The sequence below is a fragment of the Terriglobia bacterium genome (genome assembly GCA_020072645.1).
In the GTDB taxonomy this organism is placed as follows: Bacteria; Acidobacteriota; Terriglobia; order Terriglobales; family Acidobacteriaceae; genus Angelobacter.
The window spans coordinates 113893-208624 of the sequence record JAIQGK010000017.1 but is presented as its reverse complement, the minus strand read 5'-3'; the positions used below and the strand labels follow the sequence as shown (position 1 = coordinate 208624).

At 54.9% G+C, this 94732-nt stretch carries 72 protein-coding genes, 1 pseudogene and 1 riboswitch (1 of these 74 cut by a window edge); of the genes and pseudogenes, 22 read left to right on the top strand and 51 right to left on the bottom strand.

The genetic code is table 11. The features are described 5' to 3' along the window. A partial coding sequence (locus LAO76_23320; GenBank protein MBZ5493861.1) for an IS481 family transposase occupies positions 1-140 on the top strand: 140 nt, incomplete at its 5' end. Positions 141-163: 23 nt separating this feature from the next. Here the strand turns inward: LAO76_23320 and LAO76_23315 are convergent. Further along, entirely contained in the window at positions 164-454 is a 291-nt protein-coding gene (locus LAO76_23315) for a hypothetical protein (protein MBZ5493860.1), read from the bottom strand. Between the two features lie 222 nt (positions 455-676). On the opposite strand from LAO76_23315, the gene cax reads away from it, so the two are divergent. Next, positions 677-1810 carry a calcium/proton exchanger gene (gene cax / locus LAO76_23310; GenBank protein ID MBZ5493859.1) on the top strand — a complete coding sequence of 378 codons (1134 nt, stop codon included), beginning with the start codon at positions 677-679 and terminating at the stop codon, positions 1808-1810. Positions 1811-1998: 188 nt separating this feature from the next. Here the strand turns inward: cax and murC are convergent, their stop codons facing one another. The 6 genes from murC to LAO76_23280 all read right to left on the bottom strand — a co-directional run bounded on the left by murC (position 1999) and on the right by LAO76_23280 (position 10607). Continuing rightward, complete coding sequence (murC, locus tag LAO76_23305) at positions 1999-3420, bottom strand: UDP-N-acetylmuramate--L-alanine ligase (GenBank protein ID MBZ5493858.1); 1422 nt, start codon at positions 3418-3420, stop codon at positions 1999-2001. Positions 3421-3830: 410 nt separating this feature from the next. Then, complete coding sequence (murG, locus tag LAO76_23300) at positions 3831-4901, bottom strand: undecaprenyldiphospho-muramoylpentapeptide beta-N-acetylglucosaminyltransferase (GenBank protein MBZ5493857.1); 1071 nt, start codon at positions 4899-4901, stop codon at positions 3831-3833. A gap of 27 nt (positions 4902-4928) precedes the next feature. Beyond that, the gene (locus tag LAO76_23295; GenBank protein MBZ5493856.1) at positions 4929-5702 is read right to left on the bottom strand and encodes a 3-hydroxyacyl-CoA dehydrogenase; all 774 of its coding nucleotides are present in this window, start codon (positions 5700-5702) and stop codon (positions 4929-4931) included. A 103-nt stretch (positions 5703-5805) separates the two neighbouring features. Continuing rightward, the gene (locus LAO76_23290) at positions 5806-6972 is read right to left on the bottom strand and encodes a thiolase family protein (GenBank protein ID MBZ5493855.1); all 1167 of its coding nucleotides are present in this window, start codon (positions 6970-6972) and stop codon (positions 5806-5808) included. A 106-nt stretch (positions 6973-7078) separates the two neighbouring features. Continuing rightward, positions 7079-9205, bottom strand: coding sequence for an enoyl-CoA hydratase/isomerase family protein (locus tag LAO76_23285; GenBank protein MBZ5493854.1), 2127 nt, complete (start codon positions 9203-9205; stop codon positions 7079-7081). Positions 9206-9776: 571 nt separating this feature from the next. Beyond that, a complete protein-coding gene (locus LAO76_23280) occupies positions 9777-10607 on the bottom strand; it encodes a hypothetical protein (protein ID MBZ5493853.1) in 831 nt (276 codons plus the stop codon). 732 nt (positions 10608-11339) lie between these two features. Between LAO76_23280 and LAO76_23275 the strand changes: the two genes are divergently transcribed. The 10 genes from LAO76_23275 to LAO76_23230 all read left to right on the top strand — a co-directional run bounded on the left by LAO76_23275 (position 11340) and on the right by LAO76_23230 (position 22730). Then, a complete protein-coding gene (locus LAO76_23275; GenBank protein MBZ5493852.1) occupies positions 11340-12224 on the top strand; it encodes a hypothetical protein in 885 nt (294 codons plus the stop codon). A 77-nt stretch (positions 12225-12301) separates the two neighbouring features. After that, the gene (locus LAO76_23270) at positions 12302-12832 is read left to right on the top strand and encodes a hypothetical protein (GenBank protein ID MBZ5493851.1); all 531 of its coding nucleotides are present in this window, start codon (positions 12302-12304) and stop codon (positions 12830-12832) included. Between the two features lie 677 nt (positions 12833-13509). Next, a complete protein-coding gene (locus LAO76_23265; protein MBZ5493850.1) occupies positions 13510-13887 on the top strand; it encodes a hypothetical protein in 378 nt (125 codons plus the stop codon). Between the two features lie 57 nt (positions 13888-13944). Further along, the gene (locus LAO76_23260) at positions 13945-15186 is read left to right on the top strand and encodes a cupin domain-containing protein (GenBank protein ID MBZ5493849.1); all 1242 of its coding nucleotides are present in this window, start codon (positions 13945-13947) and stop codon (positions 15184-15186) included. 405 nt (positions 15187-15591) lie between these two features. After that, positions 15592-16053 (top strand): sigma-70 family RNA polymerase sigma factor, encoded by a 462-nt coding sequence (locus LAO76_23255; GenBank protein MBZ5493848.1) that lies wholly within the window; start codon positions 15592-15594, stop codon positions 16051-16053. Positions 16054-16308: 255 nt separating this feature from the next. Then, positions 16309-17334 carry a hypothetical protein gene (locus LAO76_23250; protein ID MBZ5493847.1) on the top strand — a complete coding sequence of 342 codons (1026 nt, stop codon included), beginning with the start codon at positions 16309-16311 and terminating at the stop codon, positions 17332-17334. Next, entirely contained in the window at positions 17217-19688 is a 2472-nt protein-coding gene (locus tag LAO76_23245; protein ID MBZ5493846.1) for a CHAT domain-containing protein, read from the top strand. The genes LAO76_23250 and LAO76_23245 overlap by 118 nt, the downstream gene beginning before the upstream one ends. A 68-nt stretch (positions 19689-19756) precedes the next feature. Further along, the gene (locus LAO76_23240) at positions 19757-20698 is read left to right on the top strand and encodes a hypothetical protein (GenBank protein ID MBZ5493845.1); all 942 of its coding nucleotides are present in this window, start codon (positions 19757-19759) and stop codon (positions 20696-20698) included. Positions 20699-20839: 141 nt separating this feature from the next. Then, entirely contained in the window at positions 20840-21727 is an 888-nt protein-coding gene (locus LAO76_23235) for a hypothetical protein (GenBank protein MBZ5493844.1), read from the top strand. Between the two features lie 325 nt (positions 21728-22052). Beyond that, positions 22053-22730 (top strand): sigma-70 family RNA polymerase sigma factor, encoded by a 678-nt coding sequence (locus LAO76_23230; GenBank protein MBZ5493843.1) that lies wholly within the window; start codon positions 22053-22055, stop codon positions 22728-22730. A 55-nt stretch (positions 22731-22785) separates the two neighbouring features. Here LAO76_23230 and LAO76_23225 read toward each other — a convergent pair whose 3' ends face one another. The 5 genes from LAO76_23225 to LAO76_23205 all read right to left on the bottom strand — a co-directional run bounded on the left by LAO76_23225 (position 22786) and on the right by LAO76_23205 (position 28749). Beyond that, positions 22786-25095 (bottom strand): CHAT domain-containing protein, encoded by a 2310-nt coding sequence (locus tag LAO76_23225; protein ID MBZ5493842.1) that lies wholly within the window; start codon positions 25093-25095, stop codon positions 22786-22788. Positions 25096-25235: 140 nt separating this feature from the next. Next, positions 25236-26024 (bottom strand): hypothetical protein, encoded by a 789-nt coding sequence (locus LAO76_23220; protein MBZ5493841.1) that lies wholly within the window; start codon positions 26022-26024, stop codon positions 25236-25238. A 286-nt stretch (positions 26025-26310) separates the two neighbouring features. Further along, on the bottom strand, positions 26311-26982 hold the full coding sequence (locus LAO76_23215; protein MBZ5493840.1) for a zf-HC2 domain-containing protein: 672 nt from the start codon (positions 26980-26982) through the stop codon (positions 26311-26313). Between the two features lie 36 nt (positions 26983-27018). Continuing rightward, a complete protein-coding gene (locus LAO76_23210) occupies positions 27019-27573 on the bottom strand; it encodes a sigma-70 family RNA polymerase sigma factor (GenBank protein MBZ5493839.1) in 555 nt (184 codons plus the stop codon). 612 nt (positions 27574-28185) lie between these two features. After that, the gene (locus LAO76_23205; protein MBZ5493838.1) at positions 28186-28749 is read right to left on the bottom strand and encodes a hypothetical protein; all 564 of its coding nucleotides are present in this window, start codon (positions 28747-28749) and stop codon (positions 28186-28188) included. Positions 28750-29536: 787 nt separating this feature from the next. On the opposite strand from LAO76_23205, the gene LAO76_23200 reads away from it, so the two are divergent. Further along, positions 29537-30283, top strand: a complete 747-nt coding sequence (locus LAO76_23200) for a GntR family transcriptional regulator (protein ID MBZ5493837.1) — start codon at positions 29537-29539, stop codon at positions 30281-30283. On the opposite strand, the gene LAO76_23195 is transcribed toward LAO76_23200, so the two are convergent. The 9 genes from LAO76_23195 to LAO76_23155 all read right to left on the bottom strand — a co-directional run bounded on the left by LAO76_23195 (position 30280) and on the right by LAO76_23155 (position 39721). Continuing rightward, the gene (locus LAO76_23195; GenBank protein ID MBZ5493836.1) at positions 30280-30723 is read right to left on the bottom strand and encodes a DUF2231 domain-containing protein; all 444 of its coding nucleotides are present in this window, start codon (positions 30721-30723) and stop codon (positions 30280-30282) included. The two genes, LAO76_23200 and LAO76_23195, sit on opposite strands and share 4 nt — an antisense overlap. A 9-nt stretch (positions 30724-30732) precedes the next feature. Further along, entirely contained in the window at positions 30733-31068 is a 336-nt protein-coding gene (locus LAO76_23190; GenBank protein MBZ5493835.1) for a cupredoxin family copper-binding protein, read from the bottom strand. Between the two features lie 62 nt (positions 31069-31130). Further along, positions 31131-31874 (bottom strand): chlorite dismutase family protein, encoded by a 744-nt coding sequence (locus LAO76_23185; GenBank protein MBZ5493834.1) that lies wholly within the window; start codon positions 31872-31874, stop codon positions 31131-31133. An 82-nt stretch (positions 31875-31956) separates the two neighbouring features. Next, complete coding sequence (locus LAO76_23180) at positions 31957-35310, bottom strand: molybdopterin-dependent oxidoreductase (GenBank protein ID MBZ5493833.1); 3354 nt, start codon at positions 35308-35310, stop codon at positions 31957-31959. Positions 35311-35349: 39 nt separating this feature from the next. Further along, positions 35350-35718 (bottom strand): iron-sulfur cluster assembly accessory protein, encoded by a 369-nt coding sequence (locus LAO76_23175; GenBank protein MBZ5493832.1) that lies wholly within the window; start codon positions 35716-35718, stop codon positions 35350-35352. Between the two features lie 39 nt (positions 35719-35757). After that, complete coding sequence (locus tag LAO76_23170) at positions 35758-36636, bottom strand: molecular chaperone TorD family protein (GenBank protein MBZ5493831.1); 879 nt, start codon at positions 36634-36636, stop codon at positions 35758-35760. Positions 36637-36657: 21 nt separating this feature from the next. Beyond that, the gene (locus LAO76_23165; GenBank protein MBZ5493830.1) at positions 36658-37857 is read right to left on the bottom strand and encodes a 4Fe-4S dicluster domain-containing protein; all 1200 of its coding nucleotides are present in this window, start codon (positions 37855-37857) and stop codon (positions 36658-36660) included. Next, a complete protein-coding gene (locus LAO76_23160; protein ID MBZ5493829.1) occupies positions 37850-38188 on the bottom strand; it encodes a hypothetical protein in 339 nt (112 codons plus the stop codon). Before LAO76_23160 ends, LAO76_23165 begins: the two co-directional genes overlap by 8 nt. Before the next feature lie 30 nt (positions 38189-38218). Next, positions 38219-39721 (bottom strand): c-type cytochrome, encoded by a 1503-nt coding sequence (locus LAO76_23155; protein ID MBZ5493828.1) that lies wholly within the window; start codon positions 39719-39721, stop codon positions 38219-38221. Between the two features lie 837 nt (positions 39722-40558). Between LAO76_23155 and LAO76_23150 the strand changes: the two genes are divergently transcribed. Continuing rightward, the gene (locus LAO76_23150) at positions 40559-41497 is read left to right on the top strand and encodes a hypothetical protein (protein MBZ5493827.1); all 939 of its coding nucleotides are present in this window, start codon (positions 40559-40561) and stop codon (positions 41495-41497) included. 178 nt (positions 41498-41675) lie between these two features. On the opposite strand, the gene LAO76_23145 is transcribed toward LAO76_23150, so the two are convergent. From LAO76_23145 to LAO76_23095, 11 genes are all read right to left on the bottom strand, one after another. Further along, on the bottom strand, positions 41676-46268 hold the full coding sequence (locus LAO76_23145) for an OmpA family protein (GenBank protein ID MBZ5493826.1): 4593 nt from the start codon (positions 46266-46268) through the stop codon (positions 41676-41678). A 5-nt stretch (positions 46269-46273) separates the two neighbouring features. Further along, positions 46274-50050 (bottom strand): DUF11 domain-containing protein, encoded by a 3777-nt coding sequence (locus LAO76_23140; GenBank protein ID MBZ5493825.1) that lies wholly within the window; start codon positions 50048-50050, stop codon positions 46274-46276. 187 nt (positions 50051-50237) lie between these two features. Further along, a riboswitch (cyclic di-GMP riboswitch) is annotated at positions 50238-50324 on the bottom strand. An 86-nt stretch (positions 50325-50410) separates the two neighbouring features. After that, positions 50411-51373 (bottom strand): AgmX/PglI C-terminal domain-containing protein, encoded by a 963-nt coding sequence (locus LAO76_23135; GenBank protein MBZ5493824.1) that lies wholly within the window; start codon positions 51371-51373, stop codon positions 50411-50413. Positions 51374-51395: 22 nt separating this feature from the next. Then, positions 51396-51863, bottom strand: coding sequence for a biopolymer transporter ExbD (locus tag LAO76_23130; GenBank protein ID MBZ5493823.1), 468 nt, complete (start codon positions 51861-51863; stop codon positions 51396-51398). Positions 51864-51867: 4 nt separating this feature from the next. After that, positions 51868-52266: a biopolymer transporter ExbD gene (locus LAO76_23125; protein MBZ5493822.1), complete on the bottom strand. Its 399-nt coding sequence runs from the start codon at positions 52264-52266 to the stop codon at positions 51868-51870. 10 nt (positions 52267-52276) lie between these two features. Continuing rightward, a complete protein-coding gene (locus LAO76_23120) occupies positions 52277-52993 on the bottom strand; it encodes a MotA/TolQ/ExbB proton channel family protein (protein MBZ5493821.1) in 717 nt (238 codons plus the stop codon). Positions 52994-54046: 1053 nt separating this feature from the next. Continuing rightward, on the bottom strand, positions 54047-54553 hold the full coding sequence (locus tag LAO76_23115; protein ID MBZ5493820.1) for a hypothetical protein: 507 nt from the start codon (positions 54551-54553) through the stop codon (positions 54047-54049). Continuing rightward, positions 54550-55254, bottom strand: coding sequence for a tetratricopeptide repeat protein (locus LAO76_23110; GenBank protein MBZ5493819.1), 705 nt, complete (start codon positions 55252-55254; stop codon positions 54550-54552). Before LAO76_23110 ends, LAO76_23115 begins: the two co-directional genes overlap by 4 nt. Then, a complete protein-coding gene (locus LAO76_23105; GenBank protein MBZ5493818.1) occupies positions 55238-58579 on the bottom strand; it encodes a tetratricopeptide repeat protein in 3342 nt (1113 codons plus the stop codon). Before LAO76_23105 ends, LAO76_23110 begins: the two co-directional genes overlap by 17 nt. Next, positions 58576-60513: a tetratricopeptide repeat protein gene (locus LAO76_23100; protein ID MBZ5493817.1), complete on the bottom strand. Its 1938-nt coding sequence runs from the start codon at positions 60511-60513 to the stop codon at positions 58576-58578. The genes LAO76_23105 and LAO76_23100 overlap by 4 nt, the downstream gene beginning before the upstream one ends. A gap of 3 nt (positions 60514-60516) precedes the next feature. Next, entirely contained in the window at positions 60517-61128 is a 612-nt protein-coding gene (locus tag LAO76_23095) for a hypothetical protein (protein ID MBZ5493816.1), read from the bottom strand. A 621-nt stretch (positions 61129-61749) separates the two neighbouring features. Between LAO76_23095 and LAO76_23090 the strand changes: the two genes are divergently transcribed. Next, complete coding sequence (locus tag LAO76_23090) at positions 61750-63825, top strand: alkaline phosphatase D family protein (GenBank protein ID MBZ5493815.1); 2076 nt, start codon at positions 61750-61752, stop codon at positions 63823-63825. A gap of 959 nt (positions 63826-64784) precedes the next feature. On the opposite strand, the gene LAO76_23085 is transcribed toward LAO76_23090, so the two are convergent. After that, positions 64785-65210 carry a GNAT family N-acetyltransferase gene (locus tag LAO76_23085; protein ID MBZ5493814.1) on the bottom strand — a complete coding sequence of 142 codons (426 nt, stop codon included), beginning with the start codon at positions 65208-65210 and terminating at the stop codon, positions 64785-64787. Positions 65211-65304: 94 nt separating this feature from the next. Here LAO76_23085 and LAO76_23080 point away from each other — a divergent pair, with 94 nt between their 5' ends. Next, the gene (locus tag LAO76_23080; GenBank protein MBZ5493813.1) at positions 65305-65763 is read left to right on the top strand and encodes a hypothetical protein; all 459 of its coding nucleotides are present in this window, start codon (positions 65305-65307) and stop codon (positions 65761-65763) included. Between the two features lie 165 nt (positions 65764-65928). Here the strand turns inward: LAO76_23080 and LAO76_23075 are convergent. Next, a pseudogene (locus LAO76_23075) lies at positions 65929-66878 on the bottom strand (IS3 family transposase). Positions 66879-67083: 205 nt separating this feature from the next. On the opposite strand from LAO76_23075, the gene LAO76_23070 reads away from it, so the two are divergent. Then, positions 67084-67935, top strand: a complete 852-nt coding sequence (locus LAO76_23070) for a hypothetical protein (protein MBZ5493812.1) — start codon at positions 67084-67086, stop codon at positions 67933-67935. Positions 67936-67989: 54 nt separating this feature from the next. Here the strand turns inward: LAO76_23070 and LAO76_23065 are convergent, their stop codons facing one another. Together LAO76_23065 and LAO76_23060 are read right to left on the bottom strand one after the other, a co-directional pair. Continuing rightward, positions 67990-68688 carry a DUF429 domain-containing protein gene (locus tag LAO76_23065; GenBank protein MBZ5493811.1) on the bottom strand — a complete coding sequence of 233 codons (699 nt, stop codon included), beginning with the start codon at positions 68686-68688 and terminating at the stop codon, positions 67990-67992. Further along, entirely contained in the window at positions 68663-70375 is a 1713-nt protein-coding gene (locus LAO76_23060) for a hypothetical protein (GenBank protein ID MBZ5493810.1), read from the bottom strand. Before LAO76_23060 ends, LAO76_23065 begins: the two co-directional genes overlap by 26 nt. A 541-nt stretch (positions 70376-70916) precedes the next feature. Here LAO76_23060 and LAO76_23055 point away from each other — a divergent pair. Together LAO76_23055 and LAO76_23050 are read left to right on the top strand one after the other, a co-directional pair. Continuing rightward, a complete protein-coding gene (locus tag LAO76_23055) occupies positions 70917-72308 on the top strand; it encodes a hypothetical protein (protein MBZ5493809.1) in 1392 nt (463 codons plus the stop codon). After that, positions 72305-74473 (top strand): hypothetical protein, encoded by a 2169-nt coding sequence (locus tag LAO76_23050; protein MBZ5493808.1) that lies wholly within the window; start codon positions 72305-72307, stop codon positions 74471-74473. Before LAO76_23055 ends, LAO76_23050 begins: the two co-directional genes overlap by 4 nt. A gap of 130 nt (positions 74474-74603) precedes the next feature. Here LAO76_23050 and LAO76_23045 read toward each other — a convergent pair whose 3' ends face one another. Both LAO76_23045 and LAO76_23040 read right to left on the bottom strand, forming a co-directional pair. Next, positions 74604-75023 (bottom strand): hypothetical protein, encoded by a 420-nt coding sequence (locus LAO76_23045; protein ID MBZ5493807.1) that lies wholly within the window; start codon positions 75021-75023, stop codon positions 74604-74606. Then, the gene (locus LAO76_23040) at positions 75023-75904 is read right to left on the bottom strand and encodes an ssDNA-binding domain-containing protein (protein ID MBZ5493806.1); all 882 of its coding nucleotides are present in this window, start codon (positions 75902-75904) and stop codon (positions 75023-75025) included. The genes LAO76_23045 and LAO76_23040 overlap by 1 nt, the downstream gene beginning before the upstream one ends. 243 nt (positions 75905-76147) lie before the next feature. Here LAO76_23040 and LAO76_23035 point away from each other — a divergent pair, with 243 nt between their 5' ends. Genes LAO76_23035 through LAO76_23025 form a run of 3 tightly spaced genes read left to right on the top strand, consistent with a single transcriptional unit; the run spans position 76148 to position 78257 of the window. Continuing rightward, positions 76148-76798: an AAA family ATPase gene (locus LAO76_23035; GenBank protein ID MBZ5493805.1), complete on the top strand. Its 651-nt coding sequence runs from the start codon at positions 76148-76150 to the stop codon at positions 76796-76798. 51 nt (positions 76799-76849) lie between these two features. After that, entirely contained in the window at positions 76850-77701 is an 852-nt protein-coding gene (locus tag LAO76_23030) for a bis-aminopropyl spermidine synthase family protein (protein MBZ5493804.1), read from the top strand. Next, on the top strand, positions 77685-78257 hold the full coding sequence (locus LAO76_23025; protein MBZ5493803.1) for a hypothetical protein: 573 nt from the start codon (positions 77685-77687) through the stop codon (positions 78255-78257). Before LAO76_23030 ends, LAO76_23025 begins: the two co-directional genes overlap by 17 nt. Positions 78258-78260: 3 nt before the next feature. Here the strand turns inward: LAO76_23025 and LAO76_23020 are convergent, their stop codons facing one another. The 13 genes from LAO76_23020 to LAO76_22960 form a co-directional block, all read right to left on the bottom strand. Next, positions 78261-78905: a hypothetical protein gene (locus tag LAO76_23020; GenBank protein ID MBZ5493802.1), complete on the bottom strand. Its 645-nt coding sequence runs from the start codon at positions 78903-78905 to the stop codon at positions 78261-78263. Beyond that, positions 78902-79876, bottom strand: a complete 975-nt coding sequence (locus LAO76_23015) for an ImmA/IrrE family metallo-endopeptidase (GenBank protein ID MBZ5493801.1) — start codon at positions 79874-79876, stop codon at positions 78902-78904. The genes LAO76_23020 and LAO76_23015 overlap by 4 nt, the downstream gene beginning before the upstream one ends. Positions 79877-79921: 45 nt before the next feature. Continuing rightward, a complete protein-coding gene (locus LAO76_23010; protein MBZ5493800.1) occupies positions 79922-80398 on the bottom strand; it encodes a helix-turn-helix domain-containing protein in 477 nt (158 codons plus the stop codon). Positions 80399-81039: 641 nt separating this feature from the next. After that, a complete protein-coding gene (locus tag LAO76_23005; GenBank protein ID MBZ5493799.1) occupies positions 81040-83577 on the bottom strand; it encodes a restriction endonuclease in 2538 nt (845 codons plus the stop codon). Further along, positions 83570-85177, bottom strand: coding sequence for an Eco57I restriction-modification methylase domain-containing protein (locus tag LAO76_23000; GenBank protein ID MBZ5493798.1), 1608 nt, complete (start codon positions 85175-85177; stop codon positions 83570-83572). The genes LAO76_23005 and LAO76_23000 overlap by 8 nt, the downstream gene beginning before the upstream one ends. Next, the gene (locus LAO76_22995) at positions 85174-85830 is read right to left on the bottom strand and encodes an SAM-dependent methyltransferase (protein MBZ5493797.1); all 657 of its coding nucleotides are present in this window, start codon (positions 85828-85830) and stop codon (positions 85174-85176) included. The genes LAO76_23000 and LAO76_22995 overlap by 4 nt, the downstream gene beginning before the upstream one ends. Further along, positions 85827-86093, bottom strand: coding sequence for a hypothetical protein (locus LAO76_22990; protein ID MBZ5493796.1), 267 nt, complete (start codon positions 86091-86093; stop codon positions 85827-85829). Before LAO76_22990 ends, LAO76_22995 begins: the two co-directional genes overlap by 4 nt. 139 nt (positions 86094-86232) lie before the next feature. Then, entirely contained in the window at positions 86233-88026 is a 1794-nt protein-coding gene (locus LAO76_22985) for a DUF1488 family protein (protein MBZ5493795.1), read from the bottom strand. A gap of 529 nt (positions 88027-88555) precedes the next feature. After that, a complete protein-coding gene (locus tag LAO76_22980) occupies positions 88556-89827 on the bottom strand; it encodes an SEC-C domain-containing protein (protein ID MBZ5493794.1) in 1272 nt (423 codons plus the stop codon). Between the two features lie 114 nt (positions 89828-89941). Further along, the gene (gene tadA / locus LAO76_22975) at positions 89942-90916 is read right to left on the bottom strand and encodes a Flp pilus assembly complex ATPase component TadA (protein MBZ5493793.1); all 975 of its coding nucleotides are present in this window, start codon (positions 90914-90916) and stop codon (positions 89942-89944) included. 8 nt (positions 90917-90924) lie between these two features. Next, positions 90925-92949 carry a type IV secretion system DNA-binding domain-containing protein gene (locus tag LAO76_22970; protein MBZ5493792.1) on the bottom strand — a complete coding sequence of 675 codons (2025 nt, stop codon included), beginning with the start codon at positions 92947-92949 and terminating at the stop codon, positions 90925-90927. 481 nt (positions 92950-93430) lie between these two features. Further along, on the bottom strand, positions 93431-94483 hold the full coding sequence (locus tag LAO76_22965) for a hypothetical protein (protein ID MBZ5493791.1): 1053 nt from the start codon (positions 94481-94483) through the stop codon (positions 93431-93433). Further along, positions 94480-94732, bottom strand: partial view of a hypothetical protein gene (locus LAO76_22960; GenBank protein MBZ5493790.1) — the end only. 419 nt of this gene lie beyond the right edge of the window; 253 of the gene's 672 nt are visible here — the last part of the coding sequence; its start codon lies beyond the right edge, outside the window; the stop codon is at positions 94480-94482. The genes LAO76_22965 and LAO76_22960 overlap by 4 nt, the downstream gene beginning before the upstream one ends.

The following is a 94732-nucleotide window of genomic DNA, read 5'->3' as shown; positions in this document are numbered from 1 at the left end:
ACTCGCAACACCGTCACGAACATCTTCTTCCCTGGCTTCACCATTACAACTGGCACCGTCCTCATGGTAGCCTCAACCATGTTCCACCTATCAGCCGCTCCGGCCTCGATCGGAACAACCTCTTGAGACTCCACAGCTAACCCGCCTTGCGGCGGGTCGTTTTTTAGGGGTTTGGGCTTTCTTCATTGGGTGGCTGTGAGTATCGCTCGCGGTCGCGTTCTTCAATACGGCGCATGGCCCCAAGCAGATGGCAATTGACGCCTGCCCGAAGCTTCTCAGACTGGCGGTTAAGGGACTGCATCATGAGTGGATCGAAAATGCCGACCTGTTCCAATGCTTCCATGTTGCGATGAACGCGGGCAAATGCTGCGTTGAGACGGTTAAAGAGATCGTAGACGTGCGGTTTGGGTACACCGCTGGATTTAGGTGCGCTGATAGAATCTGTGTCAGCCATGGGTTACCTTTCGTTAGAAGGTGATTTGTGGTCAGGGCGCGCCGGTGTGCAACCACTGGCGTGGCCCGTCTCTAGTCTTATAACCGCACGGCGAAAGCGGACGCAACAAAATAGCGAAGCGGCTTGAAGAAACGCACAAAATTAAGCAGCGGATTTATTTTGTTAAGCACAAGAACCCGCCCATTCAGGCGGTCTTTTTGCTGATCTTTTACAATCCTCCAGATGCCCGCCCCTCCTAAGAAAATTCCCGCGCCGCCTCGCACCGTGTGGAGCAGGTTTCCGCTGAAAACGGAACACCGCTGGCTGAACCTCCTTCTTCTCTTCGTGCCGGCAGCCATTGTTCTCGACCTGTTGCATGCCGCCCCGCTGCTGATTTTTATCGCTTCGGCTCTCGCCATTGCTCCGCTGGCCAGCGTCTTGGGCGAATCCACCGGCGCTCTGGCTTCACAGTGCGGGCCGGCCGCGGGCGGAATCCTGAGCGCGACCATGGGAAACGCCACGGAAATGATCATCGCGTTTTTCGCATTGCATGCCGGACACATCAACGTGGTCAAGGCTTCCCTTTCCGGCAGCATTATTGGGAACCTGCTGCTGGTGCTGGGGCTCAGCCTGGTCGCGGGCGGCCTGCGCAACCCGGTACAACGCTTTTCCCGCACCACTTCCGCCATGAACAGCACCACGCTGATGATTGCCGTGGCTGCGCTGGTGATGCCCGCGGTCTTTAACCTGACTCTCTTTGGAACGCTTCAGCATCACGACGTGAACCTGCAACATCTCAGCCTATGGACCAGCGGCGTTCTTATCGCGCTCTACCTGCTGAACCTGCTCTTTGTTTTTCGCACGCACCGCGCGTCTTTTGCCGCCCAGCATCCTGAAGAAGAAGGCGCTCCCAGGACCTCTCGTGCTCAAGCCATCGTTTCGCTTGCGCTTGCGACTGTCCTGATTGCCGGGATGAGCGAAATCCTTGTCGGGCAGATCGCTCCTGTCACCAAAGCGCTGGGCATGACGGAACTTTTTGTTGGCGTGATTGTGGTGGCTTTGGTGGGCAACGCCGCGGAAAATTCCACGGCCATCATCATGGCCCGCCGCAATCGTATGGACGTTTCCATGGCCATTGCCACGGGCGCAAGTACGCAGATTGCCTTGTTCGTCGCGCCTGTCCTGGTTTTTCTCTCCGTCGCCATTGGACATCCCATGACGCTGGTGTTCAACGGCTTTGAAATTGCCGCCATCGTTCTTTCCGTGGTGATTGTTGACATGATTTCATCCGACGGCGAGACCAACTGGTTTGAAGGCGCGCAGCTTCTGGCTGTCTATGCCATTGTGGCGGTGGCGTTTTACTTTGTTCCTGAATAGGTCTTCTTAAAGGATGGGATTGAATTTAGGTGTTGGACGACCGGCTAGTGTGGTGTCTCTGAAATAACTCGACAATGCATGCAATAAACAATCATTGTGGACCGCAGCCGCCCTCGGCTGCGCGGAATAATCTTTTGGAAAGCAAGTATCGGGCCAACTCTTTGTAAAGGTATTTGTGAGACACCATACTAGTAGCTGGCGGCTTCTTTCATCTCCGCCTGCTTCTTCCTCAACTGCTCCAGCACCATGGACCCCAGTTGTGAGACGCTGCCGGCGCCAAGAGTGAGCACCATGTCGCCGGGTTCGGCCAGCGCAGAAACTTGGCGCGCTGCTTCGTCGAATGACGGGACATAGCTCACCGCGCCGCGTTGATCGCCAAATAATTGAATGGCCTGGACCAGCCGTTCACCCGTAATTCCCGGGATCGGCGCTTCACTGGCGGCATAGATATCGAGCACGGAAATCGTATCGGCATCATTAAAGGCCGCGCCGAATTGTTCCAGCAGATCGCGCGTGCGTGTGAAGCGATGCGGCTGGAAGATCACGTGCACGCGCTTGAATCCGCAATGGCGTGCCGCCGCCAGCGTGGCGCGGATCTCCGTGGGATGGTGTCCGTAATCGTCAATCACGCTGACGTCAGCAGCGCGTCCGCGAAGCTGAAAACGCCGATCGACGCCGCGAAAGTTTTCCAGCGCTTCACGAATGCGCTCCGGATCAATGTCTAACCCTACGCCCACCGCTACGGCTGCCGTCGCATTCAGCACGTTATGGTTGCCGGGAACGCGCAGATGGAAATCACCCAGCGACTTGCCACGGTATTCCACTGAGAAATGCGCCAAGTGTTTGTTGCCGGCGCATTTTGCCCGCGCGCCGCCCACACGAAAGTCCGCGTCTTGATGCACGCCATATGTAGTAGCCCGGCGGGCCAGGCGCGGCAGCATGTTGCGAAGCCGTTCATCATCATGGCAGAGCACAGCCATGCCATAAAACGGCACGCGATCAATGAAATCCAGAAACGCCTGCTCCACGTCCGCCATGTCGCGATAACAATCCATATGCTCGCGATCAATATTGGTCACCACGGCAAGGATGGGCGAGAGCTTTAGGAATGAACGGTCGCTTTCATCGGCCTCCGCCACCAGATATTGCGATTTGCCCAGCCGGGCGTTCGATCCCATGGCATCCACGCGCCCGCCGACAACGACCGTTGGATCGAGCCCACCCGCAGCCAGCACCGCAGCAACCATGCTGGTGGTAGTGGTCTTGCCATGCATCCCGGCAATGGCGATTCCATACTTCAAGCGCATGAGTTCAGCCAGCATCTCCGCGCGCTGGATTACCGGAATATACTCGGCGCGCGCCGCCAGGATCTCGGGATTGTCGCGCTTTACGGCTGAGCTGGCCACCACGACCTCCGCGCCGGTAATGTTCTCAGCGCGATGACCCACGAAAATGATGGCGCCCTTTTCCGCCAGCCGCTCTGTAACGCTGGAACTCTTGAGGTCAGACCCGGACACCTTGTAGCCGAGCGTGAGCAGCACCTCGGCAATACCACTCATGCCGATGCCGCCAATCCCGACGAAATGTATCCGCTGAATTTTTGCAAACATTGTTCTTGTCGCTGCGCTCCCAACCGCTATAGAGCTTCGTCGAACCTCTAATTCTGTTCTGCACCCGTCACATTGGGCTCGCCGCGCAAGTCGGGCTCGCCCCTTACTCCGGAAAAAACTGTGTCGCTTCGCTCCAAACCGCTTAAGAGCTTCGTCGAACCAATCTATCCATTGCTCCTGTTGCGTGCCGCTCGCCGCGCTAGTCGGGCTCGCCCTTACTTCGGAAAAAACTGTGTCGCTGCGCTCCAAACCGCTACAGAGTTTCGCCTGACCTCTATTTCTTCTGCACCTGTTACAGCGGGCTCGCCGCGCTAATCTGGCTCGCCCCTACTTCATTCCGATTCGCGTTTTTCGCGTTCATTCGCGGCTAAACTCGCACTTGATTTTGGCTAATTGCCAATTGCTAGCTGCTAATTGCTTCTTTCCGCCAGCTCCGCCACCATCCTTGCCACTCTACCAGCCGCGTCATGGTGAGAGAGCGCACGTGCCCGCTCTGCCATTTGCTTTAGACGCGTGGGATTCGCAAACAGCTGCGTGATCACCTCCGTCAATCGCTCTGGCGTAAGCTCCGCCTGCGGCACCAGCATGGCCGCGCCGCCTTGCACAATTGCTTCCGCATTGCGGCGCTGATGGTCGTCCGCCGCCTGCGGAAACGGGACAAAAATTGCCGGCTTGCCTGCCGCCGTCGCTTCGGCAACCGTACTCGCCCCGGAGCGGCACAACAGCAAATCTGCCCGCGCAAAGGCCGCTGGCATGTCATCAATAAAAGCTGAAACCTCGGCCTTCACGCCCGCCTGTTTATACGCAGCCGCCACGTCATTATATTCACGCTCGCCCGTTTGGTGGATGATCTCAAGCCGGGGAATTTGTCTTAGTACTGCCGGGGCAGCGGCCACCATGGCCTGATTGATAGCCCGTGCGCCCTGGCTGCCGCCAAAAATCAGCAGCGTTGGCGGATGGTTGCCACCGGGCGACGGCACGTTAAAGAACTCCGCCCGCACCGGCACGCCAACAACCTGGGCATTGCGAAAGTATTTTTCCGTCTGCTCAAAATGCACCGCCGCCGCCGAAACGCGATGGCCGACGATCTTGTTGGCAAACCCCGGAACATAGTTTGGCTCAAAAGCCAGCGTGGGAATGTGCATCATGATGGCCGCCGCCATCGCCGGGCCGGAAGCGTATCCGCCTACGCCCACCACCACATCAGGATTGAAGACCTTGATGATCTTCCGAGCGTCAACTACGGCCCTGGGCAGGTCAAACACCGTGCGCATCCGGGTAATGAGGCTCACATTTTTCAGTGCGCCCACCTTGACCCGCATCAACCCAAAACCAGCCTGCGGAACCAGGCGGTTTTCCATGCCTCTGGCGGTCCCCACAAAAAGGACTTCAGCGTTGTGGTGGGCCTTCAACTCGCGCGCAATGGCCAGCGCCGGGATTACATGTCCACCGGTGCCGCCGCCTGCTATCAGAACGCGCATGCTATCGCCCGCCTCTTGGCTGAATATTTATTTGGGAGCCATGCGGATTGCGCCGTCAAGACGGATCGTCTCGCCGTTCAGCATGTTGTTTTCAATGATGTGCTGTACCAACGCGGCGAACTCCGGCGGCTTGCCTAGTCTTTGCGGGAACGGAACCTGCTGGCTGAGAGACTGCTGCGCTGCTTCAGGCAATGCGCCGAGCAGCGGCGTGTGAAAGATTCCGGGAGCGATGGTGCACACGCGAATCCCCGAGCGCGCCAGTTCACGCGCCAGAGGCAAAGTCATGCCGACGATTGCGCCCTTGGATGCCGAATATGCCACCTGGCCAATCTGCCCTTCATAAGCCGCGACAGAAGCAGTTGTGACGATGACGCCGCGGCCGCTGTCTTCGTCCGGCTGGTTGACGGCCATGGCGTTTGCGCCGTGGCGAATGACATCAAACGTTCCGATCAAATTGACCTGGATGGTGCGAATGAATTTCTGCAGATCGTGCATGCCGTTTTTGCCCAGCAGTTTTTCAGCAATGCCAATTCCGGCTGTGGCGACGAGGATATGCAAGCCTCCGTGCTGCTTGACGGCAGCTTCGACAGCTGCGGCGATCTGGGCATCGTCGGTTACATCTGTCTTAACGAACTTGACGCTGTTCGATGCCCCGAGTTCCTGCGCCAGATCGTTGCCACCTTTTTCATTCACGTCTGCAATTACAACCTTGGCGCCCTGCGCCGCGAGCATGCGGACAGTCGCCGCGCCCAAACCTGATGCGCCACCGGTAACCAGCGCGCTTGAACCTTTGATTTTCATTGCATCTCCGTTTTTGTTAGCCGCGAATGAACGCGAAAAAGCGCGAATCGGACTTGGGTTTATTCGTGTGTATTCGCGAAATTCGCGGCCAAGTGCCTTTCGATTAATTTATTCGCTCGATGATGGTTGCGTTGGCCATGCCGCCGCCTTCGCACATTGTCTGCAAGCCGTAACGACCGCCAGTGCGTTCAAGTTCGTGCACCAGCGTCGTCATCAGTCGAGCGCCACTCGCGCCCAGCGGATGGCCTAGCGCGATAGCGCCGCCATTCACGTTCACCTGACCAAGATCAGCTTTGGTTTCACGCTGCCATGCTAGAACCACGCTGGCAAAAGCCTCATTGATTTCGACGCGGTCCATGTCTTCAAGCTTGAGGCCGGAGCGTTCCATGATTTTACGAGTAGCAGGGATGGGAGCGCCAAGCATGAGCACGGGATCTTCCGCAGCGAGGGCAAATTCGACAAAGCGCGCCATCGGGCGGTAGCCGAGTTTTTCCGCGACACCGCGTTCCATGATCAGCACTGCAGCGGCGCCGTCAGTAATTTGCGATGAGTTTGCCGCGGTGACAACACCATCGGCCTTGAAGACGGTCTTGAGCGTGGCAAGTTTTTCCAGCGTGCTGCCGGCGCGGATGCCTTCGTCGCGGCTGACGTTGACGGTACCCTGCTCAGCCTCAACCGGCAGCGGCAGAATCTCACGGCAGAACCAGCCTTGTTCGGCGGCTTGAGCCGCGCGGCGATGGCTTTCAAGACTGTACTGGTCAAGGCATTCGCGGGTGAGCTTGTAACGCTCGGCCAGCATTTCCGCGCTGATGCCCTGATTGAAATGGACATTGTTATAGCGCTTCATCATCGCCGGACCAAACGGCTTGCCGGGACCATTAGCGGCGGACGCGCCCATGGGAACGCGCGTCATGCTCTCAACACCACAGCCGATGGCAATGTCATAACTGCCGGCGATCACGCCCTGCGCGGCAAAATGAATGGCCTGCTGGCTGGAGCCGCACTGGCGATCGACAGTGGTTCCGGGCACGGACTCGGGGAAGCCCGCGGCAAGTACGGCGTTGCGGCTGACGTTGAAAGCTTGTTCACCAACTTGTCCCACGCAACCGGCAATCACGTCATCAATGCGCGCGGGATCAAGCCTGTTGCGGGCGACGAGGCCTTTGAGCGTGAAGCCCAGCAGATCGACCGGGTGCCAGGATTTCAGCATGCCATCGCGCCGGCCCAGCGGCGTGCGAAGAGCATCGACAATAACAGCTTCTCTATTCATTTTTGTCGCTTTCGCTCCAACCCGCTTTTGCAGCGTGGTCAGAGTCTAAATTCTTTCTGCCTTGTAGCATGTGGCTCGGCGCGTGGTCGGCCTCGCCACCGTCAGATCAGGCGGCGGCGCTCGCCTTCTGATCGAAATCAGCGAAGCCTTTGCCTTCTTCCGCCAGACGCTTAAGCAACGGCGCGGGCTCCCAGAGTTCTCCGTGTTGCTTATGGAATTCGCAGATGCGATCGTAAACTTTTTTCAGGCCGACCGTGTCTGCATACCACATTGGTCCGCCGCGATGCGCCGGGAATCCGTAGCCGGTGAGATAAATGATGTCGATATCGACGGCGCGCAGCGCGTAGCCTTCTTCCAGTATGCGTGCGCCTTCATTCACCAGCGCATAGATCAGGCGATCGACAATTTCTTCTTTTGAAATTGCGTGCTGCTTCACGCCCGCTTCAGCCGCCCACTTGCGCACATTCTCTTCCACCGTGGGATCAAAAATGGCGCGGCGGTTTTCATCATACTTGTACCAGCCTGCTCCGGTCTTCTGCCCATAACGTCCCATTTCGCAGAGGCGGTCTTCAGCAAGCGGCTGCCGCACTCCGGGTTTCTCCAGGTGCTTAAATTCTTTGCGAATGCGCCAACCCACGTCTAATCCTGCCAAATCGCCCACCGCCAAAGGACCCATTGCCATTCCGTATTCGTACATCGCTTTATCGATCGCTTCAATCCCCGCTCCTTCTTCTACCAGGAACTGCGCTTCACGGCGGTAAGGGCCAAACATGCGGTTGCCGACAAACCCTCTGCAATTGCCCACCAGCACGCCCACCTTGCCCAGCTTTTTGGACAGCTGCATGCACGTTGCGATCACTTCTTTGCTCGTCGCCTTGCCGCGCACGATTTCCAGCAGCCGCATCACATTCGCCGGCGAGAAGAAGTGCGTACCAATCACCGACTCCGGTCGCGACGTCGCTGACGCTATCTCGTCAATGCTCAGCGTCGACGTATTGCTTGCCAGCACCGCGCCTTTTTTACAGATCTTGTCCAGGTCGCCGAACACCTGTTTCTTCAGCGCCATGCCTTCAAACACGGCCTCGACCACCATGTCTGCGGACTCAAATCCGTCATAGGTCAGCGTGGGCTTGATCAGCTTCATCCGATCGTCCATCTGCTGCTGCGTGAGGCGGCCTTTCTTCATCGTGTTCTCATAATTTTTGCGGATGGTATTGATGCCGCGGTCCAGCGCCGCCTGGTCAGTCTCTTTCAGCAGCACCGGGATACCGGCATTGGCAAAGTTCATGGCAATGCCGCCGCCCATCGTCCCTGCGCCGATCACCGCCGCCGTATTCACCGGAATCGTCGGAGTCTCTTTCGGGACATCAGGAATTTTCGCCACTTCGCGCTCGCCAAAGAAGACATGAATCATCGCCTTCGACTGGTCAGAGAACAGGCACTCCATAAAAAGTTTGCGCTCGGCTTCCACGCCCTGGTCGAACGGCAGCTTTGTCGCGGCTTCAACCGCGTCAATGGCAGCCATCGGAGCCATCAGCCCACGAGCTTTTTTGCGCGCAGCATCGCGTGCCGCGGCAAAAATCGGCGCATTCTGCTCCGCCGATCCCAGTTTCTCATTGCGTTCACGCGTCTTGCGCGCAGGCTTGCCGGCAATTTCGCGGGCAAACGCGACCGCGCCGCTGAGCAAGTCGCCATCAATTAATTTGTCAACGATGCCCAGCGACAAAGCTTCTTTCGCTTTAATCGGATTGCCGTCCGCACACATCTCCACGGCTTTCGCCACTCCTGCAAGCCGCGGCAAGCGCTGCGTTCCTGCTGCGCCGGGAATAATGCCAAGCTTCACTTCCGGCTGCCCCACCTGCGCCGTCGGCGCCGCCACGCGATAATGCCCCGCCATCGCCAGTTCCAGCCCTCCGCCAAAAGCCGTGCCATGGATCGCCATCACCACCGGCTTGCTGCAATCTTCAATGCGGCCCAGCAGCGGCACAAAAGGCACTCCGCCGCGCGTCTTCCCACTCGTCATCTTGCCAAACTCTTTAATGTCCGCGCCGGCCACAAACGTTTTGCCGCCGCCAATCAGCACCGCCGCTTTCACCGTCGGATCTTTATCAACCTGTTCAATCGCTTCAGAAATGCCTTCCGGCACTCCCGGGCTCAGCGCGTTCACCGGCGGATTGTTAATCGTAATAATGGCAATATCGTTGTCTTTTGAAAGCTGGACCAGATCGCTCATGGGATTCTTCTCTCTTGGTTGATTTCGCGTTTCGATCTCGAATTTTCGGTTTCGGTTTTCGATCTCGGGCTTTTGATCCTAAAGTTTTCGATCTTTAAATTTTCGGTTCTACGGTTCCTGATTTCTATCTTTCTATGAATGCCTTGCGCCTTCCGATTTAACTGGCTCACGCCTTCGATTCGCAGCTTTAAAGCGCCGTCTGCGCGGATTTCATGACCGGGTAAAGTCTATTGAATGGCCATTCAGTCCGTCAAACGATTGCAAAACCTTACCGCGGATCAACAAGGATAAACGCGGATCAAAAGTAAACGGCTTACCACTGATTTTCACTGATAACACTGATCAGGAAGATTGACTGCCCGAAAAGTCTTGCTTTTCTCTGTGTTCCTTTCTGTCCTTTGTGGTTTAGCTTTTTTCCTGATCAGCGTTTATCCGCGCAAATCTGCGGCAAAATCTTTCCTTTTCCTCCGTGTCTCCGTGTCTCCGTGGTAGGTTTTGGTTTTCCGATCACCCGATCACGGCGATCACCAGATCACCCGATCTCCTTTGTGTTCCTTCGTGTCCTTTGTGGTTAAGCTTTTCCGATCTGCGGCAAAAGTTTCCCCACAAACTTGCTCAGCTCCAGCACTTCCAGCGGACACTCCGGCCAATTATGTTTCCAGCACACAATCATGTCGCAGCCTTTCACGTCATGTCCGTGCTTCACAAAGTTAAGGCTCTCAAATTCAAACTCGATTCTTAGCCGCTGCCATTTGTCGCGCATCACCTGGCGTAGCGCTTCGCAGTCAGGAAACCCCGCTTGCAGCAACGTCACTATGTAGCCCAGCTCGCGCACTAGCACGCCAAACAGAAACACCACGCCCAGCTCGTTCGTCGGCGCATGCGCCAGCGGACACATATTCATCGGCGTCCCATACACCGGCCTGTTCGTGAACACGTCCCATCGCGCGGCCTCGTGGCCCGGCCACAGACTTTCCGTGGCCGGCCAGCTTAGTTCCTTTTCTGCCCGCGCCATGGCCATCACGTCCGGCCACTCTTTTACCAGGCCTCGCTCCTGCGCGTACCCCAGCATCATGTGTGGCACCCGCTTCCAGCTTCCACAGCGGGCGATAATTGCTTTTGCGCTGTGCGCGCCTTTTTCCTCATATTCCGTTGACGTGGGCAGCCTCTGCATCTGCCGCGCCACCGTCGCCCAGTCTCCAAACAGTGAATCCATTCCAATGCGCTGTTTCTTGTTTGCCAGCATTCCGCATGCAATCAGCGCGTTCGTGTAGGTCGTAAAATGGTTCCGGACGCCTCTGCGCCCCACCGGTGTCATCGTCTTCAATTCCGTCAGGGTGGGCACGCGTCCCAGCTTGTTCGCCAATCCCTGGATCTCCGTCATAATCTCTTCTTTGCTCATCGCCTCATCTCCGTAGAAACATGTTTGTGGACCGCAGCCTGGGTCCCCGTGCAAGCCCGATTTTGGCTTGCATGGGCAGAGCCGCCCTCGGCTGCGTTTTAAGATTTTTGTGGCACAGGCACTCCCTGCCTGTGATCAACCTTGTAAAAGCTTTGTGTGGCACGGGCACTCTTGCCCGTGAGCCCGGGTTTTGGCTTCAAAAGCCAAGTACCAGGTACCGGTTCTTGGTTTTTAGCCAAAAGCCAATAGCCAAAAGCTTTACCAGCAGCTAGTAGCCAGTAGCTAGAAGCTCCAACACACACACTTATCCTGTTTGCTTTATTTGCAGATTGCTGAATGCAGACTGCTTATTTGGCTCGACGCTCTCTGTGACCCTAACGGTGGGCCGGCGATGATCGCGTGGTTGCAGGCCTTTTTGGGCTTCCCGCCTCCAACTGGGATACCCTCAATCGCTAACAGGCTTGTTTCTTGCCGCCTGTACACGACGGTTCGCCGCTGCCGCTCCCGGCGAGAACCTGAAACGCATGTTAAACAAAAAGCGAACAGAAGTCAATAAGTAGATGACCAATCCGAAAGATTTTTAAAGTTATCGGACCTTGTAAGTGCCAACCGAAAGTTAGACCTCGATGACAAAGCAGAGTGACTCCCCCGAGGTCGTGTTGTTTTCGCGAAAAAGCGAAGTTGCGGCGAATAGTCGAATCGAGCTACAATCCTTTTCTAAGGGTTGAAGTAGTGAAACCGAAAATTGAAGGGCATTGCTGGCTTTGCGGTGAGTATCGTGTGCTCACGTTGGAACATACCCCACCTCGCTCCGCCTTTAACGACCACGATATTTTGCTCCAATCAGTAGATAAACTCACAGATCAGGTCGGTCACGTAATTTGGCAAGGTGAGGTTGTACGTGGCTGGACGGTTCGGAGCTTGTGTGGAGAATGCAACAACTGGACAGGGGCGAAGTACGGAACACATTATGCTGAATTGATAAAGGATGTTGCCGAAAAGGTGGACAAAGTAGCAGACGGCGACACTATACGTGTAATCGTCAACCGCCCTCTCAGCATTCTCAAGCAAGTTGTAATGAATTACGTTTCGGCCAACGGCCAGCACTTTGTCAAAACTCATCCATGGTTGCGGAAATTCCTTCGCAACTCCCGAAATCAAGACTTCCCGCCAGATTGGTACGTGTATGCGTTTGCCGTCAAAGGCACAAGCGGACGCAAGACTGGTATTGGTGGTTTTTGCGATCTTATTCGGAAGAGAATTTGTGTGGTGGCTGAATTCACCTTCTGGCCATTGGGTACGGTTTTGGCGTTTCAGCCCATGGACGACTATCGGCTCGCGCCAATTCATCAATACGCCAAATACGATTACACGGAATCCAGAGCAAAGTTGATTCTTGACCTTCCCGTAAATCCAGCGGCAAGTGCCTACCCCATCGATTTTCGTAGCAAGGAACAAATCGTTAAAGAGCGAATTCCTTCGGAGAATGGTTACCAAGCCACGCAGGAACAGGGAAAAGAGATGTATGACAAGATTTTCAAATACGCAGCTAAAGAGGACCAGGACGATTTCATTGCATCAGGGCACCCAAGTACCTTCAAGAATTTAAGAAACTAAAGATATATTCCATTCGGTCTTTCCGGTCCAACTAAATCGCAATCATGCTTATACGACTTGGCCAATTCACAGTTGAGATGTGCAAGACTTGGGGTGCGCTCCTAACAAGCGGGTTCATCATTGCCATTTTCTCCTCATGGCAGATCACGGGACACGCGATCCCGGCTAGGTTGGGTTGGGGCATCATCATAGCGGGAATCATCGTTGCGGCATTTCAGGTGTGGAACCGGCAGGTCGATCTTGCCGATACAACGAAGCGCAAGCGTCAATGTATCTTCATATTGAAAGCCATCACGCGGCTGCCCGAAGGCCACCTGCTTCCACTAGTGCAGTATCCACGCTATGACCTGCACACTATCGAAAGTCGCGTTCGAATCGCCCAATATGAAGAAGCACTCAAAATGCATGACGGCAGCGACATGGCTTTGCTACCAACCCCGGAAGAAGAGCAGGAGTTCGCCGCCGAGTTGCGGGCCGTGGAAGAGTTGTATGACTTACCTGCCGTGCGTGATCCGCAAAGGCACCAGAAAATTGAAAACATCCTGCACAAGATGACCGATGACCACAAATTACATTTTGAGCCGCCGAATATGTGGCGCATTGTGTGATCCGCCTGAACCATTACATCGAAGGGCTTGTCTCAACTAGCGTCCAATCCGCCTTGCGAAAAGCCATTAAGGGCTAAAACCACAGGCCATAAAACGCCCACACAACGCCATGCTGTTCCGAGGAGCCTAACGTGATCGCTGCTGAAATCTGCGCTATCGATTCTGTGAGGCCCGAGGAATCGGCTCCGCTGCTCTCAAGGCGAGCACAACTGAACGGATACATGACGACTTACTGCGTTTACCCGCTTTTGCTTGAGGGTGGGAATCCACACCGTTCGCCGCACCACATCTGATTCCCTTGATCATCTAGCATCCACTGCGACAACAAGTGTCAGGGCACGGCTTCAGCCGTGCCGTAAAAGCGGCTAAGAATCTTTTCCTTGCGCCGCAGGCTCTCGCGCAGCTGCTCCCAGGAAGCCCGGGGTTGGCTTCCTGGGACTCAAAGCAGCGAAGCGAGCGCGTCAATAAATAACCGCCACAAACATGCCTGCGCCCGAGTATTTCTTCAATGGTTCCTCATACTGTGCAATTTTGCACACAAGCACAATCGCCAGGCACACGATAAGCGTTTCCTGTACTTGACCGCCCGATTCAGGCGTATAGTTGTGCGATAGCAAAAGAAAAATATCAGGCTCAAGCAGAAGCAAGAGAACAGTCAAAAAGGAAAGGAACAATTCATGGCTGATGAAAACACAAAGTCGCCCAATCAACAGGGCGCTCGCACACTCAAGGACGACGAAATAATCACCGAACGGAAACTTTCCCGGCGGTCATTTGTGACCGTGGCAGGCACGCTTCTGGCCGGTGGCGCTGCGGTCCTCATGGCTGGCTCGGCGGCCACTGCGCAGGACAAAAAGGACGAGGCTACCGATCCGGACAAGAAGAAGGATGACACCTCCAAATCGGCAACCGACAAGAAGGAAAGCAAAGAAGCCGCTACCGATCCGGATAAGACGAAAAAGGACAAAAAGCACAAGGATAAAAACAAGGACAAGGACAAGAACAAAGATAAGAACAAGGACGAGGCTACGGATCCAGATAAGCCCAAATCGTAGGTCGCAACAACCGGCCTGGGCCTGTCGGCGGGGTGCACGTTCGTTGCGCGGCTCCTGATGATTTATTCAACGGTTGAAGAAAACTCGCAATCTGGAGAAGCGTTCGTGTGCCCGTCGCGTCCCAATTCCTCTTTTGAATGGCTTATTAGTCCGCTGAGCAAGGAAGATTTTTTTGCGGACTACTGGGAAAAGAAGCCGCTCGTGGTCAAGCGCGGCCAGCCGGATTACTTCAGCTCACTTCTGTCCTTGGATGAAGTTGATCGTGTCATCACCACGCTTGACCGCCGCTATCCGGACGTCACTCTCAAGAATGCGAAGGCAAAAGTCAGCGCCGATCAATACACGGTGCACGGCGACTCTCTTGACGTTGCCCGGGTCTACCAGCTCTTTGCGCAAGGCTCCACCATCACCCTGGCGTTCCTGGATACCGTGGTGCCCTCTCTGGCTGATCTTTGCCGCAATCTTGAAAGAGAAATCAGCTGCCCCTTCCAGACCAACGTCTATCTGACCCCGCCTGGGGCCCAGGGCGCCAAGCCGCATTACGATTCGCACGATGTATTTGTGCTGCAGGTCGTTAATTCCAAGCAATGGACAATCTATGGAACTCCCGTTGAGCTGCCGCTCTCGGGACAGGGCTTTGACGCTTCTGTTCATCAAATAGGCGCGCCTACTCTTGAGTTCACATTGGAAGCCGGCGACGTCGCCTACATCCCTCGCGGCGTCGCCCACGATGCTCATTCCGGCGACAATCTTTCACTGCACGTCACCGCCGGCGCGCTGTGTTACACCTGGGCTGACCTGCTTCTGGAGTTGGTTGCAGACAAAAGCCTCAACCATCCCGCGTTTCGCAAAGCGCTTCCTCCGGGCTTTGCCGGGCAGGACTTCGATCGGAAAGCCGCGCGAGACACTTTGCGGAATCTCCTGCAACAACTTTCTGCAAGCCCTGAACTCGATCCGATCCTCGACCGCTTTGTCGATGAATTTGTTTCCGCATGTCCGCCGCTGCTCAGAGGGCAGATGGCCCAGTCGGCGGACCTCGATTCCCTGACCATCACGAGCGTGGTTGGCGCGCGGCCCGGCGCTATTTTTCATCTGCGAACGAACGGCGCGTCGGCTTCGGTCGCCTGCTATGGCCGTACGATTACTTTTCCATCGCACACTGCTGAAGCGGTCCGCTTTGCGCTGGCCCGGCCCCAATTCATTGTTTCCGAACTTCCCTGCGATCTGGACGATGAAGGCAAGCTAACGCTGGTTCGGCGGCTTATCCGGGAGGGTTTGGTGCTCGCCCTTTCGCCTTAAATCAGGATTATCGTCAGGTCAGTGAAATTCACGTGGTGTCATTGGCGCCATAGGCGTTAAGATCTTTCTGATTCTTGAACGGGCATCGAAAGCATGCTCCTAAGCTGTTGAAATCAAACGCCTAAATCGTAGCCAGCAGTCGCCCCGCAGCCTGTAGATTGGCGTAAAATTCACAAACTCCCCTCGAACGTCTGGCTCCGTACCGAGTAGAATCTCGATTCACGACAAAACCGCCGGATGGCACAAGAAGAAATCTCAATTCGGGACCTGCTTCATCTTTGCCTGAGCTCAGACGGGCAAGATGGACAAGTGCACTGGCATGAACTTGTACGCAGGACCCAGCCCCTGATCGCCAGCGTGATTATCAATACCGTGCGCCGCTGGAAAACGCCGTTCCCAAGCCTGGTGGATGATCTGATCCAGGACACGTACCTGAAACTTTTTGCCAACGACAAAAAGGCGTTGCGTGCCATAAAAAATGAATTCGAAAATACGATCTTCGGATATTTGAAGGTAATAGCTTCAAATGTTGTGCGTGACCACTTCCGCCAGCCTGTAAATAAAGCCGATGAAATTGAGATCAGCGATTCCGTTTTGCCGCCCGGACCGCGCGATCGCGAGTGCCTTGAGTTTTTGCATAAGAAAGAGGAGATCAAGGGAATTTTAGAAACGCTGTCGTCCTCTGACACCTACGATAGGGATCTGTCCATTTTCTGGTTCTTTTACGAGCAGGGTTATACGGCAAAAGAAATTTCTTTGCTGCCAGCTGTCGGGCTCACGGTAAAAGGTGTGGAAGCCGTTCTGTTTCGCCTGGGCCGCCAGGTTCGCGAAAAACTGGGGATCAAAGAACCCAAAACGGGCGATTGACCATGAGTATTTTCATCGGCTTAGAAGCGGCAAAAGGTTTCAAGCGGCCTCTTACGTCTTTAGGGATAGAAGAGGCAGTATAAGGGATCAGATGAACGAGATCGCAAAACGAAACATGCCGGGTTCCACGCCGCCGTTGGTCGGCTCTGGGCGTGTGGTGTCCGCGCAAAGCCACCCTGCTCTTGCTGCCATGGCGGCAGGCATACGCCAACAGCTTATCCTGCCGGAAATTACTTGCTTCAGGAAGGTTGCTCTATGAACGCCTCCCGGCCTGATTGTCCGGATAACGACGTGCTCCAGGAACTGGCTGCCGGAATACTGGCGCCGGCAATGGCCGAGCAGACAATGCTGCACGTTGCCGAATGCAAGTTTTGCGGGCCCACGCTGCGGCAATACCTGAGGGAGTTTTCTGAAGAACAATCGCCGGAAAATGTTGCCATCCTCAAAGACTTGCAGAGTTCCAAACCTGCGTGGCAAAAGAAGTTGGTGCGGGAGTCGATTGGTGGTGGCCGCCGCTTTCCCTGGCTGAAGCTTGTGCCGGCCATGGTGGCGATGGCGGCGGTCATCTTCGCGTTCATTCAAGGGCCCGCGCTGTTGGCCGCATTCCAGTTGCACCAGGCGCAAAAGCAGGTAGCGGCGGCTTTTGTGGAGCGGCGTACAACCGCAATGCGTTTGCCCTCCGTCAGTTACTCGCCCTATAGCCCATTTCCGGTGGTGCTGGGCGCGCAGGATGGACTTAGCGTGGATGAAGTACCACCATCGCTTCACGATGCCAGCGGCGCCGCCAATAAAAATCTTCGCGCTGCAAAAGCAGATCCGCACTGGCTGCAAATCCAGGGGCGCGCATTGCTATGGGAAGCCACTCCGAGCAGTCTTGAGAAAGCCGAAAAAGATTTTGAACGGGCGCGGTCGGACGGATTGGCTACTCCCAGCCTCGAGATCGATCTGGCCGCCAGCTACTTTGAGCGCGACAGCCGCGCCGAACATCCTAACCTGCAGCGCACGCTCAACCTGCTGAGTGAGGTCCTGAGCAAGCCAAACCTGAGCAAAGATGATCACGCCAGCGCGCTGTTTAATCTCGCCATCGCGTATGAGAAGACTCAGGCCTGGGACCTGGCCGTGGAGACGTGGGAAAAATATCTCCAGGTTGATAGCACCAGCGGATGGACGAACGAAGCGCGGCAGCGGCTTGCAGCAGCAAAAGAAAAAAGCTCCAACATGCATCGCCAGAGTTATTCAGACCCGGTTTTTTTTTGCAACAAAAAACCCAGGGAACTCTGAGACCTGAGGATCCGGAACAATACCAGCAAAAAGCCTTGAGTCAGTGGCTTCCGATCGCCGTAGCGGACAACAACAGCGATGCGTATCGTGCGCTCGAGGGGCTTGCGGAAGTGTTTGCGGAACACCAGGATTTCTGGTGGAGAGATTTTCTGGCGGCTGTTCAATCAAAGGACCTCAGGGCCGTCCAAAAGTTAAGCGGTGCCATCCAAGATAACGAAGAGGGCCGCTATGACAAGGCTCTACCTCGGTTGCACGAGGCTGGCGCTGCATTTGCCCAGAGCAAAAATCGTCCAGCAGCACTCCTGACTGGGTTCGCAGAAGTATACGCAATAAGGAATAAGCTTCAGGGGGCAACCTGCCTTGCCCGCGCAGGTCCATTGTTGCAAATCTTATCTGGCACTTCCTATCGCTGGCTGCATGCACAGTTGTTATTGGAAGACGCTCAATGTCGAAATTTTCAGATTGAATTAGTAGATTCCGATCGCGAGGCAAAACAGAGCTTAGATATTGCAGCTAATTCCGGCCTTCCAGTCCAAAAGATGCGCGTCCTCGGCATTTCTGCCGGAATGAAACACCAACAGGGAAAATGTGATGAATCCTGGAGTTTGGGAGTGGCTGGCCTGGAGTTGTATTGGCAGGGGGCATTCCCATTTGAACGCCTTGATCAGTTTTATGCCGTGATGTGGCAATGCGCTAGAGAAACCGGATCGTTAAATCTGGCAGAAGCGCTTCTGCGTCACACTATTGCCAACCGCGAAGACCCCCGCACTTACATGCCAAGGAACAGGGTTCGTGAGGGAATGCTGCATTTGCGCTTGGCGAATATATTGCTTGCCCTGAGAGAAATGGACCTAGCAGCGGCAGAGAACAAAACAGCATCGACACTGCTCAAAGAGTCTGACGAGGAATACAAGAAAGTTTACGTGCTCAGAACCAAGATCGAACCGGCGGAAATGCAATTGCTTCATGGCGACCCTGAGCTGGCTTTGGCCACTCTTCGGCCCGTAGAACCACTTGTCACGTCCATTCAGGATAAATTTATTGTTGTCAGCTACTATCGAGTTCTTGGAAATATTAATTGGGAATTACGCCGTCTCGGGGAAGCTACCGCGGCATACCAAGCTGCGGTGGACCTAGCAGAATTATCTTTGTCGAAACTTAAGGACGGGCCTGAGCGGCTTGCCTGGGTGCGAGCCGCAGATGATAGCTATCGCGGTCTTGTACGAGTTCTTTTGGAACAGAAACAACCTGAACATGCATTGGAACAATGGGAGTGGTATCAGGACCGACCAATGCTCCAGGGTTTTCAATCACAGGGTCTCGATGGCAAGGAAGCCGATAAGTCCGCAAAAAAACGCGCCTCAGAACCGTCATCGATGCACCGGGGAAATCGTTTGATTGTCGCCAGTTTTAAGGATGGCGTGCAAGTCTGGAGGAACACAGGCGCTGGCGTGGTCGGCAGTTGGATCGAATGGGACCAAAAAGACTTTGAGAGAAGCATTCGCGAGTTTGCCGATCGTTGCGCGGACCCGAATTCGGCGTTGAGCGCAGTGCAGGAGCAAGGTGTCAGTTTATATAGAAGGCTGCTACAGTCGGCCGTCGCTGATTTGCGGGAGTCTGAGCCAGTAGTGGTTGAATTGGACCGCCTTGCCTATAACCTACCCATGGAAGCTTTGCAGAGTCCAAGTGGCTGGTATTTTGGCGAGAAATTTTCCCTAATTTACTCGGCGGGCAGTCACGCTGAAAGCAATCTTACCCGGCGGAGCAAAGCAATTAATCGACGAACGGCCATTTTTGTTTTGGATGCGTCCCGCGCTCCCAATTCGGGATATTTACCCGGGCTTGATGCTCAACGAAAAACAATTGCCGAACTTTTTCCTCGATCTACCATAGTCGATTCCACCACCAGAACCTGGGCCCAATTGAAAGGAAAGCTCAGTGAAAATGTCGTTTTCCACTATATGGGACATGGGCGTGCGGATGGAAGCGGAACAGCCCTAGCATTCAGCCAAGGGCGGTCTTTGTCGGCAAGAGATTTTAGTCCCGGTCTTTTTGCAAGCACCCAACTGGTAGTCTTGGCGGCTTGCTCCACGGCGAAAGCACGAGACAATGGAATTTGGGATTCCGATAGTTTGGTGCATGCTTTTCTTGAGGCCGGTGTACCGCAAATCATTGCCAGCCATTGGAATGTGGATGCCTCAACGACCTCCAGAACTATGGTCAGTTTCTATCAACACGTCAGCGCCGGAGACACAGTTGACCAGGCAATGTTCAAAGCCAAGAAAGAAATTCTGGCTGTTTTGCCGCACCCTTATTATTGGGCTGGATTCAGTGTGACGGGAAGAGTAAATTAGGGCGCTCTAGTCAATGTTCCCTTTGGTGGTCAATTTCGAGCATGGAGTTCGTCAGGAGAAGAGACAAAATGAATAGACGCGACATTCTTAAAGGACTCGCGGCGTTACCTATCGCAGGCGTAGCGGGATGCAAACCAGAAGAAAAGCCCGAAACAAAGCCGCCTGCTCCGTCTGAGATGAAGATCCGAACGGTACAAATACTTCTTGAAGGCGCCTTTGCAGTTGTACTGCAAAAAGGCCACCCTAATCGCGTTGTGGCCTTTATTCCGAGGGCTGAATCAGGGCAAGACGATCTCGCCCACGATTTCTTCTTTAATAATCCGGAAAAGCCCAGGCCACCAGCAACAAAAGACGCAGCAGGGTATCAATTTGAATTATCGACCAATGGGCTGAGGAACTACGCCGATACGTATATCAACCCTGGGTTTCAGGACTTTCTGGCTAGCACCGAAAAATGGAAGCTGCCGCCGCGGGTGGCAACAATCATCCTGCCTTTTCCAAACAGCATCAACTTCGGTGGGCGGCCGCTGGATGTGACCTTTAATTCAAAAAAAACGGGCATGATGCCTACAAATCACATACTCGAATACTATGTGGACGAACCTGAGAAAGTGAAAATGTCTTGCACCGAACTAGGGGAGCATTGCGAAGCCTCACCCCACTGTCCTCCCGGAGTCCTTAGATTTTTCTTTGGTGCTGCCCCGCGTGTGCGAAATAGCGATGAAAAACGACGCGCCCATGCAATTAAGTTTTTCAATTTTATCTTGAGTTCCTCCTTTCCCGACCTAGTGGAGAGATACTCTCTGGCGAGAATTGGCCACGCCGAAGATGAATCGCAGACGCCTGCACGGACTCAACCTACATCCTTATTGGAAAACTTCGACCGGGCAGTGATCCCTGCAGTAATCGAAGGCACGCCACCGAGGAGGCGGGTTTTACGTGTATCCGAGACAGTCGATTGCCAGACAGGAGGAATCATTGTGCGCACGGGCGCAGGTCCAAACGGATGACGTGATTAGATCAAAGAAAACCTTTCGAGTTGGACGGCTTGGACAGCGAAGATAATTATCGATGACGGAGCGCTTTTTCTTGTTGCAATAACTATCGAAGCCTACAATCCTCACTTTCGGAGCTTAAGAGAGGAAATACCTATGAACCGACGTGAGCTTTTGAAAGCTTTAGCTTCGTTGCCAGTAGTTACAACAGTGGGCTGCTCGACTTTTAGCAGCAAGCCCACAGTGGCCCCTGTGGCTTTTACAACCATGAATCTGGTCTTTGAAGGCCCGTTCATCTTCTTCATGGATAATCCTCAGGTACGGGTGTTCGCGCCCAAAGTGGACGGACACCGCTACCTGATCAACAATGCGAATGCGCCTGAGTCAACATACATGCTAGGCGGTGTGGCCGGTGTTGACGATGTGCAGCAGACGCACTATGAATTGCCCAGCGGGGCGGATGCGTTTCGCCTCTCGGCCAGCCAGCTTCACCTGGCGCTGAATAATGAGAAAGCGCCATTCTTCACTTTTGTCCTTCCCGCTCCGGACCGGGTGGTGGCACTGAGCACACGGCAGGCCGAGATTATTGACGCTTTTGGCAATCGCCGTTCCGCCGTGATGCCGACAAGCTATGCATTCGTTTATCACGTGACCGATCCATCAGCCTTGGCGCTGATTCCAGATACAGGCTGGAACCCTCAGGCCGGAGCAGTTTCACGCTTTGCCAATCTCGCGGTGGCTGCGGGCCTCCCGTTGGATGCCCAGGATCCCACGGGACAGCATGCCCACTCTGCCTTTGCTGAATTGAAAAGCTATTTCCCGGCGCTTTCCATGGAGGTTTTGAGTACCGGCCCCGAGGTCCAGAGCGGGACGGTAGAGGGACTATCAAAGGCGATCCGCAGGGGAAGCATGCTGTGGCGTGACGGCGCACAAGCCACGTTCAAGTCGGCTGCACTAACCTCACAGCTTGGAAGACCGCGGCTGATGAATGTGGCGTCACTCGTTGATTGCCAAATCGGCGGCGTGATCGTGATCCATCCCTAAGGATTTCCCAAGAAAGCTGCCTATGAAGCGGGCTGATGGCAATCGGCGCATCGGCCCGCTTTTAGCGAATCGAACCCCAAAACCTGCCCTTTTTGCCAATGGCGCCCCCCGCCGACTGTTTTTCCCCGATCGGGAAAAAACTTTAAAAACAAAAGTTAAAACCTGACAGGGAAATCCCGAGCACCAGCGTCTTATGAAACAAGCAACGGTTTAGCACTCAATCAATTGATGTGCCCGACAGGCATGGGAGGAGAAACCCGGAACCTGCGGAGAATGCCGTTTGCGCAGCGCTAATCGAGCGAAGAGCGCGCTGTAAGGAGACGGGATGGCCACCGCACAATGCATGGATTTTCATCAGTTCAATGAAACATACCTGCACGAACTCAGGGCGCAGGATGTAACCACCGAAGCCCACTTTGTGGCATATTTCAGCAAAATCCTCCATAACAAGCTGCGCCGCCGGTTGATGTGTCCGGAGCACATCAAGGACGTGCAGCAGGAAACCCTGTTGCGGGCCTGGGCGGCGGTGCGTGCCGAAGGCGGCATTCGCCAACCGGAACGGTTCGGCGCTTTTGTGAGTTCGGTCTGCAACAACATACTCCGCGAATCGTACCGCTCGCGCGCCCGGATAAAGCCTCTGGATGACCTGCAGCGCGATCCCACGGACCAATCCCTGACGCCGGACGGCATGCTTCTGGCGGAAGAAACCAAGCTGCAGGTACAGCGGGTGCTGGCAAAACTTCCAGCCAAAGACCAGAAGATACTGCGGGCGGTTTTCTTTGAACAACGAGACAAAAATGAAGTGTGCATGGAACTGGGCGTAAGCCGGGAGTATTTGCGTGTGCTGCTTCACAGGGCAAAGCAGCAATTTGTGGCGGAGTACAATCAGTTGGACCGGGCTCCCAGAAGCAAAGTCACGTTGATCAGGATGCAGCCCAAGACCATCCGGCACGCGCACAGAGCGCGTTCAACGGATTCGAATACTCTGCGCCATTGCTGCTGAATAATTTTGGATGAGCAACCTGCAAGTTGGCCGGCGCCTGACAACGCCGGCTTTTTTATGACCGCGTGTAAAGCTGGAGTGATGCCCAATAATAAGGAGCAGCATGAAAACCGCCAGCCTTAAGGATGTTTAGCTTGGCGTGGTGAAGAGCGTCTGTCGCGCTTTTGCCGTGTGTGAGCTGATCGTAGAAATCGTCCATCAGCGCGGGCGTTACGGCGTCATCCTGGTCCCATACGGCCGCAACGACCTGATGCGCTCCGGCCCGCATGAATGCCCACTCCAGGCCAAGCAGTCCTTCCAGCGACTGCAATTGGGTTCCTACTCCTTCGCAGGCGGAAATGGTGACAAGCTCCGCGTTGAGCCGCACTTTGCCCTCGATAATGTCCCGGCCCAGAAGCTTGAAATTGCCATCTTTGCCGGAAGACAGAATGATCGCCGACTGCAGAGGGTCGATCGCATTGGGAGTGCCGTGCGTAGACAAATGAATAAATTTATACAAGCCGGGCGAGTTTCTTAAATACGAATCAGGCGTGGCATCTTTCCCAGAAAAGCTGGTTATCTTGCTGGACGAAAAATGCTTTCGCACACTAGCCATCTCCTCTGGAGCATGGGGTAGTTCGGGGAAATGCGAATCAGCTTGAGCTGGAGCGCCTATTAACAGAAGGCCTTTTGCGGGAGCACGCTTTGGATGAGACGCAATGAGCAGATCAATCGATCTCGCATTCTCCAACTCCACATCCTCAATCCAGTAGTGGTCCGTCCCCCGGGAAGAAACGACCGTTTCAAAGTTAATGCTGTAGCTTTTACTGTCTGCAACCACGATTACATGCGAGCCTTTGGGAATAAGATCGCTCGCCGGTTGGACCATAAACTGATACAGCTTTTTCGCCGCTGAGCTGTCCGCAAGAGGCAAGTGCTGCTGAATCTCCTGCTGGTAGGAATCGATGAGGTTGTCTAAATCCGGCCCCTTTATGCCTAACGGAAAAAGGCGCAACTGGGTAGCCGTAACGGTCCATAAATAACACTCGTCCCGGGTTTCGAAATAGGAGAGCAGCACTGATCTGTCACGACCGAGATAATGCTGGATCTTTGAGAGCCAAACCTTGGCGTCCTCTGCAACCGGAGTTTTAGAAGTTGGCTTTTCCTCATCCAGCAACAAAGTGCGGGCACGGCCTGCTTGCGCGACTTGCAGCGCTTTGGCGTATTGTTTCTGGCTGATGAGGAAGGTTACATATCCGTCATAAATTGGAGTGTTGTCGCGCAGGGCAGTTCGGAGTTCGGGGTGCTTCAGGCTTTTAATGCCAGCATCCATGGTGGCGATGCTGCGCTGGAACCACTTTTCCGCTTCAGAGCTGTTACCCTGCGCTGCATATGCGCCGGCCAGCCGGGATTGGCTCAACCAAATTTGCTTGAAATGAAAGAGATGTTGCTGCGCGTCCGCGGCTTCCTGCTGTTGGAGTACCTCGCGGTATCCGAGAATGGCTTTGGCATAATTGCCATGGGCGGCCTCAATAGCTGCTTCAGCCAATTGCCAATTCGGTAGATGGTCTAGTCCAAGTTTGGATACTTGGAGATGGTATTTTTCCGCCTCGTCAAGTTGATGCTGACCCAGCTTGACCATCGTCATGCCGTACAAACATTCGGCGATGGCGTCGTTATCCTTCAGTTTTGTCGCGATGGCAAGAGCATGGTTGTATGACTGTTCCGCCAAGCCGGATTGCCCTTCGATGGCCCTAGCGACGCCTATAATCAAGAGAAATCTTAGCTGGCTGGAATCTTTCAATTCAGAAGCTATTTTCTTTCCTGCTTCAGCGAATTCCAGGGCATTTTTGAAATCTGACAAGTCTACATACAGCTGGCCCAAATTCCCCAATACCAGTTTCTCTAGAGGAGGGGCATGCAACGTGTGAAGAATTGCCAGGCCTTCCTTATTTAGGTCAATCGCTTCATCGTAACGGAGATCGCCACTTGCCCATGCCGCGAGGGTAGCCAGTGCGTAAGCCTTGAGAAAAGGATCTGGATTTGAGCCTTGCGCGGTAACCAGCCTCAAATAGTTCTCGGCATCCTTTATTTTGTGCTGGAAAGCTGCACACCTCCCACGAGCATAGTTCAAGGCCCCAGGCTCTGCCTGCAATGCCGCGGCTTGGGCAAAGTGATCTTCCATCTCTGGGTATCTGCCCAACTGGCAAAAAGACATAGCCTGAGCAACTTTGCGACGCCAGAATATTTCTGCGGGGATATTTGAAGGAGGTTCGGGTTCCAGAGGTTCCAGTGCAGCGGTGAATAGCTTCTTGCGGTTTCGAGCTTCCGCGGTGAGAACGCGAAATTTCCAATTCAGGTCCGGATATCCTGCAGATTCTTTCAAGCCCGCTTCCGCAAGCGGAAGGGGCTGATCAGTATAGCCCTGCTGAAATAAAAGGCGGGCCTGAGCGTATCGCTTTTCCAGAGAGGCCCGCTTATTTTCGCAGCCGATCATGCTAATAAGCATTAGCGCGATAATCGTAATTAGCCTGGAGGCGTGGGATAGGTGCCCCCGCCAGTACCGCCACCTGTTGTAGTTCCACCATCTGATGTGCCGTGTCCTGACGAGCACATCTGAACCCGGAACATGCGCAGCGTTCGCGAATGACGATGCACTACCATTTCCGCCAGACGAATGACCCCGAATTTTGGAATACAGATGATGGAGCCAAAACCCAGGATTTCGGACGAAGGCTTCCACTCGAGATTGTTTGCCGGGGAGAACCAATAGCTTCCCCGGTCCGTCGGCCGTTTGGGGCTCTTCCATTCTTTGACCACTTCAGACATGCCGATCAGGGCATGATACTTGTCTTCCAAATCTGTCAACTCATCGTTCTTAAGTTGCATTAGCTTGCTTCCGACCAGCCAATCGTCGGTTTTACCGGCTTTGTGCGCCTTAGCCAACTTTGGATATGTGTCGTGGTCGTGGAAAACGTGAGTGGCCAATTCTAACTCGACTGGATGGCCGGCAATGCGGAGATTTTCAAAATAGCTGCCGGTGATGTCATAGGTGGCTTCGCTGCCACCGGTTGGCTCATGATAAACGGCCATGCGGGCGACAACGCGATCCGCGGTGAGCATGTCCGCAACGTTCAATCCCTCAACGACGGACCAGGCGTGAGTGGTGTGCATGCCGTGGCAGTCATCAAAACTGCCGCCGACTTCAGAGTAAGCATTTTTGAAGGAAATAAGGCCATCAACGTTGTAGGCTGAGGCGCGACTGGATCCATGACCACCGTGGCCGGCAAGAACGACTGAGGCTTGCGGGGCCATGCTATGTTTTTTGGGTCTTTCGAATTCGGCTGAAACAGAGTAAGCCGAGGCATGGTACATATGTTGCGAGTGGTGGCGCGTACACTTCATTTTTTTCTCCATGTACTACAGCGGATAAACAACTGGGCTGGGCACACTTATAGACACCATAAAGCGAGGGGGTGTCTTTGGGCCCGAATACGCCGATTGTACTACGGCCGATTATTGGCGAAGAGTTGTGCCGCCGGAAGAGAGATAGCGTAGGGAAAACATACTGCGTCAAACCGTGTCAAAAGCCCGGAACCAGTTAGTCAGTGAACTGCAATTCAAAAGCGCCGCGACCTACTTCCTCTTGCGTGCCATCACTCCTGCGCCCGAAAACCACCATTGAATACTGCGCCGGTTTCAACGCGTCGGCCGGCAGAGCTATGGTAGCTGTAGTTCCAACCTGAGTTTCCGGCAGCGCGACCGTATGCAGCGCTTTTCCGGAACTCGAGAGAATCTGGGCCCGATATGAGATAAATTCGCCTTTCCGCGCATACTCAACATTCAGGCTCAGGGAAGAGTTTTTCGAAGCTTGTATCAGGTGGGTTTCGCCGGAACCATGAGCCACCCCCGTTAATACAGAACGTATTTCAGGGCGAGGTTCCTTCAGATGGGCGATCATCGAATTCTGGTGGATTGCAACGCCAGACGCAAATAACAGAAGCCCAAACGCCGTAATGGTTACGGGCTGACGCACACTCGTCATAAGACGGGACATGAAGCCGGGGAGAGTCGGCTGCGGAGCTTCCGTTCCAATGTGCCGCAAATGGGTCACAAACTCCGTCCCTGCCTTTACCTGCTCAAAGCAGGCGTCACAAGAAAACAAGTGTTGCTCATACGCATCTCGTTCAGCCGTATTTAGTTCGCCTAACAGGTAGCGCTCCGCCATGAGATCTTTCATTGCGTCATCGTGGTTTATCATTCGTGCGTTCATCGTCTTTTCCCCTGGATTTGCGCAGCTATCGGCCTGCTAGTTAAATTTTTTCTTGTAAAGTTCCCCAAACTTTTGAATGGCCCGGTGAAACAGGACACGAAGGTAGTCGCGATCCACACCAAAATCGCCACAAACTTCTTCATTATCGCGGTCCTCAAAGAAACGCGCCTGCAGCAAGTGCTGGTCCCTTTCAGGAAGCTCAGCCAGAATGGCGCGCACCAGGGTGCTGTTCTCACTTCGCTGCATCAATTCTTCCAGGCTAAGTTGCTGATCAATAACATCAGTCCCATCCAGGGAATCGTGCTGGTTGCGGATGTCAACCCGGCGGCTTTCTGAAAGAACATTCTTGCAAACCGCATGCACATAAGCGCCGAACCCCTGCGCATTATTTACGCTGCCGGACTGGACGGCAACCCATACGCGGCAAAACGTTTCCTGGCGCACATCTTCAATCGTGTGCGAGTCAATGCCGCGCGCACGCAAAGTGATTCTTAGCCGTTCACTAAAGTAGGCGACAAAATGAGCTTCGGTGGCAGGATCATGGGCCCCGAGGCGGCGCAGGTATTCTTCATCGAAAGAGTAGAAGTCCACTGGAGATCTTTCAATCCAGTATACTTCAGCCTTTGCTGCTGATTTCCGTTTTGTGGCGCCTACGGACACACCTGAAGCGGAGTAGGTCAACAAAGTGCCCGCCCCTTTCTTCTTGCTGGTCCGTGATTGCAAAGACGCGCTTTTCACTTCAGAAACTCTCCCGATACGAGCTCCGGCAAAAGTATCCTCCCGCTGAAGACCCCGACACCGCTGACTCTCGACCGTCCAGGGTTAGTGCGGGGAGGCCACCGCCTCCGGCTTGGAGTTCTTGTTTTCCCGACGTCACGCTCGCTCCAGTAATGCGGGAACTGCGGCTCGCCCACCTTATGGCTAACCGCCTTACAAATACCTAGTGATAAACGGGGCTTAAGCGTTTCATCGATCACCCAGGAAAAGCTGGTATGGAGGTTAAGCCTTTTGTTTTCAGCATCTATTCTGCTGCTCAGGCTTGGAGTAACCCTGATTTTTTGAGCCCTTTTGCCGAGCGCTGAGCGCAAACTGGGTTTCTAACGGTGCTTGAAATCCGCCTTCGCAATGTGCGCGAACGATGGGCGATCCAAAGTGGGGGTGATTAGAGAAGAAGCGGAAGGGGTTTGCCATACCCGCTGGCCGTCATTTCGAGTTTGGAGGGACCTCAAGAACAGGTCCATGTGGCTTCAGGGGCTGAGGAACAGGCTCGAAGCTCGATTTTATATATTCATTCGCCGTCGTTTCATAGCAGGGCAGCGGGATGCGTCTGCGGTCCAGGTCCTCTCTAGGCACGTTACGAGAATAGATCAACGGCTCATGGCGATCAGGCTGGCTCCGCGCCGTTAACTGCGCAATGGTCTGGTCGCAAGCCTCGTCTCGCCAGGCTGAGACCTCATGGACCACTGAGTAATCAAAGCCGGATTCCGACAGCCGGGGCTCATATGGGAGAAAGGTGAAGACGAGCTTGATGAGACCCCACTCTTCGTGCGAGATCTCGGTTTCGGCAACGAACACTTCCTGGCTGGAGAAGAAAGAAGAGCGAGGGTGGTCAGCAAAAGCTATGGCAACCAGGCGCAAGCGTATGGGCGCTTTCTTGGGAGGATAGTCCCAGCGGAGCTGTCCTTCAGCCTGCCTCCCTGCCCCACCGATACACGTGGCGGCCAGGAAAAGCAGGGCTGCAGTCCAGTTCCTTATCTTCGCGCTCATCACAGTCTGCTCCCTAAGTTTTTATCACATAAGGCCTTTGCCACGTAAGGCTTGCCGCATAAGCACTGGGCCTCATGCGCAACCCCAAAGCGTTCGGACGAAATCCACCTTCTCTGAGATGCTTTTTTGGCAGAATAGGGAAACTTACGAGCGGTTCTTGGGTAAACCCGGGAGGTCGCGCCATTTTGATAGAAAGCGCGGGAAGTACTAAGCTATGCTTCTTAATTTCATTGGTTCGATCAGAAGGATTGCCGTGGTACATAGGCGCAACCAATAATTTGTATCTTCGGTCATTCCCACGATCTCGAGAATGCCTGAGATGTCTTGGCTATTGCTGAAGTGTTTTTCCGATGGCGCGGCCATCCTTGAATATGTCTTTTTCAAATAAGCGGTTCACCACAACGACGGTACGCGCTGTTGGGCTGGCCTGCTCGGACAACGCCCAGTCTTCCGCTATGTTTGCGCTAATGGCACTCGTAATAAATGGTCGGACAGAGATTTGAACCTCCAACTGTAATTCCGAATGAGATTTTTAGGGTCCATTGGAATCTATAGAAAATCCACGCAAGACTGTAAGTGACTGTTATTAAGCCTGTTCTAGGCCGTTTTGGGCCCGTTTGGGCGTTTACCGAAACTGTAGCGATCTGTGAAGCTGCAGGCTTTCACACTCACAAATCTGTCAAAAACAGGCCTAGCACATCTGAAATGGCTGCCAAACCCTCCTCCTCACTTTCGATCTGTGCACACCAGCCAAAAATCCATATAATCTAGCAGTCGGACAAAACCAATGCCTCAAGCCCAGAATCGGCATACGCCACTCGCTCCCGACGTTCGTGAATCCGACAGGGTGTATTCCAGCTTGCGTGAGATGGCGATCACATTCAAGCTCAAGCCCGGTGAACGGCTGACAGAATTAGATATCGCGGAAAGGTTCTCCGTATCACGGACTCCCGTTCGCGAGGCTTTAAATCGGCTGGTCAATGAAGGCTTCCTGAGCGCCGATGGAAGAGGCTTCTCGCTGCGCGACCTCAACCCCAAAGAGTGCTTTGATCTTTATGAACTCCGTCTTGCCCTGGAATGTACGGCCGTCCGATTGGCGGTACAGCGCGCTAGTGACGAGGAGCTTTCCCTTCTGTCAAAAATGGCGAGACTCGCAAACCGCGAGCCCGCGGATTGTTCTGTGGAACGCATTGTGGAACTCGATGAGCAATTCCATGAAGAAATCGCACGGCTCTCAGGCAATGCACAATTAACTGAAGCATTGAAAAGCGTAAACGCGCGCATTCGTTTTGTCCGGCTCATTGATATGGAAGGCAGGCCACGAAGCCGATCCCTTGGAGATCACGTAACGGTGGCCCGCGCTTTGCAGGCGCGAGATGCTGAAAGTGCGATTCAAGCCATTCAGAAACACGTTTCTCGCAAGCTTCAAGACATGGTACAAGTCGTTCGTCGGGGGATTGCCCGAATTTACGTAGCTGATTTTGATCGCCAGGCTTCAGCGCTACAAGGCAACCGGCGCAGAAAACTATCCTAGGGAAGATTTACACCGCTCAAAAACCCACCCAGATGCGCCGCCAGGGTAATCGTGATGACTCCCGCGAACTCCACTGCAAGCCGATAGCTTGGCACGGCACGCTCAGAACGTATTGCGCGAAAATGCAGCCACCACGCCAGCCAGATCAGCACCGTTGAAACCACTGCGAGCACCAGATGTTGCAGCAGAACTCCCTTCAGAGACTGGCCCTCCAGTTGTAGTCGCCAAGCCAGGATGCCGGTGATTACAACCGGCAAAGACATTATGGCCGCAACAATCAGGTTGTAATAGGCGGCTGCAGCCAGAGTGGCTTTGTGCGTCCATTGCGCCAAAAAGTCAAACACAGTGCCGCACAAGAATAATGCGATGGGAAAATGAATCAACACTACATGCTGAGCATGTTTCGCCATCAGCGCCGTTTTGATATCGAATGGGTGCATGCGGCTTGCCTACTCAACAGTTACTTTGCCAACCATCTTGGGATGAATTGAGCAGATGTATCGGTATGTTCCTTTTTTGGTGAACGTGTAGGAGTACTCCTGGTTCTTGTCCAGCAGCTTCGACTTGAAACTCTTGTCGTCACTCACCACGTTGTGCTGATCGTCGTCATAATTGACCCAGCGCACAGTGGTCCCCACCGGCACCGTCAACGGATCGGGAGAGTAGGTAAAATTGATCATCTTCACGGTAACGCTTGCCGCTTTGTCTTCAAAAGCTGCGGCGGTTGTCCGGACCGCGGAAGCCGTCATCGCAACTCCCAGCAATGAAGCTGCGCAGATAGGCATTAGTAACTTCTTTCTCATTTTTCTTGCTCCTCGTAGTTGGAATTAAACTGAGAACAGCTGTATCAAGTAGCATCAGGTGCTGGTTGCCGGCTTAAAATACGCGCAATTTCAGAAACGCTGCGGATGGCCCCCAGCAGCATGAGGTGTTCGCATCTGATCTGAAATTCATTTTCACGAATGCCTGCCAGCGCGGCATTTAGCTCATGAAATGCCTGGAGATCAGCTGTCTCGAAATAGGTAATAAAGTCTTGCTCGTCCAGGCCGGTGCTGTAATAGAGCTCGCGTTTCACACAACTCATGTAGGCAAGCGACTTTTGCGTGTGCACCTCAATCTCATGCAGGCGTTCGCTTTCAGGCATGTTCCACCAGCGCGCGGTTTTCTTCACCGGAATCACAATGGCATAGCGCGGCGTTGCGCTTTCATATTTGCTGTTGTTCAGCTGCTCATTGAGCCGGGCCGAGTTCTCTTGCGTAATGTAACGGCGCGGTTTGGAGATGCCGATCATGATGTCGGCGATTAGCGAGTGGCGGCCGATGATGGTCTGCGCACATTCATTGACATAACTTTGGGCTTCCGCCAGATCATTGGCATGGATCCTGAGAAAAAAATCGGCCGAGGCCTTAAGCCCCTGGCTCAGGTAGATGCTGGCCTCAACTCTTTGCGATGATTCGGTAAGCACTCCGGTCAACTCCGCCGCCGCGAGTGCGCGAATCGAGTCGTCAGCCTGTGCCCACTCAGGCAGCAGCTTAAAAGCTGCGATGATCACGAAAGAAGGTGCGCCCGTGAGTTGTTCTCTGCTTACCATGCAAGGTCATATCCTCTTTGAACGTGCAGTGCGGCCACTATCGCATCAGGCGCACAATTAGCAATCCTCCATATCCCGCAGTTCATGAGTCAGATTTATTCTTGATAAAGCTGCCTTCCAGGTACTCGCGCATGGTTGCGCTCTCATTGCCGGGAGTAAATCCTGTGAGCGTAGGCTCCCACTGCCCGTGGCCATCAATGCCGCCGTCCTCAGCCTTTGTAATCCTTACCAGGGCTTCCTTGTAAGGAGTGTTCACGCCATAGGCATCATTGCCTTGCCCTTGTCCAATGCCCTGCCCGACTGAATTTTTTCGTATCAGGTCATCGGTCATCATGGTGGGCTGGCAATAAACCCGCACGCAGCTTTGCAGTGAGCCACTCCGGAAATTGGATTCATAACCGCTGTCACTGAGAGTGCGCCCATCTTTGCGATTGCGCTGTGCGGCTACAGTTCTTGGCGTTGCCGCCCAGGGCGCATGGCGTGAAATGACCATTCCAGGACGAACACGGGGATCATAACGGCCACGCAACTTAAGGCGCGCCGCCTGGTACAGCGGATCATCCGGTTTCCATCCTTTATAAGGACGGTCCTCATCATTGGCATCCACCCACACGTAATCGCCGTCATTGATGCCCAATGCCTTGGCATCTTGTGGATTGATCCTGATCTCTGGCTCGCCAACTCCTGGTGATCTTTTGTCACTGCGGTAAGGATCGCCAAAGCTGGAGATCCACATCTTGTTCCAGTCCGCCATCATCCATGAGGAATGCGTGGAATGCCGCGTTTTGGTGCTGATAAATACAAATTTGTAGCCCCTGGCGTGAAGCGGATTCTCTATGTCCTTCGCCTTTTCCCATGGCAAGACAAGGTTGCGCTTGCCTCTGTCATCCGCGCTGGTGGCGGTAACAGGAATATTTCGTGGCTCAGGCCGGAGCCCCGCAGCCGGCCCAGAAATAATTACGTTGGGCAGATAGGGTGTGGCTTCGATCGGCTCGCGGTGAACGACAACATTTTCACCTTCGCGAATAAAGGTATCCTCTTCGCGGTAAAACTCCAGTCGTCCTGTCTTGTTGTAAAACGGCGCGCTCTCCTGGATTTGCTCATATCCCGTAATCCGTGGATAGGTGCGGAAGTTCATGAGGACGGAGCGGCCCGACTTCAGGATTTCCTCGCAGTTATAGCCTTTGAGCGTGGTTGAAGCGTCCATCAGGCGCTGGATGTAAAACTCCGCTTTCCCTTCCAAAATGTATTTAAAGTAGTTTTCGAATCGAGAATCTCCGGTCATCTCTGTCAGCTTGCGCGCCACGCCGGCGACCGTTTCCGCATCCATCTTCGTATCGAAGATCGGTTTAATTCCGCCTTTCCAGATGCTGCAAAAAGGATTGGAAGCCGAGCCCACAATATCCGGAAGGGTTGTCTCCAGCCAGCTTGGGACCGGCAGCGCGATATCAGAGTATTCGCAGCTCAGGTTATATTCCCAATCATTATTGATGAACAACTCCACTTTGGGCAGCTCATGCGTGAGCAGGTTATAAAGCCATGGGCAGTTGTTGATCATGTTGGTGTTTGCCGTCCACATCATTTTCGTGGGCGTAGGCATGTGGGTCTTTCCCGTCGCCCACGTTGGCCCGCCATTCACCCAGAACACCGGATGCTCTTCGGTGTACGTCTTGCGGAGTTTCGGCGTGGCCTCATTGGGGTTGAAGGGATCTTCCGCCACATACGCGGGCAGACCATCCATGGAATTGACTTTGTAATTGCCGGCCCACGTTCCTGGTCCTGCTCCAAAGGTGCCCAAATTGCCGGTCAAGGTGCACAGCATAATGACGGCTCGGCCTTTAAGGTCCGCGTGGTAGTAGTGGTTTACCCCCTCGCCGGAATGCATCGCGCACGGCTTGATGGTGCCGATGTCATGCGCCAGTTGCTCGATCAAATTCGGCGGCGTGCTCGTGATCTGCGAAACTCGCTCCACGGTGTAATAGGAGAGCACTTCCCGCTGAATGCTGAACCCAGTACGGCAGCGAACCGGCTTCCCATCCACGGTTTGCACGGTGAATTCTCCATCCAGAACCGGGTCAATTCCTTTGGCCAGCATTTTGTCGCCTACGTCTTCGCGCGTGATCACCGCCGGCTGGTTGGTCTTTGCATTCCAAACCACGTAGTCGCCCCATTGCGCCCGCATCTTGGGATCGATCTTCTGGACTTCCGCGCTGTAGCCGGTATTTTCCGCGTTCTTGTAGTTGGGAATAATGTCCGCGGCGCGCAGCTTTTTGAGCGTATCCAGGCGCACGAGCAAAGGCATGTCAGAGTGCTTCTTGATAAAAGTTTCGTCGTGATAGTTTTTCTGGATAATGAGATTGGCGACGCCCAGCAGGAGCGCCGTATCGGAGCCAGGCCGGACGGGAATCCACGAATCAGCTTTTTGCGACGTAGGGTTGTAGTCGGGCCCGATCACGACAATCTTGGCCTTGCGCTCCATACCCTCTACCATCCAATGCACATCAGCCATCTTGTGTTCGACAAAATTCTTGCCAATCACCACCACCAGCTTGCTGTGGCGCATATCAGCCATGTCAACATCAAAGGAGTTGACTCCTGTAACCTGGGGGAAGCCGGGGTCCATGTCGCCAAGATATTCATAAGTTGTCCAATGGCGGGCGCCCTTTGCCTGCGCCGGTTCTACCTTGCGTACATGCGTATCCACCAGGGCAAGCATATTGGCAAAGCGAACCAGCGCTCCTTGCTTTGACACCGGCCCGCATGCAGCAATGGCTGAGCGCATCTTGATGGCCTGCGTGCCAACGCCGCCAAGTTGGTCGATCATCGGCTTGGGATAGCCTTGTCTCTCAAGCAACGCCGCGCCTTCCGCCCCGCCATATGTCTGCGTGATATTGAGAATTGCCTTTGCGATCAGGGTAAAGGCCTGGTCCCAGCTAACGCGGACGCGATCGTCCTCACCGCGCTTTTTAAAATATCTCTCGACGTAATCTCCCTCGCGCGGAAACCCAGCATCCGCCCACTCCAGCCAGCATTTGCGCACAGTGGGAAACTTATGGCGATGCGGTCCGTAAACTCGCTGGACCAGCGTGTAACCTTTCAGGCATCCACGCGGCGCCCACCCGGCAGAAACCTTGTTGCCATAAAGATCGCCGACTCCGCCCATGTCATAAGCCTGTTCAATTCTGAGAGCCACACCATCGCGGACGAAGGCCGTCAAGCGGCAATTGTGCGTGTCGTTCGGCACGCACAGGAAATTGAAGGTGGAATCATAGCTGTATTGGTCGCGATAAACTTTTTCCCATCCGCGGCTGGGGAAAAAATCCAGAAGATTTCCAATCGAGTCCAGCGGCGAGAGCAATGTGGTTTTGCCGTTTAAGAGCGCGGCGCCAAAAACTGTTCCCATGTATTTGAGAGCTTCGCGTCGAGTTGTGGTCAAGAGAGTCCTTTCTGGCAAACTGGCCGCCGCACTACTGTCTTAAGCGCTGCAGGAAGATCCACATCCACAAGTGGTCTTCTGATTAGGATTTTCAAAGATGAAACCGGCGCCGTCTGGAGTGTCTTCATAATCCACAACGCAGCCCTGCAGATACATGGCTGACGTGGCATCAATAAAAACCGCCAGCCCGTCAAAGCCGTATATCTTGTCCATCTCACCGGCAACGTTCTCAAAGTGCATGGAGTAGGTAAATCCAGAACAGCCGCCGCCGGCTACGCCAATCCGCAACCCGGCAGGCACAGGTGTTTTCTCAGAGATAAACTGTTTCGCCTTTTCAATAGCGACTGGGGTAAGAATGACCGGAGCTTTACCTGCAATCTCAACATTCACGGTGGCGGGGGAAGCCATAACTCACGTCTCCTTTTAGGTTCGTTCTTGCGGGAATCTCTAGTCGCTTCTGCTCATCATTTCTTGAACAAGCCCGGTAAGCTGCACCAGTTCCTTCGGCTGCTCAGCGTTAGTCCCTGAACAGTGATTGCAGCCGCACTTTTCTGAAGCATTGGTTTCCTGCGGCATAACCGGCGAGATTTCAATCTTGAAATACCTGGTTTCGGCGGCAAGGAATCGATCCAGAAGCTCACAAATAGAGCGGTAAAAAGATGCTATGGTCGCCTGCGCAAGATTGCCGGCGAACATGCGGCCCCAGCGGGCCAGATGTTTGCTCAAGAAATAGACTTGCGCGCGACGGCACAATCCGGCGTTCGCAACCTGGTTCCTGTCACTGGCATAGGCTTCTTTGGCGGCAAGAAAATTCATGAAGTCCAGCTCAACGGCAATGTGATCAGGGCGCTCTCCAACTGTGTCCGCCAATCTGACGCCAAAAGTGGAATACATGCTGGCGATTGCCGCAATTACATGCACAGAGTTTTCTGCGTTTCGCCCCAAGTAGTCGGCCTCGTATTGCATGCAGTGCAGGTTTGATGAAAACAGACGCGTGTATTCGGCCAAAATTGCGCCGGCGAAAGATTCATCGCCGGAGATTGCCGTAAAGCTCTCCAGCAAGCCGGCTTCGATCATGCGACGATGAGCAGGCGGTGCATCCTCGAGTGCAACGCCAAGCAAGGCACTGAGGGCTCCTTCCCTGACTGCCAAACAAAGCGCCTCACTTGGCGAGGACAAAGCCTGGGCCAGGATGGAATAAACCATGGCTCGGCTTCGCGCCGTGCGGCCTCGTTTGCTCTCGCCTGCCATGGTATTGGTGGACGGAAGCATGCCTGCCGAGTTCTGCATAGCACCCGCCGAGGCCATTGATTTCATCTCTTGCATACCGGAACTCCAGTTTCCTTGCTAAGTAATGTTCAAATGCTTTTTAGGACGGATATAGATCGGTTCTTCAATTGGGACGCGCACCAGTTCACGGCCATCGTCGTCATAGCCAATGGCTTCTTTTTCCGCCACCTTATATTTGGAGATAACCACCTGGATTGAGTTGAAAAGCTGCAATACACCAAGCAGCTCATGCGATGGATTCGTGTAGCGTTCAATGGCATGCTCAACGCCCGGCCCAAACATCTGTTCCAGATATTTGCGTGGCGCCCAGCGCGGCGGAATGTAATACACGTTCGGCTCGGTGCCGAATTGCGGATAAAGCGGTAAAGCGACTTTTTCCTTATGCACAAGAAAATGCAGCGGACCTTCAGGATCGTCGACCCAGCCCTGCAATCGAATTTTGCCGACGCAGGCTGCGTTACACCGCGTGATCATCGGCTTGCCCTGGGTGATAGGGTCTTTGCCCTCAAGGCGCGGATAACAGGCAATGCATTTTTCCGATGTTCCCGTCGCCTGGTTATACATGGCCTTTTTGTAGGGGCACGCCTCCACACATTTCCTCTCCCCGCGGCAGCGCTCCTGGTCGATTAAAACAACTCCATCTTCCGGGCGCTTATAAATCGCGTTATTAGGACAAGCTGCCAGGCAAGCTGCGTACGTGCAGTGATTGCATATCCTTGCCAGATAGAAGAAGAAAGTTTTGTGCTCAGGAAGCTGGGACCCACGGGTCGTGATCCCATCTTTGATTTCAGGATGCTCATTGGGCGAATCCTCATAGATATTCGGATAGCGCCACTCATGGTCAGCAGGCAGATAGCCCACAACTTTTTGCTCGCTCCCAGAGACACGATTCAAGGCCGCTTCAAACAGCGTCTGCCCTTCATACACTCCATAGGGAGCGCTTTCAGGGCCTGAAGTATTCACGTCTGCTTCTTTTGCGCCACTCTGCTGCCAGCCTGGTTGCGGTCCCAGCAGTTCAAGCGTCTTTATGTCCCAACCATGCGGATAGCCGCCGAAAGGCTTTGTCTCCACGTTGTTCCACCACATTGCTTCCTGTCCCGGCGAATGGGTCCAGGTGCTTTTGGATGCCATTGTGCAAGTCTGGCACCCAATGCAGCGATTGATATTGAACACGGCGGAAAATTGCCTTTTAGGACGCTGCTGTGGCCGTGGAAACTCCATCGGCCGGCCCAATTGCCAGTTATAGACTTTAGGCATCGCACTTACCTTCCTGTTTGGAACTTGCCGTCCCGGCGTTTTCTTGCGGATGAGAAAAAGTATCCGTGGAACAAGTTGCGGCGGGACTAACGCCGGTAACCAGGTCGATCAATCGAGAAATAAAAGCCGGCCCCTTGGCGCGATATACGGTGTGCGGGCCGCGATAATGCGGATTGGCGAAAATAGCCATAATCTCTTCACGCGTCCATCGCATCCGCGCGAACTCCTCGACAAAAGTCAGCCCCATCTCTTCGATCTCTTCTTCATCGCACTCCATGAGCGTGCCGACCAGTTGCATCGGGTCTTCCGACTCAAACTCCTTGTCGGCCATTTCATTTCTCCTTTGATTGGTAGCGTAGTTTCACTTTCGCCCCAGCATCAGGGTGTACCAGGTGGAAATTGCTTTCTGCCCTTCGCGATCGCCCTGGCTTCCGTCCCACACGGCGAAGCCAAGCCTGGTTTCACCTTCGCTTCGAATACCGCTATTCGTCGCAATCGCGCGTGAGAGCACCACATGCCATTGCCCGTCTCGCCATACACCTTTTCCCGCGACCAGTTGTGATCCCAGGGGCTTTGGCGTTACCGTACCAAAGCCCCGGGCTGTCGCCTCTTCAACGGGGGTTAGGCGATGTGTAAGTGCTATGGGATTTCCTGCTTCAACCGCTGCCGCGCCCGGCACGGGATAGGGATCATTCACCATCCATGGATGCGCGTCTTCTGGCCCGGATCTCCGTCCGCGATCGATATGTTCTTGCCAGTCAGCTTTCCACTGCCAGATGGTGACTTCAGTATTAGTGTCTCCCATGGCCAGCGTGGCATTTCCTTGACCGGAAAAGAATTGCAGGGCCACAGCATCGCTGAAATCCTGCGGCAAAACAGTGCTCGAGTTTTTCGTGCTGTCATTCCAGTCCAGAAGAAATGCAATCGTATGACCGTCGTTAAGCGATCGCACCCTCAGGTCAGGCGCGGCGATGCCGCGGTTCCAGAGAGAGTTCAGCGGTATGCGAAGCGTAGGAGCGCTGTTCCAGGATGCGGCAAAAGGATCATCCAGCGGCAGCTTGCGTCGTGTCCTGGCTGAAAGGAGCAAGCCGCTGGCGGGCATGGGAGTAGAATCACAACTAGCCGCTTTGCAAAGCGATTTGACGTAGTACGCCAGTTGCCATCGCTCTATCTCGCTCAAGCCCGGACGTACTCGCATGGGCGTTCCATCCATCCCAGTAGCGATTCGCAGATAGATATCTTCAACTGAAGCTCCGCCCTTGAATGGGCCGGTAGTAAAGTTGCGTACCTTGATGGGAAAGCCAGCATCGTCTTCCAGATCACGGGCCCCTTCTCCATCCCCCTGGCCTGCTGTGCCATGGCAGGCCGCGCAATGTGCCTTTTCATAAACCGCTTTTCCTGCAGCAACGATTTCAGCAGACTCCGCGGGCTTAGCGCTCAAACTTAGAGACTGATTCTCCTTCGCCCGCATGGAAGAAAACTTAGGCGACATGCTCTCTACATAGGCGACCAGAGCTTTGCGCTCGGCCTCATTCAAAAAAGAGAAGCTCGGCATGCCGGACCCGGGGATGCCCCGCGTAATCGTGCGCAAAAGATCATCATCAGTGGGAGGAGAGCCTGCCGGCGTGGAGCGCAATGTGAAAAGGCCGGACGCAAGATCGCGTGGTCTTGGAAATAAAAGATGCGCCGCTTCCCCGTCGCCTTTTCCTTCAGTCCCGTGACAGTAAGCGCATTGCACTTTATAGAGCTCACGTCCGCTCGTCACGGAATTGCCTTCAGTATGGCGTACCGGCGATTGTGCTGAAATAGAGCACACTAAGATGAATGCGACAGCAAGAGCTGCGGCGATAACACGCACATCCATTAATGTTCGCGTATTCCCTTGCACTCCCTTATACCGTCCTATCGATCAGAATGTCCCTTGAATTGAACCGATCGCGCGACCGTCATCAAACATTGGAGAAGCCTCATTGCTGATGTATCCCACAAAAATATGTATACATATTGTGCATACAATAAAAAGAGGAATCATGCTCTCCCATCAGAACCAGGAAGTCAAGAGCAAATCAGGGACAATAGTTAGAAAAAGTGTTGCAGCACAACGCAGCGATAATGTACTCACAATTGTGTGCAATGAATGAATTCAACTTAAGAGAATTACTTACACATTCTTTGGGCATCTACGCGCATTGAATCCCAAACAACAAATGCGTCTTTCCCGAAACGGGAAAAGGCAAGAAACAAAACAGCGATCAGAGGCGACTTGGCCGTCTGAAATCCGTAAGCTGCTTCGTAGGCAATCAAGTTCTGCTTCTCGCTTTGCTGGTTGTAGAGACACATGTCAGCAGAGTAGGGCCGGGCTGGGCTTTAAATAAAAGTCTGAATCTTTCGATTGATCGCCAAATGGAATTCTGCAAGAAAAACCTGCGCGGTCAACACCGTTGCATTTTATCTACAACAGGAATTTTTAGGACTTTGGAATGCGCGCATCTTGCTGACAATAAATGGTCGGGGAGAGAGGATTTAAAATCTCCGACCCCCTGGTCCCAAACCAGATTTTGAGTCTTTTTGAATTTTAGGGAGAAAGAGAGAGGGGAAAGTTTTTTGTTTCCAAAGGCTTGCAGAAGCCCTTTACCGGCGCAGATTTAAAGAAATTGAAAATACGCCGGTTGCCACCTACACTAATCGCCCAAGGATTTGCATGCTAGTGATCATCTTTCATCTGCTGATTGGACTATTAGGATTGGTTCTTCTATATATGGCTTTCTTCCTTACCGAAACTGCAGAAGGCGGCCTGCAGAACCGGTTGGAAGAGTTGTGGATTCGTGTGGACGATCTGTCAAGAACGGCTCTCAGCCGCCAAGCAGCGTTCTTGCAGCAAATCGCAAAACTTTTGAGCCATACTTTCGATTGGATATTTGGCAAAAAACTGCTTTCGGCCAAAGCAGCTGTGACTTCTATTTCTCTTTCTTCTGCTGCTGTCTTTCTCTTCTGGTCCTTTATCCATTTTCACAAGGGACCGGGAACGGCCCTAATGGGATTGGCAATCGCTATACTGCTGCTGATACTCGGATTGGCACCGGGAAGAATTCGATATCTAGGGTTCGCATGGACCGCTCTGCTAATATCGGCTCCCCTAACGACGAAAAGCGGACAGATTATAGATAAACTCTTGCCGGTTTTAGCAATTCTATTCGGCGGAGTAGGCTCTGATATTGTATTTATCGCGGCAAGCCGCTGGTATCTGCGGAAAAGTGAGGGCGTTTCAAGTGCATGGCTGATCATTTTACTATTGGGTTTCAATATAACTGCGGCCTTGCTATTGCTTGGCCCAGCTCTAGTCCTCTATTGGGGAGCAGGTAGTGGCCCTGTAAGCAGCTTTGAGCTCAGCATCTTTATCGTGAGCATTTCAAACCTGATCACTGTTATGATTCCTCTGCTTTTCATCCTGCTTGCAGTTGCGGCCGGGGGCCACATTGTTTTCTGGCCTGCGATTCAAGGGCCAATCTATTCTGCACAGAGATATGGGTTGGTTCATAAGCCCAAGCTGCTAGGCACGATAGGAACCATATGTGTCTTGTTTGCGTGGCCAAACAACCCTCTAGTCCAACTAATCGCTAAGCTGTTCCATGTGGAATAGAAAGCTGATGTGATTTGTTGAAAGCGGAGGCTTTCTCAGCACAGAATCGTCTACCGCAGTCGCGATACTCGCCGAGATCCCGGTGAACAAACATTGGCAGTTGACGCGGTACGCGTACCCGCCCAATACCGCCCGGTAAAGTTGGGATCGGTAAGTGCATTGTAAAGATTTTCGAGCATTACTTGGTCCCGATCAGATTAACGAATATGCCTCTGTGGTTGTACCTCAGGTCGGTCAGCTCGTCGGAGAAGTCGGTGAAGTTGTAGCCGACGCCGGCCTTGAGGTTCTTGGTGATGTGATGGTAGATCGCGGTCAAGACGCCGCGGCGGCGTTGATTGATATCCGGGAGTGCAAGCTGTCGGACCTCGGCCAGCCCGTCCCATTGTTTGAGGAACCGGTAGTCCATCCGCAGGACGGAGAGATTTGCCGTATTGTCGAAGAAAGTCGGGCTCACGCGGTCCAGGCTCGCCTCACCTAGTCGGTACGCGTACTTGCCGCCCACGGACCAGTTGGCAGTGAGGTCATAGGTAAGATCGAGCGCTGCGATGTGACTCTTTTGAAGGAACTCGGTCGCGATGTTCTGCAATCCAAACTGATCTGTGGTTGGGACGTTATAGAAGTATGTGTACTTCACCAGGGCATTCAGCCGGTCGTTCCTTACCGGACGGTATGCGTAGCCGACGACGCCCTCGGTGTAGCCACCGGCATAAAAATCGCCGAGCGAGCTGTTACTGATTGAGTGATCCAGTTTGCCGAGCAGACGCCAGCTCGGCGTTAGCTGGTATTTGAAGTTGTTACGCAGAAGCAACACGGTCTGTACGACATGAGACAGGTCGGGCTGTTGCGCGTCGTCCCGGCGAAACTCGACCGCGCTTGAGAACTGTATCTTAGCCAGGCCATAACCCATGTGGATTCCGGCCGCCTTGCGTTTGGTTTCCGCGCCGGTCTGGGAGTCGAACAAGTTGCCGAACTCCCCGCTGCCGCCGAAATTCCAGCGCTCTTTGGTCACGAGGTTGATTCCGGTGGCATGCGTAAGTCCGCTCTGCGATGCGGCGGTCTGGTAACGCTCCTCGACGTAGATGCTGGAGCTATCGCCCAGTCTTGTCTTGACGCCCGAAACCAGGCTGCCCCAACTACCGCTGTGGACCAGTTGATCGTTGTCCGTCCGTTCGTTTTCCAGCGAGTAGTTCAGGTAAAGACTTGTCCGCTCAGAATAGAGAAAGCTGGTGCCGATCTTTCCACCGGGACCAAGATCTCCGTCAGACGCCTCGCCATCGATCCGGAAACGTTTCGTCAGTCGATAGGAACCGCCCACGCCTGCGCGACTGTTGTCTGGACGGCCACCGCTTGCCGCGACCGTGTCCTGGCCGAAGACGTAAGCGCTCCAGGTGTCACTCGGGCTGTATTTTATCTGCGCGACCGTGTCCGTGCGCTCGCCCTGCTCCTGGGTGAGTGGCACAATCGGCGAATTGTCCTTACGCATATCGTCGCGCACGCCAGCGCTGAAGCTCCATCTGTTGGTTACCCTATAGCTCAGATCCAATTCCATCGCCCGCGTGTCGAGCCCCTGGTCCTGGGTCCTCTGATCGGCCTTGGCGATCAGGGTCATGCGGCTGGACACCGGCAGTTTGAACATGCCACCGTATTGCTGCGTGTCTTTGATCGTTGTCTGTCCCGGCGCAGAGTAACCTGCATCGAGTCTCTGCGTGTAGAACTGGAAACGACCTTCGTGACCCTTCATGAAGTCATTGAGCCCGACGCTCACGTCGGCGCGGTAGGCTCCAGCCTTTGAGTTAATAAAGGATGTATCGTCAGGGCCCTGGAATCCGAATCCGCCATCATTGGATACGAGCGATGGGGAGAGAAGTCCCGTGGTGCGGCCACCCTGCAGCTTGAGCCAGGAGTTGGCGCTTTTCCGCAAAGTCAGGTCTGCCGCGCCAAGATTGCTGGCGCCGTCTCCCTCGTTGGAGTCGGCCGTGAAACCGAGCTTCATATAATTGTTTAACCAGTAGCTGCCCTGACCGCCGACTGCGACCTGGTCCAGCTTGTCCAGACCGGGCGTGTACTCATAGCGCACCACGAGAAAAGACTGGTCTCCGCTCAAGCCGCTGGTGCGCACCAGCAGGTTGTCGTTAGCGGTCGCCGCGAGCGGCTCAGAAAGCAGCAGCCGGCCTTGGATGTAATCAATGTCATAGTCCACGTTGGGCCGCAGGTTCACTACCCCTGTGACGATGTTCGATGCCTTGTCGCGTACTTCAATACGCACGCTCTCGGAACCCGTCAAGATATCCTGGTGGTGCAGGAAGTAGAGCGATCCACCTGTTCCCAGGAATTGCTCATAGCTCGCCAACGTTCCCGGCTGGGCGGCGAAACCGTCAGCCATAATCCGTCGCTCGCCGAAGCTGGTTACTCCGGATCCGAAGTGCGCGTCGGCTCCGTACAGGCCGCGATCCACGTGAGCTAGGTCGTTGTTCACATAAGCAACTTTGAAATTGCCCCACATCCCATAATCCAGGCCGTGGCTCGCTTTGACGAAGAACTTGCCCAGAGTCGGCGCAGTTTCTTCCACCGTGCTGTCGTCGCCGAACGATGGGTAGTAATAGTTGGGATCGATGCGTCGGAATAACGAATCGGGTTGCTTGTCCAGGAAGTTGCTGAAGAGGTCTTTCACCGGGCCTTCACGCGTATCCGCGCTGGCCGTCAAATGCCAGCCCTGAGAAACCTTGCCGTTCAAGTAAAACGCCAGCCGGCCATCCAGCGACGAATCGACGGGCTGAGCAGGATTATCACCCTGCTGTAGTTTTTCCGCCGCCGAAACACTGTTCTTCGATATCGTCATATCGGCAATACCGACGAAGAACATGTCTCTTTGCTTGAACTCCAGATCGCGGAGATATACCGAGCCGTTGCCTGCGTCGTCAAGGACCTCGACTTGGACAGTTTGTGTGCCGTTGGGAAGAACTTCTTCCGCAATGAAGTTGCCCTTCGGGTCAACCGGAACCTCGCGGCCGGCTACCCAAACCTTGTGGCCCGCCGGTATGCCGCTGCCCTGCACCTTCACCGTGCCGCTGCCGAGCGGAATCTGCTGGCGTGCCAGATCGTTCTCGCCGTAGGCGGCCAACAGCGCTTGTGTTGACGGCTTGTCGGACATCGCGAATTTTTGAGCCGATGACTCGTGGTACAGCCAAAGCGGCCGTGAATCGGTTTCATCGAAATTGCCCTTCGCGTCATATGCGCGAAGCAGGTACTTGAGTTGGCGTGCCGGGCCCTTGAGAAGGGCCTCCACCGGATGCCATTCCGCAAGACCCGCGTCATCGACCGGGATGATTGCGAGCGGCTCGGCTTGCAATGACTGCTGCTCGAATATTCGGATTTCAGCGCGCTTAAGGAAGGCCGCATAGTTGCTGTACATCCGGAAATGCACGACCGGTGAATCAAGCTCGCTAAGTGGTTCCTTTACGACCACGGAAACTGGATCCGCCGCTACGCCGAGCCGCCGCTGCGACCGGAGATTGTCCATGTGAAATTGGATATTGGCGTTGTCGAGCGCAACGTCAGTGCAGCGCTGGACGTCAGAAGAGCTGCGGTCCAGATCATCGATCGGCTTGCCGTCGACCGTAATGTGCATCACGTTCAGCTCATACGGGCTCTTCGGGCTAAGCTCTTTGGTTTGGCGGGTGATGTCCACGCCCTCGTAATTGTCTGAAGGTAATTTCTCGTCGTACACGGCCTGCACCCGTACGAACGACTCTTCGCCTTGAATGAATCCGAGGTTCACGACGTCATCGGACTGGACGTAGCCGCGCCCCTCATGTTCGGACTTGGCGCCTGCCAATTGCGGATCTTTCATGAGCGTGTCCATGGCGTGGCGGGCTCGCGCCGCGGAAAGGCCGATGTCGTCGTCATATACGGACGCGGTGCGGCGGTCGAGTACCTCGTTCTTGGTGTAACCAATAAAGCGCAGCCGGGCATTGGTGCGGTCCGCGATGTCTGCAAGTGCGCGATGCAAATTCGCCGCGTAGTCTGGCGGAATGACCAACTGACCGTTTTCGAGTTTGATATCCGGAATGCTGCCCCAGGCGGGATCGTAAACTCTGGTTACGGTTTCCTCGGTATCGTCCGGGCACAGCTGCGGCCCATCTGGTAATTCCTGAAGAGGATCGTCGTACCAGAATTCCACTTCGATGCGACGATTCATTGTCCGTCCCTGCACGGTTGCGTTGGAAGCAAGCGGGTGGGTGGCTCCGCGGCCGTCGCTTTCGATGGCCGAAGCAGGCAATCCCAGGATTTTTTGCATTGCCAAGGCGGCCCGTTGCGCCCTTGCCTTTGACAATGACAATTGGTTCCCATAAACGCTCTCATCTCGGCCGGTCAGCGGCGCGTCGTCTGTGTAACCGATGAACCGGATCGTCACGCCCTGCTTGTCATGCAAGTTGTTAAGCGCCTGCTGGACTTGTTTGGTAAAAGCGTCGGAAATGGAAACGTTCTCGCCCTCATAGCGAAGTGGCACGACGAGGTTCTTCACGCGCATCCGCGGCGTCTGGCCTTCCTTGAACCGCATCTTGCAGACGTCTTCCACGCGGCAGACCTTGATGCGCTTAATGTTGTCGGCCTGATTCGAGTCATGCGCCCATTCCTTAAATGTCTGGTCGCTGGAGAGCTGCCGTTCCACGGGCTGGCCCGGCTTGGCCGTATTGACCTGGCCGATGCCCACAGGGGCCGCCGCGATTAAGAATCCGACAATCAGCAGTAGATGGCGTTGTATGTTCATACCGTTCACCTACTCCCCGGCACACGCAAATCGGAGCGTTTGGGCGGGGCGCCGCGCCGCCAGAAGACTTCAGGCTCAATGGTCAGCACATAGCGGTCTTTCTCCCCATCCCACGCTTCGGTCAACTGCCGCTTCAACGCTTGCATGCGCCGTTCGACGAGTCCCGCATCCTCTGTATCCGCGACATAGGACAGGCGCAGCACCGACCGCGCTTTGCGCAATTCGGCGAGAAGCACGTCAACGCGCGGCTTCCACTGGGTGCGGATTTCCGTAGAACCCGGCTCGAAGGCCGCATCCGATAGATCGATAGCCACAACGCGATAGATGGATGCGCCGAAATCAAATTTCAGGGCCTTGCCGGCCGTGGCGTGCTTGATCTGCATCAGGTCAGTGGACATCCGGAAGCCGCTGGGCAAGGTTCTGTCGTCGAGCTTCAGCACGAAATTGCTGCCGTGGATCTCGTTCGGCACGATTGCGCAAGTGATGTGGAATCGCCCGTACTGATCCGTGGTCGCTGCCAAACCTTGTGCCGTCACCACCCGTACTCCCGGCAGGCCTCTCTCGCCGGGGTCTTGGAAGCCGTTTCGATTCACGTCATCGAAGACCTTGCCAAAAACGTCAGTGCAGTCGAACGTCTGATCGGGGACGACGCGAACCGTTGCCGTCGCCTCACCGGACAGCGGCTGGCCCGTGGTGCCTTGCATGACCTGCGCGCGGTTGACGAACTCGCCTTCGCCAACACCTGCGCCGACTGCGAGCAACAGCATGATCGTGCGATGATCGGAGCTGCCGAAGTTGACGCCATTCCATACGAGCTGGCCGGCGGCCACCGTGGGCTCTGTTGGCACACCATCCAAGCGCGCAGAGCCTGGGACGTAGCGGAAGCCCGCTGGATAGCGATCCACAATCTGCACACCTTGCAAGGACGCGCCTAGCAGATTGCCGACCGTGATGGTGTACGGGACCAGCTGCCCGCGTGTAACGTTGAGCAACGGCGTCGTCTTCGTGATCGAGAATGCTCCCGCGAGCTGCGGGTCGACCGGAATATGATTGTTGTAGATCTCGTTCGAGCCGGGCACAGCCGTGTTATCCAGAGTGAGATTCAGGTAGTACGCAGTCCCTGCGCTGCGCGGGGGCACGGATGATGGCGGCGCGAACTCCGACTGCTGTGCTTCGCAGAACGGAACGGCAGCAAGCGCATCCTGCACACTACCCGGACAGCCCGGTACAGAGAACGCAGCGGTCGCTGCGCCGGAAGTCGCGGGGATGGTCTGCGACTCACCGGCCACGAAGTTCGCCGCTGGTGCGCTCACCTTGATGAGGTAGCTGCCACCGCTGGAGCAGGCCGGGGCCGTGAAGTTGAGGTCGAAACGGTAATAGCCGCTGGCTTGCGTGATCTGGCCCTGTTGCGCCGGGTCATCGAAACAAGTTGTTGGCAATGGCGAGCCCGCCCTCAGCATGTTTACTGTCACACCCGCAAGCGGAGTGCGCGTCAACGAGTTGTAGACCACACCATTCGGCCCGATTGGCAGATTCAGATTCAGGAGGTTGCTGCCGGCGGGCACGAGGATATCGGTGATCCGCTGCAGACTGTTGGTAAAAACTGAGTCGGCTTTGCCGAGCTTGGCGGTGTTCGGGCCCGCGCCGGGCGAGGTGAACCGCACCTCGTAATGGTCTGGAGTGCCGTCGGTCGGCGGCACGCCGCCAAAGCGATAATTGCCGTTGACGTCCGTGAGAACGGACTGCACCTGGACTCCATTACGAAACAGCGCGACCGTCCAGCCCTGCAGACGCGGCTCGTCCACCTCGGCTAGCTTGTTGAAGTTGGCGTCAAGCCAAGCTGTGCCGTTCAAAGTACCGACACCGGGAACTCCTCCGATAGCGACCGAGACGCTGGCGCTCGCCGTCTGTGGAGGGGTGTTCCACGTTACGACCGCGGTGTTCGTCAGCGTCGTGCCGGCGGGAATTCCCGCAGCAATCTGCACCCGGAAGCGCACGTCGATGGATTGTCCGGGCTGCAACGGCCCGTTCACAGTAGAGTAGTTCGCGGTTAACACCGAGCCCACAATGCTGACACCCGCCGTAGAGCCGTTCATCGTTGCTGCTGGGTTCACGAAAGTGAGGCGACCTGCACCCGCGCTGCTGATATCGTCGCTGATTACGACCGGGGTGGCCGGGTTCGTCGAGGCATTCGTCACGTGTACCAGGTAGTCAAGTTGTCCGCCGGGCTGCGCAGCGCCGCCGCCTACCACGTTGACTTGTTTGGTAATTGCCAGCGCTGCGGCCACTACCGTGACGGTGTGCGCATCCTGGAAATCGAGGACGCCTGGCGTGCCATCGGTGAGTGTGCGCGTGAAGCTTTGGCGGGTGGGGATGCCGGGGTCGGCGTCGAACCACTGGATGGCCCCAGCAACGTTGGTGAGTGTAGCGCCAATTTGACTGTTCGCGTCGAGCCGGGTCTGGTAATTGATGATCAAACGCTGATTCTGGCCGATCGTGGCGGCCGACGTGAGCATGGTTAGCGTGAGTTCGCAGGTGGGCGCGCCGATAAAGTTGATCGAAAAGTCAGTGCCCGGAACCAGAGGCCCCTTGCCCGGAACCGGCGTGATCCCGTTCGCCTGGAAAACCTGCGCGCTAAGTATCTGTGGTGTTGAGGAACACATGCCACCGGTGGGGCTGCTTTTGGGGAGCCGATCAAGGATTGTGGCGTTCCAGGCGTCGCTCACGCCGGTATTCTGGATGTCAAGACCAAACTGCCCTAACTGCGCGATGCTCATCGCCGCCGGTCCCGTTTTTGTCACTACAAGGGTAGGCGTGGAGGGTTCTCCAATAGCAATCGAGACGCTCGCGCTCGACGTCTCTGTAGGGGTGTTCCAGGTTACGAGCGCAGTGTTCGTGAGGATCGTGCCGGCGGGAATTCCCGCAGCAATCTGCACCCGGAAGCGTATGTCGATCGATTGTCCGGGCTGCAACGGCCCGTTCACAGCAGAGTAGTTCGCGGTCAGCAGCGAGCCCACGACCGTCACACCGGCCGCGGAGCCGTTCATGGTTGGCGCTGGTGGATTAACGAACGTGAGATTACCTGCACCCGCGCTGCTGATATCGTCGGTGATTACGACCGTGGAGGCCTGGAAGTTCGGGGGATTGTTCGTGGGGTTGGTCACGTGCACCAGATAGTCAAGCTGCCCGCCCGGCAGCGCAGGGCCGCCACCCACCACGCTGACTTGCTTGGTAATTTCCAGCCCTGGGATAACTACTGCGACGATCTTAGTAAGCTGCCCTCCCTCAAGGCTGAAAAACGCGTTACTGTTTGGTGCAATGCCACCGTTGCCGAAATTGACGATCCCACTGTTCGCGTTGAATATTGTGTAGTTAATTCCCGCGGGACCATAAAGGTGCGGGTCCGTTGCGATTGCGCAATTGGGGTTCGGCCCAAGAGCGCTGAAAGTCCATCCCGGAAGGCCACAAACTCCATCGTCCTCGAGACCAAAAATAGGGACTGTTGCGCTGGTGAGCTCCAAGGCGGTGATGACTTTACTGGTGTTATTCACGACACCAATCAGGTTGTCGTCAAGGCCTTGATCGTAAGACGGGGAAGGATTGGGGAAAGTTGTTGTGATAGATCCGTCAGCGTTGAGCGTGATCAAGATGGTGCAGCCCTCATTGGCGCGTCCGTCTTGATTCGCGAGATAGGTGGGACTGACACCCAGTCCACCACCGGCATCGCCGCCGTTGATAATGGCGCACGTCTGCGTCTGGGCAAACGCAGAGTTCGATCCCATCAGCAGAATGATGATGCCGAAAACAAGTAAGTAGAAGTGGAGCCTGAGGCGCAGCTTGTCGGGCAGGATTGTGATCCAGTTGCCGTGCCGCCTCGCGTTGCTCGTGTTCGGGGAAGTCATCTATGCCCTCGTTCCACTCTCACTAAAGTGTTTTTCGGGACCGAGGCAGTCACGCTGTGGACTGAATTTCGGCGGTCCCGCCGTCCTGGGGCTTGCGCCCGTTAGACCGGTGACTTTGCGTCGCCATCTTTCGATGGTTTTGCCTTTGTCAAAATTGTGTCGCGAGGGTCAACTGATCAAACTTGCAGCTTTCTCTAAAACCTCCTGGCCATCCGTGCCCTTCGGGCCACGGTCGCCGGCTCACGTCGCCGGCAGGAAATCTATCGGGTACGAGATTGTCACGGCCTGTACGCCATCCTTCGCGCCGAAATTGATTGTCTTGACGCGGTTCACTACCTGAGTAACGAGATCCGGCGCATCCATGTCAGTCGATTGCAGCTGGCACATTGACACGGAACCGTCCGGCTCAATCGTCAGGCGCAGTACCATCTTGCCTTGCAATGTAGGATTGATGCGCAGCGTCCGGTTGTAATCCCGGTAGAAAGCAGACTTGTAACGATCGAACACGATTTGTATTTCTTCGTCGGTGCGGGAAGCACCCGGGCCGCTGTGGGCCTTGGGTCGGCCGTCGCCGCCGCCAATCCCGGCGATCGAACTTTTCGCGCGGGCCACCTGCAGACCAGGTCCGCCCATGCCGCCACCGCCACCGCCTCTGCCGCCACCACCACCTACATTGCGGCTCAGCGATCCAGCATCAATGCCGCCACTTGATCCCGGCGTATTGGTCGTCAACAAAGAGTGAGATGATGCCTGGCCCGTTTCGTCGGCGGCAGCGTAACGCGCATCGTTTCCTAGACGCGGCGCGTTCTGGTCCTGCGCCAGGCTCGCGAACTGCTCTTTGAATGCCAGAATTCCAGCCCTGCCAATGTTTGGCTCAGGCGGCGTCGCCTCTGCGGAAAATCCTTTTGCCGGACCTGCCGGGAGTTCAGGTTTGCCAGGCCCTTTTGGAGCCTCAGAGGCCTTAGCGTTCGCTGCCCCTGTCGCTTTTGGCGGAGGCGGGACCGCAGTCGGCGTGGCTGGGACCGCCGCTGGATGATAGAAGACGATGTCGAGCTCTTTTTTCGTACGGGGCGCGCCGCTGCGAGCCAGGAATGATGCCCCTATGAGCATCAGCAAGGCCAGCAAAATAACATGGACAACAATGCTCTCCACCATGCTGCGGGCGGATGGAGCCCCGGATTCTCTGAACCTGCCGATTTCCATGGTTGTGTCCAAAGCAGCCACCTCAATTGGCCGTAATAAATTCGACCTTCAAATCGTCCACGCCCGACTTCGCGAGATCGAGGATGCGCAGAACTCCCTCGTAGTTCAAGCGGTCGTCGGCAGCCAGAAACAGCACGCGCTTATCCGGGGGACGACTGCCCAGGATGTCTCCCACGCGCGCGGGCAACTCGGTTGCAGCAATCTTTTGATCGCCCAGCATCACGCGACAATCCGCCGGAACCCCCTCTGTTGCCGAAGGCTTGAGGATGCCGCAGGTCGAAGCAGGGATAACCAGGATCAGTCGCGATTCCTGCGACTGCGCGGGCGCGGCGTTGTTCGAAGTCTTGGGAATGTTCACGTCATAGCCCTGCATCAGTAGCGGAACCACGACCATGAAGATGATCAGCAGCACCAGCACTACGTCGACCAGCGGCGTAATGTTAATTTCGGACTGCAGACTCGATCCCGAATCGCCTCTGTTGAACTCCATAACTTCAGTCTCCTTGCGTCCCTGTGTTGCGGCCCTTGGCGATCAATCCCACGCCTCGGAAGCCGGCCTGCTCAACCGCCTGCATGGCCTCTCTGACCTGGCGGAAGTTGAGCTTTGCGTCGCCGCGGATCACGACCCTGGGATCCGTTTCAGCGGCTACTGCAGCACGGAGAGCGTCACCGAACTGCGCGGCCGCAACCTGCTTATCGTTAACCCACAACCCGCCGGCTTCATCGATGGAGACCAGAATCCGGCCTCTCTCGTCGCCCTGCTGAGTCGGCTTCTCCGTTTTCGGCAAGTGGACCTCAGGCCCTTTCCGCATCTGCGGCGCCATCACCATGAAGATGATCAGCAGCACCAGCACCACGTCAACGAGCGGCGTGACGTTGATGGACGCGTTCATTTTGGAGCTTTCACCGAGCCGCATACGAGTTGTCCCCCGAACCCACTGACGCCTTGGCGACCCGATCGATCTGCGGCGCTTTGAAGAGGCGGTTCACCAGTTGGGTTGAAGCCCGATTCATCTCGATGTGAAAATTTTCAATCCTGCCCGTAAAGTAGTTGAACGCAGCGACGGCCGGGATCGCGACGAAGATGCCCAGCGCCGTGGTGACCAGCGCTTCGGCGATGCCGCCCGAAACTACAGACATACCGCCGGACCCAGTGGCCGCGATGTTCCGAAAAGCGTTGATGATTCCAGCTACGGTACCGAAGAGGCCGACGAACGGAGCCGTGGAGCCGATCGTAGCCAGGAAGCCGAGACCCTTTTTTAATTCGACCAGAGTCTCCGACATTGTGTCTCTTACTACGTTCGTGACCTGGTCGAGTGAAGCGGATGGATCGCCTCCTGCTTCGCGCACACCGTCATACTCGAGGATGCCCGCCGCGACCACCTGCGCCACGTGGGACTTCTGATGCTGCTGCACGGCTTCGATCAGTTCCTGGACCTCTCCCCCGTGGGTGAACTTCGCCAGCAAGGGCTTGAAAGCCTGCGTTTCGCTGGCGGCCGCGCGGAAGCGGCGGTACTTATCAACCATTACTGCCACCGAAAAGATGGACAGCAACGCAAGGCAACACATCACGCCGGCGCCGAATAGGCCGACGTTTTTCAGCAGCTCAGTAAAGGTCATTGCATTCTCCTATGCGCCGCAGCCGCGGGCTGCATCGCATTCATTTTGGTTGGCGCACCACTGGGGTACACCGTTTTGCAACCTGATTTCGTAATGACTCAGCATCCGTATGAATGATTCCTTGTCAGTTGGTCGCCTCAACTCGTCGGGCACCTCTAGTGCCGGACGCGTTTTCAAACTTTGAGATGATTAGCGGCTCTGTCAGAGCCAAAGCGATTACAACCGAATGAATCCGCCGCATTTCATCTCCCTACTTCCCTACGCAAATCCCTGGACACTGCTCTCTGACTTCTGAAGAGTATTGAGCAGACTGCTCCCGGCAACAACAGTACACGGGTTCTAAGGTCCTCTCTCTAGGGGTGCCAATACCTCCGTCAAGTTAGCAGGAAGGTTCCAATGGGTATCTCTAGCTTCGTCCAGCTGGGCAATGGATGGGCTGCTGTTTACGAATCTGCAAATGGCCAAAGGTAACTTTCAATCAAAGAGCGCGCAGGATGCGGCAGCTTGAGGGTCTTTTATTGCGAAGTGCCAATCATATTGGTAAACATCAATGCATCATGTAGACAGGGAATGACAGCAGGAACAGAGGTTTTCATGTCCAATGGACGTTTCAGAAGTAAGAGCTGCTCGGATTTGGCAACAGGAACAAGGCTTTAAGGATTCTCTAAGATTTTTTATGGACAGATTCACGGATCGGGATGGTGGCCATGGATGGATCCGCCATGGAGAATCTCACCTTTGAATGCAAGGCACGCTTCCACGCAACGCCCTGCGACTAAAGCGGTCTAGGATCGTTGTATCCCGGATCACCAATCTTTATCCCTATGAACACGCTATCCTGAGCCGAGCACGATGCTCTGCTCCTTTACCATCTTCCAGACGCGAGGCGAAGGATCTGCTCCGCTGCTCTTCAGGACAACCGATCATCAAGCCTCAGGGGTGAGATAGATAGATGGCTAACCGCGAAGTATGCAGCGGATACAGCAACTCAGAACGCTCTAGCCCATCGATTGCTTTCAAAAATCCACTTCAGCAAAGCGCAAACCGCTCGGCTCACTGCTTCTTTTCCGACCTTATCTCGTAATAGCGCAACTCCCGCATGAATACTTCCTTGTCTACGGGCTGCCTGGAGTCGTCGAGCATCGGTGAGATGCCGGTCGCGCGGCCAACTTCCGAGCTCTTCCAGGGAACGATGACCAGCGACGTGGGCGCTTCCTGATTGCCCAGAATGGACATGCCCAGCGCTTTGCTTCCAGGGACGGAAGTCAGCTTCGGATCTTGGTCCGTCTGTGCCTGCGGTTCTTCCTCCGGTCCTGCGTCCGTCTTTGCCTGCGCCACTTCAGCCTGTCCCGGTTGCTTTTTCGTCTCTGCCTGCGCTTCCGCCGTGCCTGCTTCGGCTGATTTCGTTTTTGCCGGCGCTGCTTTTTGTGCCTTCACTACTTCAACCTTTACGTGCTTCTTTGCGGCAGCGGGCTCTGCTCCCGCCTTTTTATCCGGCGTTTTGTCGGTCTGGGCGACACCCGTCGCCACCAGCAACACAAGCAGCAAATATCCCTTCATGACTTCTCCTTTTTGCCCGCGCGTTTGCGAAGGTCGGCAATCCATTTGATGACGTCCTTGTCATCCGGAGCAAGCCGGCTGTATGCCTGGTAATGCTCCAGCGCGCACGCGTAATCCCCGAGATATAGGTCGCATAGTATGGCCAGGTTCCTGTGCGCATAGTGGAAGTCAGGGAACTGCGCCAGCGCCGCCTCATAACTGGCGCGTGCCTTTGCAAACTCTCCCTTGCGCCGTTGCACCAGGCCAAGCTCGTTGTAAGCGGCGAGGTGGTGTGGATTCAGTTCCAACGCCTTGCTCAGGCTGGCTTCGGCGTGGTCCAGGTCTCCGGTGCGGGCATATGCAATGCCAAGGTTGATGTGCGCTGCTGTTGATTTGGGAGACTGTTCGGTCACCTTGACCAGCAAAGGGATGGCGCGATCGTATTGTGCCGCCTCGAGCATGCGCAACGCTTCGTCGTATTCGGCGCGTACCTCGACTGGGACCGGTGCATCCTGCGTAATCGTGACCCCATTTGCATCCCTCACGAAGTCCGGAAGCGCGGCGGGCGGTGGTGGTGGTGGTGGCGGCAGATTGGTCTTCGCCGACTTAGCGGTCACCGCGCGTTCAGAATCCGGTACGCAGCCCAGCGCGAAGAGTAAGGCCAGCCACGGTATCACGCGGCAAAGCACTTTGAGTGATCGGGTCTTATTGCGGATTGGCATTTTTCACCGCTCCTTGGTTCACTACCCCTTGGTTTGCCGCCATCGGTGCCGGGTGCGTTGCGTCCGGCTTGCTCGGCGTTGTGCCGGCTCCCGGTGCCGGTTGCGTCGTCTGCTCCGGATTGCTCGGCGTCGTTCCGCCGTTGCTTGGCGCCGTGTTGGTATTGTTCGGTGTCGTGCTCGCGTTATTCGGCGTCGGGACTGCATTGCTCGGTGTCGTGCTGCCATTGGCCGGCGCTGTGCCACCGGTGGTTGGCGTTGTGGCAGCATTGCTCGCTGCCGCGGCCTGGATCGCGGCCTGCGCTAACGGCGACTGGTACACGTAATGGTCAATGGCGACTATAAAGCCGCTGCTCATTTCGCTTTTCGCGTAGCGGCCCGGCACCATCTCGGCGAGCCTGCTGAGACTCTTCTCAGTCCATGTGTTGAAGACGCCGGCGTGCAGTGATTCCATGTTTTTCTCGTGTACCTTGATGGCTTTATCCTCGAACGGATACGCTGCCTCGTCGAGGTCCGCCTCAAACTTTTCCAGGTCCGCGGCTTTCATATCGGCGGGGCGCTCCGATTCCTTCAATGCACGGCTGAAATCGAAATACGTCTCGGCCATGTAAAAGGTGGCGGCTGCCGTCACGTCGGCGATCTGATAATCCACCAGCCCCGTCATGGCCTTGATCGTGGCATCCATGCGTGTCCGTTTCTCTTTCAGGCTGGTCTCAAACGGTTGCCGCAGCTTTACGGCCACGCAAGCCTGATAGATCTGCTCAGCCAGAACCAGCGCCGATCGGCCCGCGATGGTCCGCGTGCGACCGGTCCTTTCCGGTCCTGCCGCCGCATCAACACTTACGATTTCCGTCAACTCTTTCTGATAACTAGGGTCGTTGTGCGCCGCTTTGTATATTTCGGCGATCTTGAAGCGGGTCTCGACGGCTGCTTCGAGCGGCTTTGGGAAATCCGCAACGTAGTGCTGATATGCAGCCAGCGCCTTGTCACTTGCATTGGACTGCTGGTAGAGATCTCCTGCCACGAGCAGCGACTCCCTGCGCACTGCCTCATCTGTGGACTCCGACGCCAGCCGCTCATACTCGCTGGCGGCGTGTGACAACTCGCCGCTCTCCCGGTAGGCGCGTGCAATTAGCCTGGTGGCCTCGCCCGCCATTTTGTGCTTGGGATAAGTGCTGCGGAAAGATTCGAGCACGCCCGCGGCGGCTTTCCAGTCCTTCAGCTCAATCAGTGCGCCGCCTGCGTCGTACTCGGCCGTTGCGCGGATTGTGGAAGTAGGCGCTGCCGTGCGAATCCTCAGGAAGTGATCGGCGGCAGCGCGATAGTCCTTGGCGTCTCTGGCAATTTCACCCTGCTTGTAGATGGAAGCTGCCAGGTTGTCTACGAATTTGGCGTGTGACTCATCGCTCTCCGGCGTGACCGCCAGCACCTGCGTGTAACCTTTTTCGGCCTGCGGGTACTCGGCTAATTCGAACGAGCCGTGCGCAACCACAATCCATGCAGAGCGTCTGATGCGCATCTCCGCGCCCGGATATTTATCGATAACACGTTGGGCGGAGGTGACAGCGGCACGGAAGTCCTTCATCTCATATTGGTCATCGGCAGCCGCTCCCAGGACCGCTGCGGCCTGTGCGTGGGTCGGAAACGTGTCAGCGAATTTGATCGAGCTTGCGATCGTATCGTGCTTAACGGTTTCCAGATTCTCCTTGGGTACGACCTTCAGCTGTTCGCGATATGCGTAAACTGCGGCGTAACCCGCAGCTGGCGACTGAGCGTTTACCGGGTATCCATAGGCCGTGCGCTCATACTGTTTGGCCGCCTCGCCGAAGTCCTTGTTCTCAAAGAGAAGGTCAGCCATTCGGTAGTTGATTGTTGGCGACTCGGCGTCCTTCGGGAAGGAATTGAGATAGTCGCCGTACCAACGGAGAGCCTCGTGATAATTCGCCAGCTTCTCGTTCGCTTCCTGCGAGCCCTGATACTCAGCGTGGTAATGCGTCGCCAGGTCCTTCAGGTCCGCCTTCAGGTAAGCGATCGCTTCCGGCAACTCTTCCGGCTTGTTGTGCTTCCAGTATTCCGCCTGCAGTCCATACTTGGACGCAAAGTCCCGCTTTGACTCCAGAACCAGCTTGGGGAATCCGCCCTTGGTAAAAGTTTCCACAACTCGCATGCTGAAACGTGGGGCAGCAGGGTGGAAAGGATGGAGCGTTATGAAAGCATTGTATGTCTTGGCCGCGTCATCGTAGCGCAGTTTCACCAGGTAGTACTCGCCAAGATTGCTGTAAACGCGGTCTTCATAGGACCGGCTCTTGGTGCTGGTAAAGTACTGCTGGACCGCATCCGGCCCTCCAAGGTTGCTGAAGCTCAGGCTGACTGCCCGGAAGGTATCGGCGACGCGGCGTTCGTCCTCTTTCTCATGCTTCTCATCGAAGTTGTAGCCGGTCGAAACCTTGTAATCGAGCAGCGCCATGTAATTCTGCACGGCCTCTTCGTATAAGTCCTGCTTGTAGAACGTCCAGCCGAGCTTATAAAGAGCGAGTTCGTAGTATGAGGAACGGGCGCCTAGGTTGGTGATCGCTGAATAGGCGTTCTCAGCATCGCGAAATTTTCTGCGCGTAAAGAAGTACTCACCCCGCCGGAACTGCACTTCATCGAAATGCACGGAGTTCGGATTGGCCTTGATCGCGCGCTCCATGGTTTCCATGGCCTCTTCTGTGCGGCCGAGTTCGTCATATGCTCGCGCCATCTGATAGAGGACCTGGTCGCTATCCTTATATTGGGGGTACTCCTTGAGCAGCTTTTTGTAGAGAGCGATTGCCTCGAGGGGACCTTTAGGAGCTGCGTCAGAGCCGGGTACTTCCGTCGGCGTGGCGGCGGTGTCGCCGCTTGTCGGAATCTTGCTCGCCGCAGTTGTGCGCTTCTCAAATTCCTGATCGGATTCCCCACGGCCCGCTTTCGCAACCGCGCCAGCCTTATTGGGCGTGCCAGTTGGTTTGTTGGCAGGAGCCTTGGCGGACTCTGGAGCCGGCATCGCTTTCGGCTTTGGCTTGCCCTCGCCTGTGTGTATGCCGTACTCCTTCTCCAGTTCCAGGTCCGCGAGACGACGGATCGCCTCGGGCGTCATCGGGGTCTCCGGTGACTCCTCGAGAAATTTCCGGTACTGCTGCATGGCTTGATCGACGCTTTCTTTCGTGTCCGCGTCCTTCACGTCCGGAGCCACTTTTTGCAGGTCTGCCAGCGTCCCCTGCGTGTTGACCGGTTTGTGATGCGCGGCGCAGCCGCCGAGGAAAGCCGACACAACCACGATCGGAATGGCGCGGCGAAGCATCATCGTCCTCCTCCGCCAGACTGGGCACGCGAAGCTCTGTCGTAGCTATCGGCAACGCCGAAGCGGGCTTGAATCTGCTGGGCCACCAGGCGGTCACGGCGGGCCTCAAGCTGGTTGATGGCGACGTTCTCAATCATCTCTCCCTGCCGGGCCATCAAGAGATCGACATTCTTTAATGCGCTGCCAACGCGTTTACGGAGCTGCGCAATCTGCGCGTCGTATCCGACGTAACTGTGCGTCGCCGCCTGCCTCGTTCTGACAAACGCTTCGTGCTGCTGGTTGAGAACATCGACCTGGGTATTTAATTCGTTGAGGTGGTCAAATGCCGCAGTCAGCCGCTTGGGGTACTCGGTTTCCACGCGCCAAGTGAGCACACCACGCAGGCGTGCCAGGCGCTGGCGAAGCGCGAGTGCTTCGGGACTGTCAGAGTTGCCGATCTGTTTTTCAATGACTGCGATGCGCTCGCTGGCGGTCCGCTCGTCCGGGGTTGCCAGAAAATCCGGGCGCGGCGCGATCAGCATGGCGTGCAAGCGATCATCAAATTCTTTGCGCTGCTGGAGCCGCACGCGCATCCGCGAATCCAGTTCTCGAAACTTGGCGTCTATCTCCGGCAGCAGCGGCTCGTAGTTTTGTTTACGCAGCCGGATGATATCGTCGAACGCCTCAAGGCTGGTTTGATAGCCCGTGAGCTTCGACCGCAGGTCCTCAAGATCGAGGTAGTTGTGCAACGCGGTCTGGAAGTCGTGAGACGCCATGAGCGCCATCAGGTAGTAAGTTTCCGGCGCACCGGGAAGGCCGCGCAAACGGATGACCCAGGTTTGGTCCTCGCGGCTTTCCTCGCGGATCAGAGCTTTGAGAAACAGCCCTTCCTTGATGCTATTGATGGATGCGTCAATCTTTTCGATTTGGCCACTGTATGTCTCGAGCGCGCGACCATAAGTGAGCGCAGCGCGACCATATAGCTTCAGGTCGGCATATGTATGCGGCACGGCAAGCAGGGCTTCCTGAACCGCGACATCCGTCGGCTCACGGTCCGCCAAAATATTCCAGGGGACCAGCGCACGGTCAAACTGCTTGGACGAAGTGTCGGCCCAGCCGGCCCGCAGCAGAGCTTCGTTTGAGAATGGTCCATCGAGCCTGACGCGGTCGAGTGCCTGTTTAGACCGCTCAAAGTTGCCCGATTCGAAAAGGATGGAACCAAGAACCAGGTTGGCCTTGTCTCGGATCGCGAGGCCGGCGGGATCATTTGCCGAAAGCTGTCCGGCCTTGTTCAGTTGCTCCACCGCTTCTTGTTGTTTACCGGCCTGTAATTGAGCGATTCCGAGGTTGTACGCGACAAACCCGGCCAGGCTCGGATCGTTCTGCAGATGGTTGAGCACTTCAATGGCGTCGTTCGGCTTGCCTGTCGCCATATAGATGTTCGCCCGCAGAAACTCAACATCGTTCTTTATCTTTGGGGGGACAGTGCCCTGGATCCGTCCGAGCGCCTGCAATGCATCGTCAAGCTGGTCTTTCTGGAAGTGAATGCGGGCGAGCCTGAAAGCGGCTTCGTTTCGTACGGCTTCATCCACGGCGCCTTCAAGCACCCTCTTGATGGCCCGCCCAGCTTTGTAGTGCATGCGGTAGTCGAGCTCAAAATCGCCCACCGAGAATTCGGCCTCGCCGATGTTGCGGTGAAGAGTATCGAGTCCGGGCTCGTCCAGCCGATGGTACTGTTCGAGTTCAGTGTCGAGCCGCTGGATTGCTTCGAAAAACTGGCCCTGGTAGGCGTGATAAAACGCTTCGTCGAAAAAGAGATCGTCTTTCGCGCTCGCAGACGTCTTATCCTTCGCAGACTGCTTCTCGTTCCCATCCGGCTTCTGGTCTCCAGCCGAGGCGGAGCCGGCAGCCATGGCCAGGATGAGACTGAGTCCTATTATGCGGCGAGTCGCTCGCATCGATTACAACTCCCCAAGCGTGATCGGAGTGCTGCCGGCGTCCGGTCCAGCCACTGTCAGTTCCACCAGCTTTGGCTTAACTTCCTTATGGAACGTGAAGTGGTCCGTGCGGTTGAAATCGCCGCCGCTCTTAAGCTTGCCGTCAACAAGCACATTAAGCTTGTGGTCCCCCGTGGCTACGTTGCCGACGTAGATCCGTTGCACGCCACCCTTGCGCAGTGCCTCAAGTTCCTTGGCGCTATAGATGTAATGCGCAACCAGCTGACCGTCGATCTGGAGCCGCACGGCATCAAGGCGCAGCTCGTCGCCCTTGGCCAATGCGACGAAGATTGCAACCTGTGTCCCTGACGGGTATAGCAGTTTTTCCTCCAGTTGGTTCAGCTCCGCCGCAATGCTGAGGACGTCTGATTTGGTCTGCTGAACCTGCTCGTCGAGGTCTCTCATCTGCCGCTGGTCAGGAGTGGCAGCGGCGGCTTTCTGCTCCGTCTTTTTGGTGTCTTTCCGTTCAACGCTTTTGTCTCCCTGCACCGGCGCAGCCTGTAATGCCGAGAGAGTCCCAAACGATAACGCCACAACCAGAGCACTCATAATCGCGAAATGCGCTCTATTTTTCATCTCTGTACTCCCACGCAGCCCTTAGACAGTCGTTTCCGACTTCACCGAGTATTGGGCAGATTGCCGGGGGTAAACAACGGTACACGGGTGCTAAGGTCCCCTCTATCCGGGTGTCAATACCTCCGTCTTAAGGAGTACCCGGGTACTAACGCCCCCTCTAGCCGGGTGCCAATACCTCCGTGCGAAGCGCACTTATTTGAGAGGACAAGCGGCGCGGGCAAGACCGGCAGGAGAATGCAGCGCCAGGAGACGGATGGCACGGCAGAATCGGCATCAACTCATTTTTGCCGCCTGTCTTCCACGCAGGCGAACAACCCTGAGCATTGAGGATAGGAACGAATCTTCTCGAATGTGCCCGCCGGGCCGCCCTGTTCATGCCGCTCGTCGAGAGCGGCTTATTACCGCGCCAATGGCCCTGAGCGGGCGTGGGTTCAGTGAAGCGCCGAAATGATGGCCCTGTCGAACTGGAAACATGCCCCGACATCTCGATAACCAATTCATTTGAAGTCCGTCAGAGAAGAAGCAGGTGCGGGCTTTTCACCTCCTTGAGGCATGCGCCGCGCCGGCGCCAAAGTGAAAAACCACTCTTTTACTTCAAAGAGATAATTGAGGTCTTTGCAGATGGCTCCTGTTACGAGACGACAATTTTTGAAAACCGCCATGCTTGTCAGTGCTTCGGGTGTCTGGGCAAAGCACTTCGCAACGGCATCAACCCTGTCATGGCATGAACGGCGCGACCTCTTTCCTGAGGGAGTCGCGTCGGGAGATCCAAACAGCAATAGCGTCCTGTTGTGGACGCGCAGGTCACCCGAGGGCCGACCACAACCATCGCACCTGATGCTGGAGGTGGCGGAAGACCAGGATTTTCACCGGGTAGTGGCGACGCAGAGCGTCCCAATCTCAGCGGAGGCCGATTGGACCTGCCGGGTCCTGGTGGGAGGGCTAAAGCCTGCTCGGTTCTACTGGTATCGCTTCACTGACAGTGATGGAAATGGCAGTCGCATCGGCCGCACCCGCACTGCGCCGGACGATCATGATCCGCGGCCAGTTCGTTTTGCGTTTGTAAGCTGTCAAAATGCAAACCTCGGTGCGCAAAACGCCTACCGAAGAATGATTTATGAGGACGACCGCGCTCCTGAGGCGGAGAAACTCGGTTTTGTCCTGCATCTTGGCGACTTCATCTACGAGCTGGTCTGGTACCCCGAAGACCGCAAGACATACTACGCCCGTCAAGTGCGGGACATCGTCCGTTATCCGCACGGCGAAAAAGTATCGGACTTTCACATCCCCACCACGGTGGAGGATTATCGTGCCATCTATAAGGCGTATCTGCACGACCCTGAGCTGCAAGACGCGCGTGCACATTTTCCGTTTGTGCCCATGTGGGACAACCACGAGTTCAGCTGGCAGGGATGGCAGAGTTTCCAAAAGTTTGGATCGAAGACTTTTCCGGCCCAGACGCGAAAAGTGGCAGCCATGCAGGCGTTCTTCGAGTATCAGCCAGCGCGGATGATCAAGTCCAGCGGCCCTTCGCTGGCCACCTTCGGTCCACCCAAAGTAGTCGATGCTCCGATCACAAAGTTTGACGAGCACGGCCTGGGCCAGGAACCGAACAACCTCGCTGCAATCGGAAGCTTGAGGGGCTATCGCAGTTTGCGGTGGGGCCGCAATCTTGACCTGATCATTACTGACGAGCGCAGCTATCGAACAGAAGACCCATTCGCTCGTCACGAGACGGACGGCCTCGACGACAAAGACTTCAGCCTTTTCACGGCCCAGGAAGTGATCGAGATCCTGGATGGCGGCCGCGGCTACAACAACGGAAAACCTCCCCAAAACATACGCTTTGGAGACAAGGAAATTCCCAATTTCCGCAAAGACGAGCCTCCGCAAAGCATCTTGGGCGCGGAGCAAAAAGCCTGGTTCCTGGAACAGCTCAAGAACTCGAAGGCAACGTGGAAAATCTGGGGAAGCACTACCGGAACCTTGGAGGAGCGGGTTGATCCCCAGAACCTGCCCGAGGGACTGGCAGCCAAAAAGTGGCCGGGAGAGGGCTACGCGCTCACGTTGGCCGGCGATGTTTCGACTGCCTTCCTGGAAAGAGGCGAGATTTATGATTTCGTCCGGGATCATGGCATTACGGGCTTTGCCACCGTGGCAGGCGACCTTCATTCCTTTTGGGCCGGCCTTTCTGCCAAGTCCCTGCCACCTAAGAAGTTTGAACCGGTAGGCCTGGCTTTTGTCACCGGCTCCATTTCAGCCCCGGGAGGATGGGAAGCCAATCAATATCGCTTCCCAAAGGACGAACCGCTTCGCCCCCTTTGGGTTGGACAAGGGCCCCAGGATCAGGCCCCCCAGCCTATGATCAACATGCTTCTGCGGCATGGCGTGCGGTCTTGTCTGGAATACGTCAAGTCCGGCGACATCAACAAGGCCAGGGAACAATCCAATCCGCAAATGTCTCCCCATCTTTCTTTTGTCGATACGGGCGGGCACGGATATGCAGTGGTCCGCGTCAGCAACAATGACCTGGAGACTGAATTTGTATGCATCGAACGCCCCGTCAATCGACACGATCAACCCGACGGCGGCCCTCTCAACTATCGAGTCAAGTTCCGTTCACCCCTATGGCGTAAGGGCGAGACACCGAAGCTGGATACCAAAGTCGTCGAAGGTGATCCACGGTTTTCCGTCTGAGATCGGCCCACGGTAGTTGCTTCTGCTCCAGCTTGTGTAGTGTCTCTGAAATAACTCGACAATACATGCAATAAACAAAATCATTGTGGATCGCAGCCGCCCTCGGCTGCGCGGAACAATCTTTTGGGCAAGCAAGTATCGGCCAAACCTTTGTAAAGGTATTTGTGAGACACCACACTAGTGATTGTCATTCCGGGCGCGGCGAGAAATCAGCTGCGCCTATGGTGAGCTCGACTCTCAGACTCTCAACCCCGTCATGGCAAGCGGCGCCCGCAGGCGTCGTGCAACCTCGGCATAGTCAAATCCATCCCGTGGAAATGATGATTACCGGATTCACTACACCATCATCTCACCCGCTTTCAGGAGGCTGTATTTCTCAGCAGTGGAAATGAACAACACGTGCAAGGCGGCGGAAATCTTCCGAGCGAATGAATCGACTCGGTTGGTAGGGTCGTCGAACGAGAGCTTTCAGTGCTGAACGAGGGCAAAGAGAAGTGGGCGTTCGACACTGACGTCTTCAGAAACGGCTACAAGATCTTCCTATTCCTCCGACGTCCCCTCAACAGCAGGAAGTGACCATTCCCCTCTTTGATACGAGCAGATAGGAGCAAACGCCCACGTCAAAATCCTTCTCGTTGATCTCTGAGTTTGGCAGCTACAAATTCGCCTACACCGCTGAAGACGGCGAACCAGAAATGAATTGTAAGCGATTGAAAAGAATTGGTCGGGGAGAGAGGATTTGAACCTCCGACCCCCTGGTCCCGAACTTGAGGGAAGGAAACCAATTTCGTTGCTACTCAATCATTTGAGTGGTGCTTCAACCGTCTAATTCTTGCTCAACCACGCCAGTTTCGGCGTAATGTAAACCCTCAATTGCAACCCAAGGTGATCCTCTGGGCTGTAGCTAGGGAGTCAATTTTGAAGGAAATGCCCTCACCCCCGCCGCAAGCTTTTCGCGGCTACTCAGGCACCGGACGCAGGATCTTTTGCCAGATGCCAACGGTATTCCCGGTCAGCTGATAGACGAAACTGCCTATTTTCGAAAACCCATGTCTTGTAAAAAAGGCTTCGCTCCTTTCGTTCCCTTGTCGAATCGTACATTGGAGAATGGCAGCACCGCCTGCGCGTGCAGTGCTTTCTGCGCGCTTGTACACGATCGAGGCTAGCCCCTTCCCTTCGCATTTTGGCGAAACTGAGAGGTGGCGAATTTCCCACTGGTACCACTGCAACTTCTCTCTTTCAACGCAGGCCACAACTCTGTTATCGCGACTCTCATACTCGTAGTTCTCCGCTTTCTCCATCACGTCATGAGCGGTGTATTTTCTGACGAGTTGATTCCGCGTGTTCAACAACTCTGCAATCTCTTTCGCTTCGTTCTCAGTCATAACCAAGATTCTGCAATAGGCTGCTCGGATCGCCTAATCTCGAACTGCACAGATTTGCGGATTTCTGCTACGCGAACAGGCATAATCTTACTTTATGCTCGCCGACGTAGGACAACTGATCGCGGACTTCAGCCGTGTTGCTACGCTGGCTGGAGTGCCCATTGACGAACGGGATATTCGACACGAGCTGCTTCGGGCTCCCCATCAGACTGCCAAACTTCCGAAAGGCAACCACGCAATTTATGTATTCTCGTTAACCAATGACGGGACAGTTGTTCTGAAGGTTGGAAAGGCAGGCCCGCAGAGTGCGGCCAGATTTGAGTCGCAGCACTATCTTCCACGAAGTTGCAACAGCAACCTGGGAAAATCGATCATAGCAGGCAAGGCGTGCTGGGACAAATTGGGCATTTCAGTCGTCGAGGAGACGACGATTGGAAACTGGTTGCGAACCAATACAGACCGCGATCATTTCTTTCTGAACGCGAGCCCGCTGGTTGTGAACCTGTTCGAAACCTTCTTTCAATGCAGGCTACAGCCGCTTTTCGAAGGTTAGCCCCGAGGGTCTTGACCTGCCCCCAGCTTTCGTTCACGTGAGAATACGACAACTTACAGCCGCCCTATCCCCTATTTCAGCCGGGATGGGGGAGCGCGAGGGGCAAGGGATGGCGTTTGAATCCCTTGCCTCTCGCTCGGCTGTGTAGAAGCTCGCGGCCTGCGCGGCAAACTCTTTCGGGGTTTTGTACCCCAAGCTGCTGTGCGGTCGCTCCTCGTTGTACTCGGTCCGCCACGCCGCGACCTTGCGCCGCGCCTCGAATAAGTTCTGGAACCAACTTAGGTTCAGACACTCTTCCCGCAGCCGTCCATTGAAGCTTTCCACCCGTCCATTCTGCGCCGGCTTTCCCGGTTGTATGTGCACTAACTCGATCCCCCGTTCCACGCACCACGCCAGAAAATGCCGGCTGGTCAGTTCCGGTCCGTTGTCGCAACGGATCGCCAAGGGCTGTCCGCGCTCGGCCACGATCGCATCCAGCACTCGCGTCACTCTCCGGCTGGCAAAGCTCGTATCCACTTCCAACGCTAAACATTCCCTCGTGTAAGCATCCACCACGCTCAGCACCCGGATCGCCCGCCCGCAATCCACCGCATCGTGCAGAAAGTCCAGCGCCCACTCCTGGTTCGCCGAAGTCCGCGCCACCAGCGGCTTTCCCACTCGCGCGCAGTGTTTCCGCTTCTTCCGCCGGATCGCCAGTCCGGCCTCGCGATACACCCGATGCAAACGTTTGTGATTCACATGATCCCCACTTCGCTGCAGCAACACCTGCAACCGCCGATACCCGAAGCGCGGCTTCTCTCGCGCCAGATCTACCAGCCGCGTCCGCAACGGCTCATCCGTGCGCTGCGAGAGCCGTTTTTTCTTATCACCGACTGCAACGCTTCTTTGTCCAGACTCAGATCGGCCACCAGCTTCCGCAGCTTCGTGTTCTCGTCACGCAGTTGCTTTGCTTCCTGCGCCTGGCTCACGTCCATCCCCCCGTACTTCGCTTTCCAGGCGTAGATGGTGTGCTTTGACACGCCCACTTCTCGCGCCACGTCTTCCGCCTTACGCCCCGCTTCCAGTTGTTTCAGCGCCCCGATCATCTGCGCCTCGGTGTGATTGCTTCTCGACATATCCCCTTCCCCTCCCTTTCGCTGAAATCATACTCAGCTTTGTTCGGAAAGCGGGGAGCAGGTCAGTCTGTGGTCGGTTTAGATCACCAGAATTCTTAAAGGTTGGTGAGCAATTATGGGCAAAAGATGTACCGCATATGCTCTCGTAAGGCATATCGAGTGCGACGAAGAGGAGCTGACCTTCCAAGAGTTCAGGCTGTGGAAAGTGAGCACGCCGGGATTAGTAAGAGATGCCCAGCGCAGTTTACCCGGTAGCCCAATTCAACTCGCAAGCGATTGGGTTTACGAACGTCATTACGACGATGTTCCAGACAACTTTGGATCTATACCCTTTGACGTTCTTGACACTCTCTTTATTCTGCGGCTGTTCAGACCGGGTGAGATTTCATTTGTGCGTCACACTGTCCAGGACGAAGACGGAACGATAGCGCAACAGTGGCCACAGCGAACCATGACGGAGATGTACGCTCCCTACAGTCGTTACTATGTTCTGCACGCACAAGACTGTCGCGCTTTTGACTCGTTTTCTTCTGACGTTTGCGGTGCTCAGGCATGGCGTTCGGCGTGGTTTAACACGGCAAGACGGTTCTTCCTTTACGGCTCGGCGAAAGAACTGGAAGTGGACTTTGGAGTCGTGGACAGAATTGTTGACTACATGATTGCTCTGGAGGCCGCTCTCGTCCCTGAGCAAGATTTCGTTGGACGCCGGCTTCGAGAACGAGCGGTGGCACTCATACAGGAGACAGCAGAAGCAAAGTCGATTCTGAGTAAATTATATGAAGTGCGGTCGACCATAGTGCATGGATCAACTCTCAGCAAGAAGCATTCCCAAATCCTGAAGGATCATTTGGGGACGTTTGAGCTGTGGGTACGAAAACTTTTGGTTCAAGCTGTGAAAACCCTGTGCGTCCAAGAGACAGAAAAAACCGCCCAGCTGAAGCGCATATACGACATCTCAGACTCAGACCGTGTGGAGCGGCTGCGACAGTCGGTTCACGAAATACAAAACGAATCGCTGAAGGCTGCATTGGTAAGCTGTCTGGCCGCATCGCAATAGTCGCCTGAAGCCCAATTCCCGATGTTGAACCGCTCTGAATCCGCCGGAGGCGACTCACACCCATATTTGCATTAACAAGCCGCGTGCATCTGCAAGCGATTTCTCTGGTAGTGCCAATGCTTGCCTGTTGTAAATGCGATGTGCACTCCAAAGCATTGCGCACGCATCAATCACATCTTCGGCAACACGACTATGGGTCTGCACGAGGGACACAATCTCGGGAAAGTGGGCCGTGAGCAAACTGATCCTGTCAGATCGGCCATTCGCCGTATGTTTCGAATTAGCGAGTGCCTTACCACCATTCATGTGAGCAAAGCTTACCTCTGGATGGCCTTCTCTGATCCGTGCCTGAGCTTGAGGGGTCAAGATCGCGTCAACTTCCTTGATCTTGGGCATAATCGCCCAGGCTTGCCTCGTAAGCGACTTTCCTTCAATTTGCAGTCTCAATTTCCGCGCATCAGGATAGTCGGCACAATCCAACATCGGACGAAGCGGCGCAGTAAAAACACAGCAGGCTCGCTGTTTGAGTAAACCGCGCGCCTTTTGGTCAGCCAATCGTGTGCCGTGTTCGAGCAAGCCAATGGGGACATCAACGACCAGCAACCGATAGTCTCGACGTAGGACTTCCGAAAAACAAGAGACGACATCGACCGCAACCTGTCCGCTGCGAGTCTCTGAGGCAACTATCCAGCCGGATTTGCACCCGTCCACTCCAGCCAGGAACGGGCTATGACGATCGCCTTCTTGAATCACGATTTATTGCCTCAGCCAAGGCTACATCCGGGTCCTTGTCAGGGAATAGGATGGTCACCATCTTTTTGTAAATCATCTTCCACCCGGCGAGCAGCCAATCGTTTTCTCGCCAGTTGTTATTGCCAATGTCTATCGCTAAGAGCGGGGCGGTCAACGAAGAATTAATAGTGAACCAACGCTCCAGGACTTGCGGCAAACTCAACGTTCCAAAATATCCCACAGCGGTTTCCAGCGTCTCGATGTCTGTGCAAAACAGAGGTCGTATCTCAAGAGGCGTGAAGTCGCGCCTATCCAAGCGCTCGTCCAGAAAAGTGTCCAGGAATGGGGATATCCCTATTGTTCCTCCAATGGAATCGAGAGTAACAATGTAGAGGTACACATATTTAATTTTTCCGGGATCGATTCCTGGTACCGGTGCGCGCTCTCTAAAGATTTTCTTTACGGCTTCAGCAAGCTGCCAAACGCCTTTCCTTTGACCTGCTTCAATATCGTGGACAAACTTCTTCTCAATTTCGCTAGCAAGAGCCTCATAATCTCCGCTGTATTTTGTGTCTGCCCGGAACATGCTTGATTTATATTCCATCAACACAATGGAATCGCTCGACACCACGATGCCGTCGCACAGCTGCGTATTTGGATCATTTGAGGGCCTCGGATCAGGAACGAATGTGTTTTGTGTGCCTGCGCATGCCTGCCGCATAAGTTCGTTGACGTACTTCTCAAACACTGCACCCCAGAACTTGCGGAGCTTCAAGCCATATAGACCGTTGGCATTCCAATAGGGGCCGGCTTGTATCTTTTCCAGAAAGAACAGATTGTCCATCATCAGGAAGCCGAACCACGCGGCTGTGAGATGAAGGTTGTACCACTGTTGTACGAGCGGGTACTTCCGAAAGACCGTGAAATCATTAGGACCACTGTCTCGCTCGCGTAGCTCTTTCGCCATTTCGCCGGGACTACTGGAAACGGAGTCCAAGAAACGCCGCACTTTGTCATACGGAACGGCGGTTGTTGCAAAATTCGCTTCTTTCAAAGGTAATGTTCCCGGTTCCGTAACCAACTTTTGGACCAGGTTCTCTCCGAATCGGGCATGAACACCGAAAATCATTGCCTCGAATTCTTCGAGCGTCAGACCGGTGGCTTTGTGATGTTCTCCTGCTACGTCGATAAAATCGGGATCGCTGCTGAGCTCCCCGGCAAAGCGCGTCAACATCAAGTGACATCGGGTAATCAGGTGAGCGATGTGTGGTGAGCCATGCTCTCCTACGGCTACCATTTCGGCGATGATCTTTGCGTAGTCCTCACGGCAAGCAGGACGCGGGCTGGCGACCCCGGACAAAAGACCGTAATGGAACTGATCGTTAGCCTTCAGCAGAATCGACCCGAACAATTCTGCATTCTGTCGAGCATCGATACCCTGGCCCGAGCAATGTAAGATCGCCAATTTTGCAATTAGGAGGATCTGTCTGCGATGGAATAAGACCCTTCTCGGGTTGGAACTCCAATAACCCGCTATGAGACGAGTGCGGATGTTGGCGTCGAAATAGAGGGACAGCAATCGCGAGTACACTTCCGGAGATTGTAGATCGATCCTATTCCAGAGCTGCATGCCGGTCACGATGACGGCACATACCCATAAGACTGATTGCTGCTTAAATGAGCGAACCTCAGCGACGAGTTCGTCCATGGTGCTCTTGCGCCCAAAGATGTCCTCGTACGTTTCGTAGACTCCGAGTTCTGAGCCACCTTGCATCAAGAAGACCTACATCTCTTGTCGGACTATCTGAGCACATTATGTCATTCTCACTGCGACCTACTCGCATCCAGCAATCGATATCTCGATTGTGAGATGAGCCCTTCTTTTGCTTTTCTTACGCCACGCTGCTCTCTGGCGGGCCGCTGTGGTCATATTCGTGTGACATTTCCTTCCAACCTGATTACGATTGCTTTGCCATGTCAGAGGTGTACCAATGGCGACGATAGACGTTACTGCCTTTTTGCCGAGATGGACAAAACGGGTTCGGACAGACGGAGGGGGCCGAGACCCCTTGGGCCTGTCTCGCGTCACCGAAGCCATAACCGATCACCTCCTGCAAGGAATCATTACCACCACGGATCGCGCACGCTACTACTCGTTCTACTGCTGGTCTCTCTGGCACGTTCAACAGGCAGGTGCTCCACGAAAATTCGCAGACTACATTCGAGCGTTTCGCAGGAGGGAGGCCTTCATGGCCCTATCGACCATGCAAGCCGACAAAGAGGCGTCTCCTGTTGGTGTGCGGATGGTCGGGCCGAAGTTAGAAGCAGCGAACCGAACTGCTGTGGCCGACTGTGATTTCAAAGTATTGCCGTCAAATGACCTTGGCGGCTATGGTCAGTATTACGCTGGATCATTAATTCAGCTTGCGCTGACGAAGCATGAAAATGGGATTGACCTGGTAACGCCAGAGTCTGGTGAAGTCCTCGCTCTGGCATTCCACAAAGTGGTCGAGAACACGCCATACGTACGAAAGACACGCTGGAACCAAGCCGAAGTTGACCTCAAGGAAATACAACAATCAGCCACTTATTTCAGCTTGGACTCCCTTTCGCAGCCCTTCGCTTCAACAGAACGTGATCTTCTTAGAAAGCTGTTCTTTTCTTTAGATGGATTGGTCAAGTCAGAGCGTTCAACCTTGCGCCGACACTCGCTAGGCTTAATTCTGCACATCATCGGCGAATATGAACGGGCCGGTGCTCCCGCGACGAGTGAAGATCTTGAGTGGCAGGTTGTCCACACACCGCACTATTTTCGACAACTGTGGCCTGCGGACCGAAAAGCAATCCCATACAAAGCCCCGGAGATGTTTGGCGTGTGCCATTCGTTTTGGCAACAATTCTGCCTTCACCAATTTGTTGCCAACGCAATCGAGTCGCTCCTTTATGCTGTTCTCGAAATCCTATCGTCAGAACCTTCGGGACTTCCTTTAGATCAAATCTGCACTCGGCTCGCTGCGGACAGCTTCGTCTCTGAGGTTCGGGAAATTGCAGGCAAATCCTGCGACAGCCCACGCGTCCTCCTTTCAACCCTTGGAATTGATGGCAAGCCACCGGCGTCTTTTTGCACTCGCAAGCAGTCAGAGATTGGGCTCCTGCATCCACGCAGTGAAGTGCAGACCGTGAGAGATGTCCCAACTGATCCGACAAGAGCCGCAGCGCGGGCAGTCCTTACCCTGGCCACGTTGTACTCAAAGTGGCGCTCTGCCCAGAACGATGCGTTCGCTTACGTTATGGCGAACGCTGGCAACGAGCTGTGCGCGGGTCGAGTTCTCACATACTTGGATCAGTGGTTAGCGCCAGACTGTTCCTGGCATGTTGCTTTGGAAACTCTGATTGCGGATTGCGTAGTTGATCAGCATGACAGTGTCATGTATGAAAAGCGCAACCTTGAAAGTTGCTGGCTGCACAGGCAGGACCGCAGGATCATAAAGGACCAAGACTACGACCCTCCATCACGCTCATCCCGGCAAGGAAATGCAATTCGGATTCTGTCTGATATCGGCCTCACGGATAGCGCCTCGGGGGCTTACCGACTGACGGGCGATGGGCGCAAACTCCTCAACAGAATTTCAACGCAATGACGGCAAAACCTCGCATCGATCTACACAGAACGCTCCAACAGATTCGAACAGCAGCAGGTGCCGTTATTTGCACGTACCGGTTCGACCCAAGCTTTTTTGAGGACTATTGCATGGAGAAATTTGGCTGTCTCCATCGCAATAACAACATCACGGTATTGATCGATTGGGGTTGCTATAACGAGTTGCTTTCAGGAACCCTACGGGATCGCCCCAATCTGGCAAACATTCGCTATCTTCTTCAGCCGATCACGGCAAAGAGAGTGTTCCATCCAAAGGTCTTTCTTTTCGCTGATGAAGAAAAAGGCTCGCTTTTGATTGGCAGCGCTAATGCGACGCGTCCAGGGCTGACTTCAAATGCCGAACTTGTAGGCGTCTTCCACTATGAGCAGGGCAAGAAGGAAGACGCATTGCCGATTTTCAGATCTGTATTCGGGTTCCTTTCGCAGCTCTGCGACCGAGCAGGTACGCAGGGTTTCAGATCAAACCTTCAAGCGCTCCAGCGTGACGCTCCTTGGCTTTGCGGAACAAGCCAGGGCCGTGAGGACATCGAATTCCTGCACAATCTAGAACGCTCCTTGCTTGATCAGATCGCAGAGAGGATCGGCGACCAAGTAGTCACAATCACTGCGATTTCCAGATTCTTCGATTCGGACCATGCTCTTATAGAAGAACTTGCACAACGCTTTGACCCCAAGAAAATCAGAATTGTCACCCAAAACCGGTTTACGACACTTCAGCCCGACTTTCTAGCGCATGATCTGTGTAAGAGCGAAAGGGCCGAAGTCTACTTGCGTGAGTTCGAGGACGACGGCCATAACCAGCCACTACATGCGAAGGCAATTCTGTTTGAAACAAAGGGTTACGCTCTCATGTGCTATGGAAGCGCCAATCTCACCTCGGCTGCGTTGAATCGCCGACCGGAAAACAGCAATGTTGAATCAATCATTGCCATGCGGTTGTCTGGCCCAGAGGAACGATCTGCGGCTCTGCATCTGCTCATTCCAGAGGGTTCAACCAGACGTATTCGCAGCGCGTCCGAGTTGCAGGCATCTACAGAGGAAGACGAGCCGTCCTCTTTCTGCGAACCTACGGACATTGTCCTTCGAGAAGCTGAGCTGTCTGGCAAGCGTATTCGGCTGGGACTCGAAATTGCGGATTCGCCACGATACCAGAACTTTTCGGCGGTCATCACTCTCCGGGGCAATCTCCAAGAGCGAATTGCCATCAACCTGAGCGGAGATATGTACTCAGCTTTAATCACGGATTCTCTGGAACCGAGACTGCAACAGTCCTCGTGCATTGTGCATGTTGAGGGCTATGGAAGACATGGCTCCGTCACGCAAAGCAACGCGGTGCTTCTCACGAATTTACGGGACATCTCAACCGGCAACAGCACGCGCAGAGAGCGTTACGTAAAAGAGGCCCAAGAAAGTGCAGCCCAGTTCTATGCTGTCCTCGCGGATTTGATAAACGGCAGTGATGACGATGCTCTGAAGGTGTTCCTAAGTTTTTGCGATATACCGTTAACGCTTGCGCCGCGTCCGATGTTGCGGCATCGGGCAGAATGGTCGATCCGTGACAGTATGCGATCTTTTGGAGCGAGAAACTTCCAACTATGCCGAGACCTGCACGAAGCAGTACTGCAATTCTGTGATCGTCATATGCGCAAGCTCCGACGACACATTACCGACCGGGACATAGACGGAGTTCCAAACTTCGTTCACATCTTCCTCGCCATCAACGCGCTGCTTCGCTCACAAATAGAAAGGGCTGTTCAGGGTCTGGAAGCGAGGGACGGGTTCGTGTCAACAGATGAATGGGCAAAGTTTCGTGAGTTGTGCAACGTTTACTACGAGCGGTTTAGAGAAATCACGTTGTGCTTTTGGACGGAATACTTGGAGCCGATGCGAAACGAGCATCCCGAGGTCAACTTTCACGAACTGCTAGCTCCCGACCTGGACGCCATTAAAGAAACGGCAGCTGACATGCTAGCGTTTCGTGATCGGATAGAGGCGTTGCGTATGAGCAAGTGCATATTGCCGGCGACCGGCGCACCATATGGGTATTTCTATTCGATCCTGGCACCGGAACCGTGGGCGAAATACAAGAAGATCGCGGAATCGGCATATTTGCGGGTAGAAGAATTGACGCGCACCAGCGCATGATTGTGACTTGAGAACTTCTAGGCCTGGGGAGCACGAGGGGCGCGGCCAGAGCGCCCCTCGGAAACTTTTGGGGCAAAAGAAAGTGCCCGGCCTGAGCCGGGCACGTTGAGAACCATGCGTGAATCTAGCTTTAGGTGTCACCTTTCTGCTGTCTGACGAACGCCTCCAAAAAACCCTGCGCTTTCAAGTTGGTGTCCCAGATGCCAGCAAATGCGATGTGTTCTCGCTTCAGTTTCGCATTCATCAACGTTCGTCCTTCCTCCACGAAAGCAGAATACTGCTCGATGCCAGCATAATCATTCCGCCAGTAGTAGGGCACGAGGTTCATTCCTTTGCCTGATTCATCCGCCTCAAAGATCATTTCAGGATCGCGCATCAAATCGCCGTTCTGTTCTCCGTAGTGAGCCACGGAGATTGCCGGCAGACCGTTCGGGCCACGTTCCTGCGTGTCTTCGATGACCAGAGTCATCCACGGTTCGTTTTCGATTCGGATGTGAAATCCAGCTTGAAGAGGGGCGGCAAGTTCCAAGATCATGGCAACGGTTTTCATTACAGCACCTCCGTCGTTGCTGGGGTGCTTACCGCATCCCTGGGGCTGATCGCCCCAAGGATAACGGTGGACGTGCGCTGGACTACTTCAAGACTCTCTCTCAGTAGGTTTGCGTCACCGTGATAAAGCTGAATGTAATCGCTCGAACCTGTTCCGGTCTGAAGTCCCAGAGCATGACAGACCACAAAGGCCACAGCTTCGGCCTCGGTTTCCCGCACGGTCTTGGTTGTCAGAGTGCGGCGTTCGGCTCTGTGCAACATCTCGTGCGCCAATTCATGCACAAACGTGGCCAGCGTTTCGGACGGCTCCATGTCCGGCAGAATGCGAATCAAACCGCCGTAAGACATGCCCCTCGCGGGTGCAATCTTGTCGGAATATTCCAGCTTGATTCCCTGGCCAGTCGTAAAGTCGGCCAATTTGTCCAGCTTGTCGCCTACTTCGCCCTTGAATGTGCTGCCAAGTTCCGGCAGTTCTGCGCCTTCGGTCTGGCCAACATCGAACACGTACACGGCACGAAAACCGACCAAACGCGGCTCTGGCTTGTCGGTTCTGGCATCGCTCTGCTGGCTCTGGTCGCCGTCGCTGGCATTGCGCTTGTAGCCAATCATGGGGGCAAAGATCATGATGCCCTTTTCCCCGCGTTTCACTCTTCGGCCCAACTCGTTCCATGAGCGAATACCTGCAACCCTCGTTGCTGTCGGGCGCTGGCTGGCAATCAAAAGAATGTTCTGAAAACTGTAGTTGGGAAATTGAGACATGGCCGTGAGGTAGGCAGAGAGTGCGTCACTGTGTCCGGCTTCCAAAGCCTTAACCAGAGCATCGATGCTGGCCTTAACGAGTTCCTGATTGTTTTTTGTTTTGCTTGTATCCTTCAATAACATTTTTAATCCCCTGTTCCGCCGGGTAGGCTGTTTTTGTCTTTCACTTGAGCGGCAGCGAGACAAAAACAGTTACCGGCGGACACGGGGAAGAACGCAGCGGAGCGAGGGGTGGCAGGGCGCGAGAGTCGGCACGGTGAGTGCCAAAATGGTGTTGGTTGTTGTTTTGGCGCGAAAGCGTGCTTAGACCTCGCGACCGTCCGAGCCGTGGCCGAACGGCGTCCACCTAAGCGCAGCGAAGTGGAGATGAAAGACGCGCAACATGCCACCTTGTTGACTTATAGTAGGTCAGATATGGGGAGAGTAGTCCTATTGACTGGCGCACCTGGTGTCGGCAAGAGTACCTTGCGCGGTGCACTGGCAAAACGCTTATCTGGATTGCAGGCATTCGACTACGGCATGCTTCTGCTGGAGCGCAAGAAAGGGCATGGGATCACGATCCCCTATTCGGAGCTGCGCGAGAAGTCTTCCGCAATCGTTACGCCGGCTGACGTGGGCAGCGTCGATGACTGGGTAATCGGAAGAGTAAGTGAGTTGCGGCAACACTCCGATGTCATACTGGATTCGCATGCTTTGACTGCAGAGCAATATGGTCTTCGAGCGATTCCATTCTCGGCGGATCAACTGCGACAGCTGAAACTCGATGCTGTGCTGGTGTTGAGGTGTGAACCGGCCACGCTGCTAAAGCGGATTCATGACAAACCGGAGGGGCGACGGGACATTACGGAAGATTTGATGAGGGAATTACAGATACTGCAAGAGGCAGTGGGGATTTCGTATGCCATCGCGTGTGGGTGCCCAATATTTATTATCGATGTTAGTGAAAGAAGTCAGGAGCAGGTTACAGAAATGGCCATGCAGGTATTGGGGACTGTCGGACTGGGGTGTATTGGTTAGTACGTGAGTAGAAGTGTTGGCGGGGGCCGAGAATTCCTCTATGATTCGGCTATGGCTGAGGATACCGATATAGATCTGCGAGCCGCTGTCAACGCAATTTCTGATGTCGTCCAGAATAGGCCTAGGCCACTACGAGTGTTCGACCAGATTTATATGAAGACTGGAGACATGGTTCTTCAGAGTGAACTGGTGGCGCGGTGGTCAGATGGCAAGAAACTCGCTTTTATCGGAGATGGCGATGCGATCAGTGTTTGTGTTGCGTATCTTCACAGCCGAAAGATCATCAATTACGGACCTTCTCAGATCACAGTGTTTGATTTCGATGAGAGGATATGTGGGGCGATTACGCGGTTTGCAGACAGCGAACGCCTCGAACAAATCCGCGCAGAATTGTATAACTGCCTGGATGCATTTCCTGGCCCAACAGATTTCGATTGTTTTTACACAAACCCACCTTGGGGGGCAAGCAATGAGGGCGAAAGCGTCAAAGTGTTTGCCCAGCGGGGGCTTGAAGCCACTGGTTACAAGGGAGAGGGAATGATTGTGATTGCGGACGATCCCGAGCTGGAGTGGCCGAAGCGCGTGCTGGCGAATGTGCAGAGCTTCGCGATCCAATCGGGGTTTTTCGTACAAAGGATGATGCCCCAGCTACACTACTATCACCTCGACGATGCCCCAAATCTCCGCTCCTGCAACCTGATACTCAAAGCGCTGCCTGATAATCGATCCCCAGGAGAAAGCCAAAGTATTGGTGATCCCACTCGGTTGGCCCACTTCTACGGGCGTGACAATCCACCGCGAGTGCGGTACGTCCGCGAGAAAGAACGACTGGATTACGGAAAAGCGCACGAGGATGAGTACTCCCTTGAATTGATGGAGGATGGCGATGGCACCAATCATTAAACCGGGCGAAGGCTTGTTGTACATGAAGGTCGGAACCCATGCGCAAGAAACGCTAGAAGAAATAATCGAGCGTAAGAGGAAAGAGATAGAGGATGCCGGGTTTGCCCTGTGGGGATATGGTGGCAACACGTGTCATCCGGTCAGCATGGTTCAGCCATTTGCACGAAATTATGAGCAGAAAGCGGGCGTTATTTACCTGTGTATGCAGCCAATGACGTCCAAGCATTTTGCACTACCAATCCGAGCTTCAGAGTTCTCTCGTGATGGATTTACGTGGGAAAAAATTCCTGCTGCGATCAATTGCAGGGGCTCACGCTATGCTCTGACGATCAAGAATTTGCGGCGCGATGATTTTGATCTTGCGTTAGGTAAAACCAAAGTGGCGATTGGCAACAGTATGGGGCGGCTCGGCAGCCAATACGTGGCTGGTCGAGTGGACAAAGCTTGCCTAGAAGTCAGCGCGGAGGGGGTCACCCAGCCTCACGATGAACCAACCGTGCACATAGGTTTAGTCGCCGAGATAGTCACGCCATATGCGGTATTCGTTCGGGACTGACAATCAGCTCGCGAGAACGCGGGTGGCGTCTGCGCGTAGTGAACGGATATAACTACTGAGCCCTTCAAGTACCGTTTCGCGCTGTGTGGTAGCGCTGTGGCAGCCAAAGCAGATCGTAAGAGTCTTGTCCACGGACGGTTCTGCACAAATGGCTGGACGGAGCACTTCCAGGCCTGTTCGATCAAGAACGCAAAGGAAAGCCTGTTCTAGGCATCGGACCCTTCCACAAAGAGCTTGGAGCCGCACCTCTGTATCGAGCAATCGTTCCATGGCGGCTATGGCGCGTTTGTCACCGGTCAACAAGATAGCAACGACTCTCTGAATCGCGATGGCGCAGAGTTGACTCTCTCCAGTGTCGAGGTTGAGGCCTAGTTGCTGTGCGGCAGATTCAAGATCGGCGGCGAAGTTTTGCTCGGCATCCGTTGGTTCTAATTGGACGGCCGCAGAAAGGAAACCACTAAGCTCTTGTGCGACGAGCTCCAGGGGTCGGCTCAGTGCGAGCTTGCGAATTTTCTTCGGGACGACGAAACGTGCTGCTCCAAGTACTCCGACAGTGGCGGGGGTGCCGGTATAGGCCTGGACAACTTCCTGTAGTACTCCATAGCAAGCGCCTTTGTATAGGACGTCATTGTCTACAACGATATTCATGAGGGGTTGACCCCAAGGATGGCGTTCAGGTAGTCAGCGGAGTCATCGGGAACTCGTTCCAAGGCGAGTTGCGTTAAGGCGAGGTTGTTCACTTCATTCCAAACGCTTTTTGGGGATGAGTAAATGCGCTGCAAAGATGCATTGGCAGTTGCCCAATCGTTTGTGGAATAGCCGAAGCAAAGCGCCAGGGTACCTGGTTCTACTTTGAGCGCCTCTGCTGAGGCCAACGCAACACGAGCGAGTTCACGGGCGCTGTACCGCGGGCCCGAAGGCAGTACAGTTGGCCGCGCATCGCCGGTGAGCAATTCGAGCGCGAAGTGGTCTGCTGCAGCCTCTTCTGTGTCATCTTCATCAAGCGTAGGGGTTGGCGGCTCTAGATCAACTATTACGCGGTCCGACGTGAGATGAGAAAGGGATATATGCCCGATTTCGTGCGCAAGGTAAAACGCAATCTGCGCAGGGTACATTGAGTCCTTCCCCAAGAGAATCACAAAGCGGTCTTTCACCTGAACTGTCATAGCAGCCATGCGCTTCTGTGGCCACGGAAAGACCCTGAGGTGTACGACCGGGATGCCAGTAGACCAGCAAAGCGAGAGGAGATCGACTAATCGCACATAGGGCTGCTTGTCACTGAGGATCGCCTGACGCAGTTTTTCAGCACTAGCGCCGGTGATTGGCACAGCAGCCGGGGATGCGGTGATTAAAACAGAACCAATTGCTTTACCAAATGACGTTATTGCTGATTGCTCAATCTCGCTTTCGCCCGATAGATGTTTGAATCGCGCCTCGTCCCGCCAAACAAATCTGGGTTGCTGTTGATCGTCTAGAAGCGAATGCGGGTCCATCCCGAGTTTTCTGGCTAGGGAAAAACGCAGTTCCACACGCGCCGAGGCGGAACTATCGGCTTCGTCACTCCACCATCGCGGCCAGGCAGCGTTTACTGCTAAATCGCTGAGGCCCAGCTTTTTCAATCGCGATCGGAGCTGGTTCGCGTTTTCCTGCGTGCTCAATGCAAGTCATCCCCGTTTCTTTCCGACAGGTTTGAGATCTTCTAGCGCATCGATTATCTTTGCAACTGCATTTGCATGGTCTTCGGTTCCATCCCAAATACGATGAAACGCGGTCATCACTCGTTGGGGGCCTTTTTTGGGCGGCATTTCCTGGTTCGGGTCTTTTAATTGTGCATAAGTGAATAATTTTGAACGAGCGCGGCCATGCTTCAATGGAAGACCCCTCAGGGCGCGAGACACCGTGGATTGGCTAACGCCAGCCGCACGTGCCAGCTCTGTTTGCCCCAGATGCTTCTCCTCCATGAAGGCTTTCAGCGCTTCTGAATCACTTGGCACAAACTGAATAATAATGCATAATCCTATTAGATGCCTAACTATATGAATCTCCCGGGTTGTTTTTGCTGGACTCGATTTGGTAGTGAGGCGGGCCAAGGAATCGAGCATATTCTTCGGCGGAAGGAAGAAGAGCGCGTAGCCAACCAAGGCGTGTTTTTGTGGGGCATCGGTAATTCAGTGGGGGCGGCAATCGGTGAACTCGTGCGCCGTTGCGGAAGTCCAGAAGTCCTTTTTAGTCCAATCAAGAGCCCAGCCAAGCCGATGGATGTCGTGCCCGACTCTGTCGTTGCTTGGACAAAGGCTGAGACCATCGATGGACACGAGTTCCTGCTTCCGGCACATTCAATGGTCACGAGTCGGCTAAGCATTTCATCCCCGAAGAGTGCGCATTATGCACTTGTATGCTTTAGTGAGTCGCCGCTCATGGCGGGTGGGTCCTCACTCAGATTCTCTTTCGGCGCTTTGCGAAACATTCTCAGCGGTAAGCCGGTCGGTGCGTCACAGGTAACAGCCGTTGTCACCGCCACCGTTGGTGGTGCGGACGGAGGCGCTGTGTATGAGGCCCCACTTCGGGCCAATCTTGCACCCCCTTTTTTCATTCGCCTTCGAGAGCCGAGACCCATTCCTAGCTTGGCTGGGTCAAAGCAAGATTGGGCTAGCGCCGTGCAAAGTGCATGGCAGCGCAAGGTCAATTGCGCTTGAATGGGTTTGGATGCCAGTTGGAAGTAACGAAGTCTCCCATCGGGAAGCGCCCAAGATTTGAAGTCCCGGTGAACCACACTGCCGTCTTACTCTCTTCCGACTACAGTGTCATAGAGCCCATAATGTGTGAGTCCTTCGTGGCTCTCGATCCCCGTGTACCGTAGCGACGCATCCTCGTAGCGGCGGAATGCGAACACCGCCTGGTTCATCTGCTCGGTGTTGAAGACCTTGAGGTTCACCAACAGATGGAAGTCCTTCACCGTCAGACCGGTGACGGCCAGGAACAACTCCGGCTCCAACTTAGTGATCACGTCTTGCAATGTGTTCTCGCGAAAATCGGTGAGGTACATGAACGCAGGGATGCGCGTAGCGAACTTGATCAGTTTTTCTTGCACGAGCTTGCGCTTGGACTTGTATTCCTTTTCCTCATCGGTGAGCTGCTTCTTTTCTTTCTCCGTCAGCTCCTTGTTTTTGGCTTTGTTCTTGAGTTCTTTGACCTTCTCGCTCTTGTTAATGATGGTCTCGATGATGTTGTCGCCCAGCGCACGCCAGCCCTCGATGCGTTCTACGGCGGCCATTGCCTCGGGGTTATCGAGGACTCGGCGTAGGGTGTCGTTGTCTACGTTCACCAGCAGAGCGCTCTCCCATTTGCGCGCCAGCAGCGTAGCCGAGGTGCCCGTCATCGCAGTTTGCAGAATTCCGCCAGCATCTATCTGAATCATGTTCGCGCCGTCGTAGGCTAGCACTGGCAGGTACGAGACGAGGTCTCTAACGGCGTTCTCCGGATTCGATTCGTTGGGTGACAGTCCGATGCCGTAGTCGGAGACCTGCCGGAGAGCGCGGGTGAGGGCAAAATCGAACACAAAGCAGACAGGTTTGAGAATGTCTTCCTCGTCCGGGTCATCGCCATTCGGGTTCCTGATCGACCATGGAGACTGCACGCGGAAAGCGGCTTGAAAATAGGTCTCAGGACTCTTCAGATTGCGCAGCATCAGGATCGCAGACCATTGTGGAATGGTTACGCCAGTGGTTAGCTTGCCGCATGACAGTGTGATTGTCTTGGTGTCGAAGCCGCTCCCAATGGCGTCACGCACCGGCGGTAGAGCATCGAGCCCGATCCCTGCTGATGCACCGGCGGCCACCACAACGTGGTACTCGTGCCAGAAGATATTGTGTTTCTCGGCCAGCAGGCCCTTCATCGCGTAGCAAGCAGCAACACTGGGCAAGAACCAGAACGAGTGCTGCAGATACGGCAGGAGCCGCACATCTGAGTAAGGGAAAGGTGGGCGCGAGCCCGTCTTTAAGCCCTCGACCTCCTTCGGTATGTACTGGCCCCGAATAATGTCGAGCCACTTTTGTACGTCGCTTTTGTGCTTGAGCTGCGCGTCTTCTTCTAAGCCCGTAGCCGCAAAAAATTCGTTAAGGTCGAATTCGTTGAACTCTCCCGCGCTCGCTACCGCCAGCAGTTCCTCTGGCATGCGGTAAGTAAGCAGTCGCATTTGCGGCAGTGCGCCATATGGATTCCACTTGCCTGGTTTTTTTGCCGCAAACTCTTCCTTCGCGCGCTGTTCGTCTGTGTAAGTCCAGTTGAAAATTTGTTCCTCGATGAACTCGCCGGTGGCAAGCGCCCTGAAAGGTGTGCCGGACAGATAGAGGTAAGCTCTGGTCGTAATCGGGAGGAACTCGGTCTCCTTTTCCGAGAGGACTTCGAGGCCTTCGTTTACATTTTCCAGCGCGGCTGCGTATTCGATCTTCGCTTCCTTCTGCGCGACCGCTTCTTCCTCGCCGTCAAACAGTTCTTTCGCCGTCTCCCTCCAAGCGCCGAAGTGGTATTCGTCGAATACTACGAGGTCCCAATTCACCGTGTGTAGCCATTCGTTCTTAGGCTTGATGTTCCCCGCCGAGTCGCGGCCTAGCAAGTCCTGGAAGGAGCCGAAATAGACAACAGGTTTCTTGTGATCGATTTGCGTCGGGTCTCCCCCGGAGGATTTCGACAGGTACTGCCAGCCATTGAAGTCCACATGATTTTCGAGGTCCGTCTGCCACGCATCTTCCACCGCGGGCTTGAAAGTCACCACGAGCACCCTCTTGGCACCAAGCTTCCGAGCGAGTTGGTAGGTGGTAAAGGTTTTTCCGAACCGCATCTTTGCGTTCCACAAGAAACGTGGGACCGCGTGCATGTCTTCTGCCCAGCGCGAGAGGAAGTAGGCGTGCGTTAGCTTCACCGCTTCGGCCTGTTCGCGGCGCATGGAAAACGTTTGGTGACGGGTGCCAGTGAAGTTCTGCCCCGTGCGCAGTTCGATGAGCACGGTCTTTACGTCCGGGAGGGTGCAGCGCATCCATTCCAGGTCGGGGTTCGCGAACTTCTTCCTGACGAGCGCCGTGCGCACCTCGTGGTCGCTGAAAATGGTTCCGTCATCGCGCTCGGCGGACTCTTCTAGTTCGATCTTGTAGTTCTTGATAGCGGCGGTCTTGAGTTGTTCGGAGACCCGCTGCTTGACATTGCGCGTCGTCTGCCCAATTTTGAGAAGACCCTTGTGAGCCGCATCGTCAATCGAATAGGCATAGATGCGCGGCCGGGCCTCCGGCTTGGCCGCGAGGATTTCGGCAATAGGCTTACTCATCTTCGATTTCGTCCGCAGCGGCCTCATCGAACAGGTCGGCGTCGTGCTCGGCAACCTGCGACTCGATGAAGGCAATCTCGTCCTTGTTCAGCCCGTACCGCTTGTAAAGTTCGGCGTCTGTCCATTCTTTGTTTAGTGGAAGGTCCGGGATGAAGGCGTAGACATGCTTAGGCGCATCCTGGGTGGACTTGCGGAGGGACACTAGAAAGCGAGCAAAGCGCGTACGCAGGTAGCTCGCGTAGTAGTTTGCCTCGACTTCGGTGTCGAAAAGGCCGGCAACGAGATAGCTCTCGGTGCAAGCCGTGCCCGGCTCAGCAACGATCGGCTTGCTGAGGAACTTGGTCTCGATCGCCGCACTGGTGCCTTGGACACGAGTCATCAGAACCTTCCACTTGTCGATCCAGTCAACATTTGTTGGGATCTTCGAGCGCTCGACCCAGCTAACCTTCTGGGACCCGAAGAGCTTTACGGGCTTCTTGAGACCGCTGGAAGTCGGCTTGCCGTGGAAGAACGTACGAAGACCAAACGGTTTCTGACTGGATACTCGACCAACAAGAGTTGATTCGCCCTTGGCCTTGACCTTCTCTAGAATCGGCACTGCCTCATTGCGCCGGACGAGAACGTCGTACACGTCCAGATAACGGGCAACGGCGGGGCCGGTCGGCTGCCCGTCCCAGATCGTCTGGACAAGGCAAGGCCCTTTGTGCTCGCGATCCCACAGGAAATAAGATATGCCGCCCCGAATCTTGACTCCCGGGAAACCCTCGTAGAGCTTTGGGTAATCCACAATGGTCCAGATGCGCGTGTCAGAAAGCATTCGTTCGCGGTACTTATCGAGGCCCTTGCCCCCAGCCATCCATCGCGAAGGCGTTACGAACACTGCGTACCGTGGATCCAGCTCTAGCGCCTTTTCCACGAATAATTGGTAGATTGGCGCAGCGCTCGTACCGTAACCTCCATCGTCCAACTGGTACGGCGGATTACCTATGATGACGTCGAACTGCATATTACCTCCAAACATCTCGTCGATCTGAGCTTGTACGTCATCCGTATGGATGAACGCATAGGCGTGGGTTTCAAGACCTTCACCGCGGTCGAGCGTTTTCTGGCTTGCACCGCAAGATTTGCATCTGCCGTCCCGCCAGTTGTGCTCCGTGCGCTCGAACCAGATGTGGCCTCCTTCGCTGGTGAAGCCTCTGGCAATCGAATGCGGGCTATTTGCTTGCTTTGAGCAATACAGGCTACGGCGCGCAAGCAAGCTCGTTAGCCGAGTGGTGCCAATGCCAAAAACCTGCTTGGTGAGGATATGGTCGACTCGCTCCTCCAAATCAGGGATCTGCGCTGCCAACCCTTTGGTGAGGCGGCTGGTGATTTCGCGCAAGAACACTCCTGACTTGGTGCAGGGGTCGAGGAACCTGACAGAGCTATCGGCCCAGAGGTCCGCTCCGCCATTGTTTGCCGCCCAAGCCTCAGCCAGAGTGTCAAGCATCCGATTGGCGAACTCCGGCGGAGTAAATACCTCGTCATTGGAGAGGTTCGCTATGCAGGTCAAGATATCCGGGTTGCGCCCACGGAGCGAAAAGCTCACCTGTCCGCTCATATGGCTTCCCCCAAGCCAACGTCAAAAGGCAAGCTCGCAAGCTCCCGCGCACTGATTGGCGGATACTCCTTGATCGGGGTAAAGATCTCATGCTTGCCGAGATGGGCGAAAAGCGATCCTTCCCGGCTGAAAGAAGACATTTGCGCAAGAGCTTCAAGGCGGAAGTCTCGCCGTTGGAACCTACCCTTGCCGAGGTATCCCCACTCGGAGAAGGTAATGGGGCGCTCCTCATCGGTGAGCATCGTCAGCGCGTCACCATGCACCAGATTCTGGGACAGAACATAGGAAGCGGCCAGATAGAGCTCATCCGTTTCAGCCAGGTTCAAATAGTCGGCAAAGACCTCAAGCATGTTGGCGCGGCACTCCGCGATATTGTCCGCCAACAGCTCAACCCCGTATGTGCACATCAGCGCCAACAGAGCGTAATGCCGCCTCTCGAAGTCAGACTTGCTGTACTTCGCCTCCACGGCGGCTAGTTTGCGCTGCAAGACGGGGATGAGGAAGTTTCCACTTCCGCACGCAGGCTCCAGGAAACGAGAGTCGATGCGCTCGGTCTCGCCCTTCACCAGGTCGAGCATCTTCTCGACCAGCCACGGAGGCGTAAACACTTCTCCGTGGTCTGCAACACGCCTTTTGGATTTGATCAGATTCATGGGTGACGACTTGCTATTTCTGCCGGTAATTTGAGGCGGTCGGGGACAATCTGCTGGCACACCGCATCGGGCATACTCAATGGGGTCTTACGGATGGCACGGGAGCAATGCAAGTCGTAAGTTCCGTTGGTAGGCGCAACAGGATCGGTCTCCGGCGTGACTAACCCCACCGGCGCGTTGCTGACGCGCTTCTTGTCGGTGTGCTCATACCGCTTTATCAGACGCTTCGGCGACTTGCCGCCGCTCTCCTTCCCTCGTGGCATCTACTAGTTACCTCTTAAAGAAAAAGACATTGTGGAGAACGCTGAATTCTAAGCTGGGAGGGTATCAAAAGCCAGTGACAAGCCTATCGCCGCTTCTTTCCGAGAGTCGTTCAGCAACTCCTCCCGCCAAGGGTCGATGCTACAAATCGCCCGTGCGGACAAGAACGGACCCGTCAGATTCCGTGTCTCCAGCAAGATATTTTTCCCGCGCATACTGCTCAATGGCCGGACGGTTCGCCTGAAATATTTCAACCTTGTCCTTGCCGTCCCCTTTGAAGTGGTCGTCGAGGGCTTCTCTGCTAATGGCGCAACGGACTCGCCTCTGCCCATCCTGGCCCCAAAATACGACTATGGCCCGATCGAAAATGTATCTCGCTTCCGGTTCTGGAAACGTGAGGTCGTGTTGTTCAAGGGACCACTGCACGCGCTGCGCCACAAACACCGCGAACAACTTGATGTCCATATCGATACTCGCGCGATCCAGGGCGCTGAGATAGGCGTCGCGATCCCGAACGCGGATCACAGTCCACGGATAGCCACCGGAGGCCAGCATCGCATTCATCACAAACCGAGCCATTCGTCCGTTGCCGTCAGGATACGGATGGATATATCCGAATAGCCAGTGTCCGAGGACGGCACGAACGCTCGGCTCGGTTTCCTTTTCGAGCAGATCGAACAGCGACGGCATGGCGTCGCGTACAGCTTCCCACCGTGGCGGCACATACCGTGATGTTCGCAGATAGACCGCATCATTCCGGTAGCCGGCGAGAGCTTCGGCGGGAATCAAGCCCGCAGCTACGCAGGGTTGAAACAACTCGCGATACCACTCCCTGTGAGTGGTGCGCGCCAAAGTGCCAGGGTTGGCACCCGCAATTATTTTCGCAACCGTTTCCTTTACTTTTTGGAAAGCCTGCCAGTATCCGCGCGCCGCGAGTGCGTCGCGATTCTTGCGGTCATCATCATGGTGATCCGGGTCCCAGTCACCCTTCTGCACTCTCTCGATTAGTGCCGGAGTTACCCTGTACCCCTCGATGGACAGTGAGTGGTAGGCATCGCTCTGGTAGATATTGTCCACGAAGCGCAGATATTCATCCCGGTTCTTGGGAAGCCCCTGCGCTTTGGGGAAATTCTCAATAACTACACCACGCATGGATTCCCACATTGCCTGCATACGTCCGACGATGGGCGATATAGATGCAGGCAACGAGCTAAATGTCTGCTCAGGCGCGAAGGGATCAGCCTCACGCACATCGTGCCCTGCCGCTTTCATCGTGCTGATGATTTCGTCCGCAATTTGTACGCGACCAATACGGCGAAATGCGCCGGCGATCTGTCCCGCTTTTACCGTGCGAGCGCCACTCAGGAGCTGTCGCAGCACATCCGATGGGTCTGCAAGGCTCGCGAGCAGGACTTGGGTCTCAATTGGATTGCGGCTTAAGAACGCCTCGGGCGCTCTCACCAACGCAGCCGCCGGAGAAAACACGCGGAGTTCGTTCTTCATTGACAGGTCTGCTGGAGGTGGCATCTCGGCCTGTTTCAGGTCGTAGAGCGATGTGCCGAACAACAGGTCCATCTTGTGGTTTGTGCCTTTGGGGCTGTAGACCACGACCTGGGTCGGGATGACGGTATTTTCGGCTTGCAGGAGAATCGATTGTTCTGGCGACAGATGCCACTCGTTCCCAAACCGGTCATTGCAATAACGCCCGCAGAATTCCCAGAACGACGCATACCATGGGGTGCTGTCGCCGGCGCTGGCGCTCGGGCTGGAAGACATCAGCCAGCCTTTCATCACTTCCTGTAGGAACCCGTTGGCGAGCAAACGCTCCCGATGCGTGCGGCTTAGGTCGTCCGACCGGAATATGCGCCGCCCATCCTTCTGAAGCTCCTGAAGGACTGCCAGCGATTCAGCCAATTTTTGATTCGGTTGCGGCATTTGTATAAGGGCATTCCTTTGCGTATTATCACAAGCTTATTATGCTGTACGAATGCAAGCGTATCATGCCGAACACATACAAGCAAATACTGCTGCGCCGATACAAGCTGATTCTGCTAATAGCCTATTTTCATATAGATATCAAAGAAATGAGGCATTGCGCTCCGGGCGGACGTCTGCCTGTGTTCTTGCTTTTCTCCCATTGTCAGATCGCGCCATGGGCAAATGACATTGCTAACCCGGCCATAGCGCGTGTTTCAATACGTCATCACTTAATCGCATCTAGCGACGTTTTGTTCTGCGACCAGGGCAGAAGGTCTTGCCTCCGGTAGGCTCGTCCAGGACGGAGATGTCGCGTCAAATTGGTCTAGGGTGCTCGTCGGCGTCATCCCTGATCCCCTATTCACGGCGACCCCAGATCCAAGGTTAGCGCCAACGGGAGCCGCTCTGGGCATGAGAAACCATCTCTAATGATAGGGGGATCACGAGACTTCACTTCAGCTTTATGATGCGCTATTGCCGCGCAGTTCTATTCGTTCTCAATCCGTGAATTCATCCGAGCGACTCGTTTTTCCTCGAATTCCTTTGCCAACCTCATTCCATCCTTCATTTGTTGTTCTGACAGAGGCAAACTGTAGAGTTCATCGACGACGGATTTTGTGTGCTTGATCATGGTGGGCCTGTCAAAAGTTGTGATGTCGCCGTTCGCAATGACATAGATGGCGAGCCGGCGCGCATCGCCGTCAATCTCTCCCTTCGTTCTGAGGAAGCGCCGCACGAGCCAAAGCACAGCGTCAATGAGCTGTAGGCCGACGCGGTTATTTGACTGCGCGGATTCCAGATTGCAGTCAAACGTCAAGGCTCCGCGAACTACTGGCAGCGGATTGCACACATTGGACGTATCAAGTTGGAACTGCTTTGAGTGGTCGTGCATTAACTTCAAATGCTTCATGAACTGGTTCTGCTCGTCGTGAATAAACTTCACCACCCGTGTGCCGGTCTGCTCGTGGAGGGTATGCAGCATATCCACAATCAGTGTGATTGCTACTACGTTCGGTGCATGCAGTGGGTGGTATCCTCCCTCCATTAGTTGTTTTGGGTGTGCCATCCCCCACGTCAGAGCATCCCGCAACAGCTGTACGGTCCGGTCGTCATAGACTTTCTTCTTATGGAGCAACTCCAAGCGTTCGAGCGGGATCTTCATCATTTCGGAGAACGCCGCGCCGTCGTTTTGCTCGAATGCTTTCCACCATTGAACCAGGTCATCCTTTTCCAGTAGCTGGATTAGCTGAACCGCCAACGGCAGGCGGGTTGCCGGGGGTCCATACTGAAATAGGCTCATTGCCTGGTTCGTCCCGCTGTCGAGTACTGTGTCGGCAAACTTTGTCGCGGCGAAATGAACCTTGTCAATTTTTGTGAACAGAAACCTCGAACCAGTCTTCGCGAACAATCTGCCGAGCTTATCCCCGATCTTGTCGATGCCGGAGAGTCCCAACGCATTTCCGTGAAGTTCATGCTGGCCGAGCACCGCCAGGCATTCCGCTACCACCGGTGCGGCAATTGCCTCGAAGTTCGGCTGTGTGATGAGTGTTCCCGTCCAGAACTCCGGTTGATTGGGGTCGAAGAGATGGCTCCCGGAGTTCCCGCTTTCATCAGTGTAGGCGATGAGATCTTGGCCGAAGGTCTCTGGGGTCCGCAAGAGGGGAGTCTTTTCGGCAGTTCTGACGCTGCCGTGGCATTTCTTGTATTTCTTCCCTGACCCACAGGGACATGGAGCGTTCACTGGAAACTTCTTACTCATGACAATATGAAATGCCTATTGTCGCACTTTCGCGAGCTCTTCGGATCGTACCTTAATGCCACTCATCCTCCTCGGAACAGCGTTCAGAATGGCCGGAATCCTCACCACGGCTTATCAACTTCGCGGAGGGAGATGATCCCAGGGATTCAGGTCGTCGAGTCTGCATTCGTTTCTTTCGTTATCAAACCCTCGCATCACGGCGATCTCTGAAACTGCACGCTGCCCTTTAGTCCTACCGATGTGGACCAAAAGGTCCACTGCGCTTCCAATGTTTGCCATGATCGCCCGGTGCGGCAGCTCGATACCGCTCTGTAGGACGCAATCTGCAAAGCGGGTGACGGCTTGGCGAGCGGAATTCGCGTGAAGCGTACAGAGACTGCCTGCGTGTCCCGTATTCAATGCCTGGAGTAAATCAAACGCTTCTCCCCCACGCACTTCGCCCACGATGATTCTGTCCGGCCTGTGGCGCAGAGCCGCCTTCAGCAAGTCGCGGACGGTTACGGCTGACAATCCTGCCTGCTCGCGGCGAGTTTCAAATCGCACGAGATTGCTTTTGCGGATGTTCAACTCGGCGGTGTCTTCTATGAGGAGAATCCGTTCATCGTCTGAGATGGAATCGGCAAGGATATTTAGCAGCGTAGTCTTGCCACTACCTGTCCCTCCGCTGATGAGGATGTTTTGTCGATTGGTGACCTTCTCGCGGAGCAACTCGGCGGCGTCCGCTGCGAGCGTCCCGTTTTCTATGAGGTCCGCCATCGTGAAGTGTCTGGTGTTGAATTTGCGGATTGTGAGGGTGATTCCGTCAATACTGCAAGGTGGAAGCACTGCGGCCACGCGGCTCCCGTCTGGCAGGCGGGAATCCAAGATCGGCTTCTCTTCGGAGATATCATCCCCTAATCGGCGCGCAATGTTTCGCACGGCAGCGTTGAGCGCCTGCTCAGAAATGGTGATGCCTGGAACCTGGGTGAGCTGCCCACGCTTTTCAATGAAGATCTGCGATCCCGCGTTCACCATGATTTCGGAGATGTCCGGGTCCAGAATGAGGTGTTCTATCGGCCTCAGAAATGGAAGTATCGTTTCAAACTGCATGGCTTCCCTCACAACAGCCCACGGGCGATCTGGTCAAAATAGGAAACATTCGGGTCGAGGTAATACGGCTTCAAATAGCAGAGCGTGGCCTCCATTGGATTCAGACCGTCATACGGGAGTACGACTGCCTGAGCGTTGGCGAGTTCTGCGAGAAACTTCTGGCTGAATCTGTAATCGAGCCTCACGCTGTAGCTTTTGGAAGCGCTGATGCTGCCTCGATCTGAAACGGTCTTTCCCGTCAGTAGGCTCAGTTTTGAATCCTGCCCAGATTCGGAGATGTTGTAGGTCACGAACGGCCTGTCCTCACGGCCACACAATTCGCTAGCGAGTCTGGTTGAGAAATCGTCCGCAAGAGCCAGGAATATCTTTGTGCGGAAGGTTTGGAGAAGCGTCCTGTAGCTGTCGCCGGAGAGCGTTGACTTCAACGAACTGATGCTCTGTGTTGCGACAATGGGGATACATTTCGATTGCCGTGACAAACTGAAGAACTTTTCGTCGCCGATTGGATCACTCTCGCCGACTGTGGCAAAACTCTGGTATTCATCACACATCAAGAAGACTTGCCGGAAATACCTTTCCCGATCGCGTTCCATCTCCGGTATTCGGCCCAGAACTGCCCGCTGAAAATCCAACTTGAGCATCGTTCCGAGAATTCTGGCGAGACTGGCGTTCAAGGAAATCGGGAAGTTGAGGGCGCATATCTTTCCGTGCTCGATCAGCCAATTGAATGACGGAAAGGGCTTCCCATAGGGGAAGGACCCGTTCTCATCGGGCACATTGACTGCTGGATCGTAGGTTTGCTTGGGCGGGCAGAAAATCCGCTTCACTGCCGGATTGATGTCGAAGAGTGAGAGGAAAATAGAAACGCCTTCGACAATCGAGCTGCGTAGCTTTTTTTCCAACCCCATCCAGTCGTCGAAATACCAGCGCTTTACAGCTTCCAATTGCTGCCGCTTGATGTCGTCCAGGCCAGACGAAGCCTCGATGGTGAATCTCTGGTATTCGAGAGCAGTTCCTTGCTTGCTGAGGAGTTCTTCCAATCTGGCCGATGCCGGAGCCTTGTACACCCCTTTGGGGTCGTCATATGCGAAGGCGATTTCTGCAAACGTGTTGGCGAACTTTTCGTTTCCATATACCTCGGGGGTTACGCAGACGTACTCGCGAGTCTCGAATCTGGCTTTGCCCTCCTCAATTCGTTTTTCAAGCTTCGGGGGTGAGATCGCGCACTCGTAAACATCAAAGAACGTCACGTAATCGTAGAGCACCTTATGCAGCAGAATGATGTGCTGAAGCATATTGGTATAGGCCTGTTGCCAGAATGGCTCTTTGCCATGTCCGTACAAATTGTTTAGCAGCGAAGCGACGCTATAGGCCAAAGCTGATGAATCCAGGTCGTTATGCAGAGGGTTGTAGCGGTAGTCAGAATTCAAGGCGATTTCCACGTAGTCGTCCTCGCGGTCATGCTGTCGGGCAATCTCCCGAATCTGGTGGCAGAAATCTCCTTTGACCTCCAGCACGAGCCCGCCAATCCGTTTGGCCGGCTCATTAGCGTTGAACGCGATGAGCTGCTCGGCAAATGGACGCATACAGCATGTTGTTTTTCCCGTTCCAACTGCCCCGAACACTCCGATGCCAGTAAACAATCCTTTTTCTGGAATCGTCAGCCATTGCGGGTCGCTGGCGTGAGTAACTCTTGTCGGGTGATGAATCTCTCCGATGACGAGGAACAGATCGTCCCTGAGTTTTGGATCGGGATATGGCGGAAGCGAGTGCCGCTTCTGTTTCCGCTTCCGAGCAAAGCTCAACACATAGATCCCTGAGAAAGCGGCGGAGTAAATGAAGAACGGCGTAGTAAACAAGAACAGCGTGTAGCTCCCGGCGAGAACCGAGTAAACGAGCGGGTCTCTGAGGGCCACGTATTGCAGGTAGAGGTTGCCCTGGGGAAATGGGTACATAGTGAAGAGCATCAATCCGGTCATGCCGGCAAGAACCAAGCTCACAAACGTCCGCGAATTGGCGATTCTCTCCAGCATGGCAACTCACCTTTTCGAGGCACTCGTTGGAAGACTCTTGTCTGACGATTGAGTAATCCCGTTGTGATTCTGGTCTGTCGGGACGCGCCTGCGTGGACCGCGGCGTGGTTGCGAATCATTCTTGTGAAGGTCGTACCACGGTTTGAATTCGCCGTCGCTTTGGAACAAGAATTTCAGCGCGCCAGAAACTACTTGGTCATTCGTAGCGCCACTGAACCGGCAATAGGCCCGCAATGTCTCCTGCAAGTCGTTTTCGATTGCAGCTTTGATCTGAGTTCTTGATTGCTTTTTCTCGACCTGAATAATTGGCATCTCATCCTCCTCTTCATTTCACTGGCGGTACTGCGGGGAGCGACCTCCGAAGCCGGTCACGGACACGCCGCGTTAGGCGGCGGGTGGGGTCGCTCCCCGCAGTACCGTTGCACTTGACCTCGTATCTGTTTTCGCAGCCATGTTTGGAATCTCCATTGTTTTAAGCTCCTTACGCACTGCGCTCCTGTCCCGGAGGTTGGGCGGATGATTGGGCGGCTCCTTCGACCGCAGATGGGCCTAGCCGCCCAAGGTTCGGCGCTACGAGGAATGTTTCAAAATGCTCGCCAGGACTACCGATCTCGGCCTCACAGTCGATCTCCGGCAGCTTTCCTGTTTGTTTCCAATTCTGGTACTGCCTCTCGTATTTGGCATCGGAGTACCGTTTGAGCCCGCGTTGCCACTCAATTACCTCTCGGTGGGCGAGTTCTTTGAAGCGCTTTTCTTCGGCCATCTTCCGCAGCCTGAAAAACGTTGCAAGGTGTCTTTTTTCCCGGTGGCGCTCGGTTCCTGACAAAGCCTGAGTAAATACCTCTCTCGCGGATGAAAAGCTCGTTGTGGAGGTCGAGACGAAGATCAATTTGAAACTGCCGCTCAAAGCATCAAACAAAGCCCGATACCTCTGGATGAAGGAAGCAAAGGTTTGTAAAGAACGAATGTCGTCCTCGATGTAAGTGAAATTCGTAAGCGATGCCGATGCGTCCCCTGAGATAAATATTGGGAACTTCTCAACGAAGTAGCGGCGCGTTTCTGCCCCCGTCTGTCCGCGAAAGAGTTTCGCGGGCAAGGCATCTGGCCTGACATGTTTCGCCTCGGCGAAATAGGAAACTTTGTCGGTCTCTTCTTCGAGGAATTGGCAGTCGAGATGTGACAGCACAAAGTCCAAGCCGAGGACTCTAACGGCTGCTTTCTCCAATAGTCCGTAGCGCCCCGGCTTGCGGTGGCGAGAATTCTCGTTCCCGAGTGCGGCATAGACCATGCGTGAGAACAGGTGGTAAATCTTCTGGGTGCCGCGCTCGGGTAGGTGTTCCCTCACGTGCTGTTTCTGGATGGCTTTCTTGAGGAAATATGTGGCCGGACCTCGGCCAGCAACATCCACAAACTGCATGAACTGCCGCTGAAGAAAGAACCCCGAGTGCACAGCCACGATGTATAGAAACTCCGCTTCTCGCGGCGTGTACCCAAATTGCGTTAGGGCTGCGATGGCCTCTGGATGAATTTTCATAGCGACATCACCTCACCGATCAAGTCCTCACCGCGTTCGGCTGACCTTCCGCGATAGTCCTGGTTGTAAAGCTTGAATCCCGCTGCGGCCTTGGCTGCGATCTGACGGGCCTTGTAATGTCCGGTCACACATTCAAGGTCCACCTTGCATTGCTCCTGATCTCTGGACTCGAATTCGATGCGAACATCCGGGAACTGAATCTTGCCTTCAACGATCTTTAGTCCGTGCGCCTCGGCAATTTCCTGACGT

What these genes read in the sequence shown, in the direction of transcription:
- cax (MBZ5493859.1), top strand. Translation starts at nt 677, where the DNA reads ATGCCCGCCCCTCCTAAGAAAATTCCCGCGCCGCCTCGCACCGTGTGG.
- LAO76_23085 (MBZ5493814.1), bottom strand. Translation starts at nt 65,210, where the DNA reads ATGACTGAGAACGAAGCGAAAGAGATTGCAGAGTTGTTGAACACGCGG.
- LAO76_23135 (MBZ5493824.1), bottom strand. Translation starts at nt 51,373, where the DNA reads ATGGAAATCGGCAGGTTCAGAGAATCCGGGGCTCCATCCGCCCGCAGC.
- LAO76_23040 (MBZ5493806.1), bottom strand. Translation starts at nt 75,904, where the DNA reads ATGTTATTGAAGGATACAAGCAAAACAAAAAACAATCAGGAACTCGTT.
- LAO76_23165 (MBZ5493830.1), bottom strand. Translation starts at nt 37,857, where the DNA reads ATGCCTAAAGTCTATAACTGGCAATTGGGCCGGCCGATGGAGTTTCCA.
- murG (MBZ5493857.1), bottom strand. Translation starts at nt 4,901, where the DNA reads ATGCGCGTTCTGATAGCAGGCGGCGGCACCGGTGGACATGTAATCCCG.
- LAO76_23155 (MBZ5493828.1), bottom strand. Translation starts at nt 39,721, where the DNA reads ATGGATGTGCGTGTTATCGCCGCAGCTCTTGCTGTCGCATTCATCTTA.
- LAO76_23290 (MBZ5493855.1), bottom strand. Translation starts at nt 6,972, where the DNA reads ATGAATAGAGAAGCTGTTATTGTCGATGCTCTTCGCACGCCGCTGGGC.
- LAO76_23245 (MBZ5493846.1), top strand. Translation starts at nt 17,217, where the DNA reads ATGGACGAACGAAGCGCGGCAGCGGCTTGCAGCAGCAAAAGAAAAAAG.
- LAO76_23050 (MBZ5493808.1), top strand. Translation starts at nt 72,305, where the DNA reads ATGACGGCAAAACCTCGCATCGATCTACACAGAACGCTCCAACAGATT.
- LAO76_23205 (MBZ5493838.1), bottom strand. Translation starts at nt 28,749, where the DNA reads ATGAGCGCGAAGATAAGGAACTGGACTGCAGCCCTGCTTTTCCTGGCC.
- LAO76_23025 (MBZ5493803.1), top strand. Translation starts at nt 77,685, where the DNA reads ATGGCACCAATCATTAAACCGGGCGAAGGCTTGTTGTACATGAAGGTC.
- LAO76_23115 (MBZ5493820.1), bottom strand. Translation starts at nt 54,553, where the DNA reads ATGAAGGGATATTTGCTGCTTGTGTTGCTGGTGGCGACGGGTGTCGCC.
- LAO76_23195 (MBZ5493836.1), bottom strand. Translation starts at nt 30,723, where the DNA reads ATGCACCCATTCGATATCAAAACGGCGCTGATGGCGAAACATGCTCAG.
- LAO76_23200 (MBZ5493837.1), top strand. Translation starts at nt 29,537, where the DNA reads ATGCCTCAAGCCCAGAATCGGCATACGCCACTCGCTCCCGACGTTCGT.
- LAO76_23035 (MBZ5493805.1), top strand. Translation starts at nt 76,148, where the DNA reads ATGAAAGACGCGCAACATGCCACCTTGTTGACTTATAGTAGGTCAGAT.
- LAO76_23080 (MBZ5493813.1), top strand. Translation starts at nt 65,305, where the DNA reads ATGCTCGCCGACGTAGGACAACTGATCGCGGACTTCAGCCGTGTTGCT.
- LAO76_23045 (MBZ5493807.1), bottom strand. Translation starts at nt 75,023, where the DNA reads ATGAAAACCGTTGCCATGATCTTGGAACTTGCCGCCCCTCTTCAAGCT.
- murC (MBZ5493858.1), bottom strand. Translation starts at nt 3,420, where the DNA reads ATGTTTGCAAAAATTCAGCGGATACATTTCGTCGGGATTGGCGGCATC.
- LAO76_23160 (MBZ5493829.1), bottom strand. Translation starts at nt 38,188, where the DNA reads ATGGCCGACAAGGAGTTTGAGTCGGAAGACCCGATGCAACTGGTCGGC.
- LAO76_23280 (MBZ5493853.1), bottom strand. Translation starts at nt 10,607, where the DNA reads ATGAGCAAAGAAGAGATTATGACGGAGATCCAGGGATTGGCGAACAAG.
- LAO76_23295 (MBZ5493856.1), bottom strand. Translation starts at nt 5,702, where the DNA reads ATGAAAATCAAAGGTTCAAGCGCGCTGGTTACCGGTGGCGCATCAGGT.
- LAO76_22980 (MBZ5493794.1), bottom strand. Translation starts at nt 89,827, where the DNA reads ATGAGTAAGAAGTTTCCAGTGAACGCTCCATGTCCCTGTGGGTCAGGG.
- LAO76_23315 (MBZ5493860.1), bottom strand. Translation starts at nt 454, where the DNA reads ATGGCTGACACAGATTCTATCAGCGCACCTAAATCCAGCGGTGTACCC.
- LAO76_23185 (MBZ5493834.1), bottom strand. Translation starts at nt 31,874, where the DNA reads ATGGTAAGCAGAGAACAACTCACGGGCGCACCTTCTTTCGTGATCATC.
- LAO76_23220 (MBZ5493841.1), bottom strand. Translation starts at nt 26,024, where the DNA reads ATGGCCCCGCAAGCCTCAGTCGTTCTTGCCGGCCACGGTGGTCATGGA.
- LAO76_23110 (MBZ5493819.1), bottom strand. Translation starts at nt 55,254, where the DNA reads ATGCCAATCCGCAATAAGACCCGATCACTCAAAGTGCTTTGCCGCGTG.
- LAO76_23230 (MBZ5493843.1), top strand. Translation starts at nt 22,053, where the DNA reads ATGGCCACCGCACAATGCATGGATTTTCATCAGTTCAATGAAACATAC.
- LAO76_23175 (MBZ5493832.1), bottom strand. Translation starts at nt 35,718, where the DNA reads ATGGCTTCCCCCGCCACCGTGAATGTTGAGATTGCAGGTAAAGCTCCG.
- LAO76_23130 (MBZ5493823.1), bottom strand. Translation starts at nt 51,863, where the DNA reads ATGGAGTTCAACAGAGGCGATTCGGGATCGAGTCTGCAGTCCGAAATT.
- LAO76_23265 (MBZ5493850.1), top strand. Translation starts at nt 13,510, where the DNA reads ATGGCTGATGAAAACACAAAGTCGCCCAATCAACAGGGCGCTCGCACA.
- LAO76_23090 (MBZ5493815.1), top strand. Translation starts at nt 61,750, where the DNA reads ATGGCTCCTGTTACGAGACGACAATTTTTGAAAACCGCCATGCTTGTC.
- LAO76_23100 (MBZ5493817.1), bottom strand. Translation starts at nt 60,513, where the DNA reads ATGCGAGCGACTCGCCGCATAATAGGACTCAGTCTCATCCTGGCCATG.
- LAO76_22965 (MBZ5493791.1), bottom strand. Translation starts at nt 94,483, where the DNA reads ATGAAAATTCATCCAGAGGCCATCGCAGCCCTAACGCAATTTGGGTAC.
- LAO76_23030 (MBZ5493804.1), top strand. Translation starts at nt 76,850, where the DNA reads ATGGCTGAGGATACCGATATAGATCTGCGAGCCGCTGTCAACGCAATT.
- LAO76_23145 (MBZ5493826.1), bottom strand. Translation starts at nt 46,268, where the DNA reads ATGAACATACAACGCCATCTACTGCTGATTGTCGGATTCTTAATCGCG.
- LAO76_23000 (MBZ5493798.1), bottom strand. Translation starts at nt 85,177, where the DNA reads ATGAGCGGACAGGTGAGCTTTTCGCTCCGTGGGCGCAACCCGGATATC.
- LAO76_23005 (MBZ5493799.1), bottom strand. Translation starts at nt 83,577, where the DNA reads ATGAGTAAGCCTATTGCCGAAATCCTCGCGGCCAAGCCGGAGGCCCGG.
- LAO76_23170 (MBZ5493831.1), bottom strand. Translation starts at nt 36,636, where the DNA reads ATGCAAGAGATGAAATCAATGGCCTCGGCGGGTGCTATGCAGAACTCG.
- LAO76_23235 (MBZ5493844.1), top strand. Translation starts at nt 20,840, where the DNA reads ATGAACCGACGTGAGCTTTTGAAAGCTTTAGCTTCGTTGCCAGTAGTT.
- LAO76_23285 (MBZ5493854.1), bottom strand. Translation starts at nt 9,205, where the DNA reads ATGAGCGATCTGGTCCAGCTTTCAAAAGACAACGATATTGCCATTATT.
- LAO76_22995 (MBZ5493797.1), bottom strand. Translation starts at nt 85,830, where the DNA reads ATGAATCTGATCAAATCCAAAAGGCGTGTTGCAGACCACGGAGAAGTG.
- LAO76_23215 (MBZ5493840.1), bottom strand. Translation starts at nt 26,982, where the DNA reads ATGAACGCACGAATGATAAACCACGATGACGCAATGAAAGATCTCATG.
- LAO76_23270 (MBZ5493851.1), top strand. Translation starts at nt 12,302, where the DNA reads ATGTGCAAGACTTGGGGTGCGCTCCTAACAAGCGGGTTCATCATTGCC.
- LAO76_22990 (MBZ5493796.1), bottom strand. Translation starts at nt 86,093, where the DNA reads ATGCCACGAGGGAAGGAGAGCGGCGGCAAGTCGCCGAAGCGTCTGATA.
- LAO76_23095 (MBZ5493816.1), bottom strand. Translation starts at nt 61,128, where the DNA reads ATGAAAAATAGAGCGCATTTCGCGATTATGAGTGCTCTGGTTGTGGCG.
- LAO76_23060 (MBZ5493810.1), bottom strand. Translation starts at nt 70,375, where the DNA reads ATGGACGAACTCGTCGCTGAGGTTCGCTCATTTAAGCAGCAATCAGTC.
- LAO76_22985 (MBZ5493795.1), bottom strand. Translation starts at nt 88,026, where the DNA reads ATGCCGCAACCGAATCAAAAATTGGCTGAATCGCTGGCAGTCCTTCAG.
- LAO76_23125 (MBZ5493822.1), bottom strand. Translation starts at nt 52,266, where the DNA reads ATGAACGCGTCCATCAACGTCACGCCGCTCGTTGACGTGGTGCTGGTG.
- LAO76_23250 (MBZ5493847.1), top strand. Translation starts at nt 16,309, where the DNA reads ATGAACGCCTCCCGGCCTGATTGTCCGGATAACGACGTGCTCCAGGAA.
- LAO76_23190 (MBZ5493835.1), bottom strand. Translation starts at nt 31,068, where the DNA reads ATGCCTATCTGCGCAGCTTCATTGCTGGGAGTTGCGATGACGGCTTCC.
- LAO76_23020 (MBZ5493802.1), bottom strand. Translation starts at nt 78,905, where the DNA reads ATGAATATCGTTGTAGACAATGACGTCCTATACAAAGGCGCTTGCTAT.
- LAO76_23105 (MBZ5493818.1), bottom strand. Translation starts at nt 58,579, where the DNA reads ATGATGCTTCGCCGCGCCATTCCGATCGTGGTTGTGTCGGCTTTCCTC.
- LAO76_22970 (MBZ5493792.1), bottom strand. Translation starts at nt 92,949, where the DNA reads ATGCTGGAGAGAATCGCCAATTCGCGGACGTTTGTGAGCTTGGTTCTT.
- LAO76_23120 (MBZ5493821.1), bottom strand. Translation starts at nt 52,993, where the DNA reads ATGACCTTTACTGAGCTGCTGAAAAACGTCGGCCTATTCGGCGCCGGC.
- LAO76_23055 (MBZ5493809.1), top strand. Translation starts at nt 70,917, where the DNA reads ATGGCCCTATCGACCATGCAAGCCGACAAAGAGGCGTCTCCTGTTGGT.
- LAO76_23240 (MBZ5493845.1), top strand. Translation starts at nt 19,757, where the DNA reads ATGAATAGACGCGACATTCTTAAAGGACTCGCGGCGTTACCTATCGCA.
- LAO76_23260 (MBZ5493849.1), top strand. Translation starts at nt 13,945, where the DNA reads ATGATTTATTCAACGGTTGAAGAAAACTCGCAATCTGGAGAAGCGTTC.
- LAO76_23150 (MBZ5493827.1), top strand. Translation starts at nt 40,559, where the DNA reads ATGCTAGTGATCATCTTTCATCTGCTGATTGGACTATTAGGATTGGTT.
- LAO76_23140 (MBZ5493825.1), bottom strand. Translation starts at nt 50,050, where the DNA reads ATGGGATCGAACTCTGCGTTTGCCCAGACGCAGACGTGCGCCATTATC.
- tadA (MBZ5493793.1), bottom strand. Translation starts at nt 90,916, where the DNA reads ATGCAGTTTGAAACGATACTTCCATTTCTGAGGCCGATAGAACACCTC.